Origin of the sequence: Pantoea sp. App145, from assembly GCF_047947045.1 — a bacterium.
In the GTDB taxonomy this organism is placed as follows: Bacteria; Pseudomonadota; Gammaproteobacteria; order Enterobacterales; family Enterobacteriaceae; genus Pantoea.
In genome coordinates this window covers 691,877-807,219 of record NZ_CP133290.1, presented here as the reverse complement: position 1 = coordinate 807,219, position 115,343 = coordinate 691,877, and the positions used below count along the sequence as shown (strand labels likewise).

Annotated in this window: 94 protein-coding genes (2 of these 94 running past the window's edge); 42 read left to right on the top strand and 52 right to left on the bottom strand. The window is 54.3% G+C overall.

Annotated features, from left to right (window positions below; genetic code table 11):
• On the top strand, nt 1-1,085 hold the 3' portion of the coding sequence (locus tag RCF31_RS03580; RefSeq protein ID WP_416412522.1) for a cytochrome c biogenesis protein DipZ. The gene continues 103 nt to the left of window position 1, outside the view; 1,085 of the gene's 1,188 nt are visible here — the last part of the coding sequence; its start codon lies beyond the left edge, outside the window; its stop codon occupies nt 1,083-1,085.
• Nucleotides 1,086-1,121: 36 nt separating this feature from the next.
• Here the strand turns inward: RCF31_RS03580 and RCF31_RS03575 are convergent, their stop codons facing one another.
• The gene (locus RCF31_RS03575; protein ID WP_416412521.1) at nt 1,122-2,543 is read right to left on the bottom strand and encodes an aldehyde dehydrogenase family protein; all 1,422 of its coding nucleotides are present in this window, start codon (nt 2,541-2,543) and stop codon (nt 1,122-1,124) included.
• 106 nt (nt 2,544-2,649) lie between these two features.
• Between RCF31_RS03575 and RCF31_RS03570 the strand changes: the two genes are divergently transcribed.
• Together RCF31_RS03570 and RCF31_RS03565 are read left to right on the top strand one after the other, a co-directional pair.
• Nucleotides 2,650-3,555 carry a LysR family transcriptional regulator gene (locus tag RCF31_RS03570; RefSeq protein ID WP_416412520.1) on the top strand — a complete coding sequence of 302 codons (906 nt, stop codon included), beginning with the start codon at nt 2,650-2,652 and terminating at the stop codon, nt 3,553-3,555.
• Nucleotides 3,556-3,817: 262 nt separating this feature from the next.
• Nucleotides 3,818-4,717, top strand: a complete 900-nt coding sequence (locus RCF31_RS03565) for a diguanylate cyclase (RefSeq protein WP_416412519.1) — start codon at nt 3,818-3,820, stop codon at nt 4,715-4,717.
• A 13-nt stretch (nt 4,718-4,730) separates the two neighbouring features.
• Here RCF31_RS03565 and RCF31_RS03560 read toward each other — a convergent pair whose 3' ends face one another.
• Together RCF31_RS03560 and RCF31_RS03555 are read right to left on the bottom strand one after the other, a co-directional pair.
• Nucleotides 4,731-5,192 (bottom strand): RES family NAD+ phosphorylase, encoded by a 462-nt coding sequence (locus tag RCF31_RS03560; RefSeq protein WP_416412518.1) that lies wholly within the window; start codon nt 5,190-5,192, stop codon nt 4,731-4,733.
• Nucleotides 5,189-5,632, bottom strand: a complete 444-nt coding sequence (locus RCF31_RS03555) for an antitoxin Xre/MbcA/ParS toxin-binding domain-containing protein (protein WP_416412517.1) — start codon at nt 5,630-5,632, stop codon at nt 5,189-5,191. The genes RCF31_RS03560 and RCF31_RS03555 overlap by 4 nt, the downstream gene beginning before the upstream one ends.
• A 264-nt stretch (nt 5,633-5,896) precedes the next feature.
• On the opposite strand from RCF31_RS03555, the gene RCF31_RS03550 reads away from it, so the two are divergent.
• Nucleotides 5,897-7,009 (top strand): lactonase family protein, encoded by a 1,113-nt coding sequence (locus RCF31_RS03550; RefSeq protein ID WP_416412516.1) that lies wholly within the window; start codon nt 5,897-5,899, stop codon nt 7,007-7,009.
• A gap of 65 nt (nt 7,010-7,074) precedes the next feature.
• Here the strand turns inward: RCF31_RS03550 and RCF31_RS03545 are convergent, their stop codons facing one another.
• Both RCF31_RS03545 and RCF31_RS03540 read right to left on the bottom strand, forming a co-directional pair.
• Complete coding sequence (locus RCF31_RS03545) at nt 7,075-12,597, bottom strand: hypothetical protein (RefSeq protein WP_416412515.1); 5,523 nt, start codon at nt 12,595-12,597, stop codon at nt 7,075-7,077.
• A 150-nt stretch (nt 12,598-12,747) separates the two neighbouring features.
• Nucleotides 12,748-17,316, bottom strand: coding sequence for an ATP-dependent helicase (locus RCF31_RS03540; RefSeq protein WP_416412514.1), 4,569 nt, complete (start codon nt 17,314-17,316; stop codon nt 12,748-12,750).
• 114 nt (nt 17,317-17,430) lie between these two features.
• Between RCF31_RS03540 and RCF31_RS03535 the strand changes: the two genes are divergently transcribed.
• Nucleotides 17,431-17,982 carry a YbhB/YbcL family Raf kinase inhibitor-like protein gene (locus RCF31_RS03535; RefSeq protein ID WP_416413202.1) on the top strand — a complete coding sequence of 184 codons (552 nt, stop codon included), beginning with the start codon at nt 17,431-17,433 and terminating at the stop codon, nt 17,980-17,982.
• A 57-nt stretch (nt 17,983-18,039) separates the two neighbouring features.
• Here the strand turns inward: RCF31_RS03535 and RCF31_RS03530 are convergent, their stop codons facing one another.
• Entirely contained in the window at nt 18,040-18,852 is an 813-nt protein-coding gene (locus RCF31_RS03530; RefSeq protein WP_084874699.1) for an IclR family transcriptional regulator, read from the bottom strand.
• A 325-nt stretch (nt 18,853-19,177) separates the two neighbouring features.
• Between RCF31_RS03530 and RCF31_RS03525 the strand changes: the two genes are divergently transcribed.
• From RCF31_RS03525 to RCF31_RS03465, 13 genes are all read left to right on the top strand, one after another.
• Nucleotides 19,178-20,704, top strand: coding sequence for a sugar ABC transporter ATP-binding protein (locus tag RCF31_RS03525; protein ID WP_416412513.1), 1,527 nt, complete (start codon nt 19,178-19,180; stop codon nt 20,702-20,704).
• A 22-nt stretch (nt 20,705-20,726) separates the two neighbouring features.
• Nucleotides 20,727-21,827, top strand: a complete 1,101-nt coding sequence (locus tag RCF31_RS03520) for an ABC transporter permease (RefSeq protein ID WP_084874704.1) — start codon at nt 20,727-20,729, stop codon at nt 21,825-21,827.
• The gene (locus RCF31_RS03515) at nt 21,824-22,924 is read left to right on the top strand and encodes a substrate-binding domain-containing protein (protein WP_299452922.1); all 1,101 of its coding nucleotides are present in this window, start codon (nt 21,824-21,826) and stop codon (nt 22,922-22,924) included. Before RCF31_RS03520 ends, RCF31_RS03515 begins: the two co-directional genes overlap by 4 nt.
• Nucleotides 22,925-22,938: 14 nt before the next feature.
• On the top strand, nt 22,939-23,772 hold the full coding sequence (locus tag RCF31_RS03510; protein ID WP_416412512.1) for an SMP-30/gluconolactonase/LRE family protein: 834 nt from the start codon (nt 22,939-22,941) through the stop codon (nt 23,770-23,772).
• A gap of 283 nt (nt 23,773-24,055) precedes the next feature.
• On the top strand, nt 24,056-25,054 hold the full coding sequence (yiaK, locus tag RCF31_RS03505) for a 3-dehydro-L-gulonate 2-dehydrogenase (protein WP_416412511.1): 999 nt from the start codon (nt 24,056-24,058) through the stop codon (nt 25,052-25,054).
• 14 nt (nt 25,055-25,068) lie between these two features.
• A complete protein-coding gene (locus tag RCF31_RS03500; protein ID WP_299452928.1) occupies nt 25,069-25,545 on the top strand; it encodes a YhcH/YjgK/YiaL family protein in 477 nt (158 codons plus the stop codon).
• Nucleotides 25,542-26,837, top strand: coding sequence for an MFS transporter (locus RCF31_RS03495; RefSeq protein ID WP_084874712.1), 1,296 nt, complete (start codon nt 25,542-25,544; stop codon nt 26,835-26,837). The genes RCF31_RS03500 and RCF31_RS03495 overlap by 4 nt, the downstream gene beginning before the upstream one ends.
• Nucleotides 26,834-28,315, top strand: a complete 1,482-nt coding sequence (locus tag RCF31_RS03490) for an FGGY-family carbohydrate kinase (RefSeq protein WP_416412510.1) — start codon at nt 26,834-26,836, stop codon at nt 28,313-28,315. The genes RCF31_RS03495 and RCF31_RS03490 overlap by 4 nt, the downstream gene beginning before the upstream one ends.
• Nucleotides 28,312-28,968 (top strand): 3-keto-L-gulonate-6-phosphate decarboxylase UlaD, encoded by a 657-nt coding sequence (ulaD, locus tag RCF31_RS03485; RefSeq protein WP_416412509.1) that lies wholly within the window; start codon nt 28,312-28,314, stop codon nt 28,966-28,968. Before RCF31_RS03490 ends, ulaD begins: the two co-directional genes overlap by 4 nt.
• On the top strand, nt 28,965-29,825 hold the full coding sequence (locus RCF31_RS03480) for an L-ribulose-5-phosphate 3-epimerase (RefSeq protein ID WP_299452937.1): 861 nt from the start codon (nt 28,965-28,967) through the stop codon (nt 29,823-29,825). The genes ulaD and RCF31_RS03480 overlap by 4 nt, the downstream gene beginning before the upstream one ends.
• Complete coding sequence (gene araD / locus RCF31_RS03475; RefSeq protein ID WP_416412508.1) at nt 29,822-30,520, top strand: L-ribulose-5-phosphate 4-epimerase; 699 nt, start codon at nt 29,822-29,824, stop codon at nt 30,518-30,520. Before RCF31_RS03480 ends, araD begins: the two co-directional genes overlap by 4 nt.
• 137 nt (nt 30,521-30,657) lie before the next feature.
• Nucleotides 30,658-35,919 (top strand): CHAT domain-containing protein, encoded by a 5,262-nt coding sequence (locus tag RCF31_RS03470; RefSeq protein ID WP_416412507.1) that lies wholly within the window; start codon nt 30,658-30,660, stop codon nt 35,917-35,919.
• A gap of 32 nt (nt 35,920-35,951) precedes the next feature.
• Nucleotides 35,952-36,734: a CHAP domain-containing protein gene (locus RCF31_RS03465; protein ID WP_416412506.1), complete on the top strand. Its 783-nt coding sequence runs from the start codon at nt 35,952-35,954 to the stop codon at nt 36,732-36,734.
• Between the two features lie 73 nt (nt 36,735-36,807).
• Here the strand turns inward: RCF31_RS03465 and kbaY are convergent, their stop codons facing one another.
• The 5 genes from kbaY to kbaZ form a co-directional block, all read right to left on the bottom strand.
• Nucleotides 36,808-37,665: a tagatose-bisphosphate aldolase subunit KbaY gene (gene kbaY, locus RCF31_RS03460; RefSeq protein ID WP_416412505.1), complete on the bottom strand. Its 858-nt coding sequence runs from the start codon at nt 37,663-37,665 to the stop codon at nt 36,808-36,810.
• A complete protein-coding gene (locus tag RCF31_RS03455) occupies nt 37,665-38,834 on the bottom strand; it encodes an SIS domain-containing protein (protein WP_416412504.1) in 1,170 nt (389 codons plus the stop codon). Before RCF31_RS03455 ends, kbaY begins: the two co-directional genes overlap by 1 nt.
• Nucleotides 38,835-39,131: 297 nt before the next feature.
• Complete coding sequence (locus tag RCF31_RS03450; protein ID WP_299452950.1) at nt 39,132-39,368, bottom strand: hypothetical protein; 237 nt, start codon at nt 39,366-39,368, stop codon at nt 39,132-39,134.
• Nucleotides 39,369-39,537: 169 nt separating this feature from the next.
• Nucleotides 39,538-40,665, bottom strand: coding sequence for an N-acetylglucosamine-6-phosphate deacetylase (gene nagA / locus RCF31_RS03445; protein WP_416412503.1), 1,128 nt, complete (start codon nt 40,663-40,665; stop codon nt 39,538-39,540).
• 13 nt (nt 40,666-40,678) lie between these two features.
• Nucleotides 40,679-41,959, bottom strand: a complete 1,281-nt coding sequence (kbaZ, locus tag RCF31_RS03440; RefSeq protein WP_416412502.1) for a tagatose-bisphosphate aldolase subunit KbaZ — start codon at nt 41,957-41,959, stop codon at nt 40,679-40,681.
• 248 nt (nt 41,960-42,207) lie between these two features.
• On the opposite strand from kbaZ, the gene RCF31_RS03435 reads away from it, so the two are divergent.
• Nucleotides 42,208-43,017, top strand: coding sequence for a DeoR family transcriptional regulator (locus tag RCF31_RS03435; protein WP_299452958.1), 810 nt, complete (start codon nt 42,208-42,210; stop codon nt 43,015-43,017).
• A gap of 33 nt (nt 43,018-43,050) precedes the next feature.
• Here the strand turns inward: RCF31_RS03435 and RCF31_RS03430 are convergent, their stop codons facing one another.
• The 7 genes from RCF31_RS03430 to RCF31_RS03400 form a co-directional block, all read right to left on the bottom strand.
• A complete protein-coding gene (locus RCF31_RS03430; RefSeq protein WP_416412501.1) occupies nt 43,051-44,214 on the bottom strand; it encodes a Gfo/Idh/MocA family protein in 1,164 nt (387 codons plus the stop codon).
• 20 nt (nt 44,215-44,234) lie between these two features.
• Complete coding sequence (agaR, locus tag RCF31_RS03425) at nt 44,235-45,005, bottom strand: transcriptional repressor AgaR (RefSeq protein ID WP_084874739.1); 771 nt, start codon at nt 45,003-45,005, stop codon at nt 44,235-44,237.
• Nucleotides 45,002-45,919: an ROK family protein gene (locus tag RCF31_RS03420; protein ID WP_299452968.1), complete on the bottom strand. Its 918-nt coding sequence runs from the start codon at nt 45,917-45,919 to the stop codon at nt 45,002-45,004. Before RCF31_RS03420 ends, agaR begins: the two co-directional genes overlap by 4 nt.
• A gap of 15 nt (nt 45,920-45,934) precedes the next feature.
• Nucleotides 45,935-47,059: an ABC transporter ATP-binding protein gene (locus RCF31_RS03415; RefSeq protein WP_416412500.1), complete on the bottom strand. Its 1,125-nt coding sequence runs from the start codon at nt 47,057-47,059 to the stop codon at nt 45,935-45,937.
• 26 nt (nt 47,060-47,085) lie between these two features.
• Nucleotides 47,086-47,868, bottom strand: a complete 783-nt coding sequence (locus tag RCF31_RS03410) for a carbohydrate ABC transporter permease (protein WP_299453206.1) — start codon at nt 47,866-47,868, stop codon at nt 47,086-47,088.
• Nucleotides 47,869-47,966: 98 nt separating this feature from the next.
• Nucleotides 47,967-48,899: a carbohydrate ABC transporter permease gene (locus tag RCF31_RS03405; RefSeq protein WP_299452972.1), complete on the bottom strand. Its 933-nt coding sequence runs from the start codon at nt 48,897-48,899 to the stop codon at nt 47,967-47,969.
• A 75-nt stretch (nt 48,900-48,974) separates the two neighbouring features.
• Complete coding sequence (locus RCF31_RS03400; RefSeq protein ID WP_416412499.1) at nt 48,975-50,240, bottom strand: ABC transporter substrate-binding protein; 1,266 nt, start codon at nt 50,238-50,240, stop codon at nt 48,975-48,977.
• A 453-nt stretch (nt 50,241-50,693) separates the two neighbouring features.
• Here RCF31_RS03400 and RCF31_RS03395 point away from each other — a divergent pair, with 453 nt between their 5' ends.
• Both RCF31_RS03395 and RCF31_RS03390 read left to right on the top strand, forming a co-directional pair.
• A complete protein-coding gene (locus RCF31_RS03395; RefSeq protein ID WP_416412498.1) occupies nt 50,694-52,364 on the top strand; it encodes a DUF4091 domain-containing protein in 1,671 nt (556 codons plus the stop codon).
• Nucleotides 52,365-52,427: 63 nt separating this feature from the next.
• Complete coding sequence (locus tag RCF31_RS03390) at nt 52,428-53,048, top strand: TetR/AcrR family transcriptional regulator (protein WP_416412497.1); 621 nt, start codon at nt 52,428-52,430, stop codon at nt 53,046-53,048.
• A gap of 92 nt (nt 53,049-53,140) precedes the next feature.
• On the opposite strand, the gene RCF31_RS03385 is transcribed toward RCF31_RS03390, so the two are convergent.
• A complete protein-coding gene (locus tag RCF31_RS03385; RefSeq protein ID WP_416413201.1) occupies nt 53,141-53,758 on the bottom strand; it encodes a DUF3313 domain-containing protein in 618 nt (205 codons plus the stop codon).
• 178 nt (nt 53,759-53,936) lie between these two features.
• Between RCF31_RS03385 and RCF31_RS03380 the strand changes: the two genes are divergently transcribed.
• Nucleotides 53,937-54,305: a hypothetical protein gene (locus RCF31_RS03380; protein ID WP_416412496.1), complete on the top strand. Its 369-nt coding sequence runs from the start codon at nt 53,937-53,939 to the stop codon at nt 54,303-54,305.
• Nucleotides 54,306-54,354: 49 nt separating this feature from the next.
• Here the strand turns inward: RCF31_RS03380 and RCF31_RS03375 are convergent, their stop codons facing one another.
• The gene (locus RCF31_RS03375) at nt 54,355-55,275 is read right to left on the bottom strand and encodes a carbon-nitrogen hydrolase family protein (protein ID WP_416412495.1); all 921 of its coding nucleotides are present in this window, start codon (nt 55,273-55,275) and stop codon (nt 54,355-54,357) included.
• A 95-nt stretch (nt 55,276-55,370) separates the two neighbouring features.
• On the opposite strand from RCF31_RS03375, the gene RCF31_RS03370 reads away from it, so the two are divergent.
• Nucleotides 55,371-56,276: a LysR family transcriptional regulator gene (locus RCF31_RS03370; RefSeq protein ID WP_416412494.1), complete on the top strand. Its 906-nt coding sequence runs from the start codon at nt 55,371-55,373 to the stop codon at nt 56,274-56,276.
• A gap of 2 nt (nt 56,277-56,278) precedes the next feature.
• Here the strand turns inward: RCF31_RS03370 and RCF31_RS03365 are convergent, their stop codons facing one another.
• The 8 genes from RCF31_RS03365 to RCF31_RS03330 form a co-directional block, all read right to left on the bottom strand.
• A complete protein-coding gene (locus RCF31_RS03365) occupies nt 56,279-57,526 on the bottom strand; it encodes an NAD(P)/FAD-dependent oxidoreductase (RefSeq protein WP_416412493.1) in 1,248 nt (415 codons plus the stop codon).
• A gap of 4 nt (nt 57,527-57,530) precedes the next feature.
• Nucleotides 57,531-57,878 carry a RidA family protein gene (locus RCF31_RS03360; RefSeq protein ID WP_416412492.1) on the bottom strand — a complete coding sequence of 116 codons (348 nt, stop codon included), beginning with the start codon at nt 57,876-57,878 and terminating at the stop codon, nt 57,531-57,533.
• A gap of 15 nt (nt 57,879-57,893) precedes the next feature.
• Nucleotides 57,894-59,393, bottom strand: coding sequence for an amidase (locus RCF31_RS03355; RefSeq protein ID WP_416412491.1), 1,500 nt, complete (start codon nt 59,391-59,393; stop codon nt 57,894-57,896).
• 4 nt (nt 59,394-59,397) lie between these two features.
• Complete coding sequence (locus RCF31_RS03350) at nt 59,398-60,627, bottom strand: MFS transporter (protein WP_416412490.1); 1,230 nt, start codon at nt 60,625-60,627, stop codon at nt 59,398-59,400.
• Between the two features lie 200 nt (nt 60,628-60,827).
• Nucleotides 60,828-61,760, bottom strand: coding sequence for a LysR family transcriptional regulator (locus RCF31_RS03345; RefSeq protein ID WP_313688060.1), 933 nt, complete (start codon nt 61,758-61,760; stop codon nt 60,828-60,830).
• Between the two features lie 17 nt (nt 61,761-61,777).
• Nucleotides 61,778-62,506 (bottom strand): amino acid ABC transporter ATP-binding protein, encoded by a 729-nt coding sequence (locus tag RCF31_RS03340; RefSeq protein ID WP_084874777.1) that lies wholly within the window; start codon nt 62,504-62,506, stop codon nt 61,778-61,780.
• Complete coding sequence (locus tag RCF31_RS03335; protein ID WP_416412489.1) at nt 62,503-63,735, bottom strand: M20/M25/M40 family metallo-hydrolase; 1,233 nt, start codon at nt 63,733-63,735, stop codon at nt 62,503-62,505. The genes RCF31_RS03340 and RCF31_RS03335 overlap by 4 nt, the downstream gene beginning before the upstream one ends.
• A complete protein-coding gene (locus RCF31_RS03330) occupies nt 63,728-66,685 on the bottom strand; it encodes an FAD-dependent oxidoreductase (protein WP_416412488.1) in 2,958 nt (985 codons plus the stop codon). Before RCF31_RS03330 ends, RCF31_RS03335 begins: the two co-directional genes overlap by 8 nt.
• 90 nt (nt 66,686-66,775) lie before the next feature.
• Between RCF31_RS03330 and RCF31_RS03325 the strand changes: the two genes are divergently transcribed.
• The 6 genes from RCF31_RS03325 (at nt 66,776) to RCF31_RS03300 (ending at nt 72,932) form a co-directional block, all read left to right on the top strand.
• Nucleotides 66,776-67,672, top strand: coding sequence for a dihydrodipicolinate synthase family protein (locus RCF31_RS03325; protein ID WP_084874788.1), 897 nt, complete (start codon nt 66,776-66,778; stop codon nt 67,670-67,672).
• A gap of 91 nt (nt 67,673-67,763) precedes the next feature.
• On the top strand, nt 67,764-68,537 hold the full coding sequence (locus RCF31_RS03320) for an ABC transporter substrate-binding protein (protein WP_208717150.1): 774 nt from the start codon (nt 67,764-67,766) through the stop codon (nt 68,535-68,537).
• Nucleotides 68,538-68,554: 17 nt separating this feature from the next.
• Complete coding sequence (locus tag RCF31_RS03315; RefSeq protein WP_299453060.1) at nt 68,555-69,304, top strand: amino acid ABC transporter permease; 750 nt, start codon at nt 68,555-68,557, stop codon at nt 69,302-69,304.
• Nucleotides 69,301-70,716, top strand: a complete 1,416-nt coding sequence (hydA, locus tag RCF31_RS03310; RefSeq protein WP_416412487.1) for a dihydropyrimidinase — start codon at nt 69,301-69,303, stop codon at nt 70,714-70,716. Before RCF31_RS03315 ends, hydA begins: the two co-directional genes overlap by 4 nt.
• A 45-nt stretch (nt 70,717-70,761) precedes the next feature.
• Nucleotides 70,762-71,445 (top strand): GntR family transcriptional regulator, encoded by a 684-nt coding sequence (locus RCF31_RS03305; RefSeq protein ID WP_084874797.1) that lies wholly within the window; start codon nt 70,762-70,764, stop codon nt 71,443-71,445.
• Nucleotides 71,446-71,597: 152 nt separating this feature from the next.
• Nucleotides 71,598-72,932: a hypothetical protein gene (locus RCF31_RS03300; protein WP_416412486.1), complete on the top strand. Its 1,335-nt coding sequence runs from the start codon at nt 71,598-71,600 to the stop codon at nt 72,930-72,932.
• A gap of 306 nt (nt 72,933-73,238) precedes the next feature.
• Here RCF31_RS03300 and RCF31_RS03295 read toward each other — a convergent pair whose 3' ends face one another.
• From RCF31_RS03295 to RCF31_RS03275, 5 genes are all read right to left on the bottom strand, one after another.
• On the bottom strand, nt 73,239-74,075 hold the full coding sequence (locus RCF31_RS03295) for an urea carboxylase-associated family protein (protein WP_416412485.1): 837 nt from the start codon (nt 74,073-74,075) through the stop codon (nt 73,239-73,241).
• Nucleotides 74,075-74,797 (bottom strand): GntR family transcriptional regulator, encoded by a 723-nt coding sequence (locus tag RCF31_RS03290; RefSeq protein ID WP_416412484.1) that lies wholly within the window; start codon nt 74,795-74,797, stop codon nt 74,075-74,077. The genes RCF31_RS03295 and RCF31_RS03290 overlap by 1 nt, the downstream gene beginning before the upstream one ends.
• A 9-nt stretch (nt 74,798-74,806) precedes the next feature.
• A complete protein-coding gene (locus RCF31_RS03285) occupies nt 74,807-76,315 on the bottom strand; it encodes an amino acid ABC transporter permease/ATP-binding protein (protein ID WP_416412483.1) in 1,509 nt (502 codons plus the stop codon).
• A 24-nt stretch (nt 76,316-76,339) separates the two neighbouring features.
• A complete protein-coding gene (locus RCF31_RS03280; RefSeq protein WP_416412482.1) occupies nt 76,340-77,155 on the bottom strand; it encodes an ABC transporter substrate-binding protein in 816 nt (271 codons plus the stop codon).
• A 188-nt stretch (nt 77,156-77,343) separates the two neighbouring features.
• The gene (locus RCF31_RS03275; RefSeq protein WP_416412481.1) at nt 77,344-77,895 is read right to left on the bottom strand and encodes an NADPH-dependent FMN reductase; all 552 of its coding nucleotides are present in this window, start codon (nt 77,893-77,895) and stop codon (nt 77,344-77,346) included.
• 257 nt (nt 77,896-78,152) lie between these two features.
• On the opposite strand from RCF31_RS03275, the gene RCF31_RS03270 reads away from it, so the two are divergent.
• The 6 genes from RCF31_RS03270 (at nt 78,153) to RCF31_RS03245 (ending at nt 84,784) form a co-directional block, all read left to right on the top strand.
• Nucleotides 78,153-78,365 carry a DUF1471 domain-containing protein gene (locus RCF31_RS03270; protein WP_299453084.1) on the top strand — a complete coding sequence of 71 codons (213 nt, stop codon included), beginning with the start codon at nt 78,153-78,155 and terminating at the stop codon, nt 78,363-78,365.
• Between the two features lie 117 nt (nt 78,366-78,482).
• Complete coding sequence (locus tag RCF31_RS03265; protein ID WP_416412480.1) at nt 78,483-79,319, top strand: alpha/beta fold hydrolase; 837 nt, start codon at nt 78,483-78,485, stop codon at nt 79,317-79,319.
• A 189-nt stretch (nt 79,320-79,508) separates the two neighbouring features.
• Nucleotides 79,509-81,548 (top strand): beta-galactosidase, encoded by a 2,040-nt coding sequence (locus tag RCF31_RS03260; protein ID WP_416412479.1) that lies wholly within the window; start codon nt 79,509-79,511, stop codon nt 81,546-81,548.
• The gene (locus tag RCF31_RS03255; protein ID WP_416412478.1) at nt 81,545-82,960 is read left to right on the top strand and encodes an MFS transporter; all 1,416 of its coding nucleotides are present in this window, start codon (nt 81,545-81,547) and stop codon (nt 82,958-82,960) included. The genes RCF31_RS03260 and RCF31_RS03255 overlap by 4 nt, the downstream gene beginning before the upstream one ends.
• Before the next feature lie 94 nt (nt 82,961-83,054).
• Nucleotides 83,055-83,933 (top strand): arabinose operon transcriptional regulator AraC, encoded by an 879-nt coding sequence (gene araC / locus RCF31_RS03250; RefSeq protein WP_299453102.1) that lies wholly within the window; start codon nt 83,055-83,057, stop codon nt 83,931-83,933.
• Between the two features lie 230 nt (nt 83,934-84,163).
• Entirely contained in the window at nt 84,164-84,784 is a 621-nt protein-coding gene (locus RCF31_RS03245) for a response regulator transcription factor (protein ID WP_299453104.1), read from the top strand.
• 3 nt (nt 84,785-84,787) lie between these two features.
• Here RCF31_RS03245 and RCF31_RS03240 read toward each other — a convergent pair whose 3' ends face one another.
• From RCF31_RS03240 to RCF31_RS03220, 5 genes are read right to left on the bottom strand one after another with little or no spacing between them, the layout of a single operon-like run.
• Nucleotides 84,788-90,355, bottom strand: a complete 5,568-nt coding sequence (locus tag RCF31_RS03240; RefSeq protein WP_416412477.1) for an AAA family ATPase — start codon at nt 90,353-90,355, stop codon at nt 84,788-84,790.
• A complete protein-coding gene (locus tag RCF31_RS03235) occupies nt 90,355-90,738 on the bottom strand; it encodes a response regulator transcription factor (protein ID WP_299453108.1) in 384 nt (127 codons plus the stop codon). Before RCF31_RS03235 ends, RCF31_RS03240 begins: the two co-directional genes overlap by 1 nt.
• 44 nt (nt 90,739-90,782) lie before the next feature.
• Nucleotides 90,783-91,037 carry a XapX domain-containing protein gene (locus RCF31_RS03230; protein WP_299453109.1) on the bottom strand — a complete coding sequence of 85 codons (255 nt, stop codon included), beginning with the start codon at nt 91,035-91,037 and terminating at the stop codon, nt 90,783-90,785.
• 2 nt (nt 91,038-91,039) lie between these two features.
• Nucleotides 91,040-91,240: a DUF1427 family protein gene (locus RCF31_RS03225; protein WP_416413200.1), complete on the bottom strand. Its 201-nt coding sequence runs from the start codon at nt 91,238-91,240 to the stop codon at nt 91,040-91,042.
• 50 nt (nt 91,241-91,290) lie between these two features.
• Nucleotides 91,291-91,977: a hydrolase gene (locus RCF31_RS03220; RefSeq protein ID WP_084874831.1), complete on the bottom strand. Its 687-nt coding sequence runs from the start codon at nt 91,975-91,977 to the stop codon at nt 91,291-91,293.
• Nucleotides 91,978-92,257: 280 nt separating this feature from the next.
• Between RCF31_RS03220 and RCF31_RS03215 the strand changes: the two genes are divergently transcribed.
• Genes RCF31_RS03215 through RCF31_RS03200 form a run of 4 tightly spaced genes read left to right on the top strand, consistent with a single transcriptional unit; the run spans nt 92,258 to nt 97,053 of the window.
• Nucleotides 92,258-94,135, top strand: coding sequence for an amidohydrolase (locus RCF31_RS03215; protein ID WP_299453112.1), 1,878 nt, complete (start codon nt 92,258-92,260; stop codon nt 94,133-94,135).
• 4 nt (nt 94,136-94,139) lie between these two features.
• The gene (locus tag RCF31_RS03210; RefSeq protein ID WP_084878462.1) at nt 94,140-94,568 is read left to right on the top strand and encodes a DoxX family protein; all 429 of its coding nucleotides are present in this window, start codon (nt 94,140-94,142) and stop codon (nt 94,566-94,568) included.
• The gene (locus RCF31_RS03205; protein WP_416412476.1) at nt 94,555-96,183 is read left to right on the top strand and encodes an MFS transporter; all 1,629 of its coding nucleotides are present in this window, start codon (nt 94,555-94,557) and stop codon (nt 96,181-96,183) included. The genes RCF31_RS03210 and RCF31_RS03205 overlap by 14 nt, the downstream gene beginning before the upstream one ends.
• Nucleotides 96,184-96,234: 51 nt before the next feature.
• Nucleotides 96,235-97,053 (top strand): alpha/beta fold hydrolase, encoded by an 819-nt coding sequence (locus tag RCF31_RS03200; RefSeq protein ID WP_416412475.1) that lies wholly within the window; start codon nt 96,235-96,237, stop codon nt 97,051-97,053.
• 71 nt (nt 97,054-97,124) lie between these two features.
• Here the strand turns inward: RCF31_RS03200 and RCF31_RS03195 are convergent, their stop codons facing one another.
• The 8 genes from RCF31_RS03195 to ampC all read right to left on the bottom strand — a co-directional run bounded on the left by RCF31_RS03195 (nt 97,125) and on the right by ampC (nt 104,412).
• Nucleotides 97,125-97,850 (bottom strand): pirin family protein, encoded by a 726-nt coding sequence (locus RCF31_RS03195; protein WP_416412474.1) that lies wholly within the window; start codon nt 97,848-97,850, stop codon nt 97,125-97,127.
• Nucleotides 97,851-98,053: 203 nt separating this feature from the next.
• Complete coding sequence (gene gap / locus RCF31_RS03190) at nt 98,054-99,055, bottom strand: type I glyceraldehyde-3-phosphate dehydrogenase (protein WP_416412473.1); 1,002 nt, start codon at nt 99,053-99,055, stop codon at nt 98,054-98,056.
• 151 nt (nt 99,056-99,206) lie between these two features.
• Complete coding sequence (locus RCF31_RS03185) at nt 99,207-100,226, bottom strand: alpha/beta hydrolase (protein ID WP_416412472.1); 1,020 nt, start codon at nt 100,224-100,226, stop codon at nt 99,207-99,209.
• Nucleotides 100,227-100,274: 48 nt separating this feature from the next.
• Nucleotides 100,275-100,712 (bottom strand): helix-turn-helix domain-containing protein, encoded by a 438-nt coding sequence (locus RCF31_RS03180; protein WP_416412471.1) that lies wholly within the window; start codon nt 100,710-100,712, stop codon nt 100,275-100,277.
• Nucleotides 100,713-100,847: 135 nt separating this feature from the next.
• Nucleotides 100,848-102,176 (bottom strand): NAD(P)/FAD-dependent oxidoreductase, encoded by a 1,329-nt coding sequence (locus tag RCF31_RS03175; protein WP_416412470.1) that lies wholly within the window; start codon nt 102,174-102,176, stop codon nt 100,848-100,850.
• 45 nt (nt 102,177-102,221) lie between these two features.
• Nucleotides 102,222-102,617, bottom strand: coding sequence for a VOC family protein (locus RCF31_RS03170; RefSeq protein ID WP_299453129.1), 396 nt, complete (start codon nt 102,615-102,617; stop codon nt 102,222-102,224).
• A 3-nt stretch (nt 102,618-102,620) separates the two neighbouring features.
• Nucleotides 102,621-103,088 (bottom strand): GNAT family N-acetyltransferase, encoded by a 468-nt coding sequence (locus RCF31_RS03165; protein ID WP_416412469.1) that lies wholly within the window; start codon nt 103,086-103,088, stop codon nt 102,621-102,623.
• 193 nt (nt 103,089-103,281) lie between these two features.
• Nucleotides 103,282-104,412, bottom strand: a complete 1,131-nt coding sequence (ampC, locus tag RCF31_RS03160) for a class C beta-lactamase (protein ID WP_416412468.1) — start codon at nt 104,410-104,412, stop codon at nt 103,282-103,284.
• A 155-nt stretch (nt 104,413-104,567) separates the two neighbouring features.
• On the opposite strand from ampC, the gene RCF31_RS03155 reads away from it, so the two are divergent.
• Together RCF31_RS03155 and RCF31_RS03150 are read left to right on the top strand one after the other, a co-directional pair.
• Entirely contained in the window at nt 104,568-105,407 is an 840-nt protein-coding gene (locus RCF31_RS03155; protein WP_313687729.1) for an aldolase, read from the top strand.
• Between the two features lie 62 nt (nt 105,408-105,469).
• A complete protein-coding gene (locus tag RCF31_RS03150; protein WP_416412467.1) occupies nt 105,470-105,799 on the top strand; it encodes a DHCW motif cupin fold protein in 330 nt (109 codons plus the stop codon).
• Nucleotides 105,800-105,847: 48 nt separating this feature from the next.
• On the opposite strand, the gene RCF31_RS03145 is transcribed toward RCF31_RS03150, so the two are convergent.
• Together RCF31_RS03145 and RCF31_RS03140 are read right to left on the bottom strand one after the other, a co-directional pair.
• Nucleotides 105,848-107,110: an acid phosphatase gene (locus RCF31_RS03145; RefSeq protein WP_416412466.1), complete on the bottom strand. Its 1,263-nt coding sequence runs from the start codon at nt 107,108-107,110 to the stop codon at nt 105,848-105,850.
• Between the two features lie 75 nt (nt 107,111-107,185).
• On the bottom strand, nt 107,186-107,425 hold the full coding sequence (locus tag RCF31_RS03140) for a hypothetical protein (protein ID WP_208715096.1): 240 nt from the start codon (nt 107,423-107,425) through the stop codon (nt 107,186-107,188).
• Nucleotides 107,426-107,768: 343 nt separating this feature from the next.
• Here RCF31_RS03140 and hpxO point away from each other — a divergent pair, with 343 nt between their 5' ends.
• Entirely contained in the window at nt 107,769-108,926 is a 1,158-nt protein-coding gene (gene hpxO, locus RCF31_RS03135) for an FAD-dependent urate hydroxylase HpxO (RefSeq protein WP_299449245.1), read from the top strand.
• 70 nt (nt 108,927-108,996) lie between these two features.
• Here the strand turns inward: hpxO and dcp are convergent, their stop codons facing one another.
• From dcp to xdhA, 4 genes are all read right to left on the bottom strand, one after another.
• A complete protein-coding gene (gene dcp, locus RCF31_RS03130) occupies nt 108,997-111,042 on the bottom strand; it encodes a peptidyl-dipeptidase Dcp (RefSeq protein ID WP_416412465.1) in 2,046 nt (681 codons plus the stop codon).
• 74 nt (nt 111,043-111,116) lie between these two features.
• Complete coding sequence (gene xdhC, locus RCF31_RS03125) at nt 111,117-111,899, bottom strand: xanthine dehydrogenase accessory protein XdhC (protein WP_416413198.1); 783 nt, start codon at nt 111,897-111,899, stop codon at nt 111,117-111,119.
• The gene (gene xdhB, locus RCF31_RS03120; RefSeq protein WP_416412464.1) at nt 111,877-114,252 is read right to left on the bottom strand and encodes a xanthine dehydrogenase molybdopterin binding subunit; all 2,376 of its coding nucleotides are present in this window, start codon (nt 114,250-114,252) and stop codon (nt 111,877-111,879) included. The genes xdhC and xdhB overlap by 23 nt, the downstream gene beginning before the upstream one ends.
• Nucleotides 114,242-115,343, bottom strand: partial view of a xanthine dehydrogenase small subunit gene (xdhA, locus tag RCF31_RS03115; protein ID WP_416412463.1) — the 3' portion only. It continues 341 nt past the right edge of the window; the window shows 1,102 of its 1,443 coding nt (coding positions 342-1,443); the start codon falls outside the window, past its right edge; the stop codon is at nt 114,242-114,244. The genes xdhB and xdhA overlap by 11 nt, the downstream gene beginning before the upstream one ends.

The window sequence follows — 115,343 nt, the reverse complement described above, 5'->3', positions numbered from 1 at the left end:
GGCAGATGGTGGCGTTGCTGGCGGGAATGGTACTGATATTCACCGTTGTTTCCCTGCTGATTTCGGTGGCAAGTAGCTGGGTGACCCAGGTGACGGCCGCAGGGCGCTGGCTGGCCCTGCTGTTCCTGGCACTGACCGCCATCACGCTGTTGTCCACGCGGGCGGCGCACTTTATCACCACGCCTTTTATGCTGCTGGGCAACCGTATCAACAACGCCAGCAACCAGCGTACTGGCCTGACCGCAGCGTTGCTGGCCGGGATGGCGATCGGTATGTTGTGGTCGCCGTGTGCAGGGCCGGTACTCGGGGCCATTCTTAGCCTGGCGGTTACCGGTCAGCATGCCTTTTCAGTTGGCCTGCTGCTGGCGGCCTACGGTGCCGGGTGTGCGTTGATGCTGGGGGTATTGTGGTATGCCGGGCACGAATTACTCATTCGTCTGCGTCCCGGGCTGGCAATGATGACGCGTTTGCGCCAGGGAGCCGGGGTATTGATGCTGGCGTCGGTGGTGCTGCTTGCCAGCGGCAGGCAGGGGGCGTTGCAGGCGGCTCCAGTGCTGGCACAAAACCTTGAGCAGCGCCTCAGCCACTTTCTGCCAGCCAGCACGCCGAAAATAACCCCGGTGCCGGTGGTTGAACAGACACAAAGTGCCCTGCCGGGGCTGGAGGGCGGCACGTCCTGGTTCAATAGCACACCTCTTAGCCGGGCAGATTTAAAGGGCAAAGTGGTGCTGATTGATTTCTGGACCTATGACTGCATCAACTGCCAGCATACGTTGCCGCATGTCCGTGACTGGGCGAAGAAATACCAGGCGGATGGCCTGACGGTGATCGGTGTGCATACCCCGGAATATCCGTGGGAGCGGGATCCGGCGGCGGTCGCCCGGGCCATCAAACAGTGGGGGTTGCCATACCCGGTGGTGGCGGATAACAACTACAGCATCTGGAATCGCTTCGGCAATATGTACTGGCCCGCCCATTATATTTTCGATGCCCACGGCCAGCTGCGTTACACCGCGTTTGGTGAAGGCGATTACGCCGGGCAGGAGAAGGTGATCCAGCAGTTGTTGCAGGAAGCTAAAGCGTAAAACAGCGCCGCTACCGTAGCGGCGCACTTTATTGCGTTACCGTGCGAAGGTTAACGCGCGTGGCTCCAGATACGCGGTAATCCCCCATTGGCCCATTTCCCGTCCGATGCCGGAGCTGCGGAACCCACCAAAGGGCGCGCGCGGTTCATGCGCCAGGGTATTAATCATCACTCTTCCGGCCAGAATCTGCTCACCAACCTGACGGGCTCTGGCTTCATCTTCGCCGATCACCAATGCTGAGAGTCCATACTGGGTGTCATTAGCGATAGCGATCGCCTCTTTCTCATCACGGTAGGTTAACAGGCTAAGTACCGGGCCAAAGATTTCATCCTGCGCGATGCGCATGTCGTTGCGAACATCAGTAAATAAGGTTGGTTTTACATACCAGCCCTGGGTCAGAGGTTCTGGTCGGCCGCCGCCTCCGGCCAGCAGACGCGCACCCTGCTGCGTACCCATCTCAATGTAGTGCTGAACACGTTCCCATTGCTGCTGGTTAATCATCGGGCCAATGGTGGTGCTGACATCAGCCGGATCGCCGGATATCTGTCGTTGTACGGCGGTAGTCAATGCGCGCTCAAACTCGGCTTTACGCTGCTCAGGCACCAGAATGCGCGTCCCGGCGATGCAGGCCTGCCCGCTATTGATAAAACCCGCCTGCACCGCAAGTTCGGCTGCACGTGCGGCATCGGCATCGGGCAAAATCAGGGTGGGGGATTTGCCTCCCAGTTCCAGCGTAACGCGTTTAAAACTGTCTGCGGCACTGCGCAGGATGGCTTTGCCAGTGGCGGTGGAACCGGTAAAGGAGATTTTTGCCACATCCGGGCTGGTGCTGATGGCATGACCCACCGTCGCGCCACGACCGGTGACGATGTTAAAGACACCGGGCGGTAATCCGGCGCGATCCAACGCCCTGGTGACCACCTCAGTTTGTAGTATGCTGAATTCACTCGGTTTGATCACCGTGGTACAACCGGCAGCAATGGCAGTAGCCAGTTTATGGCAGATAAAGCCGGCATTGCTGTTCCACGGGGTGATCAGTCCGGCCACCCCGAGCGGCAGCATTTGTACCCTGGCGCGTCCTGCCTGTTGCTGAAACGGGTAGGTTTGCAACTCCGTCATCACCTGTTTGATGACATCAGCAGGATAGGTGGCCATCCATTGCGAACGTGAAGACGGTGCGCCATATTCTTCACGCACCGCCTCGTGCAGTTCCTCTTCACATTGTTGCAATGCATGGAACATACTTTCCAGCAGCGCCAGTCGTTGCGCGACGCTATAACCGGCAAACGCAGGGAAGGCGGCTTTGGCGGCGGCAATGGCTTGCAATGCATCGGTTTCGTTGGCCAGCCGGGCGGTGCCGATCACGCTGCCGTCTGCGGGTCGGATAATATCAAGCCATTCGGTACCTGCCGGGATGACAAAGCGGCCATTGATGTAGATGTGTTCGATTGAGCGCATGGGCTGTTCTCCTGTCATGCTGTTGTGCAAAGAAAAGTAGCACGCACGCGATGTCGCTATAATCCGCCTGACCCTGCAAAGGGTATTGCGTTTAACGGAATAATTGATGAATCGAATCGGTATCAGTGAACTTGAAATCATGCTGGCAGTGGCGCGGCGTGGCAGTTTCAGCGGTGCAGCCAGTGAGCTGGAAATCTCTCCCTCTGCTGTGACCAATGCCGTCGCAGGGCTGGAAAAACGGCTCGGTGTGCGTCTGTTCAACCGAACGACACGCAGTGTCGGGTTAACGGAGGCCGGGCGGCGTTTTATGGTGAAGATTGCGCCTGCGGTCGAGATGATCCGCAGCGCGTCTGCGGAGATTGCCAGCCTGCCAGCCGATCCTGCCGGGTTACTGCGCATCAATGTCCCGCCGGAAAGCTGTGCGTTGTGGTATGACGAAATTCTGCTGCCATTTCTTGCTCGCTACCCCCGTATCCGGGCGGATATCCATAGCCAGAAGGACAAGGTGGATATTGTTGCCGCAGGCTATGATGCGGGCATTCGCCTGGAGGATGATATTCCGGCCGACATGATCCCGGTAAAACTGACGCCGCCGTTGCGCATGATCCTGGTCGCATCGCCCGACTACCTTTCCCGCGCGGGGACGCCGCAACAGCCTGAACAGCTTAGTGAGCATTGCTGTATCTGTATGCGTATGGCTGATGGCAGTATTTACCGCTGGGAACTGAGCCATCAGCAGCAAAACTATAAGGTGCAGGTGGAACCGTTGCTCACCGTCAATGATCTGGCTTCGGCACAGAAAGCGGTAGTGGGAGGACTGGGGATTGCCTGTATGTCAGAGCGTCATATTGCGGCAGATGTACAGGCGGGCAGGGTGATACAGCTGATGCCGGAGTGGCAAGTCAATCTCGGCGCGTTGTGTCTGTACTATCCCGGTCATCGCTTAGTCCCTCCCACATTAAAAGCGCTGACGGAATTTATTCGGGAAGTGATGACCACGACGGACCTGTAGTAGCGCGATGTATCGTGCATATTACTTTACATATATTTGATGTGGATATTTAACATCTGCCTCATATTCGCGACAAATAAAACATAACCTCTATAATTTAATTGCCATCCCGGCAGTTAAAACAATATGTTGCGTGACATGACGTTGCATTGCTCACAAAAAATAAACTTAGTCACCAGGATGATTCTTTTTTACAAAAACAATCAAATCTATGATTTTATTTTTGTAATCTTGTCCATAGATTTTAAATTGTGGAGGAGTAATGCAAAGGACCATCTACGATATCGATGTTGATATCAGGAATTTGAATCATGCCATCAAACATCATTATGAATGGTCAAACAGGCTACTGGAGATCAGTTTGTTTGGCGGCGATTTCGATAAATCATTAGAGGATAAAAACTCTCACGGCTATTGCGATTTTGGTAAGTGGATCGATGCTGCACTTATCAAATATGACTTTAACGAAAACGATTTACTGCGCATTTCTGACTCCCATATAAAAATGCATCAAACAGTCAGGGATATCATCGCGGCAATTAAAGTGAATGCATTTACCCACTCGCAACTTAAGGAGTATTTTTATAAGCAGAAAAATTTCCTCGATGCTGTAGATACTTACAAATCCAGGCTGCTGGCAAACCGCAGTGCTTATGATGCATTGACCGAATTACCTATGCGTAACAAACTGATAAATGATTTTCCACGGTTACAGGCACGATGTGCGCAGAGTGATAAAGACCTTTATTTGATTATTATGGATGTCGATCATTTTAAATGTGTGAATGACAGATATGGTCATAATGGCGGCGATACGGTGCTTAAAGGTCTGGCTAATCTCCTGCTGGGTGCAATGCGCAAAGATGAAAAGTGTTACCGCTATGGTGGCGAGGAATTTGTGATTTTAGTTGAAGGTGAAAATCTTCACGCTATCAAGAAAATAATTGAACGACTGATGATAAAGATCCGTGGTGAAACGTTTTTTTATGAAGATAATATCATTAATATAACGGTGACCTTTGGTATTTCTCCGGCTAAAACAGATTGTTCACTGGAAGATATTATCGCGTTTGCTGATAAGGCGATGTATCACGGCAAGCAACATGGCCGGGATGTTTGTATGCTAAATCATAATGATGAGATTGGGATACTTTATAAATAACCATCGCTAAACATTAGCGAGCAAAACGTTCATCGAAACGAAAGGGGATCGCCACGGCATCCTGCGCAAGGAGACTGAATTGTGGATGTTCGGGGTTGAGCAGGTAATTAAACTCAACCGGTGACAGGGAACTGGGTACGCGTAACGCAACCGAGGCCTGGCTCTCGCTCCAGAAATCACCAAACTGGCGCAGTGCCGCAGGTGCCTGCGCCGCCGCCCAGTCCTGCGGTAACTGTGCGACATCAATCCACTGGATCAAATCATCTGGGACTTCGATACTCAGCAGGGTGAAGAAATCGAGGATGCTGGCGCTTTGCAGATGGATCAGGGTTTCCAGCATGGTGAGGGAGGCCGTTTCGGAGGCGTAAACCATGGAGACGCCGATGCTGTTCCAGCGACCGCCACCCTCCCTGGCACCGTAGCCGCTCCATGCTGAACTCAGAAAGCGGGTTTTGGTCATCCGATAAAGCTTCACGAATAGACGCCATGCTCAAGACGGGTGATCAGTTTCAGCACTTCATAGGCACCGGTTTCTGAGGCGACCAGGTCACCGGGTTTCTGGTTGCCGAGCGCACGAACGGGTTCGTTCAGCCATTGCAGCGCCTTTTCTCTGTCGCCTTCAAACAGTTCTACGGCACGATCCATCACCCGGATAAAGCGAACCAGACGCTCGCTTTGCTCTGAGGTAAAGCGATTTTTCAATCCACGAGTAAAGGTGGTGCCGGGAATGCCGGTCATATGGCGCAGATCGGCCTGGGTGATACGCGCCCATGATACGATACGGCTGGCAACGGAACCCTCCAGACCTGCGTCAATCTGCCCCATCAGTAACACGCCATCGGCACTGTTTAATCCGGCAAATTGCCACAAACGTTCCGGTTCGTGGGATGTGGCGGGGAGTGTGAATTGCTTCATTGTGCACCTCCATTTGGTTAATTCATTATAACCATATGGTGATGGTGTGCAAGGTGAGCAACGCTGGCTGCTTGAGATGTTGAGCCGTCCGGCACCAGTGAGCCAGCGCACAATCCCACATAAAACTTTTTCGGCCACTCCGTGCTAACCCACTGAAAGTGGATACTATCTGGACATTTGCCCAAACTGTCTCGGGCAATCACACCTTACCGCCCGGATTCACGCCAGATACGCTGCTCCGACCCTGACCTGTGGAGAAAAATAATGAAAAATGTTATGCGTCTGGCGTTACTCTCTGCCCTGGCTTTCAGTGGATCACTGATGGCACAAACCTTCGTCTATGTGTCTGAGGCCAGTGATGGCAACATTGCCCGCTATGCCCTGAATGATAAAACCGGGGCGCTGACCTTACTGGGCCAGACATCGGCAGGCGGTAAAGTGATGCCGATGGCGCTCAGCCCCGATCATCACCGTTTATATGCTGCAATTCGCAGCCAGCCATTGCGGTTGGTGAGCTGGACGATTGATGCGCACAGCGGTGACCTGACACAGGCGACCGAGGTGGCAGCCGCGGCCAGTTATCCTTATATCAGCGTCGATGGTCGCGGGCGTTTCCTGTTAGGTGCCTCGTATGATGGTGATGTGGTTCATGTCTATCGCCTGGCGAGTAACGGTAAAGTGGAAGCACCTCCGGTTGCGGCGTATAAAACCGGCCATGTGGCGCATTCCGTGATCACCGATGCGACCGGGCACTCGGTCTATGTCGGCAATCTTGGCACTGACCACGTGTTGCAACTCAATTTAACCCCGGACGGCAGCCTGACACCGATTGGTAAGGGGTATGTGGAGACTGCTGCGGATAACGGGCCGCGCCATTCGGTGATGTCACCGGATAACCGTTATTTGTATAACGTGGGTGAGATGGGGGGCGTCATTACGCAATTTAAGCGCCAGCCAAATGGTGCGCTGGATAAGATCGCTGAATGGCCCAATGCAGTCGCGGCGCAGTATCAGTTGCAACATGGTCGTGAACGTCCGGCAGATTACAACGATCCGACACCACGTATCTGGGCAGCAGATATTCGCATTACGCCCAATGGTCGTTTTTTGTATGTGACGGAACGCACCAGTAGCACGGTGACTGGATACCGCGTGAATAAAAATGACGGTAAATTAACGTTAATTGGCAGCTGGCAGGTGGAAAAACAGCCGCGCGGCATAGCCATCTCGCCTGATGGTAAATGGCTGATTGCCAGTGGAGAGAAAAGTAATGTGACGGGTAGCTATGCCATCAATTCACACAGCGGGGTGCTGAAACGCGCAGGTAGCGCCCCTGCCGGTGGTGATGCGAACTGGGTGACGGTGGTGACGTTTTGATGATGTCATTTTGATAAAACAATGTCGCGGCGCAATAAATCGTGCCGCGACGAATTGCCCGTGTTCTAATCTGAGTTGGCTGAATCTTTTTTCGAGGTTGAAGCACTCGCATTAACTTCATCCAACAGTGCCGTGCCTGCCTGCAATACTAACGACTTTAATAAGTCAAATTTGACCAATGCATCTTTTTCAATTTCCTGATTCGGTTCCAGATATTCGTGTGCGACTTCTGCTACGCGATGCCAGAGGCTGATCATAAAATCTGCATTCTGTTTGAAGAAATAGAGCAGGAATCTATGATTGTTATAGGCGATATCCATCAGCGATCGTAACTCCACGCGCTTTTCTAACGCTTCATCACTAAAGCGGTTGTGATAACGGTGGGCGTTTTTTCTTAAATATTTACTCATGAAATTCCAGATTTTATCTCTATGCAGAGCGTCCGTAGTATGCCTCTGTAGTTGGTCGCAGTAGCGATCAAGAAAATCTGTATCACGCATCAGATATTCAACCATGTGATTTTTGTCAGAAAGCAGTTCTTTGCCATATTGTTCAAGGCCGCGAAAAGTGAATTTTTTTATTGTATTGTAGGTGTCAATATACACTTCAGGTGGCGTATAGGCAAAGTCTAAACCATTATTAATATGATCGAATTCATGGATGGCTATTTGTTTGAAAATATCGTCGTTCGGTATTTTTTGGGTGTAAATATATTTATGCTTATCAGCGATGGTGGTGAAGGCAATATCCCCGGGGCTGAAAAGTAATTTTTCAGCATCATCTTTGAAACATCCGCCAACTAACTGACCATCTTTCGCATATCTCTCCTCAAAAACACGAAAGCGGTCAGGGGTGAAGGCCAAAATATTATTTTGTAACCTTCTGAAGTCAGAGGTGAATGATTTTACCTCATCATCAGTGAACGTTTGCCCGGTAAACTCTGAAAGAATACTACTCATCAGTCTCGGGTGCAATTTGTTGTTAAAAAGGTTACTAATCATTCTGGCCTGAGCATGTAATTCATTGACATTATCCTTGAGCTTCTTGAAAAAATCAGGGTATTTTTTTTCCAGGTCATATTTGTTCTTTGTTTTTAATGTGTATTTTGGATCATCCTGATCATCGGGTGGTGATATTTTATCGAGAATCTTGTTTATCCAGCGATTGGCCTTCATTTCACGCTCAGGAAATTGACTGTAATATAACCTTACCTTGTCTTTAAATTCCCGATTTCGAAAGTTAAATACTTTTATGTTTCTATCCAGATTTTTCAGTTCCTGTATAATCTTATCCGCTTTAGGGTAAAATAAATCCTCTTCCGGATATATGGTGTGGAACAGCTCAATTGCTCGTGAAAATTGCTTAAATCCTGAATTAATTGTTGCTGGTGTTTCCCATCTTGCAAACCTCTCTATAAATTCACTGGCAGCAGGGTATTTCCCTCGTATAAAATCAACTGGCAAAATTCTTCCCAACTCTTTCATCATATTACGGCACGCTATTTCAGCAAAGTGAGGTGGGGGTGGTAGTTTGCTACCTTCCTTAATTAAATTTTGCATCGCTGTTTTACGTTGATAATCCTCATAGGGATTTAATGCCATGTAGCCATATGTCAGCGGGCTGATCATGTCAGTATAGAACGGGGCTTTAGTGGAAACGTCACGTTGTGCCCGCATTGGCTTTCTATTGTTATTGATGGTATCACCATGCCAGGAGGTAAATATGTCATTGAATTCACATAATTGCTGGAATTGAATTCGATTTTTCTCATCCTTCCATTCTGTGATTATGGTGTTACCATCATCTCGCTTGACCCAAAGGCGTACCGGTTTCCATCCGGGATAGGTGATTAAATTATTGAAAAATGCATCAGAGATATTTGCGTTGTTAAAATTAATCTCTGAGAATTCTTTTTTAAAAAACACTTTTCCATATTTATCGGAAGTACGCATGTCCTGTTCCATTCGTTCGGTCTTTAATGCATCAAGTGTGCCGTTTTCGATATGAGATAAGAAATTGGTAACGCTTATGGTTAATTCCTGATTATGCAGTGCAGGGCGAAGCACTTCATATTTGGTAGGGAGAAGGAATAAGTTTTTCTGATCAAGCCGATAGTTTTTTATACCCTGGGTGGTGTTAGTTCTGCAATAAATCTGGTCTGTGACGATGTTCCAGCGAACATCAAGAATTTTCATCCGAGCAGGAAGCTGTCGGATATTAAGAGAAGTGTTATGTAACATCCATCCCAAATCGGTATTAAACAGTGTCGAATTTGCCAGGTAATTCCTTACCTGACTATCCTCAAGATACATTTGTTCCTTCACACGCGATGCGTCAGTTGGGTTCAGGCTGACCTGTGGGGAAGTGTGTTTGGTTTCCTTTCTGATATTTTCAGTGATCTTTCCGACAACAGAACGCGCAACCGTGGCGAAAAACTTTACCAGTTTGCTGCCTTCCCCTTCAGGGGTTGCATCATAAAGGCATATTGCCGCATCCTCAAGGGTCAGCAAAACCTTCTTTAGGGTGTCTGGTCCGGCGGTAATATCATTCAGTGCCTGTTTGCACGATTCAACCGGAATGAACTGCGTGGCTAAGTTTTCGGAAAAATCAACCACAACATCCCAGGTTCCCGGTGACGATGTTGTGACTGTGGTGATTTCAGGGAAACGTATATTAATAATACTTTGACTTAAACGTTGCATATATATCTGCCAGTTTTCCCTTTCATTAGCGGCAGGAACGGATTTTTTGTCGCTGACAAAAAACGTGGTTTGCGCCAATTGATTAGCACCCTGGGCAGATAAACGTGCCACAAAAGCGGTTTTACCTTGCTGATTAAGCCAGTTAGCGTAATGATCTCTGGTGTGGAAATGTGTGGAATCATCATAGGCTAATGGTGCAGCAAAATTATTTAGTACCGGGATTTCAGAAATGAAGTAGCAACGCCTGATACGCTCGAAGTCTGCTGTCACAATAAAACCAATAAAATGGCGGTGTTTAACGGACTCTGACGCATTCTCTGAAGTGATGAAATAAACTTCCAGTCCCTGTGGCTCCTGCGAAGCAAACAGAAAAAAATCCTGGTCGACCGCAGGAATCTGTTCAAAAGCCAGACGGCAGAGTTGCTTTTCCACATCAGCTAAAGCCTGATAATCGCTTTTAAGATGTGTGTTCTGCTCTCTATATTGTTGCAGATCGTGGTAAATTTTATGATTGAGATACAAAGCATGTACCAGCAACCGGCCTTCCACTTCGAGATAATTGAGATAATCACTCAGCCTGTAAGTGCTTTTTTTAAGCAGGTCATCATAGCGGGAAAACTTTCTTAATAAATAATCATCTGAGAAACGGAGCAGAGATTGCATACCAAACTTTTTTAACTTATCTCCAGTTAGTAGATTCAGTTTGTTGTCATTGGCAATGGTGCCCGCAGCAACGGTTAAAAGCACGCCATTGGTAGAAAGCACGGCTTCGTCACTGACATCATCTTTGTTTATCAGACGGAAGCAGGGAAGATGATTTTTAATGAATTCCAGGTGGAGAAACTGCATTTTTTCAATGAACACCTCACTTTCCAGAAAAGCGGGTAGTGCTTCATCAGCATTTATCACGGAGGCCAGCAGGTTGTTTTTAAATCCATTTTGCAGATCAATGACCAGATTTTCTAGCGCTGAAAATTTAGTGCTGGCGGGTTTTACCATCGCCAAAATAGTATTAAAGGTTGCGGACAGTAATTTCCCCGGATCGGGTATCAGACGGTCGATCTCGTAGAGCAGGATATCGGTCAGATGATGTTTTCCCTCCGGAGCCTGTACCCACGCATTCAGTAATTCTTTATTATTCGCAAAGGGTGAGCGCTCAAACAGTGACGTGGCAAATTTGAGTGCCTCTGACTCGTCATATGCACAGTCCTGGTTATTATTGATCACTAATTTTCTGATGATGATGGCGATTTTTTCCAGCGGAGTAGGTTGCGACGTGACGGATTCTGGCAGGGTAAGCAAATAAACATGAAGTTTGTCTTCAATCTGAGTCGCTGGAATTTGGCTGAGCCACTGCTGTGCCTGTACCAGCATGTCATCAAGATCGCGGGCAATAAGGGGGGGGCGTTTTATTCTGCACGACCCCTGCGGTTTCGCTGTTTCAGACGGACCAAATAAGCGCGTCAGACTATCCTGAGTGACCGCAGGCAGCGGTGTGGTGCTACCAGGCAGGGATGCGGTTGTGGGGGGATTTCTGGGGAAGGTAAAGGGATATAACATTAACACCCTTTTATTACGATCAAACAGGTTGAGCGCATAGTCAACCTGCTCAGCAGACAGCATTGGCGTTGACGATACAGCCTGCACTGTGGTCGTTTCGCCGTAGTCGTAAAATGGCCATTCATCGAAACCGTCCATGGGTCCAAATGGATCGAGGTCATTTTCATCAATCACCTCAGGCTGAATATCCTGTGCTCCAGCGACGGGCAGGAGATTCCAGCCTGAGAGCGGCGCAACCAATGTTTTCCGTGCGGCGTTGGCAGCAGGGCAGATACCGCTGTTAATTGGCTCGCTCATCCCATCGATTTGTAGCGGGAGACGGTAAAGTGCAGAAGAATAGCCTGTCGTGGCGGTATTTAACTCCCGGCCGATCTCAAGATCTAAACCGTTGTTATTGCTAACACAAACCTGTGTTGCCAGATTGCCTTCAATACCTACACCCGCGATTTCAATCTCTGAGGTCTGGTTATCAAACCTGTTCACCCTATCCGAGGGACATTTGGGAATACGCAGGCAAACCGACTGTCCCTGCCTTAGCAGCAGCGGTGGCAGGGAAATGTCGGCAGGCAGGTTGATGATGGATTTGAACCATAATTCTGCGGCGGGTGATGTTTCCCCAATGATAACCGAACTGGCATTCAACATCTGCCTGGGTGCCGTTGTCGCAGAGGACGTGCCGAGGGTGAGCAACGTAGTATCCAGATAAACGCTGACATAGGGTGCCAGCGCATTGATCAGCGGGAGCATCAGCGTTGAACGGGGGTGCCAGAATGCCATCTTTTCCAGGCAGCCTTTGAGTTTCTGCTCAAACTTGCGGTAAAGGTGACGATCTTCTTCCGTCAGGCTATTCAGCCATTCTTCGCGCTCCGCAACATGTTCTTCGACACGTTGCAATGCCACGCTGGCACCTTCAGCCGTTGAGGCGGAAAGCATCAGTTGGTTTAGCGCATACAACTCCTCATTCAACCCAGCGTTGTCCGACGTGGTCAGCAGCAGCCTGGGTAGCTCACTGTGTGCCTGATCGAGTGCCCGCTGCTGTAGCTGGCAGAACGACCAATGCAGCAGCAGTTGTGCAGCGGCCAGTACCGGCCTTTCCACTCCGTAAGAACTGGCGCGGATCAGGGAAGCGAAATAGCTATTGAGATTGCTCAGACTCTGCCTCACCACTTCAGGCGCTGAGTGTGGCAACCGGTGATTACTGGAGAGTCGTGTCAGGCTGTTGCTCAGGGTCCGGCATATTCTGCCGAGTGAAAATGCCGTTCTGCTGGTGGGTTGTAACGCTGCATGGCCTGCGGTTGGTGAGAAAATATGAGCTGCATCCGTCAAAAGAACCTCCCTGGATTGTGAATTGTTGATAAGAGCATCAACAGGAGGCTAAAACCTGGATACGACTTCCCGTTTTTACAAGGAAGCCAACATGATGAAATGATGAAAAATTTCTGAGTTTACCCCGGATGCGCCAGGCAGGAAGCCTGCTTACCCATACCAGCTATATCCCCGCGGCACACGGGAAAATCCGATCTCTTTCAGAGCCGGAATTATCGGCGATTGCCCGACGGGTGTCTCATCAATGCGCTCCAGCGTAAAGCTGAGATGCTTCTCGCGTTTGAGAGCCACACCCAACGCCAGTATCGCGGCATGTAACTCTTCGTGACCGGACCCGGCAGTAAAAGTCATCAGCTCTTTGCCACCTTGTGGCAGATAAAGCATCACCCGACCCTGCGCAATCACCACCAGTGCGCCATTGCGGCGCGTGGGACGATTACCGCTCAGACTCAATGGCCACGGCAGTTGCACGCCAAAAGGGTTGGCCGGATCAAGTACTGCAAGAGCCACCGGACTGGAGCCGCTATGTGGGCTGCTGGCGAGCTGGCGCAGACGGTCAATCGCCGTATGGTCAGCAAACTGCGCGGCACCCATCCCGGCAACAAACCGCCCGCGTAACAGCCGTCCGGCATCTTCCATACCACGCAGCAGCGGTTGTAACGCCGGAAATCCTCCTGGCACCTGTTCTGCAATGGCGGCTCCACGGCTGATGACGCCAAAGCGATCCAGCATATTTTCTGTCAGCGCCAGCGCGCGCTCGGTATCGGCAAGGGGCGGGCGCATAATTAGCGACCAGCGGCCCGCCATGCTGTTGAGGGTGGGGCCGGTGCTGATACGGGCAGCGGGCGCGCTATAGCTGATGCGTCCGCGCCGGGGGCGGCTGGGACGGGAACGCGGTGTGCTGCTCTGGCTGCTCAGGGTGCGCAGTGCTGACCAGGTGTCGGTGGTGAGATAACCGCGCCAGGCCAGATCCCACATTGCTTCGTAAACTAATGAGGAATCAGGCGTTTCATCCATCAGACGCGGTAACAGCTGGCGCACAAACCAGCCGCTGCCGTCCTGCAACAGCGCCAGGATCGATTGTTGTAGCGGTGTCAGTGCCACGGTTCTCCCCTCGTCTGGTGCAGGCAGCGTTTCAGCGGCGTAGTCATTTAAATGCAATGACACCAACCCCTCACTGGCCCCCTGAGCGCGTTGTCCGCTCCAAATCACTTCGCCGCTGGAGAGCAGTTCATCCAGCATTGCGGGCTGGTAATCACGCACCCGGACAGGAAAGATTTGGGATTCCCACAGCGCAGCGGGCAATGCGACGCCTGCTAATTGTTCGATCACCCTCAGCACGCCGTTGGTACCACTAAAAGCGCCCTGGGCCTGACGGGCGGCGGCATCGCTGAATACGCCCTGACGCTCCAGCAACAGGGTGACATAGACCGCCTGATTCACCGGTTTAGTGGCTTCGCGCGCCGCCTGCAACGAACGGATGCGCAGACGACGGAATACGGATTCCGCCACCCATTGCGCTTCGTCGGTGTCGCCTGCGGCAAAGTCGCCTTTCAGCACCTTGTCTTGCTGGCGCAGCACCTCCAGCGCATCGTCGGCGACGGCACGCCCCAGCCCGAAATGCCGGGCCATTTGTGATGCCGTAAACAGCGCGTGAGTGCGGGCGAAGCGGTTGACCAGATCGTATAACGGACGTGCTACCGGCTGGAGTAGCACGGCGGGTAAGGTATCGGGCACGCTGATTCCCAATGCATCGCGCAACCGCGCGGCATCCTCAGTCACCGCCCAGCGCGTGTCACCGGCCATGTTGACCGGGAAAATCCGTTGTGCCTGCTGTAGCGCCGTTAAACCGGTATTCAGTGCTTCTTCGCCGCTGTAGCGTATCGCCAGTTCTGCGGTTGAAAGGGGACCGATTTCACGCAGCAAATCCACCAGTGCTTCGCGACTGCTGGCGTGATAATCAGGCAGCGTGCGTTGTAATTCCTGCTCCACGCGGGCGACTACCTCGGGAGCCAGTAATTCGCGCATATCGACCTGACCCAGCAGGTCACTTAATAGTTTGCTGTCCAGCGCCAGCATTGAGGCGCGTTTCTCCGCCTGGGGGGCATCGCTGGCGTACATAAATTCTGCCACGTAACCAAACAGCAGCGGGGCGGCAAACGGTGAGGGCGAATCGGTACTGACCTCCACCAGCTGAATATCTCCCTGTTGCAGACGCAACATCAGATGATGCAAGGCGGGTAAGTCATAGACATCCTGTAAACATTCGCGGGCGGTCTCAATCAGGATGGGAAAATCATCAAACTGGCGGGCAACTTCCAGTAACTGCCCGGCACGTAAACGTTGCTGCCAGAGTGGCGAACGTTTACCGGGATTGCGTCGTGGTAACAGCAGCGCACGCGCCGCACATTCGCGAAACCGGGCGGCAAAAAGCGCCGACTGGCCGACGGATTGAGTCACCACCCGTTGTAGCTCATCAGGCGCAAACAGGAACATTTCAGCGCCGGGTACACGGCCTTCACTGTCCGGAAAACGCGCGACAATGCCATCATCGCTGGCGACCACGGCAGGATCGAGACCCATTATCCGACTGATGCGTTCTGCCACCGCCAGTGCCCAGGGAGCATGCACGCGCTGGCCGTAAGGCGAATGCAAAATCACGCGCCAGTCGCCGGTTTCATCGCGGCAACGTTCAATCAGTAAGCTGCGGTCAGTTGGCAAGGTGCCGGTTGCCTGGTGCTGTTCGGCAATCAGCGTCTGAATATTATGGCGCGCATATTCATCCAGGGTATCGCCCGGGGAAGCACCCTGATCAATGGCGCGCAGATAGCGCCCAATGGCCTCACCGAGTGCCGCAGAGCGGCCAACCCCCTCGCCATGCCAGAAGGGCAGACGCGCCGAACGTCCAGGAGCAGGTACCACCACTACCTGATCATGCGTAATTTGCTGAATGCGCCAGGAAGTGGCTCCGAGGGTGATGATGTCATTGACCCGCGATTCGTACACCATCTCCTCATCCAGTTCGCCCACGCGTCGCGCGCCCGCCTGTTCTTCGCCTTCGGGCAGCATGACGCTGAACATACCGCGATCCGGGATGGTCCCGCCGCTGGTGACGGCCAGATGCTGCGCGCCAGGACGGCCACTGAGAGTGTGGTTGTGGCGGTCCCAGATGATGCGCGGGCGTAAATTGGCAAACTCATCGGAGGGATAGCGTCCGGCCAGCATATCCAGCACCGCATCAAAGGCGGTACGTGGCAGGGTGCGGAAAGGGTCGGCACGCCGGACCCGCTCAAACCAGCCATCAACCTGCAAGGTATCCATCGCGGCGGCAGCCACCGTATGCTGTGCCAGCACATCCAGCGGGTTATGCGGCGGGGTAACGGCATCCAGCTCACCGGCCAGCATGGCATTCACCGTCACCGTGGTATCCACCAGGTCCCGGCGCGTGCGCGGCCAGAAAATACCCTTAGGGGTGCCGCCAACCTGGTGCCCGGCGCGACCCACACGTTGCAGCGCACTGGCGACCGACAACGGTGCGCCGACCTGCATCACCAGGTCGATATCACCCATATCAATGCCCAGTTCCAGACTCGATGTTGCCACCACGCAGCGCAGCTCTCCCGCCTTGAGGGCGGTTTCAATTTCCAGCCTTTGCTCTTTCGACACTGAGCCATGATGCGAGCGGGCGATAAAGGTATCAGGCGTTTGCACACGTTTTTCGGTGCCACCAGTGAAGGATCCGTAGCCGAAGGATTCTTCCGGTTCTGTTGGTTGTTCCCCCAGCCGCCGCGCGTAGAGTTCGTTGAGGCGCGCGGTGAGTTTTTCCGCCAGACCGCGTGAATTAGTAAACACCAGCGTGGCCCGATGGCGCAGCACTTCGTCGAGGATCCCGGCTTCGATATGCGGCCAGATCGACCCGGCGGCCAGGGTCGCATCCTGAGCAGCGCGCGCATCGGGACGCTGCTGAATATCGGTCATATCGGCAACCGGGACGGTGATGGTCAGTTGCAGGGGGCGTTTTGCGTCGGGGTTGACCACCCGTGTTTCACCCGCACCACCAAGGAAACGTGCCACCACCTCGGGTGGGCGCACCGTCGCTGAGAGACCGATGCGTTGGGCTGGCTGGGCCAGCAGTGCATCGAGTCGTTCCAGACTGAGCGCCAGATGAGAGCCGCGTTTGCTGCCCGCCACCGCATGGACTTCATCGACAATTACCGTTGAGATGCCCTGTAGCGTTTCGCGTGCTTTGGAGGTCAGTAGCAAAAACAGCGATTCCGGCGTGGTAATCAGAATATCGGGTGGACGTCGTTGCAGCTGCGCTCGCTCGGCACTGCGCGTGTCACCGGAGCGCATCCCCACCGCCAGTGCGATCTCCGGCTCGCCTTGCTGGCGGCGCAGTGCTTCAACGCCCGCCAGCGGCATTTGCAGATTGCGCTGGACATCAGCGGCCAGCGCTTTAACCGGGGAGATATACAGGATGCGGGTTTTGTGGCTACGTTCGACGGATGCTGCCTGGCTTCGTTCACGAAACAAGGCATCAATCGCATGCAGAAAAGCCGCCAGCGTCTTACCGGAGCCGGTAGGGGCGATCACCAGACAGTTTTTCCCGCTGGCAATGGCCTGCCATGCTTCGGCCTGGACCGGAGTCGGGGCCCGAAACGCAGCACGAAACCATTGCTGTGTCGCGGGTAAGAAATGACTGAGTGCTGCATCTGACATCCGGATTCCCTGATTGCTTAATCGGTGCATTTCTCAGTTTAGCGAAGTCGAAGGAGGAAAATCAGGGTATATACTTGTTTCTTTGGTTGGTTTCTTCATCAACAGGAGTGAATGATGGTTATGTTGAAGCGCGCGCTGTTGCTGGCGCTATTTCCGGCCTCAGTGCTGGCCGCCCCGATTTTTACCCTGCAATCATCCGATTTTACCGATAACGCGATGCTGGAAAAGGCATTTGCCGGTAACGCGCAAGGCAATCCTTCCTGTACCGGTGACAATGTTTCCCCGGCCCTGAGCTGGTCCAATGCGCCCGCCGGGACGCGCAGTTTCGCCCTGATGATCACCGATCCGGTGGGAGGAAAGGGGCTGGGCGTCACGCATCTGGTGGCCTATAACATCGCCGCCGATCGGACTTCGTTTGCCCAGGGAGAACTGGCAAAAGGTACCGGTTACACCGGGGGCAAGAACTCTCCCGGCACCACCCGTTACTACGGCCCGTGTCCGCCGGTGGGAAGCGGCGTGCATCACTACAACTTTGTGCTGGTTGCTACCGATTTACCGCCTGACCAGTTACCGGCGGGGTTAACCCATGATGCGCTGGTGGCGAAGCTGAAAGGGCATGCGCTGGGGGCCGCCACCCTCGTCGGGCGATTTACTAACGATCAATAACTCCCCACCGCACGGATCCGTAGCGGCGCGATAAATCGCACCGCTACCAAATTTCCGTCAGGTGTTGTATCCCAGTTCTTCAGAAATGGCGCGGGCGGTGGCGACCACCGGCCCCATCAGCTTTTTCACCCCGATCTGTTGCATCTTGGCGGTGGGTAACGATATCGATACCGCGTAAGGCACGCGTTGCTGGATATCGAACACCGGGGCGGCAATGCATGACACGCCCAGCTCATTCTCTTCGCGATCCATCGCCGTTTGTTGCTGGCGGATGTTTTTCAGTTCTTCCATCATTTCCGGCAGTGTGGTGATGGTGTTTTTCGTCAGTTGCTGGATGCTGTCCTGATGGCTTTGCCAGTATTCGGGCAGATAATCTTCACTGCCCCAGGCCATAAAAATCTTACCCATCGCCGAGCAGTACAGCGGCATATGCTGGCCGATATAGGCGCGAGTGCGCATCATCCCGGTGGTGGGTTCCAGCTTATAAATCAGGATCACATGGTCATCTTCGCGGCTGGAGAAATTGACCGTTTCTCCCACTTCTAAGTTCAGCTTTTCCAGATGTGGGGCCGCGACATGAATGATGTTGAGCGAGGAGAGCGCCTTCTGCCCGACAGAAATAAATTTGGTGGTTAAGCGATAGCTGCCAGGCGAGGGGGCCTGGGTGACATAACCACTGCTGTGCAACCCCTGCAACAGGCGGTGCACGGTACTCTTGTTCATGCCGGACAGCTCAGAAAGATGGGCCAGCGGACACCCGTTGGGGTAATTGCTTAACAGTTCAATCAGTTGCAATCCACGAAACAGGCTCTGTGTCCCCAGCGGCTTGTCACTCTTTTCTTCCTTTGCTTTATCCACTTTAACCACCATCCACGCTTCCTCTCAGTTTTCCTGCTCCGGTAAAAGAACAGTCGCCAGATGTTAACTCAGACACTTCAGCCTGGGAATCCTTCGCCAGTTTTAGTGTGACTTTTCGCGAAAATCCACCCCCGCTGGAAGTGAGTGATGCATCACAATTCCGCAACAGAAAATATAACTACCTGTTTATTAATGAATTATATCCCGCTCACTTCTTTGCTTTTCGTGCGCGTCAGGAATAGTATTTTTTGGAATCGTATTTCGCATGTTGAAATTTAGCGGTGTTTTCAGGTTGTCGCCGCTGTTGATGCTCACCAGGAGTTTGCAGGAGGCTGTAATGCAGCATAGCCCGGGAACACCGGTTCTTACTCTGAGCCATATCACCAAACGCTTTGGCGGCAACCCCGCCGTGAATGATGTCAGCCTGGCGGTTTATCCCGGCGAAGTCCTTGCCCTGCTGGGAGAAAACGGCGCCGGAAAATCCACCCTGATTAAAGTGCTGGCCGGTGTCTACAACCGTGATGAAGGGGATATCCGTTTTCACGAAACCAGTATCGGCTCTGCCGCCAGCCTGAAAACGGCGACGCACCAGCCGATTGCGTTTATTCATCAGGATCTCGGTCTGATCGAATGGATGACGGTGGCGGAAAATATGGCGCTGGTGATGGGGTTTACCCGTCGTCTGGGGCTGATCGACTGGCGTGCCGTACGTGAACGTTCACGGGCCGCGCTGGAGGAAGTGGGCATCGTACTGGACCCGGACGCCCGTGTGTTCGAACTGTCGCGTACCGAAAAGTCATTGCTGGCGATTGCGCGTGCGGTGGCGGTCAATGCAGAAGTGCTGGTGCTGGATGAACCGACCGCCTCCTTACCCGCTAATGATGTGCGCCATCTGTTTGATGTGATTAACCGGCTGAAAAGCCGCAAGGTCGGCATGATCTACGTGACTCACCGCCTCGACGAAGTGATCGAAATTTCCGACCGTATCTGCGTGATGCGCGATGGCAAACATGTGGCGGAAGGCAACACCGCCGACTACCAGCTGCATGATCTGGTGGAGATGATTGTCGGTGAAGCACTGGAAGAGAATCAGCGACAGCCGTTACCCGACGCGCAAAAACCGGTGCTGGTGCTGGACCAGCTGTGCATTGATGAAGTGGGGCCGGTCAGCTTTAGCCTGCAACCCGGTGAAATGCTGGCGCTGGCAGGTTTACGCGGTGCGGGTCAGGAGGAGATTGGCCGCCTGCTGTTTGGTTTGCGTCAGGCCACCGCAGGCAGCATCCACTTTCGCGATCAACCCTATCAGCCACAAACCCCGCAGCAGGCAATGGCCGCTGGCGTATCGCTGGTGGCAGGCGACCGTACCGGTGAAAGCCTGGTGATGTCGATGAGCGTGCGTGAAAACCTGTTTCTTAATCCCTGCGCCAGTGGCCATCGGCTGCTGTCACGCTACGGACGTCGCGCCGAAATCGGTGCCAGCTGGTGGAAGGTGCAGCTGTTCGATGTCCGGCCTAAAGACGTCAATCTCGATATCAGCGCCTTGTCCGGCGGTAATCAGCAGAAAGTGGTGATGGCGCGCTGGATGCACCTCAACGCCCCGTTATTGATTCTGGAAGATCCGACTGCCGGTGTGGATGTCGGTGCGCGGGAAGAGATCTATCACCTGCTAAATAAAGCGCTGGCTGACGGCATCGCGGTGCTGGTGATTTCCAACGACCTCGAAGAGATCGCCCATATCTGTAACCGCGCACTGGTGTTTAACCGTGGCCAGGTGGTGGGTGAATTAAAAAATGAACAGGTGACCTTTGCCGGTTTGCTGGAGCTGGCCTCTGCCAGCAGCGCTGCCCCATTAACCACCGTCTGAAAAGGAAGGCAGGAGAAAAATTATGTCGAAAACATCCGTAAAATCCACCGCGCTGGAGCAGCGGGTAAACCTGGCTCAGCATGGCTTTGCCCCCTGGTCGATGCAGATTATGACCCGCTATGGCCTGCTGCTGCTGTGCGTGCTGCTGACCCTGCTGTTTTCCGTATTATCACCGTCGTTCGCCACCATGCTGACGTTACAGGCAATCCTTGCCAGCAAGGCCAAAATTGCCCTGCTGGCGCTGGCGGCCACGCTGCCGATGATCGTCGGCAAGATCGACCTTAACGTCGGTTTCGGTATTGTGCTGTGGCACATCCTCGCCATCACCTTACAGGTGGAATATGGCTTCTCGTGGCAGATGGCGGTGCTGACGGTGCTGGCGATCTCGGCGTTGTATGGCCTGCTTAACGGCATTCTGGTGGCGTTAGCGGATATTGATAGCTTTGTCGCTACCCTCGGTTCCGGCACCGTGCTGTACGCGGTGGCGTTGTGGCACTCCGGTGGACGCCAGATTGTCGGCGATTTGCCCGATGCTTTCAGTGCGCTGCACCATACCGAGCTGTTTGGTATCCCGATTGGCGCGTTCTATGTGCTGGCAGTGGCAATCGTGCTGTGGCTGATTACCGAACACACCCCGCTCGGACGCTGCATGTATGCGGTCGGTGGCAATCCTACTGCGGCACGCCTGAACGGTATCGCGGTGAACAAATACATCATCGGCACCTTTATCGCCTCCAGCGTCCTCACCGGTTTCAGTGGCGTACTGATTGCTGCCGAACAGGGTGTCGGCCAGGCCAGCGTCGGGATGGATTATCTGTTGCCTGCGCTGGTCGGGGCGTTCCTCGGCAGTACCACCATTCGTCCGGGACGGGTGAACGTCTGGGGCACCGTGGTGGGTATTGCGATCCTCGCCATTGGTATTGCCGGTATTCAGCAGTTTGGCGGTGACTTCTGGGTCGAACCGTTGTTCAACGGGGCCACGTTGTTGCTGTCGATTACCCTTGCCGGTTACGCCCAGCGTCGCCGCATGTTGAACCAAAAAGCGGTGGTGCGCAGCCAAAGCGCGCCTGCCTCTGCACCTGACCATAAACAAAAAACCATCACACCAGGGAATTCATTATGAAAAATAAGGCATTGGGTCTGACATTTGCCGCCATGCTGGTGGCATCAGTGACCGCGCACGCAGACAGTTACCTCGACCAGGCGACCGCGGCAGTGGCAAAAGCCACCGCCAGTTCCAGCACCTGGGATGGGCCGACCACCGGACCAAAACTGCAGGCCAACAAGAAAATCATTTTTATCGCGTCCGACATGAAGAACGGCGGGGTGCAGGGAGTGCAGCAGGGATTAAGCGAGGCGGCTAAGGTTGCGGGCTGGAAACTGGAAACCCTCGATGGCGGCGGCTCGGTCAAAGATCAGCTCGCGGCGCTGAATCAGGCGATTGCCCAGCGCCCGGACGGCATTGTGATTGGTGGCTGGAACCCGAACGTGGCGAAAATCCCGCTGAAAAAAGCCAAAGAACAAAAAATCGTGCTGATGGCGTGGCATGCCGAACCGCAACCCGGACCGATTGAGAAATACGGCGTGACGGACAATATCACTTCGGATTCAAACGAGGTAGCGCGCCTGGCGGCGCAGTATGCGGTGGTGCGTTCGGGAGGCAAGGCGCAGGTGCTGATCTTTACCGATTCGCTGTATCAAATCGCGCTGGATAAGGCCAACACCATGAAGCAGGAAATTGAAAAATGCAGCGGTTGTAAGGTGGTTGAGTTTATCGATACGCCACTGGCCGATACCGCCAACCGCATGCCTTCCATGACCTTCAGCCTGTTGCAGAAATACGGCGATCATTTCCAGTATGCATTGTCGATCAATGATCTCTATTTCGACTTTATGGCACCGGCACTGAAAACCGCTGGCAAAGGCGGTAAAAATGCGCCGTTTAATATCTCGGCAGGAGACGGTTCCATCTCTGCCTTCCAGCGTATCCGTAATGACGACAGCCAAATTGCTACGGTAGCAGAACCGCTCAAGCTGCATGGCTGGCAATTGCTGGACGAATTTAACCGTGCCTTTGCCGGGCAGCCGTCATCGGGTTATGTCACACCAGCGCATCTGATCACCAAAGAAAATATCGCCAATGACGGCGGGCCGCAGAACAACTATGACCCGGCCAACAACTACCAGGGTCACTACAAAGCCATCTGGGGCGTGCAGTAACGGAGGCCAACATCATGCAGGTCGAAAAACTCTGTTCTCCTGCCATCTGGGCCGAAGGCCCGGTGTGGCTGCCACAGCAGGATGCGGTGGTGTTTAGTGATGTGAAGGGTAACCGTATGTTCCACTGGCAGCGTAACGGTGAACTCAGCCTGTGGCGTGCCAGCTCCAGCTATGCCAACGGCAACGCCCGCGATCAGGCGGGCCGGGTGGTGAGCTGTGAACATGGCCGCCGCGGCATCAGCCGCACCGAACATGACGGCAGCGTCACCATGCTGGTGGATCGGGTTGAAGGGAAACGCTTCAATTCGCCCAACGATCTGGTGGTGCGCTCTGATGGCACCATCTGGTTCACCGATCCGCCTTACGGCATCATCAACGATGAAGAGGGGTATCACGCTCACAGCCAGGTGATTGGCTGTTATCTCTACTGCTTCGATCCGGCCAGTGGGCAGCTCAGTATTGCGGCCAGCGATTTGCAACGCCCGAACGGGCTGGCGTTTTCCCCGGATGAAAGCCTGATGTATGTGGCCGATATGTCGGTGGTAGATTTCCCGACACTGGGCCGTCGTCAGCTGCGGGTTTACCAGGTGGATGGCCGGGAACTGGTGGCGGGGAGGTTCTTTGCTGAAGTGGCTCCGGGTTTTCCTGATGGCTTCTGCGTCGATAGTAATGGCGATATTTACTGTAGCTGCGCCGACGGGGTGATTATCTTCGACCGGCACGGTGAGACCATCGGCAAAATTCCGCTGCCGGAACGGGTATCGAACTGCACGCTCGGTGGCCCGGAAGGTAACGAACTGTATATCACCGCCACCACGTCGTTGTATCGGGTGCGGATCCGAAGGTAATAAGGCACATTCCGTAGCGGCGCGATTTATCGCGCAATCCCGTACGCGTTGTGGCAAAAATCCGCGCGATAAATCGCGCCGCTACGACCCGGCTTCGCCACGCCTGAAGATCGGCCAGTTTGCGGGCGATCACAAAAGCAGATCAAATTTTTATTTGATTGATTTTTAAGTAAAAAATTCCCACCCATTTCTTTGACTCTCCACAGCTTTCCCCATACGATTTATTTGAAATGACATTCCAACATATGAAATTTAAAGCGTAGCGCTGGGGAGTGAGTGCCGTATGAGAATCAGTTATCAGCAGTTGTATGAGGAATTCCTGCGTGTCCTGTTAAGCCGCAAGGTACCACAGGATAAGGCCACCGACTGTGCGGCGATGTTTGCCGAAACCAGTCTCAACGGCGTCTATTCTCATGGCGTAAATCGGTTCCCGCGTTTTATTCAGCAGCTGGATGCCGGGCATATCGTGGCTGACGCCGCGGCAAAAAAAGTGCTGTCGCTGGGTGCCATCGAGCAGTGGGATGCGCAACGCGGCATCGGCAATATCACCGCTCGCAACATGATGGATCGCGCTATCGAGCTGGCCAGCGATCACGGCATTGGTCTGGTGGCGCTGCGCAACGCGAATCACTGGATGCGTGGCGGCAGCTATGGCTGGCAGGCGGCAGAGAAGGGGTTTGTCGGCATTTGCTGGACTAACTCGATTGCGGTGATGCCGCCGTGGGGGGCGAAAAACTGTGCCATCGGCACCAACCCGCTGATTGTCGCAGTGCCTGGCGAGCCGATCACCATGGTGGATATGTCCATGTCGATGTTTTCCTACGGCATGCTCGAGGTGAACCGTCTGGCGGGCAAAACCCTGCCGGTGGATGGCGGTTTCGACGATGAAGGCAACTACACCCGCGATCCTGGCACCATCGAAAACAACCGCCGCATCCTGCCGATGGGCTACTGGAAAGGCTCGGCGCTGTCCGTGGTGCTGGATATGCTCGCCACGCTGCTCTCCAACGGCGCATCCGTCACCGAAGTAACCGAAGACAACGGTGACGAATTTGGCATCTCGCAGGTGTTTATCGCCATTGATGTTGACCGCCTGATCGATGGTGAAACCCGCGACCACAAACTGCAACGTATTCGCGCGTCGATTACCGGCGCTGAACGCGCCGATAGTCAGCAGGCGGTGCGTCTGCCGGGCGAAAGATTCCCGGTGCTGCGGGCGGAAAACCAGCGCCTCGGCATCCCGGTGGATGAGCGTGTCTGGACACGCATCCAGGCGCTGTAACGGAGGAGCTACCGATGATTACCGGACATATCGCTAACACTGACGCCCGTCATTATCCACCGGCTATCGCCCGGGCGATTGCGTATCTCGCCAGCCACGATCTGGCAAACATCGCCGCCGGACGCTACGTAGACAGCGCCACCGGCTGGCAGGTGCAGGTGCTGGATCTGCAAACCGCCCCGGCGCAGGAAAACTACCCGGAAGCCCATCGCCACCATATTGATGTGCAATATCTGGTGTCGGGTGACGAGGTGATTGGCGTGGCGAATCAGCCCGCCAGCCTGAGCATCCATCAACCCTATGATGAAAACCGCGACATCATTTTTTATCAGCATGCCCCGGATGAAACCCTGATCCGCATGGTGCCCGGCACTTTTGCGGTGTTCTTCCCGCAGGATATTCACCGCCCTAACTGTGCCCCGCACCAGCCTGCGGCGATCCGCAAGGTGGTGGTGAAGATCCCGACTACCGCACTGGAGGGGACAGCATGAGTCTGACGTCTACCGCACTGACCCGTGAAGGCGTACCGTCGCTGCGCTGGCTGCGTATCATTCCGCCGATTCTGATCACCTGCATCATCTCGTATATGGATCGCGTCAATATTGCTTTTGCCATGCCGGGAGGGATGGATGCCGAGCTGGGCATCAGCGCCTCAATGGCAGGGCTGGCAGGCGGCATCTTCTTTATTGGTTATCTGTTCCTGCAAGTGCCGGGCGGCAAGCTGGCGGTGTACGGCAACGGCAAACGTTTTATTGGCTGGTCGCTGCTGGCCTGGGCGGTGATCTCGATTCTCACCGGGCTGGCGACCAGTCAGTATCAGCTGCTGGCGTTGCGCTTTGCCCTTGGCGTGGCGGAAGGCGGCATGCTGCCGGTGGTGCTGACGATGATCGGCAACTGGTTCCCGGATAAAGAGCGAGGCCGCGCCAATGCCATCGTCATTATGTTTGTGCCGATCGCTGGGATTATTACCGCGCCGCTGTCTGGCTGGATCATCACCAACTGGGACTGGCGCATGCTGTTCTTTGTTGAAGGGGTGCTGTCGGTATTCGTCATGGCACTGTGGCTGTTCACCATCAGCAACCGTCCGCAGGAAGCTAAATGGATCTCTCCGGCGGAGAAGCAGTACCTGATCAAGACCCTGCATGACGAACAGTTGATGATCAAAGGCCAGAACACCCGCAAAGCCTCGCTGAGCCGGGTGATGCGCGAGCCGGTGATGTGGCGACTGATTCTGGTGAATTTTTTCTATCAGACCGGGATCTACGGCTACACCCTGTGGCTGCCGACCATCCTCAAAGGGCTGACCAACGGCAATGCTGAGAAAGTGGGGATGCTGGCGATTCTGCCGTATGTCGGGGCGATCTTTGGCATGTTTCTGTTCTCGTCGCTGTCCGATGCCAGCGGTCGCCGCAAGATCTTCGTCGCACTGCCGCTGGCGGGTTTTGCCCTGTGTATGGCGCTGTCAGTGCTGTTGCAGGCTCATGTCTGGTGGTCCTATGCCGCGCTGGTGGGTTGCGGGGTGTTTATCCAGTCGGCTGCCGGGGTGTTCTGGAGCATTCCGCCGCGTCTGTTTAATGCGGAAGTGGCGGGCGGCGCGCGTGGTCTGATCAATGCGCTGGGCAATCTCGGCGGTTTCTGTGGTCCGTATATGGTGGGCGTGTTGATTGCTGAGTACAGCAAGGATGCCGGGGTTTATAGCCTGGCGATCTCGCTGGCGATTGCTTCCGTGCTGGCGTTGACGTTACCGGCACGCTGTGACTCCGTGAAGCGGGAGGCTGCATGAACAGCTGGTTAGGACTGGACTGCGGCGGCACCTTTATTAAGGCTGGGTTGTATGACGCGCAGGGCCGCGAACTGGCGGTGGCGCGGCAAAATTTGCCGGTGCTGGTACCGGAGCCGGGCAGAGCCGAACGCGATATGACCCAGCTGTGGCAACAGGCGGCGGCGGTGATCCGCAAGGTGCTGACGCAAAGCGGGCAGGATGCGGCGCAGGTGGCAGGCATAGGTATCTCCGCACAGGGCAAAGGGCTGTTCCTACTGGATAAGCAACATCAGCCACTCGGCAATGGCATCCTGTCATCCGACCGGCGTGCGCTGGCGTTGGTGCAGCAGTGGCAACGTGACGGCATGCCGCAACAGCTTTATCCGCAGACGCGTCAGACGCTGTGGACCGGTCATCCGGTGTCGCTGCTGCGCTGGATCAAACAACATGAACCCCAGCGTTATGCCGCCATCGGCAGCGTACTGATGGCGCATGATTACCTGCGCTTCTGTCTGACCGGGGAGCTGGCGTGTGAAGAGACCAACATCTCTGAATCCAATCTGTATGACATGCAGAGCGGCAGCTGGTCAGCGGCGCTGGCACAGGCGTTAGCCATCGATGAAATCATCCCGGCGCTGCCGCCGATTATGGGTCCGACGCAGATTGCCGGTCATATCACCGCAGAGGCGGCGGCACTGACCGGCCTGCGTGCGGGCACCCCGGTGGTAGGTGGCTTGTTTGATGTGGTCTCCACCGCGGTCTGTGCCGGGTTGCATGATGAAACCCGGCTGAACGCGGTGATGGGCACCTGGTCAGTCACCAGCGGCATTACCGATCGCATCATCGATGAAGCGAATTACCCGTTTGTCTATGGCCGCTACGCCATTGATGACCAGTTCATCATTCATGACGCCAGCCCGACTTCGGCGGCGAACCTGGAATGGTTTTGTCAGCAATGGGGCATTGAGGATTACCAGCAGCTGAATAACTGGGTGGCGGAATTGCCCGCAGCCAGCAGCTCGTTGCTGTTCCTGCCGTTCCTGTATGGCTGCAATGCCGGAGCCGATCTGCACGGCAGTTTCTTTGGACTCCAGGCGGGCCATAGCCGTGCACATCTGGTGCAGGCGATCTATGAAGGCGTGGTGTTCTCGCACCTGACCCATCTCAACCGTATCCGCCAGCGTTTCCCGCGCGCCACCGCCCTGCGCCTGAGCGGTGGGCCGACCCGTTCCGCTCCCTGGATGCAAATGTTTGCCGACGCCAGCGGGATGCCAGTCGAAGTGCCGCAGATCGCCGAGAGCGGTTGTCTCGGCGCGGCGCTGGTGGCCCTGACCGGCACCGGTGCGTATGCCTCGCTGCAACAGGCGCAGCAGGCGCTTAACCCGGAGATTGTGACCTGGCAACCGGACAGTACCCGACACGCCCGTTATCAACAGAAATATCAACGTTATCAGCAGCTGGTGCAGGCTCTGGCGGCTGTACAAGGAGAGACCCCATGAGCCTTCCTTTGCTCCAGCTGGCGCTGGATCACACCGACCTTGATGCCGCACTCAGCACCGCGCAGCAGCTGTATCAGCAGGTCGATATCATCGAAGCCGGTACCATTTTGTGTTTCAGCGCGGGGATTGAGGCGGTACGCCGTCTGCGCCAGCAGCATCCGGGCAAAACCCTGGTGGCCGATTTTAAAGTGGCGGATGCCGGAGCCACGCTGGCCCGCATGGCATTCGACGCCGGTGCTAACTGGATGACGGTAATTTGTGCCGCGCCACTGGCGACTTTCGCCACCGCACTGGAGGTGGCGCGCGAGTATCAGGGCGATATCCAGATCGAACTCTTTGGACACTGGACGCTGGACGATGCACGGCAGTGGCGCAGCCTCGGGCTGACGCAGGCCATTTACCACCGGGGCCGCGATGCGCAGGCCAGTGGTCAGCAGTGGAGTCAGCAGGATCTGGATGCAATGCAGGCGTTATCGGATATGGGGTTTGCGCTTTCCATTACCGGGGGGATCACCCCGGCCGAACTGCCGCAGTTTCGCAATATCGACGTAAAGGCGTTTATCGCCGGGCGCGCGCTGAGTGACAGTGTCACCGGCGTGGAGACCGCCAGCCAATTTCATCAGGCCATTGCCAACATCTGGGGAACACCATGAAACGCCAGCATCCACTGGGAATCTATGAGAAAGCGCTGCCTGCCCATCTGACCTGGCCGGAACGCCTCGCGCTGGCGAAAGCCTGCGGCTTCGACTTTGTCGAAATGTCGGTCGATGAGACCGATGAACGGCTGGCACGGCTGGACTGGAGCAAAGAGCAGCGTCTGTCGCTGGTTAACGCGATGATCGAAACCGGCGTCACTATTCCGTCGATGTGCCTGTCGGGGCATCGCCGCTTTCCATTCGGCAGCCACGATGCGGCGACGCGTCAGCGCGCCGATGACCTGATGGATAGGGCGATCCAGCTGGCTAAGGATGTCGGTATTCGCACCATCCAGCTGGCGGGCTATGACGTCTACTACGAACCACACGATGCCGGGACAGTGGAACGCTTTGCCGCCGGGTTATCGCGCGCGGTGGAACGTGCGGCGGCGGCCCAGGTGATGCTGGCGGTGGAAATTATGGATACCGAATTTATCAACGCCATCAGCAAATGGAAGGTGTGGGAGCAGCAGCAGGCTTCGCCGTGGTTCTCAGTCTATCCCGATGTCGGCAACCTCAGCGCCTGGGGCAATGACGTCACCGCCGAACTGACGCTGGGCATTGATCGTATCGCTGCCATCCATCTGAAGGATACCCAGCCGGTGACCACCGATTCGCCCGGCCAATTCCGCGATGTGCCATTTGGTCAGGGATGCGTCGATTTTGTCAGCGTGTTCCGCACGCTCAAACAGCTGAACTATCGCGGTGCGTTTCTGATTGAAATGTGGACGGAAAAAGCCGAGGAGCCGGTCGCGGAGATCGTGCAGGCGCGCCGCTGGATTGAACAGAAAATGCAGGAAGGGGGATTATTATGAGTTTATCAACGTTGAAACAACAGGTGCTGGACGCCAATCTGGCGTTGCCGCGCCATCACCTCGTCACCTTTACCTGGGGTAATGTCAGCGCCATCGATCGCGCCAGTGGCCTGGTGGCGATTAAGCCCTCCGGCGTGGAGTATGACGGCATGACGGTGGAGGATATCGTGGTGCTGGAACTGGAAAGCGGACGCATCGTTGAAGGTAGCAAGAAACCGTCGTCGGATACCGCCACTCATCTGGCGTTGTATCGTGCTTTTGCCGATATCGGCGGCATTGTGCATACCCATTCACGCCATGCCACCATCTGGTCACAGGCCGGGCAGGACTTGCCCGCCTGGGGCACCACCCACGCCGACTATTTCTACGGCACCATCCCCTGTACCCGTTTGATGACCGAGCAGGAAATCGTCAATCAGTACGAACACAACACCGGCGAGGTCATTATTGAAACCTTCCGTTCGCGCGGTATCAGCCCGACGGCGATCCCGGCAGTGTTGGTCAATGCCCATGGTCCCTTCGCTTGGGGTAAAGACGCCGATAACGCGGTACACAACGCGGTGGTGCTGGAAGAGATTGCCTATATGGGGATTTTCTCGCGCCAGCTGACCCCGGGGATAAAAGATATGCCGCAGGATTTGCTGGATAAGCATTTCCTCAGGAAACACGGGGTGAATGCCTATTACGGGCAGTAAACCGGCTCGTGTACCATGAGCGCCTCACTGAGGCGTTCATTGTCTGTGTGATAGCGAACATATTTTATTTATCACAGCAAACAAATTTCACTCCGCAACTATATACTCAGTTGAAACCGGCTTGCGGACAATTCGTTATGCTGATAATAAATAATAAAAATCAATACTTTCATAAACGTTCTGATTTATTGCCATGGTTGTGGCAAGCATTGGTAATTTTTTTGCTTTTACATTCTGATAATTGTTGGCCCGATACTATCAGTTCCTCCCCGCCTTTTTCCGCATCCCAATGCCATGATGAGTCAGATAAGCAGCTTAAGGCCCGCTGTTTGTTACATCATATTGATCTGATTGGAGATCAGGCCGCTCGTGAGGGGCTGGAACGTAATCACTATCGACAAACGGCGGCAGATGCACTTACCACTTTTGCGCACACGGATTCTGACTTCCTCATCAGAGGGCGATTTAATCTTGCATGGGCTGATGATCCCGATAACAGTGTTTTTACCGGAGCGGAGGAGAATTCTGACGTTAATCAGGTTATCCGGTCATATCAGCAGGTCTGCCCGGAATCAGAGTATGGTGGAACAGATAATGCGATTGGTATGACAGCGTTAATCTGCTCGGTGGTACGTTTACGGTTGCATGTATTAAACAATGGGCTGGAACAGGTTACACCTGATGAACACGAAATCGGCGAAATAACGCGATTTTTGCAACATTTTTCCATCATGCAGTCTGATAATAAACTAACGGATGATGATGCGCGCCTGGCCCGGCGTCTGGTCGTTATCGGTATGGGGATTGCCGCAGCGGAAAGGGCAGATTCTGCAACCGATCAGGCTATTGGTTACTCAATGCTGGCGTTGAAAGTTGCCGAGGCGCAAGCCAGGCTTGCTACACCGGACTATGAAGCCATCGCATTTGCAACCAACATCGCTGAATTAGTGAATATATCAGGGCCGATCGGCGGGACACGCCAGAATCCAGCCATTCAACTTACGCGGTTTGCCCACGAATTAGCTACCCGTTATTTTCCTGCAAAACATGCTGTTGTCATAGCCATCAATGAAGCACTTGCAAATATGGACATTGATATTGCCACGGATCCAGCTTATCCCGACGCTGTGCGTGCTGAGTCAGCAGGTCAGGCGCGACAGCTTGCGAACGTTTTATTCAACAGTGCATTTCTGATTACAGACCCCGAACTTCAGGATCAGCGGTTGAAGGTAGTTGAACAGATGTATCAACGCCTTGAGGATTCTGATCATACTTATGAAGTCATCATGAAACGTTATCAACTTGCTCTTGATAATAAGGCTGATTCCAGCGCGGCTATAAAACAGGCTGCCTCTGTGGTTGCCAGCCTGAGCCAAAATGAAAAATATCGCGAGCAGGAGGCTAATTTAAGGCAGAAATTACTGGAACAGCTCGATGCTCTGCCCGATAACAGCAAAGGTTTAGCCGCTACTCTCTATGATGCTATTGAAGTTTTATCACCGACCGTGATTCACCTGCCACCCTGTGAAGGTTTAATGCAGCTACAAGTAATGAAGAGAATTAACGCACACGGCAAAAAACTGGCACAACAGCATGGTATTAACGCAGGCAAGACGGCAGGAGCATTTGATCCGCAACTGGATTTTATTTTCCAGCTGGAATCAGCAACCGTGTCTATGGGCAGGGAATGCAAAAACCTATCAGCCTCATCGCATACAGATGAGATTATCACCAGACAGGTTGATGAATTTTTGGTTGAAGATTTTGGCTTTAAGACAATAGACCAATTACAACAGGCATCAATACTGTTAAAGCAAATTATCCTCAGAGATGAAATAAAAGGTGACTCGTTGTTTATTAATGCATCAGACCATGATCTCAACCAACCAGCTCTGCATATTATTAACAAAATAGAGGAGGTAATGAAAGATAATCCACTTCGGCAACAACCTGTCTGGGATCAGTTTATTGCTCTGGAGATCAAGTGGTTAATGCTGGTTGGACAGGTTGATAGTGCGAATCAACGTTTACTCCAGCATGACATGGAAGTGTCACAGCAAAAAAATGAGGAGAGCCTGCTTTATACATTAGCAATGTATCCACATTATTTAAAAAATCAGACTACCCCCATGAAATGGCCGGAGAGCGCTTACCGAAATCTGATTGATGCCATGTGTAAAACCGGGGATATAACAGGAGCGATTAGTTTATTGAAATATCAAACAGACCTGGATTCGGCATTAAGCCGGGATCGGATTATAAGCTCCCTGACTCAGTTCAAGCCTGGTACTAAAGTTTTAGATTGGCTCCATAATCTAACAATAAATGAAAAAAATGATTGGAATAGGGACGCAATATTCGCACAAATGACGTCGTTCACATCAGTGAATACTATATCATCGCAAAGCGCACAACCTGATGCCGTTAAGAATAGTGCACAGATTTTATCTGCTGCAGAAAGTATTACCAATCCACTACTTCGGATGATGAGGTATCAGTCAGTTATAACTAATTTCAACCAGTTGCATAATAAAACTGCCGCGGATGATGCTGTACAGCGTGCCCAGAAACTATTTGTTTCAATGAACAGGACTGAACGTCATATAGTTGCAGAGTCCTTTTTTTTAACGCTGACCAATACCATTGGACTTGATGCAGCGGTTAACCGGGCCAGAGCACTGACTTTGCAGGTGAGTGATAATTCCGAGCTCAATGATTATCAGCGAGAAGAGATGCAGACACAGATTGCCAGTCTGAGTAATCATGAATTGAATATTTACTACCTGGCTATTTCTGGGGTTATTAAATCTGCGGTGGCACAGGGTAAAACCGATTTCATAACCAGGGCATTGAAGGACATCAGGGATAGTGGCGGTAAAGAAATTTCCACCAAAATAGCTTTCAAGGCGTTGGAATATGCCAATAGTTTAAAAACTCCTTCGAGTGAGTCAGGTAGCGAAGCACTGACTGTTTACCTGAGTGTCAATGGCTATGATTACTGGCATTGGGAGGATGTTAAAACCTATATTACCGCAATAAATAGCGATAATCTTTCACCTGAAGTGGAGAGGTTAGTAAATAATTTGTCACACTTTGAAGATAAGTCAAAATTTCTTGCTTATGTGGCTAAACAAAATCCCTCACTGGATGCAAATAAATGGGCCAAACAGGCAGTAGATATCGCTATGCGGATACCTGAACGCCGGTCACGTATATCAACATTATCAGCAATTGCATCTGATACAGCGAATCTGCCAGATACACAAGTCTCTTCTCGTGCCATAAAATTAGCCTTGGATGACATGAACACCCCCTCTGCCAGTGATGTTGAAATTAATAACGCTTTTACCAGATTGCGAGAGTTTATTGATATTAACAAACCTGCATCAGATTTAGCGGCGCAGTTAGATTCGCTGGGATTTTTTGCCCGGTATTATGCTGAGAATGGGCGCGGGGAGCAGGTTAGCGAAATACTGACGATGGTTTCATCTTTCGCTCATATATCTGCTTTATCTGCACAAGCTGCGGACTTAATCAGTGAGTTGACCAAAAACACTTCATATGAACAGCACATGCAGCAATGGGCGGAGCACCTTCGCACTCGGGCACTCACGGAGCCTGAAACGGTGTTGCAGGAGATTGAAGATACCAGTAGCTACAGCTTTAACAATGAGACTATTGATGTTGGTGTTGAAATCTATGAACTGGGTGTTTCACTGAGTCGGCAGCTGAATACCGGGTCTGGATTCCGGCCATCTTATGGCATCAGAACCCATCCCCAGCAGCTGACCCTGATTAGTCCATCAATTGCTGATGGGTTATTAAATTTATTATTACGACAACAGAAACAACATCCAGAAAGGCAGAAAGTTATTGCCCGACGTGCTCTGGAGGTGATGGTTATGGCACAGCGAAGTGCGGCAGCTACTGCAATTATTCAGGCGGCAGTCAGGGAGCGTGAGGGAGGAAATATCCGGCAGCTACAGGATATTGATGCTGCTGCCAGAAACTGGCAGCGAGCACATGATCAAATGGCCAATGCGGTTGACCGTAATGCATCTCCCGATACACTTGCCACAATGATTAATACTTCGCTGAGTTATCGTCACTTTCTGGAAAAAAATAAAAAATCGGTACGTAATAATAATCGGGAGTATGTTAAGTTCGCTACTATGGCGGCCGCCAAAATTGCGAACACAAGCCAGCTGGTAAAACCTGATGAAGCATTGCTTATGTATCGTATCAGTGATGCGGGAATCTTTCTTAACGTTGTTACTGCGGACGATGCCCGGCTGTTCGATTTAAGTACGCAGGATCTGAACATTAAAAAAATTTCGCTGCTTATTAAACGGATCAGAAATAGTGTGGCCGCGTTCGAAGAGACGAGTTATGTATTTGATTTCGCGGCATCATACCAATTGTATGAACAACTTATTGCCCGTGCCGAACCTTTATTAAAAGGTAAGACACACCTGAAAATTGTCCCTGATGGCGCGTTATCAACAATACCTTTTCAAATCTTATTAATGAAAGATCCCGGTAAATTGCAGCTGACTCCAGAAAGCATCAGACAGGCACCGTGGTTGGTTCGCCAATACTCAATTGAAGTCGTCCCGTCAATTATCACGCTGTTAATGCCCGTAAATTCTATGGTCTCTCCTGATAAAACATTTATCGGCTTCGGTGATCCGGCCTTTCCCGGATGGCAACCGCATGGGTGTAATGGCGTGGTATCGGATAGGCGTCTGAGATTGAAGAAAGTATCCGTTAATGATACGCCATCCTATTCTGTTGAGCCGTTGCCTGATACGGGTTGTTTGTTGCATACATTGGCAAAAGAATTGGGTGAGGATAATGAAAATATTATTCTCGGGTCAGCTGCGACTGAAGATAAGGTGAAACAGCTCTCTGATGAGAATATCTTGCGTCGCTATCGCATTATTTCCTTTGCAACTCACGGATTAATGACCGGAGAAAAGGAGGTAGCTGAACCCGGTTTGGTATTAAGTCCACCCGCGGATGAGGGGCTTCAGGATGGCTATCTTGGTACGAGTGAAATTATCAATTTGTCACTGAATGCCGACCTGGTCATCCTTTCTGCCTGTAACACTGCTTTAGGTGATGGCTGGGGAGGGAGTGGGGAAGCGTTTGATGGTCTCGCCAGTGCTTTTTTATTTGCCGGTGCACGTAACCTTTATGTCACTCACTGGCCGCTCGATTCACACGCCGCATCACATTTATTTTCTCAGGCAATAAAAAGCACAGATATGCGTAACGCGACTGGTCGTGATTACGCCGTAGCTCTGCGTGCGGCGGAATTGCAGCTATTAAATCAAGCGGCGACTCCCCGTGAAGCTAATCCAATGTATTGGGCACCAGTTTCATCTGTTGGTCAATAATCTGCTATTTCATTATTCACATCGGAGGCATTATGGAACGTAGAGAACTACTGAAATTGGCTCTGGCAGGTACGGTTATATTGGGTGGCGTTGGCAAAAAGGCCATTGCTGTTCCTGCAGGAACAGGTATAGATACCCCCGTGGTATTTCCTCCCGATGTTCCCGTGCCCTCACTGGAGGAAATTCTTGACTCTTTACCAACCTTACAGGGGGTTGCTCAAGCTTATGAGGAAGAGATCAGAAAAAGTAAACTTATTATGGATAACTGTCGTAATCGGACCACGCCCTTCGAAGTGGCAATGTATTATTGGCAATTACGCAGCGGTGAATTCAATCAACAGTTTGGTGCGGAAGCCAGTTCTTATGCTGAGGAGTGGCCAATACGTGCTAACCCGGTAATTGTACAGTTTTTCAATGCCACAACGCTTCACAAGCCTGTGGGGGATCAAACGGCATGGTGTGCTGCTTTTGCTTGTACCTGCATTGAAAAGGTGGCTCCGGGTAAAAGTACGAAAAGTGCAGCATCAAGTTCCTACCGCGAATGGGGAGAATCGACCAGCACCCCTAAGTGTGGAGATATCGTGGTTTTCCAGCATAAGACGAAACCCGGGCTCGGGCATGTTGGCTTTTACGTGGCTGAGGCCCCTGGAGGCGTTATGGTGTTAGGAGGAAACCAAATGCCACTGTGGAAAAAGCTGCCTGGTGGTACATATGAATCACGTAATACCGGTGAGGTAAATATAAAACTATTCCCGCTGGATGGTCATGAACTCAAACTGCATTCTTACAGAACCGATCCGATACTGCATAGCTGAGACCTAAAATTGCGTTTCGTCAGACTATTAGCACGACTGAGTATCAGCAGACTCAGCCGTGCCTAATCAGGTACTATTTCAGCCGATCCGCCGATCCACACACCAGAATCTTATCGCGCACTACCGCTTTCATCGCATCCATTCCCACCCGCAGATAGTAACGAGGATCGTTACCCTGTGGATTCTCGCCAAACCAGTGCTTTACCGCACCGGCAAAAGCGATTTTCAGTTCAGTGGCGACATTGACTTTGCACACGCCCAGCCCGATGGCGCGGCGGACGTAGTCATCCGGCACATCGCTGGCACCATGTAACACCAGCGGGATGTCGATGCGTTGCTGAATTTTTGCCAGCCGGTCAAAGTCAATTTTCGGCGTTTGGGTATAAAGACCATGCGCGGTGCCAATCGCCACCGCCAGGCTGTCTACCCCGGTTTGTTCGACGAACTGCCGTGCTTCATCGGGGTCGGTGAGAAACGCGCTTTCGTCACTGACCGCCATATCATCTTCTACGCCACCAAGGCGTCCCAGTTCCGCTTCGACGCTGCAATCGTGGCGATGACAGAAGTTCACCACTTCACGCGTCAGCCGCACGTTGTCGGCAAAGGGGAAATGGCTGCCGTCGATCATCGCACTGCGCACCCCGGCAGCGACTTTATTACCGATATCTTCAAGGGTTTCATGATGGTCGAGGTGCAGCGCCAGTGGCAGGCCGTAACTGGCTGAGTAAGCTTCGCACAGTGCAAAGATCTCTTTAAACGCAATGTGTTTAAAGGTGCCCGGCGTGCCCGCCAGAATCACCGGCGATTGCATTTCCTTGCAGACATCAAGGATCGCCTGAATGGTTTCGGCGTTATGGATATTAAACGCGGGCACGGCATAGCCGCGCGCCTGCGCATCCTGCAACAGATATTTGGTCGAGATTATGCCCATCAGTGTGCTTCCTTCTGCTGCTGCCATGGATGGATCACCACGCCCTGAACCACGCGATTCACCGTGCCGCTGGCGGAAGGGGTATCCGGAGTAATACCGGACTTCAGCGACGCCGTCAGCGCAAAGATCTGGGCATAGATCAGGAAGCAGAAGGCCAGCTCAATATCGTTCAGCGTCTGGGTAGTGGGTAAATAGAGATGCGGACCTGCTGCAACCTCGGCAGCAGGCTGGCTGGTGATGGCGACCACGCGCAGCGCGATCTTTTCACGATGCAGCTCGGTCAGCAGGTCAAGGTCGTACTGACGGGTATAGGGATGGCCGGACACGAACAGCACCACCAGGGTTTTATCATCAACCAGCGATTTAGGGCCATGACGGAAGCCAACCGGCGATTCGTAGAAGGCCGCCAGTTGTCCGGCGGTGAGTTCCAGCACCTTCAGCGCTGATTCGCGTGCTGCGCCTTGCAGGCTGCCACTGCCGAGATACACCACCCGTTGCCAGTCGAGATCGCCAAAGGCTGACTGGCTGAAATCGCCGTGGTTTTGAATGATCTTTTCGCAGCACTCGGTAACATGGCTGAAGCGCGGAGTATTGAACTGCTGCGGTGCAAAAATGGCCAGGCAGCTGAGCATCATAGTGCTAATGCTGCTGGTCATGGCAAAACCCCGATCATGGGTTTCCGCTGGCATCAGACGCGCTCTGGCGTTGTCATGCTCACTGGCAAAACGATACAAATCACCGGTGGCGTTGCAGGTAATGATCAGATGGCGGCAGTCGGGTACAAACTGATTGGCAAGTTGCACCGCCGCTACGCTTTCCGGGCTGTTACCGGAGCGGGCAAACGACACCAGCAGCAGGGGCTGATCGTCCGGAAAGTAGTCCATCGGATTGGTGACTAAATCGGTGGTGGGGATAGCGACCACATTAGCCCTGAGCTGACGCGCCAGATAAGGGGCGATGATATCGCCGATAAAGGCTGAGGATCCGGCACCCGTGAGGATAATCCGGCCATTGGGCTGGGCGTAGAAGGTAGCCAGCCAGTCATCCAGTTCGCCACGCTGCGCGTCAAGATGTTGCAGAGCGCTCATCCAGCTTGCCGGTTGTTGCCGAATCTCTTCCTCGGTCCAGGTTTGGGTTCCTGACATGTTGGCCGCAAGGGTTTCATTCATAACAATATCCTTAAGATTAAGCTGTTACTGAAAGCCAGTCCGATAGTTTCACTACCTTTCTTTTTGCTGTCGTTTGGTTATTTAAACGGATAAGGTAATCTACAAGAAAGGAAATGAAACTTCAATGTGAGAAGGAAAGAAAAGGAAAGGTGAGCGCCGTTACGCGATAAATCGCGTCGCAACAAATTTGTGCAGATGTGTTGGATTTTATTCAGGAGAAAGGCAGGTCAATGCTGAAAGATAACGAAGGGAGGTATTTAACGGAAAAAAAACAAAGCGGTAATAATATTTACCGCATTAACCAGAAATAAACATTAACCAGCCGATGATACTTACGGCAGACGTTAAAATATAGCCGACACCTTCGCCCGTCATATAACGACGCATGGTCATATCTAACTGACCTACTTTGACTTTTTCGCGTTGCTCGTCGTCAGTGGCGTTCAGGATAGTACGAAATGCCGCGATACCATTGGTAAGTAACAGCGAGCAAATAGCGGCAACGGTCAGGGTTAATACGTTATGCATGGTCATAGGCTTCAATCAGTTTGTCTGTCGAAGTTTTATTCTATGGTAAAAGCTGAAGCGCTTCAGTTCAAATTTAACTATCAATGTTATTGATCAAATAAAATGTGCGGTAATTGGCTCGGTCGGCATAAATGCCGACCCTACAGGTGGTAGCAGCGCCATTTATTGCGCACGCTTACCATACCGCCACACCCTTAACCCACAGCTGCTGGGGATACAGCTGGTCATTCAGCGCCAGCAGATTGGCCTGTTTCCCCGGCGCGAGGATGCCCAGCTGATGTGCTATGCCCAGCAGGCGCGCCGGATGCAGGCTGGCCATCTCAATCGCCTGTTGGCTGCTGACGCCGCCGTGGGCGACCATATTGCGTACCGCGGCATCCAGCGCCAGCGTGCTGCCAGCCAGACCCCCTTGCGCTGTGCGCACCACACCCGCCCGCATCTCCACATCGTGACCACAAATCGAGTACAACCCATCGGGCATCCCGGCGGCTCGCATGGCGTCAGTAATCAGAATGATGCGTTGCTGCGCGCATTGGCAGGTGAGACGCAGGACCGCCGGATGGACATGATGACCATCGGCGATCAGTTCCAGCCAGGCGCGCGTGTCGCTTAATCCAGCGCCCGTCATACCCGGTTCGCGATGATGCAAACCGCGCATGCCATTGAAGCAGTGCACCAGCCCATCGGCCCCGGCATCCAGTGCTGCCAGCGTCTGGTCATAACTGGCGGCGCTGTGCCCCAGCATCACCCGAATACCGCGTGCTTTCAGATGACGAATTGCCGCCAGCGCCGCAGGTTTTTCCGGGGCCAGCGCTACCATACGCAGCGTGCCTTGCGCCACCTCGATCAGTTGATCGATTTCGCTGATATCCAGCTCGCGGAACCATTCGGGCAGGTGTGCACCGCGATTTTCGGCGGTAAACCACGGCCCTTCAAGGTAGCTACCCAGCAGCTGAGCACCGGACGGATGATGGCGATAAGCAGCGATGCGCTTTAACGCCTCGATGATTTCTGGCAGCGGGGCGGTGACGGTGGTTGCCAGCCAGGCACCGACCCCTTCGCGTGCCTTGTGTTGTGCCAGTGTCAGCAGCGCCGAGGGATCGTCATCCATCACATCCACGCCCGCACCACCATGCACATGGGTATCGATATAGGCCGGACACAGCAGATCCACATCCCGTCGCATCTCGCCGGGGGCGATGGGCTGGATGGCGGTGATGCTGCCATCCACCAGGTGCAGCTGCTGCTCATCACGCCAGCCTTCCTCGCACAACAGCCGACGTGCCCGAATAATCTGTTCCATTTCTCTGGTTCCCTTAAGCAGGCTGGCAGGCACGGTGATACTGTTGCAGCACATCCTGAATATGATCGATTAACAATGCATGGGGAGTGGCAGGCAACTGACCCTGACGCACTTTGCTGTATTGCAGCGGCAGATACTGGCTGATGAGCGGCAGCGGGAGTGGGGTATCCGCCAGATTGCGGATCAGCACATTAAACGCATCGGCAATCTGCGCATCCGGCCAGTAGTAGCGCACCCGGTCCGAATAGCTAAAGCCGCGCGCCAGGCGGCGAGTGAAGCTATCGCCGTGATAATGACTTTGCCAGTAGCCGGGTTTGTCGAGCATCACATCCTCCAGCACGGTGCGCAGGTGGGAACAGGCTTTGGCACTGAGCAGTTCCTCTTCGATGCTGGCGAGGGAAAACAGCGCTTCGCGCAGGGCGAACGTTAACGCCGGGCCAACTTTCAAAATGGCGAAATGGTCGATAACCAGCTGGCGCAGGGACTCTGGCGTTTGATAGTCGGTGGAGTGGGCTTCGAACAGCGGTCGTCCGGCGGCTTCCGCCCACTGGCGCAGTTGCTGCGCTTTTTGTGGCTGATAATCAATGATATGCGTATGGTCAAACTCTACGCCAGGCTGCACCACCAGGCCGATAATGCGTGGCCATAGCTCAGACAGCCCCTGTTGTTCAAAGGCATGATGGTGCGCCAGCAGCGTGGCCTGCGCCGCTTCCGGCGTGGTGACGGCCAGCTCGGTCAGCGTTTCGTGAGCGCCACCGGGTACCGGGACTTCCGTGCCGATGACATACACCAGGTCACGGCAGCCGAAATGCTGCTGGCAGGTTTCCTCGGCAATCGCCGCCAGTCGCGCGGCGCGTTGCGCCACAATCGCATCGGTCAGCGGCACCGGATCATCGGCGCAGGACATGCTGCAATCGAGATGAATTTTCTTAAAGCCCGCCTGCACATAATGGGCAATCAACACCTCGGCATGTTGCATCGCCACCTCGGCAGCTTCCTTTTGCCAGCGATTAGGGCCGAGATGGTCGCCGCCGAGAATCAGCTGTTCACGCGGAAACTGGCAGGTATCCGCCAGCTGCCAGAGAAAATCACGAAAGTCTGCTGGCGTCATGCCGGTATAACCCCCGGTCTGATCCACCTGGTTGGAAGTGGCTTCGACCAGCAGCGGCTGCTGGCGATCGCGGGCAAAGCACAAAGCGGCCTCCAGCACTAACGGGTGCGCAGAGCAAACGGAAAAGAGTCCATTTTGCTCTCCTTGCTGATGACGGGTGATAATTTCAGTCAGTAGTTTCACTTTCGGCTCCACAGGATAAGATACCACCCATCAATCTTTCACAATCTTTCTTTTTTGCCGGGTGGCGATGGATGAAAACATAATGAAAGCTACCAGATGCGCAAAATGAAAGGCAAGGAAAAGATAACGTAAGTATGAAAAGCATTTTGCCTATGCGTATCTGATAGCAAAGGTTGCATTTGGCCGAAAGAAAGGTGTTAATAGCCCAATCGAAATAAAACGAAAGCAATGAATGGCAGGCTAACCTTATGCAGCATTCTGATAATCCGATGGAAAAAAGCGTGGCGGCGACCAGCGAGCGGCGTGAGCAGATTATTCAAAAATTACGCCAGCAAGGTAGCGTGCAGGTGAATGATCTCGCTGCGCTTTACGGGGTTTCCACGGTGACCATTCGTAACGATCTGGCGTTCCTGGAAAAGCAGTGTATTGCGGTACGCGTATACGGCGGAGCGCTGATCTGTGATAACGGCCAGGGAACGGCGGAGCCTTCGGTGAAAGACAAAAGTTCGCTGAATATTTCGGCGAAACGCAGCATCGCCAGCGTTGCTGCCGAGCTGATTAAACCGGGCCATCGGGTGATCCTTGATTCCGGCACCACCACCTTTGAGATTGCCCGCCATATGCGCCAGCATCAGAACGTCATCGCCATGACCAACGGGATGAACGTTGCCAACGCCCTGGTGGAAGCGGAAGGGGTGGAAGTGCTGATGACCGGCGGCCATTTGCGTCGCCAGTCGCTGTCATTTTATGGTGACCAGGCCGACCATTCGTTGCAGAACTACCATTTTGACCTGCTGTTTCTCGGCGTTGATGCTATCGATCTGGATCGCGGCATCAGCACCCATAACGAGGATGAAGCGCGCCTGAATCGCCGTATGTGCGAGGTGGCAGAACGCATCATCGTGGTCACCGACTCCAGCAAATTTAACCGTTCCAGCCTGCACAAAATCATCGATACCCAGCGTATCCATATGATCATCACCGATGACAGCATTCCGCAGAACAGCCTCGAAGGGCTGCGTCGGGCGGGGATTGAAGTGGTGCTGGTCAGCCAGTAAGCATCGCGGGCGCTGATACGCCCGCATCAAAATTCAGGCGGTTTGCGCCGGAGTGAGCAGCCGGTCAAGTTTCTCCCATACCGGCGCTAAATCCACCAGCTTACGCTGCTCACGGGCTTCATCCATCGCCAGCGCCAGAATCCCGGCTTCAATCGCATCCTGCGGCGAAACCGGCAGCGGACCGCCGTGCAGCACGTGGTCGATCACCTCACGCGCCATTTGTTCATCGGCACCGTAATGCTGCGACAGCGCGGTACGGGTGGCGTACTGCTTATCCACGGTTTTGCTGCCGCTCATCACATCATGTACCCACAGGAAACCACGAATAAAATCGCCTTCCGCCTGGCCGCGCGACCCCATGATGCAGAAACGGCGGAACTGGTCCGGTGCGTTGATGTTGGTATGGAAATTCATCGCTACGCCGTTGGCGTATTCGACAATGGCCACCTGGTGGTCAACGATGTCGCCATCACTGTCGAACACTTTGTCGTCTCCCAGCCAGCCAGACGGTTTCTGGTGAAACAGCGTCATATCATCCACCCCGTGTTGGCGCGGATCATTTTCCGGCACAAAATTACGCCGTCCGCCAAAGCTGGCAACGCGCATCGGTCGGGAACCAATCAGGCTGTTGTAGAGATCGAGGTCATGGCAGCATTTTTCCAGCATAAAGCTGCCGGAATAGCGTGAGTAGCGCCGCCAGTCGCGCATAAAAAAGGCCCCGTGGTACGGGTAGATATGTTCCGAGGCTTCTACCGAGACGATATGACCCAGTGAGCCGGACTGCCGTGCCTGCAACACATCGCGGTACATCGGCGCATAGCGCAGAACCAGGCCAATCAGCAACTGTTCCTGACCATACTGCGCCAGCAATTCCGCCAGCTGGTAACTTTGTTCAAGGCTTGCCACCACCGGCTTTTCGCAAAACACTTTCACGCCCGCTTCCAGCCCGACGCGGATATGCTCCAGGTGCAGGTGATTGGGAGAGCCAATCATTAACAGATCGAGCTGATGCGCCGCCAGCAGCGCCTCGGGCGTGTCATAGACATCACCGGCTGTGATGCCATGCTGTTGCAGGGTCGCCAGCCCGGCCGGGGCCGGATCGACGTAACCCACGATGGTGAAGTCTGGCAACAGGCTACTGAACACATGCCCGAGATAACCGAGACGGAACCCTAATCCAATAATGCCTACTTTCATGAAGCTATTCTCCCGCGGTATTAGCGATCGGCGATGATGATTTCGACGCCCATTTTTTCCAGGGCGCGCACGTACTGCTCGGATATGGCACTGTCGGTGACCAGCCGGTGGATACGCTCCACCTCGCGGATCAAACAGAAACTGGTGCGACCAAATTTGCTGGAGTCGGCCACGGCAATGATCTCGCGTGAGACATCACACATGGCGCGGTTAATCTGCGCCTCTCCCAGCTGGGGTGTGGTAATGCCGGAGGTCAGGTCAAAACCATCGACACCGAGAAACAGTTTGTCGAAACGGTACTGACGGATATGCTGCTCCGCCGTTGGGCCGTCGATTGACCAGGAAGCGCTGCGTACGTTGCCACCCAGCACCATTAAATGAATGTTTTCACGGCTCGCCAGTTCATAAGCGATGTTGATGGCGTTAGTCATCACCACCAAATCCTTCTGTTTGTCCAGATGCCGGGTCATCAGGCTGGTCGTGGAACCGGAATCGATAATCACCGCTTCCCCGTCATTGATCAGTGCGGCAGCCGCTTTGGCGATGGCGAATTTCACGTCGCGATTGATTTTGCCTTTGTCTTCCAGCGGTCGATCAAAGACAAACTGACGATTAAGTTGCGCACCGCCATAGCCACGAATCGCGCAGCCGCTTTTTTCCAGCCAGCGCAGGTCATTGCGGATAGTGACCGAGCTGACGTTGTACAGGGCGCTGAGATCTTCCACCCGCACCACGCCCTCGCGCCTTAGCTGCTCAATAATCGATTCACGGCGTTGCTCGGTATTGATCATAAAGACTCCTCCTGAACAGAGTTGAGTAGCGCAGCACCACGCACGCCGCTGCTGTCACCAAACACCGGTGGCAGAATCACCGCCGGTGGGCTGACGGCAAATAACCCTTCACGCATGGCATCCGGCAGGCGCGGATAGATTTCAGGAATGTTGGACAAACCGCCACCCAGTACAAAGGCGTCAATGTCCAACATCATCTGCAACCCTGCCAGCGCACTGGCGAGGATCGCGATAAACATGCTGAACAGCTGCTGGGCCAGCGGGTCCTGTTGCCGGAAACTGACCATCAACGCAGGCAGATCGCGGGCCGGATGACCAAAATGCTGGCTTAGCGCCAGCAGACCGCGTCCGGAAACATAACGTTCGTAGCAATCTTTCAGACCACAGTTACAGGCAAATGAGGGCAGCTGATAGCGCTGAATCAGGCGTGCAGGCACCGGTAAATGGCCCCATTCGCCCGCCATGCCATGCTTTCCGCTGAACAGTTGTTTATTCACCACCAGACCACCCCCTGCGCCGGTGCCGATGATCACGCCAAACACCACCGAATAATCCAGCGTTTGCGGCGAGTGTGCTTCGGATAGCGCAAAGCAGTGGCAATCATTGCCTATCGCCACCGGCCGGTTGAGCAGGGTTTCGATATCCCGCTTCAGGTTACGACCGGTAAGGCAGGGGACATTGGCCGATAACTGCTGCTGCGTGCGCGGATCGGTGATACCGGGCAGGCCGATGCCTACTTTTCCTTTGCCACCAAACTGCTGATCGGCCTCCAGGGTGAGTTCCACCAGGCAGTTGAGAAAGGCGGTGTAATCTTCCCCGGGGGTTGCCACCCGCTGGCGAAACAGCTGCTGCATCCTGTCGTCATAGGCGGCAATTTCAATTTTGGTTCCGCCGATATCAAATCCGTAACGCATAGGGTTGTCCTGGGATTAGAGGCCTGCCGGGCGCAGCACACGCCCATGGGTGATATCAAACAAATGAGCATGGTCCAGCGCCAGTTGCAGCCCGATGCGCTCGCCCGGTTGTGACGCCCAGCCAGGGGAAGAAGGGAAGCGCGCCACAAAATGGCGGCCTGCCACATCGCAATGCACGATCTCTTCATTGCCCATATGTTCGACCGTCTGCACCGTCGCCGGTAACGCCCCCGGCGCATCCGCCGTGGTGATCAGCACATGCTCCGGGCGGATACCGAGGCAGATTTGCGCTTCACTGTAGCCGTTCAGACGCGCCGCCACGCTGGCAGGCAGCACCAGCTTGCCGGCATCGTCAAATGACAAGGCAGGTTGGCCGTTATTCGTGGTAATAGTTACATCATGCAGGTTCATAGCCGGACTGCCGATAAACGCGGCCACGAATTTGTTTGCTGGCTGATGATAGAGGGTCACCGGCTTGTCCACCTGTTGAATCACGCCACGATCCAGCACGCAGATGCGATCGCCCATGGTCATGGCTTCCACCTGATCGTGGGTGACATAAATCATGGTTGAAGGTAAGCCTTCCGCTTTGAGTTGCTGATGCAGATTGATCAGTTGCAGGCGCATCGAGACACGCAATTTCGCATCGAGATTGGATAGCGGTTCATCAAACAAAAACACGCGCGGACGACGCACAATCGCACGCCCCAGCGCCACACGCTGGCACTGACCACCTGAAAGCTGACCTGGTTTTCGCTCCAGCAAATGGCTGATTTCCAGGTTCTCTGCCGCTTCGCGCACCCGGCGATCAATCTCCTCGCGGGGCATTTTGCCACTCAGGCTAAACGCCATGTTTTTATATACCGTCATATGCGGATACAACGCGTAGTTCTGGAACACCATTGCCACTTCCCGGTCTTTGGGTAGTACCTGATTGACGCACCGATTTTGAATCACGATTTCACCTGCACTGATGCTTTCCAGCCCGGCAATCATGCGCAGCAAGGTTGATTTTGCGCAGCCGGATGGCCCGACAAACACCATAAATTCACCTTCCTGAATCGAAAGCTCAATACCGTGCAGCGCCTGGAAGCCGTTGGGATAAATTTTCTTCACATCATGTAGTTGAATGCCAGACATAGCTGCTTCCTCATGTTGGGGGGCAATTACCCTTTAACTCCGGCGCTGGCGATTCCCTGGATGAAATAGCGCTGGAAAAAGATGAATAAAATCAGCATCGGCAGCACTGCCATCAGCGCGCCAGCCATTAGCATTGGATAGGGCACGCCTGCCCGGCTGGCGAGTGACGCCAGTCCCACCGGCAGGGTTAACTTATCGACGCTGGTATTAACGATTAATGGCCACATCAGGTTATTCCAGGCCCACAGGCCATTAATAATGATGCAGGCAATCAATCCCGGACGAATCAGCGGCAGCAGAATGCGCCAGAAAATCGCGAAATGGTTGTAGCCATCAAGCAATGCGGCTTCTTCCAGCTCGCGCGGTACGCCAAGGAAGAACTGTCTCAACAGAAAGGTGGCGTAAATACTGAAGATGCCGGGCAGGATCAGACCACTCAGGGTGTTTACCAGGCCGAGTTTCTGCACGATAAGAAACTGCGGAATCAGGAAGGCCTGGGCGGGCACCATCAGAATCGAGACGCACAACATAAACACTGTGTCGCGACCACGAAATGTCAGGCGCGAGAAGCCATAGGCGGCCATTGCCGCAATCAACATTTGCAGCGTGACGGTGAAAAAGGTGTAAAGAAACGAGTTGATATAAAAGGTGGTGAAGGGGATCTCAGTCAAAATACGGTGATAAGCCTGTAACGAAGGATGCTGAGGCAGAATCGCCAGCGGAATCTGGATGCTTTCCGGCTGGGTTTTCAGTGAGGTCAGCAACATCCAGATAAACGGCACCAGCGAGATTAGGCTTGCCAGCGTCATCAACGCGTACACCGTCAGACGGCGGATTTTTTCCTGATGCTGACGACGAAACCACGCCAGTTCTTCTGATTGGGGTAATGTGCTCATGGCGGATTTCCTCAGGTAACCTTGATTTTTTTACCAATAAACATCTGCACCAGGCTGATCACCAGGGTCACGAAAAACAGCATCACAGCGATGGCAGAGGCATAACCTTTTTCCTGTAAATAAAAGGCGTATTTATAGAACAGGAACGTCACCGTCATGGCATCACTTTCAATCATCGAACGGTCGAACATTAAAAAGATAACGTCGAAGATTTGTATCACTTCAATGAAACTCATGATCGACACGAAAAATAATGTCGGCAACATCAGCGGTAATGTAATAAAGAAGAAGCGGCGCAGGGTGCCAATGCCATCAATATCGGCGGCTTCATACACCTGACGGGGAATATTTTGTAATCCGGCCAGCAGGATAATGATTTTTAACGCCAGCGATGACCAGATGATAATGATGGAAACGCTGAGGTGCACCACTTTGGGATCGGAGAGCCAGTCAACCTGCGAAATACCAATAAATCCCAGCATATGGTTAACCAGACCAAAATCACCGTTAAACAGCCATTGCCACACCATCGCCACCGCTGCGGGCATGGTGATGGCAGGGAGAAAAAGCAGGGTGCGGAACAGCGTCTTACCGCGAATCGGCTGGTTCAGACCGATTGCCAGCAGCAGCGAAAGGGCAAGGCTGACCGGCACGCACACCACCACATAGAACAGGGTATTGAGCGTAGCGGTATAAAAATCATCATCCGTGAACAGGTCACGATAATTATCCAGACTGACCTCGGTCCAGTTCATAAACTGATTGAGATCGGTAAAGCTATAAAAAAATGTCTGGAGAAAAGGAATGAAATAAAATACCAGTAAGCCGATAACCAGCGGAGCGATCATTATCCAGCCCCAGAAACGCTCGGCTCGTTCCAGACTACTGACATTTTTTACCGTTTTCACGCGAGGGATAACGGTAGCAGGGGAGATATTTTCCATCTTTATCGGCTCCGAAGTGGCGCAATTTATCGTGCGGGAACGGATAGCAGCGCGATAAATCGCGCTGCTACAAAATTATTTTTCCATCACACGGCTGATTTTCTTCACCGACTTATCCATTTCTTCTTTGGCATCTGCGCCCATAAAGATTTTCTTCAGGCTGCTGATCCACATATTTTGCCACTTCGGTGTATTGGTCCCGGCGGTGGGGTAAGCGGTGGCGTGATCCAGTGCAGTCAGATAGGCGGTGACGTCAACCTGCTTCACATTGGCAGCCCAGGCTGGCATCGCCTGTTTGTTGGCCGGAATGACCGCGGCTGCCAACTCCTCCTGCGATGATTTCTGCGCCATAAAGGAGACATAACGCCAGGCAGCATCTTTATGTTTACCGTTGGCGTACAAGGCAAAGCCCAGACTGTGTGCCACACCGGCTTCTTTATCGATGCGCGGCATTTCAATCACGCCAATATGATCGTTAATTTGTGGGTTGCTGGCGAAGGGGGCCGCCTGCCAGGAACCGGCGTACACCATCGCAGCACGATTCGAGGTAAACACCGAGTCGGTTTTCAGTTCACTCATCTGATTGGCGGTCGGCAGCAGGCCATCTTTCATCATTTGCTGCAATTGCTGATACACCCAGATCGCGTTATCGCTGGCGATATCGGTCGGCTGGCCGTTGGTTGGTACGATATGCACACCTTTCTGATACAGCAGGTTCAGGTAGCTTTCCTGGCCGTCATTGCTGAGATCCATATACAGCGGGAAGGCGTCGCCTTTCAGTTTCGTTTTCAGCGCGGTGGCGGTGGTTTTCAGGTCATCCCAGGTCCAGCCTTTTTTCGGATAGCTGACACCGGCCTGATCAAACAGTTTTTTGTTGTACCAGACGGCAATCGCATCCACATCACGCGGGATAGCCAGCTGGTTGCCATCAAACTGGTAGGCTTTCACTGAACTGGCGACGATGTTGTTCAGATCGACCGATTTATCGTTCAGGTAGCCATTCAGCGGGGCCAGCACATGGTTCTGCGCATACTGGATAAAGTAGGGCATATTCACCCAAAAGATATCCGGTGCCACACCACCGGCGACGGCGGAATCCAGTTTGACGAAATACTGTGAAGCCGGTACCACTTCTATATCAATATTGATATCCGGGTTAGCCTTTTCGAATGACTGAGCAATTTTTTCCTCAGCAGGAAGTTGATTTCGATCCCAAATAGCGTAACGCAACGTTATTTTATCGGCTGCCTGGCTGAGTGCAGGAATTAAAAGTGCGACAGCTAATGTGATTCCGGAAATTACTGGCCTGATATGAGACTTATTGTTTTTTGCAGACAGCATGACACAACCCTCATCAATAAAAAGTATTTCGCTGGAAAGACCCGGTGTTGGTGAATGATTTTGTAAACCATCCGTAATCTGGCTGTCAACAACGAAAAAGTGTAAGTGTGAGTGGCGATTTTTCTTTCGATCTTTCGAAATCGAAAGGTTTTCGACAGGATTTTACGCATCATTTCGTAACACAAGCAGTGAAACGAAAGGATGGGCAGGCGGTAATGATCTAATTAGCAAGGCTTTTTTCTGCACGGATTGGCAGAGTTCATATGACATTAATAACGCTAATTAAAACTTAAGTCCTGACATTATTTCTGCCCGGCTTTCAGTGTTTGCAGGAAAATATTATGATTTGCGAGCTGCGTCATCTTATTTTCTTATTACCTTTTTTTTCTATTTTTTCTTTTCAGTATGCGTGCTATTAAATTGCCCAACTTCTGACGCTATAAGGGATGAACCATGACGTTACATCTGCGGCTGACTTCGTCGCTGGAAAAAATGTTCCACCAAAAAACAATTACCGATGTAAAGCAACTGACGACAGCCAGCATTCTTTCCAATGAAACATTTTCTTTTCAGGCGCAATATTTTCTGCCCTCGCAGGAACGTAAAACCCGCCGCACTTTGTCCTGGTCAGTGGAGAGTGAGTTGCTACCATGGTTGCAGCTGTATCAGGTCACCTCAGTACCGGGCCATCTGCCTTGTTACAACACCGTGGATGAACATTATCTGACCACCGAACCGGGCCTGTTTCCGGACCTGCTGATGCCGCTGACCACGCCTGCGCTGCAAATTACCTGCAACTATCAGGGGGCGCTGTGGCTCTGCCTGACACCTCCGGCCACCGGTTTGCCGCCGGGACAGCACAATATTACCCTGCGCTTGCAGGATAAAGAGGACAGCAGCCTGGTAAGCGAAAGCGCACTGACGCTGACGGTGTTACCTGATGCGCTGCCAGAGCAGCAGCTTTACCATACCGAATGGATTCATACCGATTGCCTGGCGAATTACTATCAGCTGCCGGTATTCAGTGAGGAGTACTGGCAGGCAGTGCGAAACTTTGTACAAAGCGCTGTGGCGCATGGCGTCAATATGATGTTGACCCCGCTGTTTACGCCGCCGCTCGATACCGCACCGGGTACGGTGCGCACTGAGGTGCAGCTGATTGATGTGGTGGATGATGGGCAAGGGGGTTACCGCTTTGGTTTTGAACGCCTGGCGCGCTGGGTGTCTTTATGCCGGGAAGAGGGGATACGTGACTTTGAGATCGCCCACTTTTTCACCCAATGGGGAGCCGCTCATGCGCCGCATGTGGCCGTGCAATTGCCGGACGGGAGCCAGGAAGCGCGTTTTGGTTGGCATACCGATGCGTTTGGCGAACAGTGGCGTCACTTTCTCACTGCTTTCCTGCCGCAGCTGACCGCCTGGTTTACTCAGCAGGGATTGCAGGATCGGGTGTGGTTCCATATTTCCGATGAGCCGACCGATCAGCATCTGGAAAACTATCGTAAAGCCAGCGACCTGCTGCGCCCGTTAATCTCCGGCTATCGCACGCTGGATGCCTTGTCCGATTACGATTTCTATCGACTCGGCCTGGTGGAGAAACCCGTGACCGCCTCTGATCATCTGGAGCCTTTTCTGGAGAATCAGGTGCCCGGCCAGTGGACCTACTATTGCTGCGCCCAGTATCTGGACGTTGCCAACCGTTTTATGGCGCAGCCGTCGGTGCGCAACCGTATCCTTGGGGTGCAGCTGTGGTTGTATCGCATTGAAGGTTTTTTACATTGGGGCTTTAACTTCTATAACAGCGAGCTGTCACGCGAAGCGATTGATCCCTTCGCGGTCACCGATGGCTTGCAGGCGTTTCCGGCAGGCGATCCTTTCCTGGTCTATCCTGGTAAAAACTTCACGCCTTTACCCTCGATTCGTCTGAAGGTGCTGCTGGAAGCGTTACAGGATCTGCGGGCGTTACAATTACTGGAAAGGTTGCAGGGGCGTGCAGCGGTAGAAACTTTAGTGGATGAGATGATGGGAATGCGTATCACCTTTAAGGTCTGGCCTGCTGATGCGGAGAAATTGCTGCGGCTGCGCCACGAGGTAAACCGGCGCATTGCCAGCAACAAGGCATAACCTTGCGGTTTAATGAACCGGGCGGTTTTGTTATGCTGCCCGTTCAGCCGCAAAGAGGATGTTATGCGCACACTTACCGATGAAAAAAGACAGGCCATTATGACCGCCGCCTCAGCCGTGTTTCAGGAACACGGCTACGAGCGGGCCTCAATGAATGAAGTTGCCCGCCGTGCCGGCGGTTCTAAGGCCACGTTATACAACTATTTTCCTTCCAAAGAAGCCCTGTTTGAGGCGGTAGTCAGAACTTACAGCACCCATTATCTGACCGAAGCCGCCGGGGATATTCTCAACGACGATGGCAGCGCACTCAGCTTGGAAAACAAACTCCACCGTTTTGGTAAAGGTATGCTGAGTGTGCTGATGAGCGACAGCCAGGCACTGCAACTTTATCGCGTGGTGGTCGGTGAAGCCGGTCATTCGGATATCGGCGCGTTGTTTTATGAATCCGGCGTGCGGGAAAGTATGGAAATGCTCTCCAGCCTGATGAAAAGCCATATGGAGCAGGGCGATCTGGCGGAAAATTGCCCGATGCTGCGCGCGCGCCAGTTTTCCGCGTTGCTGAAAGCCGAAGTGGATGAATTGCTGCTGAAAAAAGAGATGGGTACTTTTTCTGAAAGCCGCGTCACCGAGATGGTGGCAGCGGCAGTGAACCTGTTTCTGGCCGGAGCCTGCCGCCGTACGTAGATCTTGTTTGCTGTACGGACTCGTAGCGGCGCGATTTATCGCGTTGTTTGCAGAAAAACCCGCGCGCTAAATCGCGCCGCTACGTCAGGAGGTTACTGTAATTTTCGGAGCAGTTCCTCCGCGCCCTTATCAATGCCGGTTTCTGCTGCGCTGAGTGAGCCGAAGGTCGCGCCGATATTCATCGCGTTAGGATATTGTTCCGCGACGTAGGCCAGCAGCAGTTCACCGGTTTCGGCATCATGAATTTCAACCGCATAGTTCACGTAGCCGCTGAGCATACCGCGCCCGCCGCGAATTGACTGGACGATGTTATACGGCCCTCCGGCAAGGTCGAATTTAGTGACGGTCCCGGCAAACTGCGTAGTGGTATCGGCACCGGTCAGCGTCAGTTTAAGACGCAGCGTATTTGGGGAAGGGGACGTGGCGCTCTGAAAGCGCGTGGTTAACTCCTGACCAAACTTCTGTTGCATATAATCGGCGAGATGGCGGCGATCGGCTTGATCCATATCGTTAAACTGGCCGTCACTGCCCTGATAAATGCTGACCGGTTCAATGATGACCTTGCCATATTTCTTCCAGTCCACTGGCGCGCTGTAGCGAAAGGGGATTCTGTCGCTGTCATCCCCGGCGTTGGCGCTCAGCCGGGAAGATGACTCCAGCCCGGTGTATTTTACCGGCGCGGTACTGGAGCATCCGGTCACGCCCGCCATCAGGACCAGTCCCGTCAATCCCGCACAAATTCCCTTCAATGATTTCCCCACTGTCCGATCCTCTTAAAAAGTAAAAATGTGTATAAAAACGCTATAATTAAACTGTACGGTATAGTTATCTTGTTTTATGCTGTTTCTGTCAAGCAGATATTGCGGCAGGTTTCTGGGGGGACGGGGGATGCACAGAACGATCATCAGTGGTGAAAATGGCATATGCCGCAACGAGGCAGATTTATTACTGGCCGGAAACATGGCGCTTCCTTTGCGCTACGCCAGCTTGCCGTTAGGTAAAAGATTGAATCGATTAGGGCTGAGACTGGCACTGGCATCGCGTTGCCCGCCAGAAGTGGAAGAACAGGTGATGTGGGTCGTCAATGGCGCGATGCTAAAGGGTGAACTGCGCTACCGCAGGCCAGAAATCATGGTCACGACGTTTTTGCAGCTGCTTTATGAGTACCAGGTTAGCCGGGCGATGCCGTTACGTGCCGCCGTGCGCGCCGCCGTGAAACGGTTTATGGCGGAAAATGGGGGATTGCCGGTGTTGTAACGGTGCGATTTTTCGCACCGTTACCATGGCCCTGGTGTTGGCCGTTATCTTACTGGAAAGTCACGGTTTTTTTTGGTTTTTGGTCAACAGATAAAGAGAAAACATCCGGGCGGGCATAATGTCCAACCACATCAAAGTCATAGCGGGCGCGAATCAGTTCATCGGTATCAATCTGTGCACACAGCAACCCTTCGCTGCCGCGTAACGGGCCTGCCAGCACATCACCCAATGGACCGATAATGACGCTGCCACCCTGAATCAACGGACGCTGACTGTCCCAGCCGGGAATTTCAATGCCGAGTTCTGCCGGTGACGGCTGAATCTGGCAGGCGCTCAGAACAAAACAGCGTCCTTCATGGGCGATATGTCGCATTGAGGCCTGCCACACATCGCGCTCATCCACCGTTGGCGCGCACCAGATTTGTACGCCTTTGGCGTACATGGCGGTACGCAGCAGCGGCATATGATTTTCCCAGCAAATCGCGGCACCGATGCGCCCGGCTTTTGTGTCCAGCACCGGCAGGGTGGAACCGTCGCCCTGACCCCAGATCAAACGTTCGGTGCCGGTTGGCATCAGTTTGCGATGTTTCGCCGCCAGTCCGGTTTCGGGTTCGAAAAATAACGCGCTGCAATATAAGGTACTGCCTTCGCGTTCAATCACACCAATCACTAACGCCGCCTGGGTTCTGCGTGCCAGTTCCGCCAGCGCCTCGGTTTCTTTGCCTGGCACATCAATGGCGTTGGCATAGTATTCTGCCCAGGTTTCCCGTCCTTCTGGCAGACGATAACCCAGCTGAGTACCGAAGGTTTCACCTTTGGGATAGCCGCCGAGCAGGGCTTCAGGCATCACCACCAGACGGGCGCCGCTGGCCATGATCTGCTCTTCATAAGACAGAATCTTTTCTAAGGTTTGTGCTTTGCCTGCAGGGGCGGAGCCCATTTGCAGCACCGCCACAGTTGAGAATGACATGGTTGATTACCTGTTACGGAAAATGTGAATTGCAGGTATACCTTAGTATAGTAATATGAATCAATCCTCGTTCCTGTATATCAGATATAAATGAAATGAATATCGAATCGCTCGATCTCAATCTCTTCAAAGTGTTTGAAGCCCTGTATGAAGAAGGCAGTGCCAGCAGGGCAGCTTTGCGGTTAGGGATAACCCAATCAGCAGCGAGTGCTGCGCTGGGCCGCTTGAGAAAAATCTATGGCGACCCGCTTTTTGAGCGTACCGGCCGCGGTCTGCGTCCGAGTCGTCGCGCCGAGGAGTTAAAACCGATTGTCAGTGAAGCGCTGGATCGCTGTCGCCAGAGTCTTTCACTGGCGCAGCTGGATCAGGCCGCGTTCGATGGCCGCAGCGTGGTGCTGGGCTGGTCTGATGATTATGAAATCGCGCTGGCGCGCAAACTGATTAATCGCGTGGCGCAGGAATATCCAGGACTGCGGCTGATATTCCGGCAAATTCACAGTCGGATTGCCGCCGGAATGCTGATGAACCGCATGGTCGATTTGGCGGTCACCTCGGGGAGCGGCCACTCAGCGGCGCTGAGCAAAGAGTTAGTGGGGGTGAATGACTACGCCTGCGTAGTGGATTTTGTGCCGACCACGCCGGAACTGACTATCGATGACTACAACACGCTGCAACATATTCTGATTTCATCAGGGGGCATGGTGGGGATTGTCGATGAAGCGCTGGCTGAACTGGGGCTGAAACGCACGGTTGAAGCTGCCGCAACGCACTTCTCGGCCGTACCCTGGCTGATTAAAGGTTCACGGTCAATTGTGACGCTGCCCAGCCATGCCGCCCACGCGATGGCGGAGATGTTCGATTTACACCTGTTGCGTTGCCCGATTGAATTACCAGAATATTCGGTAGAACTGGCCTGGCGAGCCGACAGTCTCAGGGACCCGGCAGTCGCCGGGGTGAGGAATATTTTGCGTGAGTTGTTGAAAGTGATGTGCAAACCGTAACGTTAAAAACGTCGTGACGGGCTAAACGCCTCCATCGCAATGCTGCTGCGCTCGCCGTGCATCATTTCGGCCAGCAACATTCCGGTGGCCGGGCCGAGGGTAAATCCCTGATGACCATGACCAAACGCGCACCACATGCCCGGCTGACCGGGGACCGCCCCGATCACCGGCTTCATATCCGGCATACAGGGACGGGCACCTTTCCAGGGCTCGGCTTCTACGGCTGCGCCCAGCGGCACCAGCTGGCGCGCGACCTGTTCCACCGCCTTAAGTTGAACAGGAGTGGCAGGTGCATCAATATCGGCCAGTTCCGCCCCGGTGGTGATGCGTAACCCGCGCGCCATCGGAGCAATCAGGTAGCCCCGTTCTTCATCCAGCATCCAGTGACGCGGCGTAGCGCCTGGCACCGGCTGGAAATGCTGATGGTAGCCACGTTTCACAAACAACGGCGGACGATAGCCAAAATCACCGGTCAGCTGCGAACTCCAGGGACCGAGCGCCACCACCACCTGACGTGCCTGCACCCATTCGTCGTTCCGGGTTTGCACCTGCCAGCCGCCGTCCGCCGTCGGGCGCAGCGTCTGGGCGTTGCCCTGATACCAGGCGGCTCCGCGAGTCAGCAACAACGCCGCATAGGCTTTTACCAGCTCGCCGGGATCACGCACCGTCAGTGGGTCACTCCAGTAAACCGCGCCGCTCAGCTGCGTGCGTAACGCCGGTTCAGTAGCCTGTAACTGGGCCGCGTCCAGCTTGCGATGATTCACCCCCATCGCCAGCAGTTTGTCGGCATCGGCAAAGGCTGCATCACGTTGTTTATCCCTGCGAAACAGCATCAACCAGCCACGTTCACCGAGTAAATGGCGGGCATTCGCCGCATCCAGCAGCGCCTCATGGGTATCAATCGACAGGGCGATCAACGAAGCATAGGCCGCTGCAATCGGGGCATAAGCCTGCGGTGCCGAATTGGCGTAGTAGCGCAGCAGCGGCGAGGCAAGGGAAGGTAGCGCGCGCGGGTGATAACGCACATCCAGCCGACGGTTACCCGCCACGCTCAGCAGCGTACTGAGTTCACGCGGAAAGGCGTAAGGATTGACCGCCTCGCGCTGGATAATACCCGCATTGCCATACGAGGTTTCTTCGCCAGGGTCGCGCCGGTCCAGCAGCGCGACATCATAACCACGCTGCTGCAGATGCAGGGCGCAGCTCACCCCAACCATCCCGGCTCCCAGCACTAACACATCATGCGCCATCGCTTTACTCCGCAGTGGTTTTTTGCGCGACCACGGTGATCTCCAGCAACGCCTCCTGCAACACCAGGCCCGCCAGCACTGTGGTTCTCACCGGCAAAGGATCCCTGAACCATTTGGCATACGCCTGATTAAACGGGGCGAACAAATCGGCGTCGGTGAGATACACGGTACAGGAGAAGATATCTGCCAGGGTGCAACCCTGTTCTGCCAGCGTGGCTTGAATGGTCTGCATCACGCGTTCGGTCTGACGGCTGACTTCTGCCGCCAGCGTGCCATCTTCTTCAAATCCAATCACACCCGAGAGCCATACCTGATCACCGACCAGACGCACTTTGGAAAAAGGTAAATTCATGTTGTCCTCGTTCGTTTACTGACCTAAAGGGAGATAAAAATCCGCCATGCTGGCGATGGGCGGTGCCTGGCGCAGCGCGGCAATGTCCGGCTGCGGGCGTGCCAGTTGCGGATGCTGGCTAAATTTCTGCTCCAGCGCTTTTGCCACCCGCAGCACGCCAGTGTCGTCACCACGCTTGCCGATGATCTGCAAACCAAACGGCATGCCCTGCGCATCCCGCCCCAGGGGTAAGGAAAGGGAAGGCAGCCCGGCCAGCGAGGTAACATACGCCAGCGCCAGCCAGTGATAATAGGTACGTGTCGGCTGGCCGTTGATTTCACGTGGATAAAGTTCGGTCCACGGACGTGGGCTGATGGTGACCGCCGGTGACACCATATAATCATAGTCGTGAAAAAACGCTTCCCAGCGCCGATACAGCTGGGTTTGTAAATCCAGTCCGCGTGCAATATCCAGTGCGCTGTAGCGCAAGCCTTCTTCAATATTCATGCGCACGTTTTCACCGACTGACTGCGGATGCTGCTGATACAGTTCACGCGTAGCGGTGAGGAACAACAGCGATCGCAGGGTTTCGAAGGCTTCATTCGCCCCCTGACAATCCGGCGTCGCCTGTTCAGCGCTGGCGAACAGCGGGGCGATATGCTGCATTTTGCCGTGAAAGCAATCCACCACACCTTGCTCGGTCGGGGCGAAGCCGAAGTCGTGGCTCCACGCCAGGCGTTGCGAGGAGAGGTCCATCGCTGCCAGCGGAAAGAACTCCTGCGGCTGGCGCAACTGGCGTCCCGGCACCACATGTGACAGCGGATCGCGCGCATCTTCTCCCTGAATCACGCTGAACATTAAGGCGGCGTCATCCACCGTGCGTCCCATCGGACCCAGAGTGGAAATTTGCAACCACGCGCAGCCGCGTTTTTCTGCCGGGATAAGACCCGCCGTCGGGCGGAAACCGACCACGCCGTTAAAGGCCGCCGGATTACGCAGCGAACCGCCGGTATCGGAACCGGTCGCCAGCGACACCATGCCGCAGGCCAGTGCCGCCGCAGATCCGCCAGAGGATCCTGCGGCGGAACGGCTGGGATCAAACGGGTTACCGGTGGTGCCATACACCGCGTTGCGGGAATTCCCTCCGGCACCCCATTCCGGCACGTTGGTTTTGCCGACAACGTTCGCGCCCGCTGCGCGCAGCACCGCCACCAGCCGCTCATCCTGCTGTGGCACGTTGTTGCGTTTTGCCACGCTGCCGTAGGTGGTCGGCAAGCCGGCGGCGTCGATCATATCCTTCACGCCGAGCGGTAAACCGTGTAACGGGCCGAGTGGTTCGCCGCGCAGCACCGCATTATCCTGCTGTTTGGCGACGGCGCGTGCCGCAGCAAAATCGCAGGCCACCAGCGCATTCACCGCCGGATTAACCTGTTCAATCCGGTTGATGCAGCTTTCCAGCAGCTCACTCGGGGCGATGCTCTTTTCTCCAATCAGACGGCGGGCTTCAGTCGCCGGGAGATCACATAACGTATCCATCGCATCATCCTTCTTTGGTTAATGATTTCAGCGGGGGCACCGCCGCTGTGCCGGTTTTTTCCGTGCGGATGGTCAGGCTCATCAGGGTTGAGAACGCGGCGGCCCCCATCAGGAACAGGAACGCGGAGCCAAAGCTGAAGTGTTGCACCATCAGACCAATCGCCAGCGGGGCAATAAAGCCCGCCGCCTGGCCACCAAAGTTGATCACACCAATACCGGAACCCACCATACGCGGCGCGAGGATTTTGGTCGGCAGTGCCACGGCCACCGCCAGCACAAACGATTTAAAGAAATAGGTGAATGCCTGCGCCACAATCACGCCGGTCAGCGTTTCTGCGCGGTACATGCAACCGATGGAGATGGCGGTAAACAGGGCGCTGAACAGCAGCATCAGGTTTTCCCGGCCATTAAAGAATTTCACCATCACCCAGCCGCCGATGGCGGTTGCGATCCCGGCCATCAGATAGGGGATCGGCAGCAGCACGCCGACGGCTTTCAGGTCGAGGTGACGCTCGGTCATCAGATAAACCGGCATCCAGGAATCCAGCCCTTTGTTGATTAGGCTCAGGCCAAACCACACCGCCGCGATCTTCCACAGCAGCGGATGTTTCATGACGCTTTTCACGTCCTGCAAATTAATACGTTGCCGCTGTTCGTTGTCACTGGCCGGGGTGTTGCGTACTGTCAGGCTATATATCAGTACAAACACCAATCCCAAAATCCCAATTAGCATAAAGGTGTGACGCCAGTGGAAATGCAGCAGCAGTGGGGCAATTAACAGCGGGGCGAGCATGCTGCCGATATAATTTGATGACACCAGCAGCGAGGTAATTTTAGGTTTCTGTTCCGTGCGGTAATTTTCCGCCGCATTCTTAATGGCTGCCGAGGGGAACGCGCCTTCACCCAGACCGAACAACAGGCGGATAAATAACAATGACGCCAGCGACCATGCCAGGCCGGTAAGTAGGGTGAACAATGACCAAAAACCGATCGCCATAATCACCACTGACTTCGCGCCAAAGCGGTCGGCGAGCCAGCCACCCGGCAACTGCATCAGCCAGAAGCCAAAATAGAACACGCTTAACACCAGGCCGAGTTCGGCGGGGCTGAGGTGCATTTCCGCCGTCAGCGCCGGTGCGCCCATGCTCAGCACCACGCGATCAATAAAGGCGATACACCAGGCGATATACAGCAAAATAACCACCCAATGCCGGTAAAACGATGAAGGTTGCATGGCAGTTCCTTATTAGCCGGAGGATTAAATTTCTCAGCAGAAATTCATCCTGCCATGCGCTCAGGGTTATCACCATTTCAACTTTTTCACGTTATCCATAGCAAAACGGCAAAGATCACGTTGTGATAAGGCATTATTATTTCGCGCCATCATAAACGACGAAAAAGGGATCGATTCAGGTGTTGGGTAATAAGCGAATATTATGATGTGACAGCGGAAATAAACGGCGTGGACTCCATTTCACGAATAAAATGGTCAATAAACGCCGTCACTGCTTTGGGTAAGCTGCGGCCCGCCAGCGTATTCAGTTCGATATTGATGCCGTGCAGATCCTGTCCCACCAGCGGGACGGCGCACAAATTATGTGCACGAATATATTCCCGCACCGTCATTTCGGACGCCACCACCACGCCCTGTTCGTAGCGCACAAAGGCCAGCAACGCACTGATGGAGTTGGTGACAAACACCGGAGAAATGACGATCCCCTGACGGCTACAGCAGGCATCGAACAGGCGGCGCAACATAATTGGCCGTTCCGGCAGCCCGAGAGGATAGCCACTCAGCTGCGAAAGCTGTAAACCGCTGCGCCGGGCAAGCACATGTTCGGGCGGCATCACCGCCACCAGACGGGACTGCAAACGCCAGGCGACATGAATATTCTCCTCGGGAATCTGGCTGAAAGTCAGCCCGAGGTCACTTTCCCCTTCACGCAGCCGACGCACCACTTCTTCGGCATGGGTGACATGCAGGCGAAAATGGATATCGGGATAATGACGACGAAAGGAGGCGATCATCATCGGTAAAAAATCGACGCTGAAGCCAGCCGAACTGTCGATGCGAACTTCACCTTTCCGCAGCCCGCTCAGTTCAGCCAGTTCATGCACCACCTTTTCACTTTCCAGCTGGGTGCGGATCGCCCAGGCCGCCAGCAACTCCCCGGCGGCGGTAGGGATCATCCCTTCCTTACGCCGTTCGAACAGGGTTTCCCCCAGCCGATCTTCCAGGCCGCTAATCTGACGGCTGATAGCGGAGGCGGCAACATTCAGTTTCTGTGCCGCCAGGCTGAGTGAGCCTGAGCGAACCACTTCCAGAAAGTAGCGGACGGCATTTTCCTGCAGGTGGCGTGCTTTCATACTCAGCCTTTTTTACCTTAATGATGAATGATCTGGTCGAGGAAATTTCGTGCGCGCGGTGAGGCCGGGGTGGTGAAAAAGGTTTCCGTCTCGGCGTCTTCGATAATTTCCCCGGCATCCATAAAAATGATGCGGTCAGCAATCTTACGGGCAAAACCCAGTTCGTGCGTGACGCAACACATGGTCATGCCTTCGGCAGCCAGTTCCGCCATCACCGCCAGCACCTCTGCCACCATTTCAGGATCCAGTGCCGACGTGGGTTCGTCAAATAACATCACTTTGGGATTCATCGCCAGTGCACGGGCGATGGCGACACGTTGCTGCTGGCCGCCCGACAACTGAGCCGGATATTTATGCCCGTGCCGTTCCATGCCCACACGTTGCAGCAGTTCCTGCGCTTTATCTAATGCCGCCGCACGCGGGCGTTTCAGGTTACGCATCTGCGGCACAATCAGGTTTTCCAGCACCGTCATATGCGGGAATAATTCAAAGGACTGAAACACCATACCCACCTGCTGACGCAGGGCGGTGAGATTGGTTTTCTTATCACTGAGCTTCATGCCATCCACATCAATTTCGCCACGCTGAAACGGCTCCAGCGCATTGATGCATTTAATTAAGGTGGATTTCCCGGAACCGGACGGGCCACAAATCACCACCACTTCGCCTTTTTGAATATTCAGCGTGCAGTTTTTCAGCACCGGCAGCTGACCATAATATTTCGACAGATTATTAATGGCGATCATGCGTTTTTCTCCTGCAAAAGGGTAAGCAGACTATTGGCGACGATTTTGGTGGCACGCTGTAAATCATCAAGATGCACACGCTCATCGGCGCGGTGCCCATTGGCCTCGAGGAAGCTGCGTGGTCCGGCACCGTACATAATGGTGGGAATGCCTGCGGCACTGTACAGACGGGCATCGGTATACAACGGCAGCCCGACTAACGGGATCGGTTCCTGCAGGATTTCTTCTGCCTGCTGGCTGAAGATATTAGCCAGGGCGATGCTCGCGGCGGATGAGGTGAACGGGCGCGCCAGCAAAATGCGTTTTACCTTGCAGGTAATGCCGGTCAGCTGTTTTTCTACGCTGGCAATCAACGCGATTAATTCCTGTTCCACCACCTCCGGGTTTTCCTCCGGAATAATGCGACGGTCGAGACGAATCACCATGTTATCGCCCACCACATTGGTATTAATGCCGCCCGACACCAGACCAATCACCAGCGTAGGGGAATCAATGCCCGGAACCTGCGAATGTGTTGCTGCCAGCGAGTCGCGATAGTGATACAGCGCGCTCATGAGACGGTTCCCGGCTTCGATGGCATCGTGGCCGCTGGCAGGAAAAGCGGCGTGCGCAGATTTACCCTGCACGGCGATTTCCAGATGCAGACAACCATTATGCGCGGTGACGACAAAGTAACTTAGCGCAGCACAGACCACGTAATCCGGCTTGCTGATGCCATTCTCCAGCAGCCAGCCAGGTCCGGTCGCGCCGCCGGTTTCTTCATCGTAAGTAATGTGCAGCTCGATGGTGCCATTTAGCCTGGCTTCACTGTGGATCAGCGCCAGCAGCGCGTAAGCATAAGTGGTGATGTCTGATTTCGACACCGCAGCCCCACGACCATATAACCAGCCATCTTCGATTTCGGCACCGTAAGGGTCTTTGCTCCAGCCGCCACCGGGTGGCACCACATCACCGTGCGCATTGAGCGCTACCGTTGGACCGGGTCCAAAGCGATGACGCACCACCAGGTTGGTCGCACTGCGCATCCCGGCAGCCTGTACCACCTCATCCGGCACCGTGAAGGTTTCGACTTCCAGCCCCAGCGCGCGTAACTGCTGCGCCGTGACTAAGGCATGGGGCGTGCAATCACCTGGCGGGTTATCCGACGGGGTTTGCACCAGAATTTTCAGCATCTCAACCTGGTCGGGAAAATGGTGTTCAATCCATGTGGCGACACGTTGTTTACTCATTGACAGCAGTCCTGTGATTATCGAAACGGGAAATATGGTAAGGCGACAGATTGATCTCACTGCTGCCACGAAGAATAAGTTGCGCCAGGCTGCGGGCCACCACCGGCGACAGGGTATAACCATTGGAGGTCACGGCGTTGTAAAAACCGGGGATGCCGGGCACTTCGCCAATAATCGGCGCGCCGTCGATATTGATATTCATCCCGGCCCAGCTACGTACCATATGCAGGCCACTCAGGGCGGGCAGCACTTTATTTGCCACCCACAGATTGCCTTCAATACTTTCGCGCGAGGGCTGATTCATGCGCATCGCCGGATTAAATTGCGCGCTCCAGCCACCGCCGATTAATAAGCTGCCGTGCGCCGTCTGTTTCAGGCTGAGATGACGGCCCGCGTGTGCAATCAGGTGATCCACCAGCGGCGCGGTACGTTCGGTGACAATCATCTGTAACGGCGCGCCTTTGACCGGCACGTTGATCCCCACCATTTCACCCACTTTGGCGGCCCAGGCACCGGCAGCATTGATCACTCGCTGCGCCTCAATCACGCCACGGCTGGTTTGTACCCGGTAGCCACCGTGGGAAAGCCGCTCAATGGCCATCACATCGGTGCCGCGCTGGAAACGTGCGCCCTGAGCGCGCGCCAGCTGGTTTACCACATAGGTGGCACGAAGTGGGTTGATCTTGCCTTCCATCGGGCAAAATTCGGCACCGATAAGCTGCGGGGAAAGGTTGGGGGATAATTGCGCTAATTCACGCGCATCCAGCAAGCTGGCTTCGATACCGTAGCGGCGCTCCAGCAACATTTTCTGTTCGAGGAAACGCATCTCCTGTTCGGTTTCCGCCACCATCAGCCCGCCGGTGATCTTGATTTCCAGTGACTCACCGCTGGCGGCTTCCAGTTCCTGCCACAGCCGGACCGAAACCGGCCCCAGCGGCAGCGTTTGCGCCGCCGGACCGCCACCTTGTTCGGCTTTGGCACCAAAATCGAACGACAGCAGTTGCACATGCAGGCTGCCCGCGTTGGCCCCGGATGCCTGTAAATTGATATCGTCGCGCTCCACCACCAGCACATCAGCACCACCCTCGGCCAGGTAATAACCGAGGCAGTTGCCCATCACGCCGCCTCCGATCACCAGTACGTCGGTCTTCTGCGGGGGTAAGGGTGTTGATTCCACCGGGCGCGCCAGATTAGGGGTGATGGCGGGTTTATGGCCGCCCCATTCCTGTTTCTCAAAGGTCAACGCGGCGATGGGAACCGGACGCACCGGGAAGCGGGGCGCATAGAATCCGCTGGTTTGCTTTTGGCGTCCGGTCATCTCCGTCACCAGCTGCGCCACCATGCCAGAACAGGTTCGTCCCTGACATAACCCCATGCCAGTGCGCAGATTACGTTTCAGTGCGGCCGGGGTATCCATGCCTGCGCTGATGGCGCTGCGCAAGCTGCCAAGAGTGATGTTTTCACAACGGCAAATCACCGTCTCGTCCGCCAGCGATTGCAGGCTCACCGGTGGAGCCTGATAGACCTTCCACAGCGCCTGTTGAAAATCTTCCGCTTTGGCGAGGCGTGTTTTCAACTGATGGATATCAATGCCCTCAGCCGTTTTGCCGAGCGCCTGGAGCGCACGGATGCCAGCCAGCTGACCGCGCGTCTGTGCAATCTGCGCGCCGCCGAGCCGGGCGCCATCACCGATCACATAAACGCCAGCGACGCTGGTTGCACCGTCCGCATCGGTTTTAATCGTTGGGGTGCTGAACGGGGTGGCGGCAAGTTGCTGTTCGCAGCCCAGCGAGCGAGCCAGATCGGTGGAGGGAATAAAACCGTGGCCGAGACAAAGCACATCACACGCAATCTCGCGGCTTGAACCGGGAATGCGCTGCCCGTGCTGATCCACCGCCATAACGGTAATGCGTTCTAACCGATCCTGTCCGTGCGCAGCAACCACTTCATAACCCCAGCGCACCGCCACACGATTTTTTTTCAGGATCGACAGGTAATGACGTCCCTTGAACAACAGCTCGGGTGCAACTTTTGCCATGGTCAGGATCTGCCGCAGCATTTTGATCCCCGGTTTAGCGGCGCGTTCCAGCACCTCAACCACCTTGCCCTGGCTGTCGATCAGCTCGGCGGCAAACTGCAAATTCAATGGACCATTGCCGCTGACGACCACTCGCTCACCGGGAATGACCCGATACGCTTTCGCCAGCGTCTGGCCTGCGCCGGTCGTCATCACGCCGGGCAGGGTCCAGCCAGGAAAAGGCACCGGGCGCTCATAGGCACCGGTGGCGATGATCAGCTGTTGCGGGCGAATCAGCAACGTCTGATCGCGCCAGATCACGCCAATTTCCTGGGCAGAAAAAGCCGCCCAGACCGTGGCCTGTTGCAGAATGTCTACCCCGGCAGCCTGGGTTTCTTTCAGCAGGCTGTCGCCATCACGCCATTGTTGAGGCACTTTGCCATGCAGGGTATGAGAAGGGGCCAGCGGCTTAAAAAACTGACCGCCGCTCTGCGGGCGTTCATCGATCACCATGACCTTCGCACCCGCTCTGGCGGCGATGCGCGCGGCAGAAAGCCCCGCCGGACCGGCACCCAGCACCAGCAGATCGCATTCGCGTGTTTCTGGGGCAATATTGTGTGGGGTTGGGGCGAGAGGTTGGGCCGGTGGTTGCGGAGCGCGCTGAGTCTGCACCTGCATACCGTCCTGCACCAGAGTCATGCAGCTGCGTTGCGATCCTTTGCCGTCCACCTGCACCACACACTCGTAGCAGGCCCCCATGCCGCACCATAACCCGCGTTTGTCGCCCTGATCGGTCTCACGGATAGTCACGATATTTTGCCGCGCGAGTGCAGCCGCAATGGTTTCGTCAGGCAGGGCCTGCACGGCTTGGCCATCAAACCAGATGGTCAGAGTTTTGCTGGCAGGAATGATGTTGGGAGATTTGAGTTCCATAACGCTTGTGATCCGACAACGCTTGTGTATACATTATGTATACGGTATACAAACGGTATGCATCAAGCAATTTCTTAAGGAACTCAAAACATGGCGCAGTTTCGCGGTACTTATACGGTGTTAATTACTCCTTTCACCCAGGATGGTTTAGCAATTGACGTGCCAGCTCTGGAAAAATTGGTTGATTGGCAAATTGAACAAGGTATTCATGGGCTTATCCCATTGGGCAGTACCGGTGAATTTTTATCGATGACTCGCGAGGAGCGCCAGCTGGTCACCGAAACGGTGATTCGCACCGCAAGAGGGCGTGTACCGGTGCTGATGGGAACCGGTGCAGAATGGACGCCGGAATGCGTGGAACTGAGTAAAGAAGCCGAAGCGATGGGTGCCGATGGCGTGATGATCATCCCGCCATTTTACAGCTGCCCGAACGAAGACGAATTGTTTGCCCATTACCGTGCGGTGGGCGAAGCGCTTTCCATTCCGATCATGATTTACAACAACCCGGCCACCGCCAACGTCGATTTGCTGCCGAAAACCGTGGCGCGTTTATCGGAAATCGACACCGTCAGCTATATCAAAGAATCCACGCTGGAAGTCACTCGTGTGCGCGACATCATTGAATTGTGCGGCGACCGCATGAATGTGTTCGCCGGCATCCTCGGCTACGAATCCTTCTGGCTCGGTGCCTGCGGCTGGGTGGCGGTGGCGTCTAACCTGTTGCCATCGCAGTGTGCGCAAATGTTTGAAGCCGCAGTGGATCGCCTTGATCGCAATGAAGCCCTGGCGCTGTATCACAAAATCCTGCCGGTAGTGCGTGCGGTTGGCGGACCACATTATGTTGCCGCCAGCAAAGCGGGCCTGTCGATGATGGGGCTGGAGGTGGGCATCCCGCGTGCACCACGTCTGCCGCTTGCCAGCGATTTGCACCAGGTTCTGCGTCATGAATTAGAAAAGCTCGCAGTGCTGAACAGCTTTCAGCATTGATACCCGTCCTATTTTGCTTATTCGGAGAATGTAAATGATGACCAAAAAAACGTTGATAGCAGCTGCATGTCTTCTTACGGGTAGCCTGTTTATGCAAGCCAGCTTCGCGGCCTGTACCCCGATTGAGGGTGCAAACCTGGTGACGGCGGGTGAGTTAAAAATGTCCACTAACCCGACCTTACCGCCACTGCAATATGTCGATGGTGAGGGCCAGTTAAAAGGCATGCGCATCGAGCTGGGCGAGGAAATTGCCAAACGTCTTTGCCTGAAACCGGACTACACCCGTATTGAATTTTCCGCGATGGTACCGGGTTTGCAGGGCGGACGCTGGGACATGATCAACACCGGCATTTTCTTCACCCCGGCACGCGCCAAAATCATGTATCTGATCCCCTATGAGAGCCAGGCCATCAGTGTTTCCGTGGCTCCTGCCGACAGCGGCAAAATTGCCAAAGTTGAAGATCTGGCGGGTAAAAGTGTCGGAGTGGAAATCGGCGGTTTTGAAGAAACCACCATCCGTAAGATCAGCAAAGAGCTGGAAGCCAAAGGCCTTAAGCCGGTTGATATCCATACCTTTGATAACTTTACCGTGGCCTTCCAGGCATTACGCGCGCAGCAGGTAAGCGCGGTGATCAGCATCGACGCCGTTGCGGCAGATTATCAGCACAAAGGGATGTTTAAGCAGGTGCTCTCTGGCATCGACCCGACACCGGTTGCGATTGCATTCAAAGACGCACATCTGGCTGATGCCACCGCGAAAGTGCTGAACCAGATGAATGCCGATGGCAGCTTACCGGCGCTGTTTAACAAGTATGGCGCGAAAATGATCACCGGAACCTTTAGTGTTCAGGGTCCCCACTCGTAACTGTAGGAAAGCGAATTATGATTCAGGGCTGGAGCTGGGAAGGGTACTTCCATTATCTCACCAACTATTTCATTTTCATGGGGGCGGTGAATACCGTCCTGTTAACCCTTGCGGGTATGGCTGGCGGGCTGGTATTGGGAATATTACTCGCCTTTGCCAGACTCTCGCCCTGGTCATGGATTAACCAGATTGCCCGCACTTATATCTGGATTTTTCGCGGCACGCCGTTACTGGTGCAGCTAATTATTATCTATACCGGTCTGCCGCAGATTGGCATTCGCTTTAGCGTGATTGAAGCGGTGGTGATGGGGCTGGTATTAAATGAAGCGGCTTACCTGGCGGAAATCATTCGTGGTGGCGTGCAGGCCTTGCCGAAAGGGCAAATTAATGCGGCCAAAGCGTTGGGCTTTAACCAGCTGAATGTGGCGCGTTACGTGATTTTCCCGCAGACCATGCGTCTAATCCTGCCGTCGTTAGGCAACAGCTTTAATGGATTATTAAAAACCACTTCCATCGCTTCGGTAATTTCCATGGAGGAGTTACTGCGTCGTACCCAGATATTGATGCAGGAACAATTTATGGTGCTGGAACTGTTTATGGTGGCTGCCACCTATTATCTGCTCCTCACTACCTTGTGGGACTTTATCCAGCGTAAAATCGAACGTCACTACGCTAAAGCGTATCAAAACACCACGCACAGCAGTGAACCGGTCAAACCCAGCTTTAAGGAAGTTTCCAGCGCTTACACCCGGGAGACGCAACCATGAAATCCTTTGATCTGATTATTAAAAATGCGGACATTGTGACGGCTGCCGATCGTTATCATGGTGATATTGGCATCAGTGAGGGGCGTATTAGCGTCATCGCAGCGGCCCTCGATGAAACGCTGGCGCAGCAGGTGATCGATGCCAGAGGTCGCATGGTCACGCCGGGCGGTGTTGATGCCCATTGTCACCTCGACCAGCCTTCCACTGATGGTTCTGTCGGGGCGGATGACTTTATCAGCGGCACGCGTTCGGCTGCCTGTGGCGGTACCACCACCATTATTCCTTTTGCCATGCAATTCAAAGGGCAAAGCCTGCACGATGCGATCGCCGATTACCATCAGCGTGCTGAAGGGAAAGCCTGCATTGATTACGCGTTTCACGTGATTATTACTGACGCCAGCGCCGCAGTGATTGACGAGATTCCGCAGGTTATTCAGCAGGGCTACACGTCATTTAAGATCTATATGACCTATGACGCGTTAAAACTGACCGATCACCATATTCTGAATGTGTTGGAAGCGACGCGTGCAGCCGGGGCGATCTCCATGATTCACGCAGAAAATGATGACTGCATCAGTTGGTTAACCGAGCGGCTGAAAAAGCAGGGCAAAATCGCGCCGCGTTATCATGCGCTGGCCCATTCACCGATTGGCGAGCGTGAAGCCACGCACCGGGCGATTTCTCTGGCAGAACTGGTCGATGTGCCGATTTTACTGGTCCATGTATCCAGCCGTGCGGCGATTGAGCAGATTTACTGGGCGCGTGGTCAGGGCATCAATATCTTCTCTGAAACCTGTCCGCAATATCTGTTTCTCACCGCCGAGGATTTGGGCATCGATGACAGCTTCCACGGCGCAAAATGCATTTGTAGCCCGCCGCCACGCGATACTGACAGCCAGAATGCAGTATGGAATGCGTTAGCGAACGGCACCTTTACCATTTTTTCCTCAGATCATTGCCCGTTTAACTTCGATGATCCGCAAGGTAAGAAGCTGCATGGCGACAATGCCTCGTTTGATCTGGTGCCTAACGGCATCGCCGGACTGGAAACACGTCTGCCGTTATTGATGAGTGAAGGGGTACTGAGGAAGCGTATTTCCGCACAGCGTTTTGTCGATTTGACCGCCACGGCACCGGCGAAGCTCTATGGCCTGTATCCGCAAAAAGGCAGCATTGCGGTGGGTTCGGATGCCGATCTGGTGATCTGGGATACCGATATCGATAAAACCATCAGCAATCGCGATTTGCACACCAATGCCGATCACACGCCTTATGAAGGTAAACAGGTTCAGGCCTGGCCTGCCATCACCCTGTCGCGCGGTGAAAAGGTCTGGGCGGAGGGTGAATATCAGGGAAGGGCGGGGAATGGTGCGTTTCTTACCTGTGCGGTGCCTTTCCCAATAAGCGGATAATCCGGTAAACTCATTAGCCATTTTACTTTTGGACACTGCGTGAAGATGACTGACTATCAGGATCACACCCTTGCTGCGATTATGGCTGCCAAGCCGTTGTATATGAAATCAGCCAGTCTGTCTGAGCAGGTTTATACGTTGCTGAAGGAGTTAATCCTCGAACGTAAAATTCCCGGAAGTAGTGAAATGCTGGAATCGCGGCTGGCGGAAGAGTTGCAGGTTTCCCGTACGCCAATGCGTGAGGCACTGGTGAGACTGGCGGGTGAGAACCTGCTGGAACGACGTGGCGCACGTTCCTACACCGTGCGCACCATCGATATCAAAGAATATCTTGATACCATGGCGCTGCGGGAAGTGCTGGAAGCGGAAGCGGTGGGTAAAGCGCTGGATAAAATCAGCGCCGCTACGCTGGATGACCTGCTTAAAGAGCTGCGTGAGTTGATTGATGCCGGTGAGGCGCAGGAGCATCTTTTCTGGCGTTTCGATGAAAAGCTGCACAACACCATTGCCGAAGCCAGCGGTAACCTGGTGCTGGCGCAGGTGCTAAAAGGTTTGCGCGTTAACGTACGTCTGTTCCGTTTGCATAGCCCGCTGCATCGCCAGCAGGAAAACCACGCCGAGCATCTTGATTTGCTCAATGCGATGCGTGAAGGCGATCGGGAAAAAAGCCTGGCTTCCATTCGTAAACACATTATTAATCTGCGTAATGATGTGATTTCTTCGTTGTAAAATAGTTTCTTTTCCTTATCTGGTGGCGCGATTTATCGCGCCGTTATCATTTCTAATCTGATATATCCCCTGAGTTTTTCCTGATTTCTAATTTTGAGAATAATAAATATGCTAGCCTGAATCTCATTCGGACGATAAAAGGGAGGGATTATATGGATACCAGTTTAGCTAAAGTCAGTGGTAATAATGTTATTGCACCTGTGGAAGTTGATAGCAATGAACTTCATCAATTCCCGGTGAGCAGTGCTTCTAATAATACAGTTGAACCTCTTAGCCTGATCGCCACGACAACGTTCAATATATCCCCCAATGATTGTTTTAAAAAAATAATTTCCTTTTTTTCTTCGCTTAATATTCTGCATATTGAAACGCACATAACGCCATTTTTATCTACCATTCATTTGCTGGAGACCTATTATCAAAACAATGTTGCCTTCCGAACATGCTTTGATAAAGCCTGCGAGAAAATAGCGCATGCAGACTTTAAAGCTAAAAAACATTTCGCTCAAATACTGCATGCGTTTAATGATTATGAAAAAGAGTTCAAAGATAACACAAAGAGTATAGAAATGGCTTTATTCTGTACTATGCAAAAAATCATTTCCTATGGTTCAGGCCCGATTAATATCGAGCCGATAAAACGCGCACTGAGTCAGACTGACGATCAGACCATTGCGCAGGTGATAAGGGATTTGGAAAGCCGCTGCCTGGATAATTATCTGCGCGTCGAAACGAGAGACTATACTCCTGATGCCTATGCCACTGGACTTTGCAATTCCCTTTTGGATCAAACGCTGCTGGAAATCAACGACCTGATTAAGAATTACAATCCAGAAAACAAACCGGTGGTACTGCTTTTAGACTTTGACGATACCATCAGTATTGCCAGCCATCGATTTATGGGGATATCCAATACTGAATGGGCTAACCGCGAGGTCGATAAAACAGCGGACAACAAAGAAGCTCACATACGGGACGTTTTTCTCTCGGTTTGCGCAGGGCGAGCCTATGTCGGTTTTATTTCATCGCGTTCTTTCATTGATGGTGCACTGATCAAGCTGGTTGATTTTTTAATCACCAAAGATATTGCCGGGGCAATGTGGCCTAAAAAATCAGATTGTAAAGATATCGACATTAAATTTGATGGCACAGTGGCAAAAGATGTCACAGTATTTCCGGATGGCAAGACCCGTTCGTGGTGCTATAAAGATAGAGTCTACCTGACATCTCAAACACCTAAGATTGATATCATCAATGATATTGTGAATAAGCTTGCCATCCAGCACGGCGTCAAACCGAGTGATTTCTTTGTCGCGTTTTGTGACGATGATGGTGTAAATCATCAGGCAGCACGTAATGCCTTTAAAGAGATGAAACGCGACGGTATTGAAAGCTATGAGCTTTTATCGGTGCAAACATTCCCGCATGAAATGGTCGAGGGTGTGTATGTCTATCGGGATGACATAGAGGGTGAGTCCCGGGCTTAATCCGCAACCCGTTCAGGCGTCGCTACGTGAAATCTGTGAAAAGAGCAGGGTAATGCTGGTGCAGTTTTGCCGTAGCGGCGCGATTTATCGCGCATCGTCCAGCCATGATGAGGGAAAACCCGCGTGATAAATCACGCCGCTACGGGCGAGGTGCGTCCCGGGGGCGTATCTGGTTATCGTATTTAACATAATATACATTGTAGGTACTTTTGTGGAGCTGATGAGCTGGCAATCGCCGCCACCGCCAGCTGACTTTGACCCGGTAATAAAAAACCAGCTGATGCAGCTGGTTTTTTTATCTGGCAATTACCAGCTGACGGGCTTCAGCTGCATACCATGGTTACCCCGGTAATCCGGTGATACCGGCGATGTCCAGTTAGCCAGCAACTCAGCCTGCGGTTTGTAAATTTCTACCCCAAGCGGACGGCAAACTTTTAGCGTATCTTCCGCTTCGTCGCCCCACATCGGTAATGACAGATCGCCGCCCGGACAGGTGGATAACGCACACAGCAGGTCAATCTCAGCGAAGAACTCCAGATAATCGCCCTTTTTCGCCGGACAGGCTTTCATAAAGTATTGGTCATCGTCGTTCAGGCCGGTGCACTGGAAGACATTCATCACATCGTGAACATCAAACTCAGTCAGACCATACGGCTGCACAGCACGCACCAGATTGGAATGGCAATGGAAATCGAAATCTTCACCGGTTAGCAGTTTGTTGACGTAAGGATCGCAACGCGTTCCCAGTAAATCATGCAACCGGCCGCCATCGCTGTCGATGCCATAATCCGCCAGCGAATCGGCGGTAATGGTCGCCATCGGGCGGATAAACGGTAAATTGGACCACAGGCGATCGTAAGTCGAAAGATGCGCGCGTTGTAGCTGTCGTGTGCGGGACACCCACATTCTCTCGCGCGGATCGCGGCGGTTCCAGATATTCAAATCCCCGACCTGCGGACCTTCCGGCGTGGTAATACGGAACAGATGCCCGGCTGGCACTTCCCAGGCAAAACCGGTACGAATCGGGATCAAATGGGAGGCGGTAAGCTCACGCGGTCCCTCGGCCAGTGCCTGATAAAACTGGCGATCAACATCTAATGCAGAGCCGGATGTGCTCTGGTAAGCGGCAGGATAATTCGACATCAGTATGATTCTCCATGAGAAATAGGATGACTAAAAGTGGTGGTCAGCTGGCGCTCGGAATAGTCGAGGTAATCAATGAGCGCCTGGCATGCGGCTGCGGTTTGATGCTCGCCCAGCAATGTCAGGATCTGACGATCGCGGGCAATCCACGGCAGCTGAAAATCACGCTCGCCAGCACCGCTGCAAAACAGCAGACGTAACTGCGCCAGCAAGACGCTGAAAAAATCGTTAAATCTGGAGCAACCCAACATCTGTACGATGCTTTGATGAAAACGCAGGCTATGGGTACCCACGCTGCGCCACTGCTCCCCGGCCGCCGCCTGGGCAGCCTTGTCCAGATGCTGCGCCATGCGCGTCAGATGAAAGTCATTGACTGGGCTGTTCACGGTCAGCGCCAGTACTTCCAGATGGCGGCGCGCTTTGAAAATATCGCGTACATCACGCTTATCCAGCTGGCGAACAAACACCCCGCGATTCTGGTGATAATTCACCAACCCTTCGCCGTGTAAGAAACGCAGCGCCTCCCGCAGCGTATTGCGGGAACTGTCACATAACGCCGCCAGTTCGATTTCCCCCAGCGCCTGCCCGGCCACCAGGTTGCCGCTGATAATATTTTCCCGCAGCAGAATCGAAATGCGCTCGAACGCGGGCAAGCCAGATAAATCAATATGTTCTGGTATTTCAATGGTTAAGGTTCGGGTTTCCCCGGATATTCCTTTCATATGCTGACCTCAGGCCGTGGCCATATCATCGATAAAGCGTGAAATCCGGTGATCGCGCATCTGGCGAATCTCTGCGGGTGAGGCATCGATCTGAATACGCCCCTGCTCCATAAACACCACCCGGTCTGAAATGGCGAAAGCAAACTTCATCTCATGGGTGACGATCAACATGGTGATCCCCTCCTCTGCCAGCTTTTCAATCACCTGCAGGACTTCGCTGACGCGCTCGGGATCAAGTGCCGATGTCGGTTCATCAAACAGCACCACCGCAGGCTTCATGACCAGCGTACGGGCAATGGCCACGCGTTGTTGCTGACCACCGGATAACTGGTGCGGATATTTGGTGGCATGTTCCAGCATTCCCACTTTATCCAGCATCGCCAGGCTGCGTTGATGCAGGTCCTCGCGGCTGTCCAGATTGTGCAGACGCGGTGCCAGCAGCAAATTTTCCAGCACCGTTTTATGCGGGAACAGATTAAACCCCTGGAACACCATGCCGAGACGGGTAATCTGCGAACGGTAAGGTAAGGCATTCTCACGCTGTCCCGCCTCGATAAACGCCTGACCCAGCAGCTCTACGCTGCCCTGGTCGAGTTTCTCCAGCCCGTTCACCGTACGGATAAGCGTCGTTTTGCCGGAGCCGGAAGGACCAATAATCGAGATCACCTCGCCAGGTTTCACGCTGAGGTTGATATCGCACAGCACCGGTTTATCGTTAAACGCTTTGCTGATCCCGCGTAATTGCAGAATCGGTTTGGCCGATGCGCTATGGCTTTTGCGCGTCAGTGCCTGAGGTGTCGGTAAGCTGGCGCGTGCCTGCTCGGCATCAAACGCGGCCGGAGTCCGATTTTGTACATCCCAGCGGCGTTCGAGCCAGCCAAACAGACGCTCAAACACGGTGACAATCAGCACGTAATAGCAGGCCACCGCGAGCATGGTTTCCATCACCTTGAAGTTGTCGGTGTACAGACGCTCGCCCACCATCAAAATCTCGGACAGCGAAATCACCGATACCAGTGACGTCATCTTCACGATGGTAATAAATTCATTCACCAGGGTGGGCAGCGAAATGCGCAACGCCTGCGGAATAATGATGCTGAGGCGGATCTGGGTGGTGTTTAATCCTAACGCCCTTCCCGCTTCAAACTGCCCGCGCTGGACTGATAACAAACCACCGCGATGGATCTCCGCAATATAGGCGGTCTCACTGATGATCAGGGCCAGCAGACCAGCGGCAAACGGGTTGGACAGCACGCTGCTGGTCGCCGGAAAAATTTGTGGCAGGTTAAAGATAAAAATCAGCAGCACCAGCAGTGGCAGGCTGCGGAACAGCCAGATATAACAGCCAGCAACATTGCGCAGCAGCGCATGGCGCGACTGCTTTGCCAGTGCCACACCCAGCCCCAGAACGATCCCTCCCAGCCAGGTCAGCACGCTGAGTTGTACCACCAGCCAACTGGCCCGCCAGAAGTCCGCGTAATGAAATAAACTTATCAGGTAAGGCCAGTCAAATTGCATGCTTCCTCCAGGGCGATCCGTTATTTACAGCGTGCCAGCCAATGCTTTGGTGATTTCATCCGCGTCCGGCATTTGCAGGTTGTACTTTTGCAACAGCGCACGATAGCTGCCGTCACTTACCTTCTGCGCGAATGAGGTTTTCAGTTCGTTCAGCAGCTGCGGGTTGTCCTTATTCACCGCCAGGCCGACCACTACCGGATAAATCATCTGGTGGGAAGAGATTTTCAGACGCTGCCCGGTCTTTTCGACCGTCGCTTTTGCCACCGCAGCATCTTCATATTGCACATCCACCGCTGACGACAGCAGTGCCTGAGTGGCTTCCGGTGAAGTCGGGAACTCGCGTACCGAAATGGCACACAGCCCTTTCGGCTGGCAATAGTCCGTTGACACTTTATTCAGACGCGCAATCCAGGCACCGCCTTTGATCGAAGCGACGCGTTTGCCGCACAGATCTTCCGGCTTTTCAGGCGCAAAGCTGGAACTGGCGGTGACCAGCAAAGAACCCCCGGTTTTCATATACGGCAGAAAATCCACCTGCTGTGCACGCTCTGGCGTGACATAGAGTGTTGAAGCGACAATGTCGAACTTATCGCTCTTTAAGCCGAGGATCAGGCTGGCAAAACGGGTGTCCTTCACCACCGGTTTCAGTTTCAGCGGCGCGGCGATCAGATCAATAAACTCGGCATCAAAACCGGCAGGTTTATCCTGTTTTAAGAAGTTATACGGCGGATACGTCAGGTCCGAGCCAATGGTCAGGCTGCCAGGCACAAGGGTGGCAGCCTGCGCGACGCTGAAGAACACAGGTGCTGCAAGACAGGCCATGCGTAACATCGTTTTCATAGTGGAAAGCCTCTGGTGTTGTTTGTTCAACAATGTATAAGCATTAAGTGTGCCAATATTATGATTTGTGCTTTTTCAGTGGATCAAATGCCGCAGGGAGGATCTTGTTACGATGGGTTGAACCAGAATGGAGCAAAAAAAACGGGCAATGCACCAGCATCGCCCGCTCGGGGAAGGAAAGGATCAGGTTATTTGCCGGCAAATTCCGCAAAGGCCACTAACTGGCGCGCGAGGAAACGTTTGGTGTCCTCATCGACCAGCACGCCATCCACCACCTTATGGCCGACATCGCCAATCATCGCTTCCGGCTTATTCAGCACTTTGGCATCGAAATAAGCGAGGATCTGTCGCAGATGCAGCTGCGCGCGCACCCCGCCTAACTTACCCGGCGAGGCAGACTGAATCAGCACGGGCTTTCCGGCCAGCGGTTGCGGATTGACACGAGACAGCCAGTCGAGGGCATTCTTCAGCAAGCCCGGAATAGAATGGTTATATTCCGGGGTGATGATCACCAGGCCATCAGCCTCGGCGATATGTTCTGCCATGGCGACCACGGCCGCAGGAAACCCCTCCAGTTCCGTGTCCATGCTGTAATGCGGGAATTCCCCCGGCGATCCCAGCGCGGTAAAAACCACGCCCTCGGGAGCCAGTTCCGGTAATGTGCTGGCAATCGCCGCATTGACCGAGCCGCTACGCAGGCTACAGGTCAGGGTGACAAACTTCAGAGGGTGATTATTCATGGTTCACTCGCTATGTAATGGGGAAATCTAAGCGATTATCTGCAGGAATTGAAAAAAAGTAAGTTATACAGATGGATAGCTATACGAAGATATAATTGATCCTTCAGCAAAAAGTCACACCCGCCACCTCACGCCTCATTCAAATTATCTGAAAGACTCCGCCAGAGATCAGGTATTCAGTTCCCCCTGCCATGTGCTTACAATTTACCCAATCGAAGCATCAGCTTCCCCTGAATTGAGCGACACAGGAAATTATCATGAAATATATCAACATTTTTGCCACCAGCATGACTCTACTATTCCTTTCATTCTCAAGCTTTGCACAAGCCCACGGCACACCGCTGGATGATGCCCAGGCCCGCGTGGTAATGCAGTCTAAAGAGGCTGGCGCATCGTATAAAATCGACAGCGCACGTTATGTGAACCACATCGAGCCTGCTGCTGAACTGATCAGCTACACCCTCGAATAACCCCCGCCATACGCCGTCGTTTCTGCGTGCCTGCGACTATACTGTTGCGGGGGTTAACACCCTCAGTGCCGCTACTCATCAGCTCAAAACAATCCTTAACTGATAGGAGTCTGTTCTATGGCTTTTGTAACGACGAAAGATGGCGTGAATATCTTCTTCAAAGACTGGGGACCTAAAGAAGCTCAACCGATTGTCTTCCATCACGGCTGGCCATTAAGCGCCGATGACTGGGACAATCAGATGTTGTTCTTTCTGGCAGAAGGATTCCGGGTTATCGCGATTGATCGGCGCGGTCATGGCCGGTCGGATCAGGTCAGTGAAGGACATGATATGGACCATTACGCGGCAGATGCCTCAGCTGTAGCTGAACATCTTGACCTGCATAATGCGGTGCATATCGGACATTCCACCGGTGGCGGCCAGGTCGCACGTTATGTCGCCCAATATGGACAGCCACAGGGCCGCGTCGCCAAAGCGGTGCTGATTAGCGCGGTACCGCCTCTGATGTTGAAAACACCGGGTAATCCCGAGGGTACACCATTAGAGGTGTTTGATGGCTTTCGTGCTGGGCTGGCGGCGAATCGCGCACAGTTCTATCTGGATGTGGCTTCAGGTCCGTTCTATGGCTTCAACCGTGAAGGCGCGCAGGTTTCCCAAGGCACGATTCAGAACTGGTGGCGTCAGGGGATGATTGGCGGAGCTAAAGCACATTACGATGGTATCAAAGCCTTCTCGGAAACCGATCAGACGGAAGATTTAAAGGCGATAACCGTCCCGACGCTGGTGATGCAGGGCGACGACGATCAGGTGGTGCCCTATAAAGATTCCGCATTGCTGCAGGATGAACTACTGCAGGACAGCACATTGAAAATTTATCCCGGCTTTCCCCACGGGATGCACACCACCCATGCGGATGTGATCAACGCTGATTTGCTTGCCTTTATACGTGCCTGATTGACCTTCTCTCCTGAACCAGTCCGTTCCGGGCTGGTTTATCCTTCCCGACCCTTCTGCCATTTTGTGATGCAGTTCATGGACTTAAGGCGGGAGCGAGTTTCTCTATGTTCGTGACAGCAAATTTTATCTTTGGCCCATCTCATTCCGCTAACGTAGCGCCATAACGCATGCAGTGGAGGAAATGAGATGGATAAGCTGTTGTATGGTGTGGCCTATTATCGCGAATACTTGCCTGAGGAACGGCTGGATGAAGACATCCGCCTGATGAAGGCTGCCGGTATCAATGTGGTGCGCATTGCCGAGAGTACCTGGAGCACCTTCGAACGGCACGACGGGGAATTTGATTTCTCCAGCGTGCTCACCGTGCTGGACCGCATGCATGCCAGCCAGATTGCGGTGATTGTCGGCACCCCCACCTATGCGATACCGGGCTGGCTGGCAAAGAAACACCCGTCCGTGATGGCGACCACACCCCAGGGCGTGAACAAATATGGTCATCGCCAGAAGATGGATATTACCAGCCCCATCTATCTGCGTTACGCCGAACGGATTATCCGCGCATTACTGCGCGCCACGGCGCAGCACCCCGCAGTGATTGGTTTTCAAATCGACAACGAAACCAAGTATTACGATACCTGCGGTGCGCATGTACAGCGTGATTTTGTGCAGCATTTGCAGCAGCGGTTTGCTGGCGATCTCGACCGCCTCAATGCGGAGTTCGGGCTGGATTACTGGAGCAACCGTATCGACGCCTGGGAAGACTTCCCACCGCTGGAGAGTACCATCAATGCCAGTCTCGGCGCGGCTTTCCAGCAATATCAGCGTCAGCTGGTTGAACAATTCCTTGCCTGGCAGGCTGAGCTTGTCAGCGAATACCGGCGGCCAGAGCAATTCATCACCCATAACTTCGATTTTGAATGGCGCACCTGGTCTTATGGGCTGCGTGGCGAGGTCGATCATTTCGCCGCTTCTGCCGCGCTCGATATTACCGGCGTCGATATCTATCATCCCAGCCAGCATCAGCTGACCGGCGCTGAAATCGCCTTCGCCGGTGATATCGCCCGCACCACCAAAGATAACAATTATCTGGTGCTGGAAACCCAGGCGCAGGCCTTCAAAAACTGGACCCCTTATCCCGGGCAGCTGCGCCTACAGGCGTTCAGCCATATTGCCTCGGGTGCGGCGATGATCGGTTACTGGCACTGGCATTCTCTCCACAACGCCTATGAAACCTACTGGAAGGGCTTGCTCAGCCATGATCTGCAACCCAACCCGATTTACCATGAGGCGCAACAGATTGGTCAGACACTGTCCCGGCTGTCGCCGCAACTGGCCGGATTAAAGAAACAGAATCGGGTGGCGCTGCTGGTCAGCAACACCTGCCTGACCGCCATTGACTGGCACCCGTATCAGGGACACCAGTTTGGCCGTCACAAAGAGCATCAGTACAACGATCTGTTCCGCAGCTATTATGATGCCCTTTACCGGCTGAATATCGAGGTAGATATTCTCACCGTTGACGACCCGCGCATCAGCCGATATCAGTTACTGATCGCGCCACTAATGTACGCCGTGTCTGATGACGTGCTGCAACGATTAAACCGGTTCGTGGCTGACGGCGGTCATGTGCTGTATTCGTTTAAGTCAGGTTTTGCCAATCAGCATCTGAAAGTGCGTCATGAACGCCAGCCGGGCGTGATTCGCGAAGCGATTGGGGCCAGCTATCAGTTGTTTGTCGAACCGCATGACGTCACCTTGCAGTCGGATGTGCTGGACCTGCCCCCGCAGGCAACCCGGGTTGATCACTGGATGGAGCTACTGGAAACGGAGAACCCGAATGCGGAAATCTGGGCGCGTTATCAGCATCCTTACTGGGGCAAATATGCCGCCATCGTTCACAATCAATTTGGCCGTGGCAGCGCCACCTATATCGGATGCTGCATCAGCGAGGGCGCGCTGGAGAGCGTGTTATGTACGCTGCGCCAGCGACTGGGATTGGCCGATGACGCTGAAGGCCACCGCTTCCCGGTGGTGGTTAAACGCGGCACCAATCGTGCCGGTAACACCGTGCTGTTTTATCTCAACTTTAGCAGCCAGCCGCAACAGGTCACTCTGTCATTCACGCGTGGACGGGAATTGTTGCGCCAGCGGCACTGGCAACGCGGCGAGACACTCACGCTGGCCGACTGGGATGTAGCGATTGTTGAACTGGAGGAGGCACAATGAAAACCGCTACCCCGACGGATGACCTGCAACGCATTGGCCTCGCTGAACGCCTGGCCTTTGGCATCGGTGATTATGGCACCAACCTGACTTACACCCTGATGGTGACCTTCCTCGCCTATTTTTATACCGATGTCGTTGGAATTTCCGCCCTGCTGATTGGCTCGCTGATGTTCTTCGCCCGGGTGCTGGATGGGGTGATCTGTATCTTTGTCGGTATCCGAATCGATAAAACCCGTTCGCGTCTCGGCAAAGCGCGTCCCTGGGTACTGTGGAGCGCACTGCCTTTTGGTTTGTCGGCCTTTTTGATGGCGACGGTGCCGAACGTCAGCGATAGCCTGAAGGTGACTTATGTGTGTATCACCTATCTGCTGGCAAACATTTGTTTTACCGCCAATAACATCGCCTATGGTTCACTGTTGGCGTTGATCACCCGTGATGCGTACCAGCGCGGCATTCTGAGTGTGTTCCGTAAGGGGCTATCGACCTGTGGCTCGCTGACAGTCGGTGTGTTCACCCTGCCGCTGGTCGCGCACTTCGGCAACAGCAGTACCTCCTGGGTCATCGTGTTTGCCATCTTTGGCTTCTTTACCGCGCTCTGTCTGTTCCTGACGGCGTTGGGCACGCGTGAACGTGTCCAGCCGGTGCGCAGTGACAACAGCCAGCGCATCAATGCACGTCAGGTGGTGAGTTCCATGCTGGCGAACCGTTACTGGCTGATGATCTTTTTCTATCTGCTGATTACCTTTACCAGCCTGACCGCACTCTCCGCCGTGGGGGTATATTATTCGAAATACATTCTGCGCGATGTCTCCCTGATTGCTTATATCAGCATGGCGCAATACATCCCTGGTCTGCTGACCCTGATGATCATCCCGCTGTTGCTGAAAAAACTGGGTAAGCGGCGTCTGGCGATGCTGGGTTTACTGGTCTGCTCGGTCGCCTATCTGATTCCGTTGCTGAATAAACAGGATGCGCTGTTTGTGATCATCGCCACTGCCGTGCGCAGCGTCGGCTTCTGTGGCATTGGGGCCACCATGTTTGCCTTGCTGGCCGATACCATTGACTACGGCGAATGGCGTACCGGGTTACGTATTGAGGGCATTTTGTTCAGTGCCGGTACCCTCGGGCAGACGCTGGGCATGGGGTTAGGTACCGCCAGTGTCGGCTGGGTGCTTGGCGCAGTCGGATTTGTCAGCGGCGGCAATGCCGTACAATCAGCGTCAGTGCTGAACACTATCGAGTTTCTGTTTATCTTTTTCCCGCTCTTGCTGGCGCTACTCAACTTCGGGCTGCTTTATTTCTACAAACTGGATGATTTCTATCACCAGGTGGCACAGGACCTGGCAGCGGGCCGCTATCAGCAAAATAACCCGGTCATGACGCCGGTGGTTCGGGAGCCGCTACAACACTAAAGTTGCGCCACGCCGCAAAAGCGCCCTCTGCTCAGCGATTATGACGGGGGGCGTCGTTATACTTCCCGCACTCTAATTCGCAGGAATGATGCAGATGGTTGAGTTGAGCGATGCCGACATGATGAATTTCTCCCCGCTGGTGAAAAGTTTCACCTTTAACGCCTTTATGGTGTCGGGATATACGCCAATCAGCCCCGGCAGCAAGCTCGACTTCTTTATTCACCGACCCCAGGGGATGAAAGGTTATCTGCTCAATATCACGCTAAAAGGTGAAGGTATTATTCATCACGCTGACGGAGAATTCCGTTGCCAGCAAGGAGAGATGCTGTTGTTTCCGCCGGGGGTGCTGCATCATTACGGTCGCGCTAAAGAAAGCCCCGCCTGGGATCATTTGTGGATTTATTTTGTGCCTCGTCCCTACTGGATCGACTGGTTACACTGGGATCGTAACCAGGGGCAGATAGGCCGTATGGCATGCGGCGATACGCCCCTGTTGCAGCACATGGTGCAGCTGTTTAAAGAGGTTATTCACTGGAATGCCGCAGCAGAGCCGCTGGCAGAAGCGATAGCAATGAACACGCTGGAACGCATTATTCTGGATGCATTCCAGCGGCAACCCACCAGCAACCGTCATAACCGTGACCCACGTATTCAGACAGTCTGCCATTACATCAATGAACATCTGGCCGAAGAGACGCGGGTGGAACAATTGGCACAGATGACGTTTTTATCCCCTTCCCGGCTGGCGCATCTGTTCAAGCGTGAGATGGGACATACCATTTATGGCTGGCGTGAGCGCCAGCGCGTTTCACGCGCCTGTGATTTGTTGCAGCAAACCCAGCTGCCGATTGCCCAGGTGGCACGCGCAGTCGGCTACGGTGATCCCCTCTACTTCTCGCGCATATTTAGCCAGCACCGCACACTGAGCCCGCGCGAATATCGCAAAAAGTTTGAACGTATACCGCTCTTTTAATTGGTCGATTGAATTCCGATCAATAATTAACCATTCGGGTCAATAAGTTATGCCTTATCTTCACATTGCAACATTCGCTGATGATAATCAGACTTATTGTGATAACATCCGGCGTTATGCTAACACCCCTACATCTTTACGCAGGTTGAACCTGTGTCTTTTCGCAGTATATTGGATATTAAGCACAACGTTTAAACATCCGTGAAATTCAGGTTGAGAAGAGTCCTTCTATGAATCACTTAGTTTATGTTGTAGATGATGACGAATCGGTGAGATCTGCTCTGAGTAATCTGCTCAGTTCAGAAGATTATGACGTTATTGTTTTTTCCACTGCTCAGGCATTTCTTGATCACACCTTCAACGCCGTTCCCAGTTGTCTGATTCTGGATATTAATATGCCGGGTGCGGATGGCTTTGCCGTAGCAAATACCTTAAATGAGCGCGGTTATGTTATTCCTACCATTTTCCTCACCGGGTTCGGCACCATTCCTGTTACCGTTAAAGCGATGAAAACCGGTGCCTGTGAATTCCTGACCAAACCGGTCGACCCGGAGCGGATATTACAGGCGGTGGCAGAAGCGCTGTTGATTGCGGAAGAAAACCTGGTTTCTTCACAGGAAAAATATGACATGACGGTTCGCCATCAGTCACTGACCCCACGTGAAAGCGAAGTCATGATGCTGGCAATCAGTGGTCTGCTGAACAAGCAGATTGCTGCGGAGATGGGCATCAGTGAAATTACCGCTAAGGTGCATAAACGCCGGGTGATGGAAAAGATGAATGTCCGTTCCCTTTCTGACCTGGTGCGTGCTGCCGAACGGCTGAATATTCTCAGCACGCGCCGTCGTTAAGGGTTAAGCACTGGCTGGCGGCTCGACGGGTAAGGTAAACCAGAAGCGGCTGCCATACTCAGCCCGGTTTTCCCCGCGCAGTTCGCCACAGTGTTTTTTGATGATCCCCTGACTAATGGTCAGCCCCATTCCCATCCCTTCTTTTTTGGTGGTGTAGAACGAATCAAAAATATGTTCCAGCACCTCATCAGGAATGCCAGATCCCGTGTCATGAACTTCAAAGCGAATGGTGTCGGGTGTGGGATTGGAGGTCGCCAGTGTCAGAATTAGCGGACGCTGTTCAATGCCGGTCATGGCATCAATAGCGTTCACCACCAGGTTCAGCAGCACCTGTTGAATCTGAATGCGGTCGCAATACACCTCGGCACAATCGGCATGCAGTTTCAGCTCCAGCGAGATCCATTTTCTTTCAATCTCCGCGCGTGACAGTGCCAGAATATCGCGCGCAATCAAATGCAGGTTCGCTTTAGCAAATACCGAGTCATGTTTGCGGGTTAACGCCTGCAGGCCCCGGATAATGTCACCTGCGCGTTTTCCTTCCTGCAAAATCTCATCCAGGCTGAAACAGGCATTCTCGATATGCCGGGGTTCGCGTTTCAGCCAGCGCTGGCTGGCACCGGCATGGGCCACGATCGACATTAATGGCTGGTTGATTTCGTGCGCGATCGAGGCGGTTAACTGCCCTACGGTGGTGGCGCGCGAAACCCGGGCGAGATCGGCCTGTGCCATACGCGCCGCATCCTCTGCCCGACGTTGTACGGTAATGTCGGAAATGGTGCCAAAGTATTCTTTGACTTCCGGCCAGTTCTCCACCGGATCGCCAATTCCTTTGATATAACGATATTCGCCATTTGGCCGGATGATGCGAAATTCCGCCTGCATGCTGATGCCGTTCTGCACACTGTCGCGCACCAGCTCATTAATACATTGAAAGTCGTCAGGGTGCACAACGGTCATGAAATCCGCCATCGACCAGCTTTGCTGCTGCTCGGGCAGACCGAGAATACGCATATACTCATCCGACACAGACAGTCGGTCCTGCCCGATATCCCAGCTCCAGGTGCCGGTATGGCTGATTTTCTCCCCCATCATCAGGGAGGTCTGGCTGGCGCGCAGCTGCTTCTCCACGCGTCTGCGGTGAATGTTCTCCTCAAGCAATTCGGCATACAGGCGCGCGGTCTCAATGGATACCGCTGCCTGCGCGCTGAGGGTTTTGACGATATGCGATTGCTCGGCGGTGAACACATCCGGCATCAGCCGGTTTTCCAGATATAACACCCCAACCATATTGGCCTGCTTGAACATCGGCACACACATCACGGCTGCGCCGGAGGAAACCAGATAAGGGTCCTGACTGAAGGGACTGAAATCTTCCGGTTTACCGGTACGAATCTCCTGCCCGGTGCGGATCACCGCGGAAAGCACCGACAGCGGCAAATCGGTGGCGGCTGGCCGTTCTTTGACGATCCTGACTTTTACACCATCGGCATTGGCTTCGGCCCAGGCTTCCGTTTCCGGGACATTGCCGTCCAGCACGCGAATCAGCAGGCAACGCTGCGCCCCGGCGCGCTCCAGCAGCATCCGCATCAGAATATGGATCAGACGGTCAAGATTGATCTCCTCCGTCAGGGCGCGTACCGCTGTCACCACACTTTCGAGGTCACGAATGGATTCGTCTTCAAAGGGAATGGTGGTGAACGCGTAGCTTTGTTTTTGCGTCGCCAGTTGCGGATAGCGTTGTTCCAGCTGGCGCACCTTGGCCTGTGCGCCCCAGTTTTCCCAGCCGCTGATCGCCCCTTTTAAATAGGCATCGGCGGGCACGTCGAATTTCCAGCCTTTGGCGCAATACCCCGCCAGCTCGTAAGCCAGTGCGTTGATGTGCTGATAACCTGACTTGCGTGACAAATTAATCGCCATCTCGTACTGGCTTAACGCCTCGCCCACTTCACCGCGCAGGCGGGCAAGTTCCGCCGCGATCAGCGCGGCTTTATCGGCAAACAGCTCGGGATTAAGCACCGACCATTGGACAATCTTGTCAAAATGGTTGTGGGCCTGTTGATGAACTTTGGCGCTCGCCTGCCCGGCAGACAGCGGCACCGTCAGGCTCAGTGCGCTAAAGAAATGTAAATCCAGCAGATAGATATAACCAGGCACGGCGCTTATCAGCTGCGTCGCCTCGGCGAAACAGGGCAAGGCCAGGGCATATTCGCCCGCATAAAAATGCGCCATACCGCGATACAAATATGACCAGAACAGCACCATCGCTTTAGGACCGGACACCGGCCCAGGCTCGCTGCCGGTAAGTTGTGTCGGATAGAGATCGATACCGCTGAATTTGGTATGGCTGCTGCCACGCAGATGGATGACAAAATGCTTCTGCATCAGCAGCACGTTTTCGACATCGGGATAAAAAGATTTTTGCGTAAAGGCCAGGCCACGTTCGATGGTGGTCTGCACCGACTCCAGATGATCACCGCGCGTCAGGTAGTTCATCACCTGATGACGCAACGACAGGCAGGCAAAGGATTTATCGCCGTGCGCCAGCGCGACGTTAAAGCTTTTTTTCGCGTAATCGATTGCGAAGGCCAGCGGCTGCGTCCAGATCCCCACCTGATCGAGCGGCAACAACGTGCGCGCTTTAAAACGCACAAAGTTGTGCTTTTCGGCCAGCTGCGTGGCTAACATGCCGGATTTAAAGCCGTAGTGGTATTCCTGGTAGCGATCGGTGATCAGTACGCTAAACCATGACAGGCCAAACACCGACGCACCACTGATACCGTGGTCCAGCGTCATATCCAGCATTTTGCACACCAGCAGCAGGTGCAACTGCGGGCAGTCATAAGAGGAAGCAAAAATGGTGCTGGCCATCAGGTTCAGCACCGACTCTTTTTCGCGGTTCGCCATCAGCGGCAACGTACCCAGGGTGACGGACGGATCCGGCCCCAGGCGCGCTTTCAGTGCGTACCAGGCCGCGTTGCACTCATCCTCATCCGGATAGCGATTGAAATGCACACCGAACACCGCCAGCCAGGCCAGCGCGGTTTCCAGTGCCAGATAGTTGTCTGACTGCCGCATATGGATCTCAGCCGACAGGCAAGCCGCCGCCGATTTCTCCGTCAGGCTGCCCGGCATCCCCAGCAGCACAGTGCACTGGGCCTGTGCTGCGCTGAGATTGCCCTGCAGGAACTGGCACTCCGCTTCCTCGAAGCCCAGTAAAAAATGGTCAGAGGTGGGTTGCTGCTGATCCAGCGCGCGGGCCGTTTGCAGATAGCGTAACGCCGACGCGTAATCGCCAGCGCGTTTGGCGCGCTGCGCCGCGGTAAGGCTGAGGCGAAAGTAATTGCGACTTTGTGCCGGGGTCATCGGCACATCCGCCGCCATCGCAATATGGTGCACCGCGCGAAACAGCGTTTCGTTACCTTCGGCGCGCGGCGCACACTCCGCCAGCAGACAGGCGGCCTGTTGATGGATCCGTAACTTTTGCTTAAAACCAATCAGCAAAAAGGCCGCATCATGGACGCGGTCATGAGTGAAGGTGTATTCATCGTTGACGATGGTAATAAACTTTGCGGCGATGGCGGGTCGCAGCCGCTCCTGAATTTTGCGCTGACCAGCCCCCAGGATCTGGCTGAGCAGCGCCAGCTGACCATTTCCCCCCAGACAGGCCAGGCTGCCGAGCAGTTGCCGGGTCGCTTCAGGCATGCGCTCCAGCTGGCGTACCACCAGGCTGGCGACATTATCGGTATACTGACGCGCCTGCAACGCGCTCTGGTCGTAATGCCATTTCAGCGGATCTTTGGTGTAAAAGATGAGCCCGTCATCGATAGCCTGTTTAAAAAACTCTTGCAGGAATAGCGGATTACCACCGGTTTTCTCATGGATCAGCTGGGCCAGCTCGCTGGTGCCGCTGGTGCGGGTATGCAACATACCCGCCAGCCAGCGGGCGACCATTTTGACGTTAAGCGGCTGCGGTGTCAGCTGGGTGATACGTGCTGCGGCACTCTGGATGCGTGCCAGAAAACCGGCTACCTGCCGACAAGGCATCGACTCCGCATCCCGATGTGCGATCACCAATAAGAATGGCAGATGCTCATTACGCTGAAACACCCTCTCCAGCAGTTGCAGGCTGGCCTGATCTGCCCAGTGCACGTCATCAATCAACATCACCAGCGGTTTACCGGATGAGGCGAACGCTTTGATTAACGCACCGGCCATCTGGTGAAAACGTTCGCGCGCATCGATTAACGGATCGGTACTGACCACAGGTTGCGCAATATCCAGCAACTGGCGCAGTTCCGGCACCAGTTCAATTGCCAGCTCGACATCATGGCCCAACGCTCGTGTTAAGCGCGTCCGCCACACCTGTACATCCGCCGCGGGCAGACCGAGCAGATACAACGTCAGGGTACGGAAGGCGGCGCTCAGCGCAGAGTATGGCACCTTGGGGGAATGTTGATCGGCTTTGCCGACCGTCAACAAAATGGGCTTGTGCTGCAGCTTTTTCAGCGCCGAGGCAATGATGGCAGACTTCCCTGATCCCGGCGCACCGCCGATCATCACCAGATGATGGGTACCGCTGTGCTGCGCCTCCTCCAGTGCGTTCAGTAACTCCCGCGCCTGCGGATGGCCGGTAAACAGCGTTTCAACACGATAATTCGTCGTGAAACGTTCCTGCAAACCCAGGGTAAAAGGGGCGATGGTGCCCTCTTGCGTCAGCGTCGCCTTGCAGCGCCGCAGATCGGCCAGCAAGCCGTCAATGGTTTGATAACCATCGGCGGGCGATTTTGCCAGCAGACGCAGGATGATGGCCGACAGCATCGCCGGGACATCCGGGCGAATTGATTCTGGTGGACGTGGCGCGGTCGCCAGATGATGGTGGATCCACTCAGCCTGCCCCGCCTGGGGCGAACCAAACGGCAGCCTGCCGGTGAGCATTTCATACAACACCACGCCCAGACTGTAGAGATCGCTGAGGTTGCTGACCGGATAAGGCGTGCGTCCGGTATGTTCCGGCGACATGTAAGCCAGCGTGCCGCCCGACGCACGCAGCGAATTTTTCAGCTGGGAATCGACGGTGACGGAGGCCAGCCCAAAGCCACCCAGACGGTAGGAACCGTCGTTATTCAGGAACAGATGGGCGGGTTTGATATCGCCGTGCACAATCCCCTGGTGATGGGCCTGACTCAATGGCAAACATAGCTGAATAGCATTGCGTAAATAATCCGCGATCTGCTCCGGCGGCACCCCGATAATCCCCGCCAACGTTCGATAAGGAAACTGCGGATACACCAGCGCATAGTGCCCCTGGTGACGGGTAAAGCCCGCCGGTTTCACCGCCCAGCGCGGAGCCAGATGCGGGGCCAACGCCAGCTCGTTTTTTAATAACTGCGTCGCCTGAAATGCCACCTCGTCACTGGCGGCAGTGGCGATCAGCACGGTTTCACCGGCAGCAAATCGCCCCATCAACCAGGCAATGCTGCCATCCTGCGCCAGCGGGGTCAGCATTATCTCTTCCGGCAGGATGATCTTCGCTTCGTCGTTACCTTCCTGCGGGACAGAGATAATGCCCATTATGGTGTTTCCCCCTGCGACAGTTCGCTACGGATAATGGTCAGGAGCGTATCAACATCAATGGGTTTTCGCAAAAAGGTCACCGCACCCAGCGCAATCGCATACCACTGCACGGATTCTTCCTGATCGGCAGAGATGAAAACCACGGGCAGAGCCACGGATTGTTGTTTCAGGACTGAGTAAAGTTCAAAACCGCTCATTCCTTTCAATCTGACGTCGATGATCAGCATAGCCGCGCCGGTTAATGCTGACTCGTTTTGGAGGAGTTCTTCGCCCGATTCATACAGGCTGGTGGTGTATCCGTCAGAATGCAGTAAATTGCTCAGGCCATTACGGACTGAGCGTTCATCATCAACGATAACAATGTGCTGTGGTAGCGTCATGCTGTAATCCTCTGATAATCCTCACGCGCACGTGAGGATATTCCTTAGGGTCCCTTCTCTCCACCAGGTGGTGGCGTGCCACTGATTTTGGGCACACATTCATGGCGGAACCAGGCCAGGGTTACCGGTTGGCGACGGATCAGGCGTTGCGCCAGCGGGACCAGTTGCTCCCCCACCAGCATGCCAAATAATCCCAGCAACGCGATCACTGGCGGCGCAGGGGAATTGACATCTATCAGACCATAAATCACGCCCGCCAGCATACCCACCACCAGCGAAATAACATATGACTTCAGCATGGTCAGGATCTCTTATCGACGTGGCTTGTGACCGCAGCGGTCTGCTGCACTGGCTTCACCAGATGAATCAGCTGCCCGCCAATAATCATGCCCAGCAAACCGATGAGCGCGATTGCCGGTGGTGCGGGTGAACGGACCCGGAGCAGTGCATAGAACAGGCCGACCAATACGCCTGCCCCCAGAGAAATGATCAAAGGATTCATCATGATCCTCCTGAGACCGGCACATCAGAGTGCCGGTCATCGCAAGGGAATTAACGTGCCGGAACCGGCGCCAGGGTGCGATGTTCGCTTTCCTGACGTGATGGCGCTTTGTGCACCATGGTGTAAGCGTAATCAACGCCGATGCCGTAGGCACCAGAATGCTCTTTGGCAATCTTCATTACAGCGTCATAGGTATCACGATGCGCCCAGTCACGCTGCCACTCCAGCATCACCTGCTGCCAGGTTACCGGGATCACCCCAGCCTGGATCATGCGCTGCATGGCATAGTCGTGGGCTTCTTTTGAGGTGCCGCCAGAGGCATCCGCTACCATATAGATTTCATAGCCGCCTTCCAGCATGGCGCACAGGGCGAAGCTGTTGTTACACACTTCGGTCCACAGGCCGGAAACCACCACTTTTTTCTTCCCGTTAGCGGCCAGCGCATCACGGACTTTCTGATCGTCCCATGAGTTCATGGAAGTACGTTCCAGGATATCCAGCCCCGGGAACACGTCCAGCAGTTCAGGGTAGGTATAGCCAGAGAAACTCTCGGTTTCGACCGTGGTGATGATGGTCGGAATGTTAAATACCTTCGCCGCTTTCGCCAGCGCGACCGTGTTATTTTTCAGTACCTGACGATCGATTGACTGCACGCCAAACGCCATCTGCGGTTGCTGATCGATAAAGATAATCTGGCTGTTATGCGGGGTCAGAACTTCAAGCTTAGAGTTGGACATGAATGTACCCATTGAGGTTAGTAACTGGATTTCCGCGAACATAAATACGGAGCAAAAGTGGCAGTCACCGGTTGGTTACTGTCAGATCGCAGTTTAGGGGGCATTACATGACCGGACTATTATCTCTGTGTATAAGTATACGAACGTATAGGTATCCCTTTGTATAACTAGACGGCGTTTCTCCCCGCTTACCATAATCCTGAGCTGATGGTGCTCTGACGCCCTGCGACAGCGCGCATTTCCCGTCCTGCTATTCGGACATCTCAGTTCAGGAGGATCTATGGTGACGCTCGGTAAAGCAGAGCTGATTTTAATCAACGGTAAATTCCACACCGTTGACCGCGCCAACCCGGTGGCTGTCGCCGTGGCGATTCGTGAAGGCAAATTTCTGGCCGTCGGAAGCGAGGCCGAAGTGATGGAGCATCATTGCGAAGGCACGAAAGTGATTGATCTTAAGGGACATACTGCCATTCCTGGTCTGAATGACTCCCACCTGCACCTCATCCGTGGCGGCCTCAACTACAACCTGGAACTGCGCTGGGAAGGCGTACCGTCGCTGGCTGATGCGCTGCGCATGTTAAAAGAGCAGGCGCTGCGTACCCCGTCGCCGCAGTGGGTGCGCGTTGTCGGTGGCTGGACTGAGTTCCAGTTTGCCGAACGCCGGATGCCAACGCTGGAAGAGATCAACGACGCGGCACCGGACACCCCGGTGTTTATTCTGCATCTCTACGATCGCGCCCTGCTCAACCGCGCCGCACTGAAAGTGGTGGGATACACCAAAGACACACCAAACCCGCCAGGGGGTGAAATCCAGCGCGACAGCAACGGTAACCCAACCGGTATGCTGATTGCCCGCCCCAACGCGATGATCCTGTACGCCACACTGGCGAAAGGACCGAAACTGCCGCTGGAATTGCAGATCAACTCCACCCGTCAGTTTATGCGTGAATTGAATCGCCTCGGCCTGACCAGCGCCATCGATGCGGGCGGCGGCTTCCAGAATTATCCTGACGATTATGAAGTGATTGCCGAGCTGCACAGCAAAAAGCAGATGACGGTGCGCATCGCCTATAACCTGTTTACCCAGCGTCCCGGTCATGAACTGGAAGATTTCGAAAAATGGACCGATATGCTGACGCCCGGCCAGGGCAGCGACTACTTCCGCCATAACGGTGCCGGTGAAATGCTGGTGTTCTCGGCGGCTGACTTTGAAGATTTCCTCGAACCGCGCCCGGACCTCGCCCCGGGGATGGAAGATGAGCTGGAGCGCGTGGTGCGTCATCTGGTGGAACATCGCTGGCCGTTCCGTCTGCACGCCACTTACAACGAATCCATCAGCCGCATGCTGGATGTGTTTGAAAAAGTGGATCGCGATATTCCATTTAACGGCCTGCATTGGTTCTTCGACCATGCGGAAACCGTGACGCAGAAAAATATCGACCGTATCAAAGCCCTCGGTGGCGGCATTGCGGTGCAACATCGTATGGCGTTCCAGGGCGAATATTTTGCCGAACGTTATGGCATCGAGGCCACCCGCCACACCCCGCCGGTGGCGCGCATGCTGGAAACCGGTGTCCCGGTGGGTCTGGGCACTGACGCTACCCGTGTGGCCAGCTACAACCCGTGGACCGCGCTCTACTGGCTGGTTTCCGGCCGCACTGTGGGCGGCATGCAGATGTATGACGTCAATGCCCGCCTCGACCGTGACACCGCGCTGATGTTGTGGACTCAGGGCAGCGCCTGGTTCTCCAGTGAACAGGGCAAAAAAGGACAGATCAAAGTCGGCCAGCTGGCAGATATGGCGGTGCTGAGTAAGGATTTCTTTAGCGTACCGGAAGAGGAAATCAAAGGTATTGAGTCAGTGCTGACGGTGGTGGATGGCAACGTGGTGTATGCCGCCGGATCCTTTAGCTCAGAAGCCCCACCGACGCTGCCGGTGTTGCCGGAATGGTCACCAGTGGTGAAGGTGCCTGGTCATTACCGCAGTGCGCCACCGGATGCCATGACCCGCGTGGGTATGATGCCGCAGGCGCATCATTGCAGCGGTCCCTGTGGAGTCCACAGCCACCAGCATGATATTGCGCGTGGTGCCAATGTCCCGGTAGCCGAAGATAACGCCTTCTGGGGCGCGCTCGGTTGCAGCTGCTTTGCGTTTTAACATCATGAAAACGTCATCGTTTTTCTCCATCCCGCCCCGGATCGATCTGGGGCTGTTTTTCCTGCGTCTGACGGGCAGCCTGTTACTTTTGCATGTCCATGGCTTACCGAAAGTGTTTCATTTTCAGGAAGAACTGACGCGTATCGAAGACCCGTTCGGCATGGGGCCGTATATGAGCCTGATCCCGGCGATTGTGGCAGAAGTGATCTGCCCGATCCTGATCATCCTCGGCTGGTGGTCACGTCTGGCCTGTCTGCCGATTATCGGCGTATTGCTGGTGGCGATGCTGGCGGTTCACCCGGACTGGTCGATCGCCGATGGTCAGTTTGGCTGGCTGCTGCTGATTATCTTTACCACGCTGGCGCTGACAGGGCCGGGAGCCTGGCGCATCGGCGTGAAGCCAAAGCAGGAGCTGCGCCATGGCACAGGTTAATGATATTCACAGCGCCGGAGCCGAACTCCCGAGCGAATTACCGGTGCAAGCCGCTTCACCGTGGCAGCCTCTCCGACAACCGGTTTTCCGTATGCTGTGGCTGGCGACGGTGGTGTCCAACATCGGTTCATGGATGAACGATGTGGGCGTCAACTGGAGCATGCTGACGCTCAGCAGCGATCCCTTAATGGTGGCGCTGGTGCAGGCGGCCAGCAGTCTGCCGATGTTTCTGTTCGCGCTGCCTTCCGGGGTGATGGCCGATATTGTCGATCGCCGTAAATATCTGCTGTTTTCGCAGCTGTGGGTATTTATCGCCGCCAGCGGCCTGACGCTGCTTTCCTGGGCCGGTTTAGTCACACCTGCCGTGCTGCTGATTGCCGCCTTTCTGCTGAGCACCGGCGCAGCGATGAGTTCACCGCCCTTCCAGGCCATCGTGCCTGACCTGGTAAACAAAAATGAGCTGGGCCCGGCCATCGCGCTTAACTCTCTCGGTATTAACATCAGCCGTGCCATTGGTCCGGCGCTGGGTGGCCTGATCCTGTCATTTGCCGGTCCGTGGATGGTGTTTCTGCTCAATGCGTTGTCAGTGCTCGGGGTCGCCTGGGTGCTGTATCGCTGGCAGGCCGCCCCCAGTATCCAGCGGCTGCCACCGGAACACTTTTTCCCTGCGGTGCGGGTGGGATTGCGTTATGTCCATGCGGCACCGGTGTTCCGCAATGTGCTGGTGCGCACCTGCGCCTTCTTCCTGTTTGGCAGCGCCGGATGGGCCTTGTTACCCCTGGTGGCAAGACGTGAACTGGGACTCGGCCCCGGCGGCTACGGCATTATGCTGGCTTGTATCGGCCTCGGGGCCATCTGTGGCGCGGTGTTACTGCCGGGATTGCGCAAAAAATTCAGCGCCGATCGGTTGATGGTGCTGGCCAGCCTGATGTTTGGCCTGACCATGCTGGCGCTGGCGTTTATCCGTCATTTCTGGTGGCTGAATGCCTGCGAATTCTTCACCGGATTCGCCTGGATTGCGGTGCTCTCCACTCTCAATCTTGGCGCGCAGCGTAGCGCCGCCAAATGGGTCAAGGCCCGCGCGCTGGCGGTGTACCTCACGGCATTCTTCGGCTCCATGACCGTAGGCAGCGCCGTATGGGGGCAACTGGCGACGCATTTCTCGATTCCGGTTTCACTGTCGATTGCTGCTGTGGGGATGTTTTTATCCTGCGCCACCGTCTGGCGCTGGCGGCTCGACCAGGACCCTGATTTAAATCTTGAGATTCTGAACGACAGCGACAACAGCCCGGTGCCGGACGTGCATCACAATCGTGGCCCGGTGATGGTGAGCTACGAGTATCGAATCCGCCCGGAAGACGCTCATGATTTTACCGTCTGTATGCAGGATATGCGCCGCGTACGGCGTCGTGGTGGCGCGATCAACTGGTCGATTTATGAAGACGTGCTGCAACCCGGCATTTTCGTCGAAACCTTTGTGGTGGGGTCCTGGATGGAACATCTGCGCGAAAAGGAACGCTACACCATGAACGACCGCAAGATTCAGAGCCGGGTCTACGCCTTCCATCAGGGCGAAAACATGCCCGACGTTCGCTATCTGGTGGCCCCGGCCTGACACAGGCCGCCCAGGCATATCAATCAACTCAATCAACAAGAGGTCCATGCAATGAGCACTTTCAGAACCACAGACGGTACGCAGATTTATTTTAAAGATTGGGGTACAGGTAAGCCGGTGCTGTTCAGCCACGGCTGGCCGCTGGATGGGGATATGTGGGATAGCCAGATGAATTTCCTGGCGGAACGTGGCTATCGCGTTATTGCGTTTGACCGTCGTGGCTTTGGCCGCTCAGAGCAGCCCTGGCAGGGATATGATTACGATACCTTCGCTTCCGACATTAACGATCTGATCAACTGCCTCGGTCTGGAAGACGTTACGTTAGTTGGTTTCTCCATGGGTGGTGGCGACGTCACCCGCTATATCGCCAATTATGGCACCGCTCGCGTTGCGGGACTGGTGCTGCTGGGCGCGGTGACGCCGATCTTTGGTAAAGCCGAAGATTATCCGCAGGGCGTGGATTTATCGGTGTTTGCTGGTATCCGTGACGGATTGAGAAAAGATCGTGCGCAGTTTATCAGTGATTTCGCCGCGCCTTTCTATGGCACCAACGCGGGCCAGACCGTTTCTGACGGCGTGCTGACGCAGACGTTGAATATCGCCCTGCTGGCATCACTGAAAGGGACGCTGGATTGCGTCACCGCGTTTTCTGAAACGGATTTCCGTCCGGATATGCAGAAGATTGACGTGCCGACGCTGGTTATACACGGCAGCAATGATCAGATCGTCCCCTTTGCCACCACCGGCAAAGTTGCGGCTGAGATGATTAAGGGTGCAGAACTGAAGGTGTACGAGAATGGTCCGCATGGTTTCGCGGTTACCCATCAGGATCAGTTAAATGAAGATCTGCTGGCGTTTCTGCAACGCTAGTCACAGCGTCAGGGGCGAATAAATTCGCCCCTGACGTGTAGGGTCGGCATTGATGCCGACCTTGCCAATGGTTATCGGGTCGGATGATTTACTTCAAGCGGACGCAAATCAAACACTAACACCTCGGCCTCATCGCCTTCGCTGAAGGTCAGCGTTTTTTCATTGCGCACCCGCGCACCATCTCCGGCTTTAAATTTCACGCCATTCACCGTGATGCTGCCGCGTGCCACATGGATATACGCATAACGATCATCATCCAGCGTCAGGGTCTGCTGCTCACCTGCACTGAAGAGTCCGGCGTAGATACGCACATCCTGACGAATGCTGAGTGAACCTTCCTGACCTTCCGGAGAAACGATCAGACGCAGATTGCCACGTTTGTCACTCTCAGGTACCGAGATTTGCTGATAGCCCGGCGGTGAGTTCTTCTCAGATGGCACCACCCAGATTTGCAGGAAGTGAACGCCATCCTCACTGGAGTGGTTAAACTCGCTGTGCGTCACGCCGCTGCCGGCACTCATCAGCTGCACATCACCCGGGACAATCACCGAACCCGTTCCCATCGAGTCTTTATGTTCCAGCGCGCCTTCCAGCACATAGGAGATAATTTCCATGTTGCTGTGCGGATGTGCACCAAAACCACGCGCTTTCGCCACCTGATCATCGTTGATGACTAACAGGTCGGAGAAACCTACCTGTTTCGGATCCCAATAGTTGGCAAACGAGAAAGTATGGTGCGAATGCAACCAGCCGTGCGCGCCGACACCACGTTGTTCTGACAGGCGTTGTTCAATCATGATCTGCTCCTCAATTCTCTGTGTTAACCGGGTAAAGGAGTGATGTCCCCTTCGTTGAACACAGATTAAGGTAAACAGATTTGCCAAGCAATGACGTGAAATTGCAATCAGTGTAACGAATTGGTGGACAATAAGGTCAATAAAAAGCGCGATAAATTGCGCCGCTACAGATCGACGGCGCAACGTATCACGCTATAAGTGACTTAAAGGCTGGAAAACTTATGCAGCACGCGAACCAGCTGAGTGACAAAGCCGTATTCGTTGTCATACCAGGAGACGGTTTTCACCAGCTGGATATCACCGGCTTCGCTGATTTCGGTCTGGGTTGCATCGAAAATCGAACCAAAGGGCACGCCAATCACGTCGGAGGAAACAATCGGATCGTCGGTATATTTAAACGACTCATTGTTTTCACAGGCTTTTTGCAGCGCAGCGTTAATCTCATCCACCGTGACTTTTTTATCCAGCACCGATACCAGTTCGGTGACAGAACCGGTTTTCACCGGCACGCGCTGCGCATGCCCTTTCAGCTTGCCAGACAAGGCCGGAATCACCAGGCCGATGGCTTTCGCTGCGCCCGTGGTATGCGGAATGACGTTTTCTGCTGCGGCACGTGAGGCGCGGAAATCTTTACCACGCGGCCCATCAACCAGCGCCTGGGTGCCAGTGTAGGCATGGACGGTGGTCATGGTGCCGACTTTAATGCCAAAGCTGTCGTTCAGCGCTTTCGCCATCGGTGCCAGGCAGTTAGTGGTGCAGGAAGCCACCGAAATGATGGTATCAGCCGCATCGAGCGTGTCATCGTTGACGTTAAACACGATGGTTTTCATGTCACCGGCCGGGGCAGAAATCAGCACTTTTTTCGCGCCAGCATCAATATGCGCCTGGGCTTTGTCCGCGGAGGTATAGAAGCCGGTGCATTCAATCACCACATCCACACCGAGCTGACCCCACGGGATGTTCTTTGCGTCTTTCTCAGCAAAAACCTGGATACTTTTGCCATCAACCACCAGGTTGTTGCCTTCAGCACTGACCGATACCGGGAAAGCACCGTAGTTGGAATCGTACTTCAGCAGATAAGCCAGCATTTCTGGCGAAGTGAGATCGTTGATAGCAACAATTTCAACCGCTTCTTTTTGCTCAAGAATACGACGCAGAACCAGGCGACCAATGCGACCAAAGCCGTTAATACCGATTTTTTTCATGATAGAAGTCCTTGCCATGGGTGAAGAGGAATTCAATAACAACCGGGAAAGATGACAATTAAATTAACTCAACTGCCGCCATCTCCCCCACGCATTCTGTGCGCAAAATTTCCGCAATGAAAAACGCCAGCGTGGATGCTGGCGTCGCGGATTAGTTGAGGTGCAGTTTTATTTCTGCGCCTGCCTGTTGCAGCGCGGTGCGTACTGTTGGCTCTTGGCTCAGGGCATTCAGTAAGCCATAGTCATGGATCATGCCGTTGTAACGGGTGACGGTGACGGGCACGCCTGCTGCGTCCAGTTTGCGTCCAAACGCTTCACCTTCATCACGCAACACATCCAGTTCGGCGGTTTGAATCAGCGTTGGCGGTAAGCCGCGTAACTGTTCAGTGGTGGCGCGTAACGGGGATGCCAGAATATTGTTGCGATCTTTTTCACTCGGGGCATAGCTATCCCAGAACCACTTCATCATGTTTTTGGTCAGGAAGTGGCCATCCGCGAACTGCTGGTAAGAAGCATCATCAAAGCTGGCGTTGGTGACCGGCCACAGCATGACGTCATAACGAATCGCCGGGGTGTGGAATTGTTTGGCCTGTAACGCCACTGCCGCCACCATATTGCCCCCGACGCTATTGCCGACCAGTGCCAGGCGGCTGCCATCGACGCCAATCTCTGCGCCATGCTGCGCGACCCATTTGGTGGCTTCATAAGCCTGAGTAATGGCGACCGGGAAATGTGCTTCCGGCGATGGGGTGTAATTAACAAACACCGCTGCCGCGCCTGATGCATTCACCAGATCGCGTACCAGGCGCTCATGCGTCTGATAATCGCCTAACACCCAGCCACCACCGTGGAAAAACATAAACACCGGCAATACGCCCTGCGCATGTTCTGGCTTCACGATGGTCAGCGTCAGCGGCTGACCCAGTACCTGAATGACTTTTTCACTCACCTGGGCAGCAGGCAGCTTGACGCCCTTCTGCGCGCCAATCAGTACCTGACGTGCCGCTGCTGGTGAAAGTTGCTCAATCGGTTTGCCGTTACCGCTGTTCAGCACTTTAAGAAAGGCCGCGACACCCGCTGTCGGTGCGGGAAGGTTTTCTTCGCTCGCGGCAAACGCTGCACTTATCTGACTCGCCAGTAATAAAGCACCCATCACCATCTTCAATTTCATTGTCTTTCCTTTTCAAATGTTACGTTAAACAACGCAATGGTTTTTCGCTTATTTGTTTTTTAACAGTTCTGCCGTCAGGTGGAAGAATGCGCCTTTGTCATTAGCATATTGCCCCCTGATTTCACCCGGGGTGGCATGAATATATTTTTTAAAAATACGGGTGAAGGTTTGCTGGCTGGTAAAACCATTTTCTATCGCAATTTCCAGCAGGGTTTTCTGGCTATGAATAATGGAAAACGTCGATCTGATGACCCGTCTCAGACGTATATATTCGCCGAGGTTATACCCGGTTACGTCGCGGAAGATCCGCTGGAAATGCCAGTGCCCATAACCACTTTTCCCGGTTACGGTGCTGACACGAATATTTTCGTCATACAGGTGGTCTTCAATCCAGTGGATAATGTCATCCACCACCGAATAAATAATCTTTTCATGCACCGGATAAGAGGTGGGCAGAAATGTCTTCTCAGCCGTCATCGAGTTCATATAACACCCTGCCTTGCAGATATTGAATAACAATATCAATCAGCTGTGGTGTAAAAGAAAGTTATACAAACGGATAGGTATACGAATGGATAATTGATTTTTATTTTTGGCCGCCCTTGAGGGCGACCGTGCGCATTACATCATCTGTGGCTCGCGAATCGCATTACCACGGGCAAAACGGCTCAGGCTATAGGGAGACAAATCGGTATAGGGCTGATCGTTCATCACCAGCTGTGAACACAACTTCCCGGCCCCCGGGCCGATGCCAAAACCATGACCACTAAAGCCAGAGGCGACGATCAGACCCGGAATCTGCGGAATTTCGTCAATCACCGGCACCAGGTCCGGGGTAGTATCAATCCAGCCACCCCAGGCATGATCGACGGCAATACCCTGTAATACCGGGAATTCATGCACCATTTTGGCAATCGCTTCGCGCAAAATTTGCTTGTCCGCCGCCGGATCCAGCACGCGGATTTTTTCAAACGGCGAGACCGCGTCCATCGACCAGGATCCTGCCGCTTCCGGACCGGAAAAGAACGAGCTATTGATGCGGATTTTCAGCTTTTTGGCGATTTTGCTGCGGTACATGGGATAAAAGCGTGTGGCATAACGCAGGTTCTGCGGCGCCAGGTCCAGTTGCCCGCGCCCGGATATTGCCACGGTATAAGATCCATCCAGACGCCGACGCATCGCCAGTCCAGGCACACTCAGACAGCCCGGGGTCACTTCTGCCGCCACTGTAGTCTTAAATGCCGTACCCAGAATGTTGGCGCTCGGCAGTTCAATGCCGTAACGCGTGCAGAAGCGTGAACTCCAGGCTCCGCCACAGCAGATGACCCGGCTGGTTTTGACCAGGCCGCGCTCGGTCCACACACCGGTTACACGACCGCCACTGATGTCCAGCCCGCGCACGGCACAGCGCTGCTGAATGTTGGCTCCCCGCTGCTGCGCCCCCATCGCCAGCGCAGGCACCGCCTGTGAAGGTTCAGCACGACCATCACTGGGCGACCACACACCACCCAGCCAGGTTGTTTTGCCACCAATACGTTCCTGAGCTTCTTTTGCCGACAGCAGCTGGCTGTGAAAACCGATATTTTTCGCCTGTTGACCCCAGCTTTCCCACTTTGCCAGGTCTGCCGCTTCGGTGGTGCCGTACAGGATACCGGTACGGCGGAAACCCAGGTCCCTGCCGATTTCATCCCCCAACTCAGACCAGCGTTGCAGGCTGTACATCGCCATCGGCAGCTCGTAAAGATCGCGGTTTTGTTGTCGCACCCAGCCCCAGTTGCGGCTGGATTGTTCGCAGGCCATCACCCCTTTTTCAAACAGCGCCACCGACACGCCGCGCTTCGCCAGTTCATAGGCGACCGAGGTACCGATGATTCCACCACCAATCACCACCACATCAGCCTGTGCAGGAAAGACTGGGCTGTCAGGCACTGCATCAATCTTTATGCGCATAGATCGTCCTCAACGTCTCAGGAACTGCATAAATCCAGGATGCCTTTACCGATTCTGATAGAGGTCCCAGCGGTTGCCGTAAATATCCTCAAACACCACTACCGTGCCGTATTCCTCTTCACGAGGTTCTTCGCAGAAGGTCACACCCTTTGCTTTCATTTGCTGATAATCGCGCCAGAAATCATCGGTTTGCAGAAACAGGAACACGCGTCCCCCACATTGATTCCCGATAAAACCTTCCTGACGCGGATTTGAGGCTTTCGCCAGTAACAGGTTGCAGTCGCTCTCCGGGTTGGGGTTCACCACCACCCAGCGCTTACCGGGTTGCGGCGTATCTTCGATTAAATGGAATCCCAGTTTCTGCGTGTAATATTCAATGGCCCGATCATAATCATCCACCACGATAGCCACATATCCCATACAACGTTTTTGTGTACGCATTGTTCACTCCTTTGTGTTTAGTGGTTTCATCATAAAGACGCTGAGCGGATCGGGTAAATAAGGCGGGAAAGCCGTGCACTGGCGATAGCCCATTTTCTCGTACAGCCGGATAGCCGCCTGTTGCTGATTGCCGGTTTCCAGCCGGGTCACCTCATAGCCCTGCTGCATGGCGAGGGTCTCAAGACGCTGCACAATCGCCTCACCCAGTTGGTGACCGCGCCACGCCGGGCGCACATAGATGCGTTTTAATTCTGCACCCCCGTCACCCTGCAACAAAATCGCCCCACAGCCCACCGGATGGTCAGCGGCATCGGTGACTATCAGGCAATGCAGCATGCCATCCTCAACCGTGGCGAGATCCAGACAATGGTTACTTTCCGCCGGATAAAGCACGCTCTGGAAAGCATCCAGTTCAGCGATCAGCTGTTGTAAATCGGTATTTTGCGGGTGGGTGGTTTTGATAGTAAACATCCTTGCGATCCTTCTGTTCCGGCAGGTTATTGATACATTGCTCCACATTACTTTTATCGCGAGGGAAATAGACTGGGTAAGACTTCTTTCGTATAGATGATTTCGTTATCCGCCGCATAAAAACGTTGATAGCCCTGCCATAAGGTCAGCCACGAGGAGTAATCATTTGTCTGTAACGCACGTAACTGCATAGTTAATCCCTGCCTTTTATCATATTGATTATCTTATCCGCCGCCACGACCCGGTCATCATTCGGGAACCATTTATTCGCCAGCATAATCACGGCAATGTGCTCTGACGGGATAAATACCGCATAGGTGGAGAAACCATTGGTGGAGCCGGTTTTGTTGTACCACGCCTGTTGTGGCGCAGGCTGTAGCGGGCGAATGGGCTGAGCAGCCATGCCCTGCATAATCCTCTGCCCGCTATTCCCCGCCACCAGCGTATGTTGTGTTACCGGCAAGGAATAATATTCCCACATCATCGCCTGCGTGAACGCCTCGGTGTGATATTGCCCCTGATGGGTGATGGCGATCGCCCGCCGCCATTCGGGATCAATTTGCACGTTATTGATCTGAATCGCCAGCCAGCGGATCAAATCGGCGCTGGTTGATTTCAGACCATAGGCTTCAGCATCCAGCGGGCCAGGTGTGACACGTACCGGTTGATCCTGTTTGTTGTAACCCTGGGCATAGTTTTTCATCTCTACCGGTGGCACCTGTACCCAGCTGTGATGCATCCCCATTGCGGGCAGCAGCTGTTGTTCCATTGCCTGCCGGAATGGCTGATGCAAGCTTTTAGCGGCGATCATGCCCAGCATCCCAATACCGAGGTTGGAATAAACCCGCTGTGTGCCAGGCGGCGCAGAAGGTTGCCAGTGCTGATACCATGCCATCAGTTGCTGCTGATTGGTCACTGCATCCGGCACAAACAACGGCGTGCCGCTGGTATGCGTTGCAAGGTTAAGCAATGTGACGCGATCAAAAGCACTGCCCTTGAGTTCTGGCAGCCAGTGGCTGGCGGTGTCGCTGAACTGTAACTTGTGCCGGACTGCTGCATAGCTCGCCAGCGTCGCGGTGAAGGTTTTACTCAGCGAGCCAATTTCAAACAGCGTTTCATTGGTGATCGGCTGTTGTGTGGTTTTCGACGCCACGCCGTAGTTATAAAACGTGGTTTTACCGCGATAAAAAATCGCCACGGCCATGCCGGGCACCTGATATTGCTGCATCAGCGGTGTGACGATCGGGTCGATGTCGGGAGTCTGGGCCAGTACGCTGCCGCTCACCAGCACTGCCAGTACGGCGATTTTTTCCATTAAACGCATTGATATTCCTTTAATTTTGGTAACGGGCGGATTTCAACCAACCACAATAAATTAAGTGAACAACTTCACAACTGCAACACGGCGTTTGCTCGCTCAGGCGCAGCGGGAATTACAATGATCTCCTTATCTCGCGGTTTTTCAGGAGGAAACTCGTCATGTTCGTCACCAATAAAGTTCGCATGAATCGCCTGTTTCAACACGGAAAATGTCTCGATGTGGCTATCGATCACGGCATTGCTAATGAACCCGATTTTCTCATTGGCCTGGAAAATATTGCCGGTGTGATGCGCAACCTGATTGCTGCCCAGCCGGATGCCATTCAGGTCAATTACGGCCAGGCCGATTTGTTGCAACGCGAAGTGGGACGCAAACCGGCGTTGGTGATGCGTACTGACGTCGGTAACGCCTATAACGCCGCCCGTCATCGCGAAATGTGGGCGGTGCTGCACAATCCGGAAGAACCGATTCTCGCCGCATTGCAGATGGATGCCGCTGCGGTGGTGGTCAATCTGTATCTGATCCCTGACGAACCTGGCATCTTCCGCATGTGCGTGGAGAATATTGGTCGCCTGCGCCAGGCCTGCGATCGTTACGCGATGCCGCTGATGATTGAACCGCTGGTGATGGCCCCTGCGGGACAGGGTGCCGCGTACGGCTCGATCGGTGACGTGGAGAAAATCGTGCCGCTGGTACGCCTGGCGCGCGAGTTGGGTGCCGATATCGTCAAAGCCGATCCGACTGAGAACGTGGAAGACTTTCATCGCGTGGTGGAAGCGGCGCGCTGCCCGACGCTGGTGCGCGGTGGCGGCAAAGGCGAGCTGGGTGCGGTACTGCAAAAAAGCGCGGCGCTGATGGCGCAGGGTGCCAGCGGCATGGTGTATGGCCGCAACGTTTACCAGCACGATAACCCATCACGCGTGGTGAAAGCGCTGATGGCGATTATTCATCAGGGAGCCAGCGGCCCGGATGCGCTGGAAATTTATCAGCAAGGTTAAGGGTTTGCTCCACGGATGAATACGGGTATAAACAATGTTCAACCCTCACCAGGATCAACATCGTGCAAATCACCCAGTTACCGTTTGGCATTACCCCGTGGGATCGCATCGAGCCGGAAACGCACCACGGAGAACGCGGCTTTGCGCTATGGCGTACGCAGCGTTTTAACGATATTCGTGTACGGATGGTGGAGTATTCACCGGGTTATCTGGCCGATCACTGGTGCCTGAAAGGGCATATTTTGTTGTGTCTTGAAGGTGAGATGCTGACCGAGCTGGAGGATGGCCGCTGTTTTACCCTGACTCCGGGCGTCAGTTACCAGGTCGCCGATAACGCCGAAGCGCATCGTTCATCAACGGAAACCGGTGCAAAGTTATTTATTGTCGATTAATCAATCGCGCCCTGTGTAGCGGCGCGATTCATCGCGCGATTTTAATCTTTACTGATGTTCCGCCAGTGAGTAAGCGGCGGTTAGATCCAGGCGTTGCCAGAAGGACTGATCCGCAGTGGTACCTGATAACGGATACCCTGCTGGCAGTGCCGATTTCACCATCAGCGCACGACGTTGCGCGTCAGACAACTGCGGCAACGCCGCTTTCAGCAGCACCTCAGCCCCAGCTGGTACAGTCACCGCCACATTTTTACCCGCGGCTTTCGGCAGGTTGTAGCTCATGGTAAAGCGATAGAACTGCTTCATCTGCGGCGAGGTGTAAGGGTCATCCTGACCGGCACTGCGTGCGCACTCTGCCAGCGAGGTACCACACTCTTTCTCCAGCGCCGCACGCAGCTGATCGCGCGCCTCACTGAACAGCGCCTGGTAGCGCGTGTCGTTCAGGTAATTGGCAACGTTACGTTCGGCCACCATGCGTGAACCCATCACATCCAGCGGGTAATGCACGCCCAGCACCAGACGCGAATAACCATAACGCGCACCACGGGTGACCAGCGCTTCAAAGCGTTCCGGCACCATCTCGGCCATCAGCAAGGCATCGGTGTAACCGGTGTTGGTATGGCCACTCGGAAAAGAACCGCCATCGGCGGTATACGGTTGATTATCTTTCACTACCGTATCATCCGGCACCAGATGGATGGTGTTGCCTTCATGCAGGAACGGGCGCGGATAGTTGAAATGCTTTTTCGCCGCGCCGGTGCTGACTTCGCTGGCCTTAATCAGTGCAGCAGCTTTGCCCAGTTCGCCCTTGTCATAGGCAGCCAGAAACGCTTTGCCCAGACGTGGACCCAGCGCATCGGCGAGGAAATAAAGATGGTTGATGCCTTCAGCATCGGCCAGCGCCTGATGGCGCGTGCCATGGGTGGCATTCAGATTGATGTTGGTGACAGTGGCGCGGTTGGCATCCAGCACGCTGGCCGGCAGAGCGCTAAAACCCGACAGCAGCGCGATGCCTGCCTGCTGATTGGCTTTGGTCTGGAAATCGTAACCTTTACTTTTCAGCCATGCGTAGTCAGCTTGCGTTGGTGACTGTTTGGCTTTTTCCAGCAGGTTACGCGTCAGCGCTGGGTTGTTACCCTGTAACGCAGCACGTTCAGCCTGCAACATCTGCTGTTCAAGATCGTTGTAACCTGCGTGAGCAGAACCGGTTGAAGTCTGGCTGGCGAGCGCGGCGGCGTCCGGCAGTGAGATCGCATGCGCCTGCTGCGCCAGCAGCAAAACGGTGGCCATCAGTGTATAGCGGGTTTTCATTATTTTCCCCTGTTATCAGAATATTACCTTGCCGGGGAAACACGCTAGCACCCTGATGTGACAGTTTTATTTCATTTAACGGCACTGACTGGCACAGTTTTGTACGCAAATTTGTGCCAGCGAACCACATGCGCTGTCTTTATTGTTGTTGCATTGAGATTGCTGGATATAACAGTTCTGCTGGCAGGCAGAGACATCACATTTCGCTGCGGCGGGTGTCAGTTGCGGTAGCGGCGTTTTTTGCTGCGGCTGCCAGTTGGTTTGTGCTGCGACGCCCAGGCTGGTCAGCAGCAGCAACAGGATAGTCCACTTCATCGCCTTACCCTCGTGTGGTTGGTCAGAATCAGTATGGCACACGGCATATGGCACCGACCCGTAGCGGCGCGATTTATCGCGCAATTTTGAGTTCTGAGCAAAAAAAAGCGCGATAAATCGCGCCGCTACACTATGCACATAATGAAACTATTGATTCATTCCTTACATGCTTATGCATCAATTTAGTGCACGGCAATGAACTATTGTTGTGCATACCATGCATATCTCCCAAAATAAAATTGATTAAAATCAATAAATATCAACCCATTGGTTCCTCAGCTGCTGACATCCCCCTATTGGTACAAAAGTTGCAAGCCTAATCCGTATTGCAAAGGAGACGATTATGAAAGCGATTGTGATTGGTGCTGGCATCGGCGGAATGAGCGCGGCGATTGCGCTGGAGAAAGAAGGTTTTAGTACGGTGGTGTTCGAAGCGGTGAAAGAGATGAAACCGGTCGGTGCCGCCATTTCCATCTGGCCCAATGGTGTGAAGTGCCTGAATGCCCTCGGCATGAAAGAATCACTACGTGCGCTGGGCGGTAATATGGCGTTTATGGCCTACAACGATGCCCACAGCGGCAGCACCCTGACCCGCTTCAGCATGTCACCGCTGGTACAGCAGGTGGGCGAATATCCCTATCCGGTCGCCCGTGCTGAACTCCAGGCGATGCTGATTGATACCTATGGCCGCTCACGCATCAACTTTGGTAAGCGCGTGACTCAGGTGGAACAAACCGCGTCAGGCGTCACCGCCTGGTTTGACGATGGCAGCCAGCAAAGCGCCGATTTTCTCATCGCGGCTGACGGTACCCACTCGGTTATCCGGCATTATGTGCTGGGTGAAAACGTTGAACGCCGCTATGCCGGTTACGTTAACTGGAATGGCCTGGTGACCATCGATGAAAGCATCGCCCCGGCGGACCAGTGGACCACGTTTGTCGGTGAAGGCAAGCGCGTCTCGCTGATGCCCGTCAGCGACAACCGGTTCTACTTCTTCTTTGATGTCCCGCTGCCAAAGGGATTAGCGGAAGATCGCAGCACGTTGAAAAGCGACCTGAAAGGTTATTTTGCTGGCTGGGCAGAGCCGGTGCAGCGTCTGATCGACACCATCAACCCGGACACCACCAATCGCGTAGAAATCCACGATATCGAACCCTTCAGCCAGTTTGTCAAAGGCCGGGTAGCGCTGCTGGGTGATGCGGCGCACAGCACCACGCCGGATATTGGTCAGGGGGGATGCGCGGCAATGGAAGACGCCATTGTGCTGGCGCAGACGCTGGCAGCCCATTCGCTGGGGATAGAAGATGCGTTACTGCGTTATCAGGCGCGTCGCGTGGAACGTACCAAAGATTTAGTGCTGAAAGCGCGTAAGCGTTGTGATGTCACGCACGCGAAGGACGCGGCCATTACCGCCGCCTGGTATCAGGATCTGAAAAATGAAACCGGCGAGCGGGTGCTGGCCGGTATGTGCGACACCATCGAAGGTGGCCCGCTGGGGTAAGTGGCCTGGTCGGCATCAATGCCGACCTACTCCTGTAGGGTGCGCATTCATGCGCACCAGGTGGCGGTAGTTACGACAGCCCGCGATTCTCCAGCATCGGGCCGATTTCCGGCGCTTTGCCGCGCCAGGCCAGCCACAGGTACTGCAAATCGGTGCTGTTGCCGCGTGACAGGATGTGTTCACGGAAGTGCTGACCATTTTCCCGCGTTAAGCCGCCCCGCTCCTCAAATGCCTGATAGCCATCATCGGCCAGCATCTGCGTCCAGATATAAGCATAATAACCCGCTGCATAGCCGCCGCCCCAGATATGGCGGAAATAGCTGGAGCGGTAGCGCGGCGGGACGGTTGCCAGGGCGATATTTTCCGCCGCCAGCGCCTGCAATTCAAAATGGCTGACATCTTCGGGATTATCATGGGGGGTCAGCGAGTGCCATTGCATATCCAGCAACGCGGCTGCCAGCAGCTCCGTCATGTCGTAACCTTTGTTGAACTTCGCCGCACGCACCATTTTCTCCCGCAGTTCAGCAGGCATCGGCTCGCCGCTCTGATAATGACAGGCATAATTGGCGAACACCTGCGGGTTGCTGGCCCAGTGTTCATTAATCTGCGACGGGAATTCGACAAAATCACGCGGTGTGGCGGTGCCAGACAGCGTGACATAACGCTGCGAAGCGAACAGACCATGCAGCGCATGACCAAACTCATGGAACAGGGTGATAACTTCATCCCAGCTAAGCAACGCTGGCTGACCTGCCGCCGGTTTAGTGTAATTACAGACGTTGTAAATGACGGGTTTGCTGCCCAGCAGTGTCGATTGATCGACAAAGTTGCTCATCCATGCGCCGCCGCTTTTGTTATCACGTTTAAAGAAATCGGTGTAGAACAGCGCCAGCGGCGTATCATCCGCATCGAAAATCTCATATACGCGGACATCGGGATGATAAACCGGCAAATCATGACGCTCGCTAAAGCGAATGCCGAACAACTGGCTGGCTGACCAGAACACGCCTTTCTCCAGCACGTTTTCCAGCGCGAAGTACGGGCGAATCTGGCTTTCATCCAGCGCGTATTTGTCTTTACGTACCTGCTCAGCGTAGAAGTTCCAGTCCCAGGCGCGCAGCGGGAAACTATGGTGCGACTGTTCAATGGCCTGCTGAATCTCTGCCGCTTCCCGCTCGGCCCGTCCACGGGCGGCAGGCACGATATTGCGCATAAAACTCAACGCCGCTTCCGGGGTCTTCGCCATCTGGTCCTGCAAACCCCACTCGGCGTAGGTTTTGAAGCCAAGCAGACTGGCCCGTTGCGCGCGCAGCTTTGCCATGCGCAGTACCAGCTCGCGGGTGTCGTTTTCATCGCCCAGCTCACAACGCGTCAGCGAACGCTGGAACAGTACCTCGCGTGTTGCACGTACGCTTAACGATTGCAGCACCGGTTGCTGGGTGGTGTTTTGCAACGGAATTAACCATTCGCCCGACAGGCCGCGTGCTTCGGCCGCCGCTTTGGCATGGGCCAGTTCCTCATCGCTGAGTCCGGCCAGCGCCGCCGGATTGCTGACGGTATACGCCCCCGTTTTGGTGGCGGCCAGCAGCCGATTACCAAACTTTGTACCGAGCGTGGCCAGCTCCTGATTACAGGCACGCAGCTGGTCTTTGTCAGCCTCATCCAGGCTGGCGCCCGCCAGCTGAAAATGTTGCCAGACCACTTCCACCAGGCGCATCGCTTCAGCATCCGGGCATTGCGTACCGCGGTGCTGATAAACGCTGTCGAGACGGGCAAACAGCTGGCTGTTCAGCGTGATTTCATCGTTCAGCGCCGTCAGCTGCGGAGTGATGATTTCATCCACTTCCTGCAGCAGTTCGCTGGTATTGGCGGAGGTCATGGCACCAAATACCAGATTAACCCGGCTCAGCAGTTGCCCGCTGCGCTCCAGTGCTTCATAGGTGTTTTCAAAGGTGGCAGGTTCCGGATTGCTGGCGATCGCCGCGACCTGCTGGCGTTTCTCTGCAATACCGGCTTCCAGCGCCGGGAGAAAGTCTGCTTCCTGAATAAGGTCAAACGGTGGGGTCTGGTACGGCAAGGTGCTGGCGGTGAAAAAAGGATTCGTTCTTGAATTCATTATCGCTCCTGATCATCAGCAACGCCGGAACAGGGTCCGGCGGGATGTCTCTATCCTGGCAGTTTCGCGTCGTCTCAACAACTCATCGTCTGACGCTGATAAACACTAATGATCTCTCCTGCCACCGCCACGGCAATTTCTGCTGGCAGCTTGCCCTTCACATCCGGTAAGCCGATCGGGCAACGCAGGCGGGCCAGGGTATCCGCTGCGATCCCTTTCCCCTCCAGCCGATAGCGAAAACGCTGCGCTTTGGTTTCCGAACCAATCACCCCGGCATAACAGAAATCGCCACGACGCAATATGGCTTCGCTCAGCGCCAGGTCGAGCGGATGATGATGGGTCATCACCACGAAATAGCTGCCCGGCCGCGCTTCGGCTACACCGTCCACCGGCTCCTCCAGCTGCCGCACCGAGACGCCATCCGGCACTGTGCGGAACTGCGCTGCACGGCTATCAATCCAGGTTATGTGACAGGGTAACGTTGCCAGCAACTGTACCAGTGCCTGGCCGACATGCCCGGCACCGTATACCTGAATTTCTGGCTGCTGCTGCATCAGCGGCTCAAATAAAATCGTTGCCATGCCGCCACAACACTGCCCCAGCCGCGCACCCAGCGCAAATTCCTCGCTATGCGGCGTAGCACGCTGCTGTTGCAGCATCTCCCGTGCCTGGGCGAGGCATTGATATTCCAGATGACCGCCGCCAATGGTGAGAAAGCTGTCGCTGGCGGTGACCACCATTTTGCTGCCGCTGTCACGCGGCACCGAACCTCGCTCGCTGAGCACGGTCACCAGCACACAACTCTGCCGTTTTTCCCGCAGGCTATGCAGCACACTAATCCAGTCGTGGTAGATCATCATCCGCTCCAGAGAGGCGCTGGACGCCCCAGAAAACCCGTTCCGGTGTGGCAGGCGCATCCAGCAGTGGATGCTGACGATAATCCGCCACGCTGGCGATCGCATCCTGCAACGCGCACCACACGGCAATCCCCAGCATAAACGGCGGTTCGCCGACGGCTTTGGAGTGGAACACCGTCTGCTGTGGATTTTTGCGATTCTCCACCAGGGTGACGCGCAGATCCGCCGGGACATCGCTGATAGCCGGGATTTTGTAGCTGGCCGGTCCATCAGTCAGCAGTTTGCCCTGATCGTTCCACACCAGTTCCTCACAGGTCAGCCAGCCCATGCCCTGCACAAATCCCCCTTCCACCTGGCCGATATCAATCGCCGGATTCAGGGAGGCGCCCACGTCATGCAGGATATCGGCACGCAACAGGCGGTACTCGCCGGTGAAGGTATCCACCAGCACTTCGCAGCAGGCCGCGCCATAGGCGAAGTAGTAAAACGGCGTGCCGCGCCCGGCGTTGCGGTCGTAATGAATGCCCGGTACGCGATAGTAGCCGGTGGCAGAAAGCGGCACCTGATTCAGCCATGCCTGCTGGCAGACCTGGGCGAAGGTAAAATGCTGCTCTCCGACCCGGACGATGCCGTTGCTGAAATTCACCCGCTCCGGTCCGCACTGATGCAGTTTGCACAGCATTTCAGTTAAGCGATCGCGCAACGTCTGCGCCGCATCCTGGGCGGCTTTGCCGTTCAGATCGGCCCCACTGGAGGCGGCCGTCGGTGAGGTGTTGGGCACTTTACCGGTATCGGTGGCGGTGATCTGGATTTGGCTAATGTCGATTTGCAGCACTTCAGCGACGATCTGCGCCACTTTGGTATTCAGTCCCTGGCCCATTTCGGTGCCACCATGGTTCAACTGCACCGTGCCGTCGGTGTAAATCAAAATCAACGCCCCGGCCTGATTGAGGAAGCTGGAGGTGAATGAGATGCCAAATTTAACTGGCGTCAGCGCCAGACCGCGTTTCATCACCCGATTGGCCGCATTGAACGCCTGAATTTCGCTGCGCCTCGCCGCGTAGTCGCTACTGTTTTCCAGCTGCGCGGTGATCTCATCCAGCAGATTATCTTCCACCTGCTGGTGATAATGGGTGACGTTGCGATCCTGCTTACCGTAGTAGTTACGTTTGCGCAGTTCCAGTGGGTCGAGCTGCAACTCACGCGCGATGTGGTCCATGATTTGCTCAATCGCCACCATGCCCTGCGGACCACCGAAGCCACGATAGGCGGTATTTGACGCGATGTTGGTACGGCAGCGGTAACCAGTAATCAGCGCATCGCCGAGGTAATAAGCATTATCGGCATGGAACATGGCTCGATCGACTATCGATCCACTAAGATCGAGCGAATATCCACAATTTCCTGCCAGATCGATCTTCACCCCGCAGAAACGTCCTTCATCATCGAAACCGACGTCGTAACGCACATAAAAGGGATGACGCTTGCCGGTGATACGCATGTCATCACGTCGGGCGAGACGCATTTTCGCTGCCCGCCGGGTCTGGCGCGCGGCAATCGCGCACAGGCAGGCCACCCCTGCTGCCTGCGTTTCTTTACCGCCAAATCCCCCACCCATGCGGCGCATATCGATGGTGACATTGTTCATGCTGATCCCCATCACTTCTGCCACCAGCTTCTGCACTTCGGTGGGGTTTTGTGTGGAGGAGAACACCTGTAAATTGGCATCCTCACCGGGGATCACCAGTGCCGTCTGGGTTTCGAGATAAAAATGTTCCTGGCCACCGATATGAAAACTGCCCTGAATACGGTGTGGCGCGCGCGCCAATGCAGCATCGGCGTCACCGCGCTGATGGACATGAGGTTGCTGAACAAAATATCCCTGCTCCAGCGCCTCGCACACATCCAGAATCGCCGGTAACGGTTCATATTCGACGATAGCCGCCGCCACTCCGGCGCGTGCCGCTTCCGGGGACTCGGCGGCGACGGCAATCACCACCTGACCGAGGTACTCGACTTTATCCTGCGCCAGCAGCGGATCACCGGGTTCCAGCGGACCAACATCGTTGATCCCCGGCACATCACGCCAGGTCAAAACACTGACCACGCCTGGCACTGCGTAGCAGGGCAGCACATCGAGCCGGGTGATACGTGCATGGGCATGCGGGCTGAGTAACGGGCACAGATGCAGCAAACCGGGCAGTTCCGGTTTATCGTCGATATATATTGCTTCGCCGGAAACGTATTTATCGGCGCTCTCGTGCTTACGGCTGCGACCGACGCCCGTCTGGATCCCGGCGTCAAACTGCGTCTTTAACAGGGTTTCATTCAATTGCGGGCGGTTATGAGACATAGCGCGTTACCTCGGCAATGGTCAGTTCACCACTGGCCTGCGCGTAGTAGCGCCGCAACAGATTACGCGCTACTTGCAGGCGATAAGCCGCGCTGGCGCGGAAGTCGCTCAGTGGCTGAAAATCATGGCTCAGGGCAGCGCAGGCAGTTTCAATGGTGGCCAGATTAAAAGGCGCACCGGCGAGCGTAGCCTCAGCATGTAATGCACGTTTGGGTGTGGCTGCCATGCCACCAAAGGCCATACGCACACGCTGCACCGTACCGTTTTCCAGTTGGATATTGATGGCGGCAAAGATGGCGGAAATATCGTCATCCAGGCGTTTTGACACTTTCCAGGCAACAAAATCAGGTGACACTGTCACACGGGGGATGATGATGGCGCGGATAAACTCGCCCGGTTGTAACACCGTCTGGCGATAACCGGTGAAAAACTGTTCAAGCTCCACTTCACGACAATGCCCCCCCTGCTGTAATTCCAGCCGGGCGCTAAGCGCCAGCAGCATTGGCGCGGCATCGCCAATCGGTGAGGCATTACCGATATTGCCACCGAGCGTCCCCTGATTGCGGATTTGCAGTGAAGCGAAACGCTCCAGCATGGCACTGAATGCCGGAATGCGCGACGCCAAAAACTGATAACAATGATGCAGTGATGCCCCCGCGCCGAGACGCCAGCTTTCATCATCCTCAAGACAGGTCTTCAGCTCCGCTACCTGCTCCAGCGCGATTAACAGCGGGATACGCTGATACTGCTGGGTGATTTGTAAGCTGAGATCGGTGCCACCCGCCAGCAAACGCGCTTGCGGATGCTGCTGATACAACGCCGCCAGTTGCTCCACCGTTTTAGGGACAAAACACCGGCTACCATTGGCGTCCAGCACCTGCACTTCATTGCTGACCAACGCCTGTAAGCGCTGCACCAGACTGGCCTCGCTCTGGCTGAAGTTATCACTGGCTGGCTGTGCGCAGGCCTGCTGCGCCGCATCCATTATCGGACGGTAACCGGTGCAACGGCACAGATTCCCCGCCAGAGCCTGCTCTGCCTGATGCCGATCCCAGCCGTTACTGTTTTTCTGTAAGGTAAATAACGACATG

Coding starts and splice junctions, on each gene's coding strand:
- RCF31_RS03575 (WP_416412521.1), bottom strand. CDS start 2,543: ATGCGCTCAATCGAACACATCTACATCAATGGCCGCTTTGTCATCCCG.
- RCF31_RS03570 (WP_416412520.1), top strand. CDS start 2,650: ATGAATCGAATCGGTATCAGTGAACTTGAAATCATGCTGGCAGTGGCG.
- RCF31_RS03565 (WP_416412519.1), top strand. CDS start 3,818: ATGCAAAGGACCATCTACGATATCGATGTTGATATCAGGAATTTGAAT.
- RCF31_RS03555 (WP_416412517.1), bottom strand. CDS start 5,632: ATGAAGCAATTCACACTCCCCGCCACATCCCACGAACCGGAACGTTTG.
- RCF31_RS03550 (WP_416412516.1), top strand. CDS start 5,897: ATGAAAAATGTTATGCGTCTGGCGTTACTCTCTGCCCTGGCTTTCAGT.
- RCF31_RS03540 (WP_416412514.1), bottom strand. CDS start 17,316: ATGTCAGATGCAGCACTCAGTCATTTCTTACCCGCGACACAGCAATGG.
- RCF31_RS03535 (WP_416413202.1), top strand. CDS start 17,431: ATGGTTATGTTGAAGCGCGCGCTGTTGCTGGCGCTATTTCCGGCCTCA.
- RCF31_RS03530 (WP_084874699.1), bottom strand. CDS start 18,852: ATGGTGGTTAAAGTGGATAAAGCAAAGGAAGAAAAGAGTGACAAGCCG.
- RCF31_RS03525 (WP_416412513.1), top strand. CDS start 19,178: ATGCAGCATAGCCCGGGAACACCGGTTCTTACTCTGAGCCATATCACC.
- RCF31_RS03520 (WP_084874704.1), top strand. CDS start 20,727: ATGTCGAAAACATCCGTAAAATCCACCGCGCTGGAGCAGCGGGTAAAC.
- RCF31_RS03515 (WP_299452922.1), top strand. CDS start 21,824: ATGAAAAATAAGGCATTGGGTCTGACATTTGCCGCCATGCTGGTGGCA.
- RCF31_RS03510 (WP_416412512.1), top strand. CDS start 22,939: ATGCAGGTCGAAAAACTCTGTTCTCCTGCCATCTGGGCCGAAGGCCCG.
- yiaK (WP_416412511.1), top strand. CDS start 24,056: ATGAGAATCAGTTATCAGCAGTTGTATGAGGAATTCCTGCGTGTCCTG.
- RCF31_RS03500 (WP_299452928.1), top strand. CDS start 25,069: ATGATTACCGGACATATCGCTAACACTGACGCCCGTCATTATCCACCG.
- RCF31_RS03495 (WP_084874712.1), top strand. CDS start 25,542: ATGAGTCTGACGTCTACCGCACTGACCCGTGAAGGCGTACCGTCGCTG.
- RCF31_RS03490 (WP_416412510.1), top strand. CDS start 26,834: ATGAACAGCTGGTTAGGACTGGACTGCGGCGGCACCTTTATTAAGGCT.
- ulaD (WP_416412509.1), top strand. CDS start 28,312: ATGAGCCTTCCTTTGCTCCAGCTGGCGCTGGATCACACCGACCTTGAT.
- RCF31_RS03480 (WP_299452937.1), top strand. CDS start 28,965: ATGAAACGCCAGCATCCACTGGGAATCTATGAGAAAGCGCTGCCTGCC.
- araD (WP_416412508.1), top strand. CDS start 29,822: ATGAGTTTATCAACGTTGAAACAACAGGTGCTGGACGCCAATCTGGCG.
- RCF31_RS03470 (WP_416412507.1), top strand. CDS start 30,658: ATGCTGATAATAAATAATAAAAATCAATACTTTCATAAACGTTCTGAT.
- RCF31_RS03465 (WP_416412506.1), top strand. CDS start 35,952: ATGGAACGTAGAGAACTACTGAAATTGGCTCTGGCAGGTACGGTTATA.
- kbaY (WP_416412505.1), bottom strand. CDS start 37,665: ATGGGCATAATCTCGACCAAATATCTGTTGCAGGATGCGCAGGCGCGC.
- RCF31_RS03455 (WP_416412504.1), bottom strand. CDS start 38,834: ATGAATGAAACCCTTGCGGCCAACATGTCAGGAACCCAAACCTGGACC.
- RCF31_RS03450 (WP_299452950.1), bottom strand. CDS start 39,368: ATGACCATGCATAACGTATTAACCCTGACCGTTGCCGCTATTTGCTCG.
- nagA (WP_416412503.1), bottom strand. CDS start 40,665: ATGGAACAGATTATTCGGGCACGTCGGCTGTTGTGCGAGGAAGGCTGG.
- RCF31_RS03435 (WP_299452958.1), top strand. CDS start 42,208: ATGCAGCATTCTGATAATCCGATGGAAAAAAGCGTGGCGGCGACCAGC.
- RCF31_RS03430 (WP_416412501.1), bottom strand. CDS start 44,214: ATGAAAGTAGGCATTATTGGATTAGGGTTCCGTCTCGGTTATCTCGGG.
- agaR (WP_084874739.1), bottom strand. CDS start 45,005: ATGATCAATACCGAGCAACGCCGTGAATCGATTATTGAGCAGCTAAGG.
- RCF31_RS03420 (WP_299452968.1), bottom strand. CDS start 45,919: ATGCGTTACGGATTTGATATCGGCGGAACCAAAATTGAAATTGCCGCC.
- RCF31_RS03415 (WP_416412500.1), bottom strand. CDS start 47,059: ATGTCTGGCATTCAACTACATGATGTGAAGAAAATTTATCCCAACGGC.
- RCF31_RS03410 (WP_299453206.1), bottom strand. CDS start 47,868: ATGACGCTGGCAAGCCTAATCTCGCTGGTGCCGTTTATCTGGATGTTG.
- RCF31_RS03405 (WP_299452972.1), bottom strand. CDS start 48,899: ATGGAAAATATCTCCCCTGCTACCGTTATCCCTCGCGTGAAAACGGTA.
- RCF31_RS03400 (WP_416412499.1), bottom strand. CDS start 50,240: ATGCTGTCTGCAAAAAACAATAAGTCTCATATCAGGCCAGTAATTTCC.
- RCF31_RS03395 (WP_416412498.1), top strand. CDS start 50,694: ATGACGTTACATCTGCGGCTGACTTCGTCGCTGGAAAAAATGTTCCAC.
- RCF31_RS03390 (WP_416412497.1), top strand. CDS start 52,428: ATGCGCACACTTACCGATGAAAAAAGACAGGCCATTATGACCGCCGCC.
- RCF31_RS03385 (WP_416413201.1), bottom strand. CDS start 53,758: ATGGCGGGCGTGACCGGATGCTCCAGTACCGCGCCGGTAAAATACACC.
- RCF31_RS03380 (WP_416412496.1), top strand. CDS start 53,937: ATGCACAGAACGATCATCAGTGGTGAAAATGGCATATGCCGCAACGAG.
- RCF31_RS03375 (WP_416412495.1), bottom strand. CDS start 55,275: ATGTCATTCTCAACTGTGGCGGTGCTGCAAATGGGCTCCGCCCCTGCA.
- RCF31_RS03370 (WP_416412494.1), top strand. CDS start 55,371: ATGAATATCGAATCGCTCGATCTCAATCTCTTCAAAGTGTTTGAAGCC.
- RCF31_RS03365 (WP_416412493.1), bottom strand. CDS start 57,526: ATGGCGCATGATGTGTTAGTGCTGGGAGCCGGGATGGTTGGGGTGAGC.
- RCF31_RS03360 (WP_416412492.1), bottom strand. CDS start 57,878: ATGAATTTACCTTTTTCCAAAGTGCGTCTGGTCGGTGATCAGGTATGG.
- RCF31_RS03355 (WP_416412491.1), bottom strand. CDS start 59,393: ATGGATACGTTATGTGATCTCCCGGCGACTGAAGCCCGCCGTCTGATT.
- RCF31_RS03350 (WP_416412490.1), bottom strand. CDS start 60,627: ATGCAACCTTCATCGTTTTACCGGCATTGGGTGGTTATTTTGCTGTAT.
- RCF31_RS03345 (WP_313688060.1), bottom strand. CDS start 61,760: ATGAAAGCACGCCACCTGCAGGAAAATGCCGTCCGCTACTTTCTGGAA.
- RCF31_RS03340 (WP_084874777.1), bottom strand. CDS start 62,506: ATGATCGCCATTAATAATCTGTCGAAATATTATGGTCAGCTGCCGGTG.
- RCF31_RS03335 (WP_416412489.1), bottom strand. CDS start 63,735: ATGAGTAAACAACGTGTCGCCACATGGATTGAACACCATTTTCCCGAC.
- RCF31_RS03330 (WP_416412488.1), bottom strand. CDS start 66,685: ATGGAACTCAAATCTCCCAACATCATTCCTGCCAGCAAAACTCTGACC.
- RCF31_RS03325 (WP_084874788.1), top strand. CDS start 66,776: ATGGCGCAGTTTCGCGGTACTTATACGGTGTTAATTACTCCTTTCACC.
- RCF31_RS03320 (WP_208717150.1), top strand. CDS start 67,764: ATGCAAGCCAGCTTCGCGGCCTGTACCCCGATTGAGGGTGCAAACCTG.
- RCF31_RS03315 (WP_299453060.1), top strand. CDS start 68,555: ATGATTCAGGGCTGGAGCTGGGAAGGGTACTTCCATTATCTCACCAAC.
- hydA (WP_416412487.1), top strand. CDS start 69,301: ATGAAATCCTTTGATCTGATTATTAAAAATGCGGACATTGTGACGGCT.
- RCF31_RS03305 (WP_084874797.1), top strand. CDS start 70,762: ATGACTGACTATCAGGATCACACCCTTGCTGCGATTATGGCTGCCAAG.
- RCF31_RS03300 (WP_416412486.1), top strand. CDS start 71,598: ATGGATACCAGTTTAGCTAAAGTCAGTGGTAATAATGTTATTGCACCT.
- RCF31_RS03295 (WP_416412485.1), bottom strand. CDS start 74,075: ATGTCGAATTATCCTGCCGCTTACCAGAGCACATCCGGCTCTGCATTA.
- RCF31_RS03290 (WP_416412484.1), bottom strand. CDS start 74,797: ATGAAAGGAATATCCGGGGAAACCCGAACCTTAACCATTGAAATACCA.
- RCF31_RS03285 (WP_416412483.1), bottom strand. CDS start 76,315: ATGCAATTTGACTGGCCTTACCTGATAAGTTTATTTCATTACGCGGAC.
- RCF31_RS03280 (WP_416412482.1), bottom strand. CDS start 77,155: ATGAAAACGATGTTACGCATGGCCTGTCTTGCAGCACCTGTGTTCTTC.
- RCF31_RS03275 (WP_416412481.1), bottom strand. CDS start 77,895: ATGAATAATCACCCTCTGAAGTTTGTCACCCTGACCTGTAGCCTGCGT.
- RCF31_RS03270 (WP_299453084.1), top strand. CDS start 78,153: ATGAAATATATCAACATTTTTGCCACCAGCATGACTCTACTATTCCTT.
- RCF31_RS03265 (WP_416412480.1), top strand. CDS start 78,483: ATGGCTTTTGTAACGACGAAAGATGGCGTGAATATCTTCTTCAAAGAC.
- RCF31_RS03260 (WP_416412479.1), top strand. CDS start 79,509: ATGGATAAGCTGTTGTATGGTGTGGCCTATTATCGCGAATACTTGCCT.
- RCF31_RS03255 (WP_416412478.1), top strand. CDS start 81,545: ATGAAAACCGCTACCCCGACGGATGACCTGCAACGCATTGGCCTCGCT.
- araC (WP_299453102.1), top strand. CDS start 83,055: ATGGTTGAGTTGAGCGATGCCGACATGATGAATTTCTCCCCGCTGGTG.
- RCF31_RS03245 (WP_299453104.1), top strand. CDS start 84,164: ATGAATCACTTAGTTTATGTTGTAGATGATGACGAATCGGTGAGATCT.
- RCF31_RS03240 (WP_416412477.1), bottom strand. CDS start 90,355: ATGGGCATTATCTCTGTCCCGCAGGAAGGTAACGACGAAGCGAAGATC.
- RCF31_RS03235 (WP_299453108.1), bottom strand. CDS start 90,738: ATGACGCTACCACAGCACATTGTTATCGTTGATGATGAACGCTCAGTC.
- RCF31_RS03230 (WP_299453109.1), bottom strand. CDS start 91,037: ATGCTGAAGTCATATGTTATTTCGCTGGTGGTGGGTATGCTGGCGGGC.
- RCF31_RS03225 (WP_416413200.1), bottom strand. CDS start 91,240: ATGAATCCTTTGATCATTTCTCTGGGGGCAGGCGTATTGGTCGGCCTG.
- RCF31_RS03220 (WP_084874831.1), bottom strand. CDS start 91,977: ATGTCCAACTCTAAGCTTGAAGTTCTGACCCCGCATAACAGCCAGATT.
- RCF31_RS03215 (WP_299453112.1), top strand. CDS start 92,258: ATGGTGACGCTCGGTAAAGCAGAGCTGATTTTAATCAACGGTAAATTC.
- RCF31_RS03210 (WP_084878462.1), top strand. CDS start 94,140: ATGAAAACGTCATCGTTTTTCTCCATCCCGCCCCGGATCGATCTGGGG.
- RCF31_RS03205 (WP_416412476.1), top strand. CDS start 94,555: ATGGCACAGGTTAATGATATTCACAGCGCCGGAGCCGAACTCCCGAGC.
- RCF31_RS03200 (WP_416412475.1), top strand. CDS start 96,235: ATGAGCACTTTCAGAACCACAGACGGTACGCAGATTTATTTTAAAGAT.
- RCF31_RS03195 (WP_416412474.1), bottom strand. CDS start 97,850: ATGATTGAACAACGCCTGTCAGAACAACGTGGTGTCGGCGCGCACGGC.
- gap (WP_416412473.1), bottom strand. CDS start 99,055: ATGAAAAAAATCGGTATTAACGGCTTTGGTCGCATTGGTCGCCTGGTT.
- RCF31_RS03185 (WP_416412472.1), bottom strand. CDS start 100,226: ATGAAATTGAAGATGGTGATGGGTGCTTTATTACTGGCGAGTCAGATA.
- RCF31_RS03180 (WP_416412471.1), bottom strand. CDS start 100,712: ATGAACTCGATGACGGCTGAGAAGACATTTCTGCCCACCTCTTATCCG.
- RCF31_RS03175 (WP_416412470.1), bottom strand. CDS start 102,176: ATGCGCATAAAGATTGATGCAGTGCCTGACAGCCCAGTCTTTCCTGCA.
- RCF31_RS03170 (WP_299453129.1), bottom strand. CDS start 102,617: ATGCGTACACAAAAACGTTGTATGGGATATGTGGCTATCGTGGTGGAT.
- RCF31_RS03165 (WP_416412469.1), bottom strand. CDS start 103,088: ATGTTTACTATCAAAACCACCCACCCGCAAAATACCGATTTACAACAG.
- ampC (WP_416412468.1), bottom strand. CDS start 104,412: ATGCGTTTAATGGAAAAAATCGCCGTACTGGCAGTGCTGGTGAGCGGC.
- RCF31_RS03155 (WP_313687729.1), top strand. CDS start 104,568: ATGTTCGTCACCAATAAAGTTCGCATGAATCGCCTGTTTCAACACGGA.
- RCF31_RS03145 (WP_416412466.1), bottom strand. CDS start 107,110: ATGAAAACCCGCTATACACTGATGGCCACCGTTTTGCTGCTGGCGCAG.
- RCF31_RS03140 (WP_208715096.1), bottom strand. CDS start 107,425: ATGAAGTGGACTATCCTGTTGCTGCTGCTGACCAGCCTGGGCGTCGCA.
- hpxO (WP_299449245.1), top strand. CDS start 107,769: ATGAAAGCGATTGTGATTGGTGCTGGCATCGGCGGAATGAGCGCGGCG.
- dcp (WP_416412465.1), bottom strand. CDS start 111,042: ATGAATTCAAGAACGAATCCTTTTTTCACCGCCAGCACCTTGCCGTAC.
- xdhC (WP_416413198.1), bottom strand. CDS start 111,899: ATGATCTACCACGACTGGATTAGTGTGCTGCATAGCCTGCGGGAAAAA.
- xdhB (WP_416412464.1), bottom strand. CDS start 114,252: ATGTCTCATAACCGCCCGCAATTGAATGAAACCCTGTTAAAGACGCAG.